This is a genomic window from Marinospirillum celere (assembly GCF_900112235.1).
Classification (GTDB): domain Bacteria; phylum Pseudomonadota; class Gammaproteobacteria; order Pseudomonadales; family Halomonadaceae; genus Marinospirillum; species Marinospirillum celere.
Map to the genome: position 1 here is coordinate 115344 of NZ_FOLH01000005.1, position 114374 is coordinate 229717.

Annotated in this window: 112 protein-coding genes and 3 tRNA genes (2 of these 115 cut by a window edge); 48 read left to right on the forward strand and 67 right to left on the reverse strand. The window is 51.4% G+C overall.

The genetic code is table 11. From position 1 onward, the window contains the following. From hfq to BM185_RS12225, 6 genes are all read right to left on the reverse strand, one after another. Positions 1-121, reverse strand: partial view of an RNA chaperone Hfq gene (hfq, locus tag BM185_RS12200; RefSeq protein ID WP_091964211.1) — the 5' portion only. 119 nt of this gene lie to the left of the window's left edge; 121 of the gene's 240 nt are visible here — the first part of the coding sequence; it begins with the start codon at positions 119-121; its stop codon lies off the left edge, out of view. A gap of 99 nt (positions 122-220) precedes the next feature. Further along, positions 221-1171 (reverse strand): tRNA (adenosine(37)-N6)-dimethylallyltransferase MiaA, encoded by a 951-nt coding sequence (gene miaA, locus BM185_RS12205; protein WP_091964214.1) that lies wholly within the window; start codon positions 1169-1171, stop codon positions 221-223. A 23-nt stretch (positions 1172-1194) separates the two neighbouring features. Further along, a complete protein-coding gene (gene mutL, locus BM185_RS12210; RefSeq protein WP_091964217.1) occupies positions 1195-3072 on the reverse strand; it encodes a DNA mismatch repair endonuclease MutL in 1878 nt (625 codons plus the stop codon). After that, positions 3069-4406, reverse strand: coding sequence for an N-acetylmuramoyl-L-alanine amidase (locus BM185_RS12215; RefSeq protein WP_091964220.1), 1338 nt, complete (start codon positions 4404-4406; stop codon positions 3069-3071). Before BM185_RS12215 ends, mutL begins: the two co-directional genes overlap by 4 nt. 33 nt (positions 4407-4439) lie before the next feature. Continuing rightward, entirely contained in the window at positions 4440-4910 is a 471-nt protein-coding gene (gene tsaE / locus BM185_RS12220; RefSeq protein WP_091964571.1) for a tRNA (adenosine(37)-N6)-threonylcarbamoyltransferase complex ATPase subunit type 1 TsaE, read from the reverse strand. A gap of 66 nt (positions 4911-4976) precedes the next feature. Beyond that, positions 4977-6518: an NAD(P)H-hydrate dehydratase gene (locus tag BM185_RS12225; RefSeq protein ID WP_091964223.1), complete on the reverse strand. Its 1542-nt coding sequence runs from the start codon at positions 6516-6518 to the stop codon at positions 4977-4979. A 74-nt stretch (positions 6519-6592) separates the two neighbouring features. Between BM185_RS12225 and BM185_RS12230 the strand changes: the two genes are divergently transcribed. Next, on the forward strand, positions 6593-7936 hold the full coding sequence (locus tag BM185_RS12230; RefSeq protein ID WP_091964226.1) for a Na+/H+ antiporter family protein: 1344 nt from the start codon (positions 6593-6595) through the stop codon (positions 7934-7936). A gap of 18 nt (positions 7937-7954) precedes the next feature. Here the strand turns inward: BM185_RS12230 and BM185_RS12235 are convergent, their stop codons facing one another. Continuing rightward, the gene (locus BM185_RS12235) at positions 7955-8959 is read right to left on the reverse strand and encodes a 2-hydroxyacid dehydrogenase (protein WP_091964229.1); all 1005 of its coding nucleotides are present in this window, start codon (positions 8957-8959) and stop codon (positions 7955-7957) included. Positions 8960-8989: 30 nt separating this feature from the next. On the opposite strand from BM185_RS12235, the gene queG reads away from it, so the two are divergent. Next, positions 8990-10108, forward strand: coding sequence for a tRNA epoxyqueuosine(34) reductase QueG (queG, locus tag BM185_RS12240; protein ID WP_091964232.1), 1119 nt, complete (start codon positions 8990-8992; stop codon positions 10106-10108). On the opposite strand, the gene BM185_RS12245 is transcribed toward queG, so the two are convergent. Further along, on the reverse strand, positions 10047-11048 hold the full coding sequence (locus tag BM185_RS12245) for a tRNA dihydrouridine synthase (RefSeq protein ID WP_245751761.1): 1002 nt from the start codon (positions 11046-11048) through the stop codon (positions 10047-10049). The two genes, queG and BM185_RS12245, sit on opposite strands and share 62 nt — an antisense overlap. 312 nt (positions 11049-11360) lie before the next feature. Here BM185_RS12245 and BM185_RS12250 point away from each other — a divergent pair, with 312 nt between their 5' ends. From BM185_RS12250 to BM185_RS12265, 4 genes are all read left to right on the forward strand, one after another. Further along, entirely contained in the window at positions 11361-11621 is a 261-nt protein-coding gene (locus BM185_RS12250) for an OadG family protein (protein ID WP_091964235.1), read from the forward strand. Positions 11622-11677: 56 nt separating this feature from the next. Continuing rightward, positions 11678-13489, forward strand: a complete 1812-nt coding sequence (gene oadA / locus BM185_RS12255; RefSeq protein ID WP_091964238.1) for a sodium-extruding oxaloacetate decarboxylase subunit alpha — start codon at positions 11678-11680, stop codon at positions 13487-13489. 30 nt (positions 13490-13519) lie between these two features. Beyond that, positions 13520-14839 carry a sodium ion-translocating decarboxylase subunit beta gene (locus tag BM185_RS12260; protein ID WP_091964241.1) on the forward strand — a complete coding sequence of 440 codons (1320 nt, stop codon included), beginning with the start codon at positions 13520-13522 and terminating at the stop codon, positions 14837-14839. Between the two features lie 463 nt (positions 14840-15302). Further along, positions 15303-16016: a CBS domain-containing protein gene (locus BM185_RS12265; protein WP_091964244.1), complete on the forward strand. Its 714-nt coding sequence runs from the start codon at positions 15303-15305 to the stop codon at positions 16014-16016. Positions 16017-16022: 6 nt separating this feature from the next. Here the strand turns inward: BM185_RS12265 and BM185_RS12270 are convergent, their stop codons facing one another. From BM185_RS12270 to BM185_RS12295, 6 genes are all read right to left on the reverse strand, one after another. Further along, positions 16023-16748 (reverse strand): ProQ/FINO family protein, encoded by a 726-nt coding sequence (locus tag BM185_RS12270; protein ID WP_177203554.1) that lies wholly within the window; start codon positions 16746-16748, stop codon positions 16023-16025. A gap of 77 nt (positions 16749-16825) precedes the next feature. Next, the gene (locus BM185_RS12275; RefSeq protein WP_091964250.1) at positions 16826-17365 is read right to left on the reverse strand and encodes a dihydrofolate reductase; all 540 of its coding nucleotides are present in this window, start codon (positions 17363-17365) and stop codon (positions 16826-16828) included. Then, a complete protein-coding gene (locus tag BM185_RS12280) occupies positions 17362-18156 on the reverse strand; it encodes a thymidylate synthase (protein WP_091964253.1) in 795 nt (264 codons plus the stop codon). The genes BM185_RS12275 and BM185_RS12280 overlap by 4 nt, the downstream gene beginning before the upstream one ends. Positions 18157-18175: 19 nt before the next feature. Next, positions 18176-18958, reverse strand: coding sequence for a prolipoprotein diacylglyceryl transferase (gene lgt, locus BM185_RS12285; RefSeq protein ID WP_091964256.1), 783 nt, complete (start codon positions 18956-18958; stop codon positions 18176-18178). 18 nt (positions 18959-18976) lie between these two features. Then, entirely contained in the window at positions 18977-19765 is a 789-nt protein-coding gene (locus BM185_RS12290; RefSeq protein ID WP_091964259.1) for a sulfite exporter TauE/SafE family protein, read from the reverse strand. Continuing rightward, positions 19766-22450, reverse strand: coding sequence for a response regulator (locus BM185_RS12295; protein WP_177203555.1), 2685 nt, complete (start codon positions 22448-22450; stop codon positions 19766-19768). Positions 22451-22523: 73 nt separating this feature from the next. On the opposite strand from BM185_RS12295, the gene BM185_RS12300 reads away from it, so the two are divergent. Both BM185_RS12300 and BM185_RS12305 read left to right on the forward strand, forming a co-directional pair. Continuing rightward, entirely contained in the window at positions 22524-23285 is a 762-nt protein-coding gene (locus tag BM185_RS12300; RefSeq protein ID WP_091964263.1) for an NRDE family protein, read from the forward strand. Beyond that, the gene (locus BM185_RS12305; protein ID WP_177203556.1) at positions 23257-24966 is read left to right on the forward strand and encodes a L,D-transpeptidase family protein; all 1710 of its coding nucleotides are present in this window, start codon (positions 23257-23259) and stop codon (positions 24964-24966) included. The genes BM185_RS12300 and BM185_RS12305 overlap by 29 nt, the downstream gene beginning before the upstream one ends. Here BM185_RS12305 and ptsP read toward each other — a convergent pair. Next, positions 24963-27245: a phosphoenolpyruvate--protein phosphotransferase gene (gene ptsP / locus BM185_RS12310; RefSeq protein ID WP_091964269.1), complete on the reverse strand. Its 2283-nt coding sequence runs from the start codon at positions 27243-27245 to the stop codon at positions 24963-24965. The two genes, BM185_RS12305 and ptsP, sit on opposite strands and share 4 nt — an antisense overlap. Before the next feature lie 41 nt (positions 27246-27286). Continuing rightward, positions 27287-27775 (reverse strand): RNA pyrophosphohydrolase, encoded by a 489-nt coding sequence (locus BM185_RS12315; RefSeq protein WP_091964272.1) that lies wholly within the window; start codon positions 27773-27775, stop codon positions 27287-27289. A gap of 119 nt (positions 27776-27894) precedes the next feature. On the opposite strand from BM185_RS12315, the gene BM185_RS12320 reads away from it, so the two are divergent. After that, entirely contained in the window at positions 27895-28548 is a 654-nt protein-coding gene (locus BM185_RS12320; protein ID WP_091964274.1) for a histidinol-phosphatase, read from the forward strand. 8 nt (positions 28549-28556) lie between these two features. Then, positions 28557-29255 carry a tRNA (N6-threonylcarbamoyladenosine(37)-N6)-methyltransferase TrmO gene (gene tsaA, locus BM185_RS12325; protein ID WP_091964276.1) on the forward strand — a complete coding sequence of 233 codons (699 nt, stop codon included), beginning with the start codon at positions 28557-28559 and terminating at the stop codon, positions 29253-29255. Between the two features lie 9 nt (positions 29256-29264). On the opposite strand, the gene BM185_RS12330 is transcribed toward tsaA, so the two are convergent. The 9 genes from BM185_RS12330 to dapA form a co-directional block, all read right to left on the reverse strand. Continuing rightward, complete coding sequence (locus tag BM185_RS12330; RefSeq protein WP_091964279.1) at positions 29265-29738, reverse strand: hypothetical protein; 474 nt, start codon at positions 29736-29738, stop codon at positions 29265-29267. Between the two features lie 97 nt (positions 29739-29835). Then, positions 29836-30120, reverse strand: a complete 285-nt coding sequence (locus BM185_RS12335; RefSeq protein ID WP_091964282.1) for a type II toxin-antitoxin system RelE family toxin — start codon at positions 30118-30120, stop codon at positions 29836-29838. After that, positions 30110-30361 (reverse strand): type II toxin-antitoxin system Phd/YefM family antitoxin, encoded by a 252-nt coding sequence (locus BM185_RS12340; RefSeq protein ID WP_091964285.1) that lies wholly within the window; start codon positions 30359-30361, stop codon positions 30110-30112. The genes BM185_RS12335 and BM185_RS12340 overlap by 11 nt, the downstream gene beginning before the upstream one ends. A gap of 130 nt (positions 30362-30491) precedes the next feature. Then, positions 30492-30902 carry a hypothetical protein gene (locus BM185_RS12345; RefSeq protein WP_091964288.1) on the reverse strand — a complete coding sequence of 137 codons (411 nt, stop codon included), beginning with the start codon at positions 30900-30902 and terminating at the stop codon, positions 30492-30494. A 245-nt stretch (positions 30903-31147) separates the two neighbouring features. After that, a complete protein-coding gene (locus tag BM185_RS12350; protein ID WP_143089517.1) occupies positions 31148-31426 on the reverse strand; it encodes a hypothetical protein in 279 nt (92 codons plus the stop codon). A 231-nt stretch (positions 31427-31657) separates the two neighbouring features. Continuing rightward, a complete protein-coding gene (purC, locus tag BM185_RS12355; protein WP_091964295.1) occupies positions 31658-32371 on the reverse strand; it encodes a phosphoribosylaminoimidazolesuccinocarboxamide synthase in 714 nt (237 codons plus the stop codon). 95 nt (positions 32372-32466) lie between these two features. Then, complete coding sequence (locus BM185_RS12360) at positions 32467-33243, reverse strand: MBL fold metallo-hydrolase (RefSeq protein WP_245751762.1); 777 nt, start codon at positions 33241-33243, stop codon at positions 32467-32469. Continuing rightward, on the reverse strand, positions 33240-34229 hold the full coding sequence (gene bamC, locus BM185_RS12365) for an outer membrane protein assembly factor BamC (protein ID WP_091964299.1): 990 nt from the start codon (positions 34227-34229) through the stop codon (positions 33240-33242). The genes BM185_RS12360 and bamC overlap by 4 nt, the downstream gene beginning before the upstream one ends. Next, a complete protein-coding gene (gene dapA, locus BM185_RS12370; protein ID WP_091964302.1) occupies positions 34226-35110 on the reverse strand; it encodes a 4-hydroxy-tetrahydrodipicolinate synthase in 885 nt (294 codons plus the stop codon). Before dapA ends, bamC begins: the two co-directional genes overlap by 4 nt. 173 nt (positions 35111-35283) lie before the next feature. On the opposite strand from dapA, the gene BM185_RS12375 reads away from it, so the two are divergent. After that, positions 35284-35751: a peroxiredoxin gene (locus BM185_RS12375; RefSeq protein ID WP_091964305.1), complete on the forward strand. Its 468-nt coding sequence runs from the start codon at positions 35284-35286 to the stop codon at positions 35749-35751. Here the strand turns inward: BM185_RS12375 and BM185_RS12380 are convergent. After that, positions 35748-37196, reverse strand: a complete 1449-nt coding sequence (locus BM185_RS12380; protein WP_177203557.1) for a M48 family metalloprotease — start codon at positions 37194-37196, stop codon at positions 35748-35750. The two genes, BM185_RS12375 and BM185_RS12380, sit on opposite strands and share 4 nt — an antisense overlap. A 55-nt stretch (positions 37197-37251) precedes the next feature. Between BM185_RS12380 and BM185_RS12385 the strand changes: the two genes are divergently transcribed. Together BM185_RS12385 and BM185_RS12390 are read left to right on the forward strand one after the other, a co-directional pair. Further along, positions 37252-37527, forward strand: coding sequence for a sulfurtransferase TusA family protein (locus BM185_RS12385; protein WP_342713703.1), 276 nt, complete (start codon positions 37252-37254; stop codon positions 37525-37527). Positions 37528-37530: 3 nt separating this feature from the next. Further along, a complete protein-coding gene (locus BM185_RS12390; RefSeq protein WP_091964314.1) occupies positions 37531-38646 on the forward strand; it encodes an AI-2E family transporter in 1116 nt (371 codons plus the stop codon). On the opposite strand, the gene nadA is transcribed toward BM185_RS12390, so the two are convergent. From nadA to BM185_RS12420, 6 genes are all read right to left on the reverse strand, one after another. Then, positions 38615-39649 carry a quinolinate synthase NadA gene (gene nadA / locus BM185_RS12395; RefSeq protein ID WP_091964317.1) on the reverse strand — a complete coding sequence of 345 codons (1035 nt, stop codon included), beginning with the start codon at positions 39647-39649 and terminating at the stop codon, positions 38615-38617. The two genes, BM185_RS12390 and nadA, sit on opposite strands and share 32 nt — an antisense overlap. Positions 39650-39744: 95 nt before the next feature. Next, a complete protein-coding gene (locus BM185_RS12400) occupies positions 39745-40347 on the reverse strand; it encodes a Yip1 family protein (protein ID WP_091964320.1) in 603 nt (200 codons plus the stop codon). A gap of 82 nt (positions 40348-40429) precedes the next feature. Next, the gene (gene cyoE, locus BM185_RS12405; RefSeq protein ID WP_091964322.1) at positions 40430-41338 is read right to left on the reverse strand and encodes a heme o synthase; all 909 of its coding nucleotides are present in this window, start codon (positions 41336-41338) and stop codon (positions 40430-40432) included. Continuing rightward, positions 41322-42371, reverse strand: a complete 1050-nt coding sequence (locus BM185_RS12410) for a COX15/CtaA family protein (protein ID WP_245751763.1) — start codon at positions 42369-42371, stop codon at positions 41322-41324. The genes cyoE and BM185_RS12410 overlap by 17 nt, the downstream gene beginning before the upstream one ends. 2 nt (positions 42372-42373) lie before the next feature. After that, positions 42374-42874, reverse strand: coding sequence for a hypothetical protein (locus BM185_RS12415; protein WP_091964324.1), 501 nt, complete (start codon positions 42872-42874; stop codon positions 42374-42376). After that, the gene (locus tag BM185_RS12420; protein ID WP_091964326.1) at positions 42871-43614 is read right to left on the reverse strand and encodes an SURF1 family protein; all 744 of its coding nucleotides are present in this window, start codon (positions 43612-43614) and stop codon (positions 42871-42873) included. The genes BM185_RS12415 and BM185_RS12420 overlap by 4 nt, the downstream gene beginning before the upstream one ends. Here BM185_RS12420 and BM185_RS12425 point away from each other — a divergent pair. Further along, positions 43613-43804, forward strand: a complete 192-nt coding sequence (locus BM185_RS12425) for a DUF2909 family protein (protein ID WP_091964328.1) — start codon at positions 43613-43615, stop codon at positions 43802-43804. The genes BM185_RS12420 and BM185_RS12425 overlap by 2 nt on opposite strands. Here the strand turns inward: BM185_RS12425 and BM185_RS12430 are convergent. From BM185_RS12430 to BM185_RS12485, 12 genes are all read right to left on the reverse strand, one after another. Then, the gene (locus tag BM185_RS12430; RefSeq protein ID WP_091964330.1) at positions 43801-44661 is read right to left on the reverse strand and encodes a cytochrome c oxidase subunit 3; all 861 of its coding nucleotides are present in this window, start codon (positions 44659-44661) and stop codon (positions 43801-43803) included. The genes BM185_RS12425 and BM185_RS12430 overlap by 4 nt on opposite strands. Next, positions 44651-45214 carry a cytochrome c oxidase assembly protein gene (locus BM185_RS12435; protein ID WP_091964332.1) on the reverse strand — a complete coding sequence of 188 codons (564 nt, stop codon included), beginning with the start codon at positions 45212-45214 and terminating at the stop codon, positions 44651-44653. Before BM185_RS12435 ends, BM185_RS12430 begins: the two co-directional genes overlap by 11 nt. A gap of 15 nt (positions 45215-45229) precedes the next feature. After that, entirely contained in the window at positions 45230-46897 is a 1668-nt protein-coding gene (gene ctaD, locus BM185_RS12440; RefSeq protein WP_091964334.1) for a cytochrome c oxidase subunit I, read from the reverse strand. A 10-nt stretch (positions 46898-46907) separates the two neighbouring features. Then, on the reverse strand, positions 46908-48056 hold the full coding sequence (gene coxB / locus BM185_RS12445; protein ID WP_091964336.1) for a cytochrome c oxidase subunit II: 1149 nt from the start codon (positions 48054-48056) through the stop codon (positions 46908-46910). Positions 48057-48174: 118 nt separating this feature from the next. Next, a complete protein-coding gene (locus tag BM185_RS12450; protein ID WP_091964338.1) occupies positions 48175-48348 on the reverse strand; it encodes a DUF2970 domain-containing protein in 174 nt (57 codons plus the stop codon). 107 nt (positions 48349-48455) lie between these two features. After that, positions 48456-48531 (reverse strand) — tRNA-Lys (locus BM185_RS12455). A 15-nt stretch (positions 48532-48546) separates the two neighbouring features. Beyond that, positions 48547-48622 (reverse strand) — tRNA-Lys (locus BM185_RS12460). A gap of 67 nt (positions 48623-48689) precedes the next feature. After that, the gene (rluB, locus tag BM185_RS12465) at positions 48690-49553 is read right to left on the reverse strand and encodes a 23S rRNA pseudouridine(2605) synthase RluB (protein ID WP_091964340.1); all 864 of its coding nucleotides are present in this window, start codon (positions 49551-49553) and stop codon (positions 48690-48692) included. 32 nt (positions 49554-49585) lie between these two features. Then, positions 49586-50356 (reverse strand): SMC-Scp complex subunit ScpB, encoded by a 771-nt coding sequence (gene scpB, locus BM185_RS12470; RefSeq protein ID WP_091964342.1) that lies wholly within the window; start codon positions 50354-50356, stop codon positions 49586-49588. After that, the gene (locus BM185_RS12475; RefSeq protein WP_091964345.1) at positions 50353-51192 is read right to left on the reverse strand and encodes a segregation and condensation protein A; all 840 of its coding nucleotides are present in this window, start codon (positions 51190-51192) and stop codon (positions 50353-50355) included. Before BM185_RS12475 ends, scpB begins: the two co-directional genes overlap by 4 nt. A gap of 6 nt (positions 51193-51198) precedes the next feature. Beyond that, the gene (locus tag BM185_RS12480; protein WP_091964348.1) at positions 51199-51825 is read right to left on the reverse strand and encodes an L-threonylcarbamoyladenylate synthase; all 627 of its coding nucleotides are present in this window, start codon (positions 51823-51825) and stop codon (positions 51199-51201) included. An 18-nt stretch (positions 51826-51843) separates the two neighbouring features. Continuing rightward, a complete protein-coding gene (locus BM185_RS12485; RefSeq protein WP_091964351.1) occupies positions 51844-52686 on the reverse strand; it encodes a PHP domain-containing protein in 843 nt (280 codons plus the stop codon). A 114-nt stretch (positions 52687-52800) separates the two neighbouring features. On the opposite strand from BM185_RS12485, the gene BM185_RS12490 reads away from it, so the two are divergent. Then, on the forward strand, positions 52801-53100 hold the full coding sequence (locus BM185_RS12490; RefSeq protein WP_091964354.1) for a YciI family protein: 300 nt from the start codon (positions 52801-52803) through the stop codon (positions 53098-53100). Continuing rightward, positions 53100-55100 carry a bifunctional tRNA (5-methylaminomethyl-2-thiouridine)(34)-methyltransferase MnmC2/FAD-dependent 5-carboxymethylaminomethyl-2-thiouridine(34) oxidoreductase MnmC1 gene (gene mnmC / locus BM185_RS12495; RefSeq protein WP_091964357.1) on the forward strand — a complete coding sequence of 667 codons (2001 nt, stop codon included), beginning with the start codon at positions 53100-53102 and terminating at the stop codon, positions 55098-55100. Before BM185_RS12490 ends, mnmC begins: the two co-directional genes overlap by 1 nt. Here mnmC and BM185_RS12500 read toward each other — a convergent pair. Further along, entirely contained in the window at positions 55097-55699 is a 603-nt protein-coding gene (locus BM185_RS12500) for a hypothetical protein (RefSeq protein WP_091964360.1), read from the reverse strand. The genes mnmC and BM185_RS12500 overlap by 4 nt on opposite strands. 103 nt (positions 55700-55802) lie before the next feature. After that, the gene (typA, locus tag BM185_RS12505; RefSeq protein WP_091964363.1) at positions 55803-57614 is read right to left on the reverse strand and encodes a translational GTPase TypA; all 1812 of its coding nucleotides are present in this window, start codon (positions 57612-57614) and stop codon (positions 55803-55805) included. 389 nt (positions 57615-58003) lie between these two features. Here typA and glnA point away from each other — a divergent pair, with 389 nt between their 5' ends. Next, positions 58004-59410 carry a glutamate--ammonia ligase gene (gene glnA, locus BM185_RS12510; protein WP_091964366.1) on the forward strand — a complete coding sequence of 469 codons (1407 nt, stop codon included), beginning with the start codon at positions 58004-58006 and terminating at the stop codon, positions 59408-59410. Between the two features lie 123 nt (positions 59411-59533). Here the strand turns inward: glnA and mltF are convergent, their stop codons facing one another. Beyond that, positions 59534-60964: a membrane-bound lytic murein transglycosylase MltF gene (gene mltF, locus BM185_RS12515; RefSeq protein ID WP_177203558.1), complete on the reverse strand. Its 1431-nt coding sequence runs from the start codon at positions 60962-60964 to the stop codon at positions 59534-59536. A 315-nt stretch (positions 60965-61279) separates the two neighbouring features. Here mltF and purL point away from each other — a divergent pair, with 315 nt between their 5' ends. Continuing rightward, positions 61280-65191, forward strand: a complete 3912-nt coding sequence (gene purL, locus BM185_RS12520; protein ID WP_091964372.1) for a phosphoribosylformylglycinamidine synthase — start codon at positions 61280-61282, stop codon at positions 65189-65191. Positions 65192-65266: 75 nt separating this feature from the next. Beyond that, entirely contained in the window at positions 65267-65500 is a 234-nt protein-coding gene (locus tag BM185_RS12525) for a YheV family putative zinc ribbon protein (protein WP_091964375.1), read from the forward strand. A 60-nt stretch (positions 65501-65560) separates the two neighbouring features. Here the strand turns inward: BM185_RS12525 and BM185_RS12530 are convergent, their stop codons facing one another. Genes BM185_RS12530 through rsmD form a run of 3 tightly spaced genes read right to left on the reverse strand, consistent with a single transcriptional unit; the run spans position 65561 to position 67013 of the window. Then, positions 65561-65815: a YfhL family 4Fe-4S dicluster ferredoxin gene (locus BM185_RS12530; RefSeq protein ID WP_091964378.1), complete on the reverse strand. Its 255-nt coding sequence runs from the start codon at positions 65813-65815 to the stop codon at positions 65561-65563. Between the two features lie 58 nt (positions 65816-65873). Further along, entirely contained in the window at positions 65874-66359 is a 486-nt protein-coding gene (coaD, locus tag BM185_RS12535) for a pantetheine-phosphate adenylyltransferase (RefSeq protein ID WP_091964381.1), read from the reverse strand. A gap of 57 nt (positions 66360-66416) precedes the next feature. Beyond that, positions 66417-67013 carry a 16S rRNA (guanine(966)-N(2))-methyltransferase RsmD gene (gene rsmD, locus BM185_RS12540; RefSeq protein ID WP_091964383.1) on the reverse strand — a complete coding sequence of 199 codons (597 nt, stop codon included), beginning with the start codon at positions 67011-67013 and terminating at the stop codon, positions 66417-66419. A gap of 91 nt (positions 67014-67104) precedes the next feature. On the opposite strand from rsmD, the gene ftsY reads away from it, so the two are divergent. From ftsY to BM185_RS12575, 7 genes are all read left to right on the forward strand, one after another. Continuing rightward, the gene (ftsY, locus tag BM185_RS12545) at positions 67105-68130 is read left to right on the forward strand and encodes a signal recognition particle-docking protein FtsY (RefSeq protein WP_091964384.1); all 1026 of its coding nucleotides are present in this window, start codon (positions 67105-67107) and stop codon (positions 68128-68130) included. A gap of 24 nt (positions 68131-68154) precedes the next feature. Further along, positions 68155-68823 carry a cell division ATP-binding protein FtsE gene (gene ftsE, locus BM185_RS12550; protein ID WP_091964387.1) on the forward strand — a complete coding sequence of 223 codons (669 nt, stop codon included), beginning with the start codon at positions 68155-68157 and terminating at the stop codon, positions 68821-68823. Next, complete coding sequence (ftsX, locus tag BM185_RS12555; protein ID WP_091964390.1) at positions 68820-69920, forward strand: permease-like cell division protein FtsX; 1101 nt, start codon at positions 68820-68822, stop codon at positions 69918-69920. The genes ftsE and ftsX overlap by 4 nt, the downstream gene beginning before the upstream one ends. A gap of 67 nt (positions 69921-69987) precedes the next feature. Beyond that, a complete protein-coding gene (rpoH, locus tag BM185_RS12560; protein ID WP_091964393.1) occupies positions 69988-70857 on the forward strand; it encodes an RNA polymerase sigma factor RpoH in 870 nt (289 codons plus the stop codon). A 298-nt stretch (positions 70858-71155) separates the two neighbouring features. Beyond that, positions 71156-71476, forward strand: a complete 321-nt coding sequence (locus BM185_RS12565; RefSeq protein ID WP_091964395.1) for a hypothetical protein — start codon at positions 71156-71158, stop codon at positions 71474-71476. A 44-nt stretch (positions 71477-71520) separates the two neighbouring features. Further along, positions 71521-72636 (forward strand): helix-turn-helix transcriptional regulator, encoded by a 1116-nt coding sequence (locus BM185_RS12570; protein WP_177203559.1) that lies wholly within the window; start codon positions 71521-71523, stop codon positions 72634-72636. A gap of 8 nt (positions 72637-72644) precedes the next feature. Beyond that, a complete protein-coding gene (locus BM185_RS12575) occupies positions 72645-73496 on the forward strand; it encodes an alpha/beta fold hydrolase (protein ID WP_091964401.1) in 852 nt (283 codons plus the stop codon). Here the strand turns inward: BM185_RS12575 and BM185_RS12580 are convergent. From BM185_RS12580 to BM185_RS12590, 3 genes are all read right to left on the reverse strand, one after another. After that, positions 73483-75354: a hypothetical protein gene (locus BM185_RS12580; RefSeq protein ID WP_091964404.1), complete on the reverse strand. Its 1872-nt coding sequence runs from the start codon at positions 75352-75354 to the stop codon at positions 73483-73485. The two genes, BM185_RS12575 and BM185_RS12580, sit on opposite strands and share 14 nt — an antisense overlap. 135 nt (positions 75355-75489) lie before the next feature. Continuing rightward, complete coding sequence (gene pyrC / locus BM185_RS12585; protein WP_425434210.1) at positions 75490-76536, reverse strand: dihydroorotase; 1047 nt, start codon at positions 76534-76536, stop codon at positions 75490-75492. Between the two features lie 193 nt (positions 76537-76729). Beyond that, positions 76730-76816: transfer RNA gene (locus tag BM185_RS12590), tRNA-Leu, on the reverse strand. A 136-nt stretch (positions 76817-76952) separates the two neighbouring features. Between BM185_RS12590 and queA the strand changes: the two genes are divergently transcribed. The 5 genes from queA to secF all read left to right on the forward strand — a co-directional run bounded on the left by queA (position 76953) and on the right by secF (position 82400). Next, positions 76953-77990: a tRNA preQ1(34) S-adenosylmethionine ribosyltransferase-isomerase QueA gene (gene queA, locus BM185_RS12595; RefSeq protein ID WP_091964407.1), complete on the forward strand. Its 1038-nt coding sequence runs from the start codon at positions 76953-76955 to the stop codon at positions 77988-77990. A 22-nt stretch (positions 77991-78012) separates the two neighbouring features. Then, the gene (tgt, locus tag BM185_RS12600) at positions 78013-79131 is read left to right on the forward strand and encodes a tRNA guanosine(34) transglycosylase Tgt (RefSeq protein WP_091964583.1); all 1119 of its coding nucleotides are present in this window, start codon (positions 78013-78015) and stop codon (positions 79129-79131) included. A 52-nt stretch (positions 79132-79183) separates the two neighbouring features. Continuing rightward, positions 79184-79513 (forward strand): preprotein translocase subunit YajC, encoded by a 330-nt coding sequence (gene yajC / locus BM185_RS12605; protein ID WP_091964409.1) that lies wholly within the window; start codon positions 79184-79186, stop codon positions 79511-79513. Positions 79514-79595: 82 nt separating this feature from the next. Beyond that, positions 79596-81443 carry a protein translocase subunit SecD gene (gene secD, locus BM185_RS12610; RefSeq protein ID WP_091964412.1) on the forward strand — a complete coding sequence of 616 codons (1848 nt, stop codon included), beginning with the start codon at positions 79596-79598 and terminating at the stop codon, positions 81441-81443. Between the two features lie 15 nt (positions 81444-81458). Further along, positions 81459-82400, forward strand: coding sequence for a protein translocase subunit SecF (secF, locus tag BM185_RS12615; RefSeq protein WP_091964415.1), 942 nt, complete (start codon positions 81459-81461; stop codon positions 82398-82400). Between the two features lie 50 nt (positions 82401-82450). Here the strand turns inward: secF and BM185_RS12620 are convergent, their stop codons facing one another. From BM185_RS12620 to BM185_RS12655, 8 genes are all read right to left on the reverse strand, one after another. Then, positions 82451-83668, reverse strand: coding sequence for a tetratricopeptide repeat protein (locus BM185_RS12620; protein WP_091964417.1), 1218 nt, complete (start codon positions 83666-83668; stop codon positions 82451-82453). Next, positions 83665-84300, reverse strand: a complete 636-nt coding sequence (locus BM185_RS12625; protein WP_091964420.1) for a TonB family protein — start codon at positions 84298-84300, stop codon at positions 83665-83667. Before BM185_RS12625 ends, BM185_RS12620 begins: the two co-directional genes overlap by 4 nt. Next, a complete protein-coding gene (locus BM185_RS12630) occupies positions 84297-84701 on the reverse strand; it encodes an ExbD/TolR family protein (protein ID WP_091964423.1) in 405 nt (134 codons plus the stop codon). The genes BM185_RS12625 and BM185_RS12630 overlap by 4 nt, the downstream gene beginning before the upstream one ends. Before the next feature lie 11 nt (positions 84702-84712). Beyond that, positions 84713-85201, reverse strand: a complete 489-nt coding sequence (locus BM185_RS12635) for a MotA/TolQ/ExbB proton channel family protein (RefSeq protein ID WP_091964426.1) — start codon at positions 85199-85201, stop codon at positions 84713-84715. Then, positions 85201-86559 carry a MotA/TolQ/ExbB proton channel family protein gene (locus BM185_RS12640; protein ID WP_091964429.1) on the reverse strand — a complete coding sequence of 453 codons (1359 nt, stop codon included), beginning with the start codon at positions 86557-86559 and terminating at the stop codon, positions 85201-85203. The genes BM185_RS12635 and BM185_RS12640 overlap by 1 nt, the downstream gene beginning before the upstream one ends. Then, positions 86556-87344 carry a DUF3450 domain-containing protein gene (locus BM185_RS12645; protein WP_091964432.1) on the reverse strand — a complete coding sequence of 263 codons (789 nt, stop codon included), beginning with the start codon at positions 87342-87344 and terminating at the stop codon, positions 86556-86558. Before BM185_RS12645 ends, BM185_RS12640 begins: the two co-directional genes overlap by 4 nt. Before the next feature lie 2 nt (positions 87345-87346). Then, a complete protein-coding gene (locus BM185_RS12650; protein ID WP_091964435.1) occupies positions 87347-88345 on the reverse strand; it encodes an iron ABC transporter substrate-binding protein in 999 nt (332 codons plus the stop codon). 189 nt (positions 88346-88534) lie between these two features. Further along, the gene (locus BM185_RS12655; protein ID WP_091964437.1) at positions 88535-89314 is read right to left on the reverse strand and encodes an inositol monophosphatase family protein; all 780 of its coding nucleotides are present in this window, start codon (positions 89312-89314) and stop codon (positions 88535-88537) included. A 97-nt stretch (positions 89315-89411) separates the two neighbouring features. Between BM185_RS12655 and BM185_RS12660 the strand changes: the two genes are divergently transcribed. The 14 genes from BM185_RS12660 to der all read left to right on the forward strand — a co-directional run bounded on the left by BM185_RS12660 (position 89412) and on the right by der (position 102381). After that, on the forward strand, positions 89412-90191 hold the full coding sequence (locus BM185_RS12660) for an RNA methyltransferase (RefSeq protein WP_091964440.1): 780 nt from the start codon (positions 89412-89414) through the stop codon (positions 90189-90191). A 7-nt stretch (positions 90192-90198) separates the two neighbouring features. Beyond that, positions 90199-91044, forward strand: a complete 846-nt coding sequence (cysE, locus tag BM185_RS12665; RefSeq protein WP_091964443.1) for a serine O-acetyltransferase — start codon at positions 90199-90201, stop codon at positions 91042-91044. 73 nt (positions 91045-91117) lie between these two features. Next, entirely contained in the window at positions 91118-91588 is a 471-nt protein-coding gene (gene iscR / locus BM185_RS12670) for a Fe-S cluster assembly transcriptional regulator IscR (RefSeq protein ID WP_091964445.1), read from the forward strand. Positions 91589-91599: 11 nt separating this feature from the next. Continuing rightward, positions 91600-92742 carry a cysteine desulfurase family protein gene (locus BM185_RS12675; protein ID WP_091964447.1) on the forward strand — a complete coding sequence of 381 codons (1143 nt, stop codon included), beginning with the start codon at positions 91600-91602 and terminating at the stop codon, positions 92740-92742. Positions 92743-92759: 17 nt separating this feature from the next. Further along, entirely contained in the window at positions 92760-93083 is a 324-nt protein-coding gene (locus tag BM185_RS12680; RefSeq protein ID WP_091964449.1) for a HesB/IscA family protein, read from the forward strand. Between the two features lie 47 nt (positions 93084-93130). Continuing rightward, positions 93131-93559, forward strand: coding sequence for a nucleoside-diphosphate kinase (ndk, locus tag BM185_RS12685; protein WP_091964452.1), 429 nt, complete (start codon positions 93131-93133; stop codon positions 93557-93559). A 134-nt stretch (positions 93560-93693) separates the two neighbouring features. Next, a complete protein-coding gene (rlmN, locus tag BM185_RS12690) occupies positions 93694-94863 on the forward strand; it encodes a dual-specificity RNA methyltransferase RlmN (protein WP_091964455.1) in 1170 nt (389 codons plus the stop codon). 9 nt (positions 94864-94872) lie between these two features. Then, positions 94873-95580: a type IV pilus biogenesis/stability protein PilW gene (gene pilW, locus BM185_RS12695; protein ID WP_091964458.1), complete on the forward strand. Its 708-nt coding sequence runs from the start codon at positions 94873-94875 to the stop codon at positions 95578-95580. Between the two features lie 30 nt (positions 95581-95610). After that, positions 95611-96600, forward strand: coding sequence for a RodZ domain-containing protein (locus BM185_RS12700; RefSeq protein WP_091964461.1), 990 nt, complete (start codon positions 95611-95613; stop codon positions 96598-96600). Positions 96601-96617: 17 nt separating this feature from the next. Beyond that, entirely contained in the window at positions 96618-97730 is a 1113-nt protein-coding gene (gene ispG, locus BM185_RS12705; protein WP_091964464.1) for a flavodoxin-dependent (E)-4-hydroxy-3-methylbut-2-enyl-diphosphate synthase, read from the forward strand. A gap of 12 nt (positions 97731-97742) precedes the next feature. Then, a complete protein-coding gene (hisS, locus tag BM185_RS12710) occupies positions 97743-99029 on the forward strand; it encodes a histidine--tRNA ligase (RefSeq protein ID WP_177203560.1) in 1287 nt (428 codons plus the stop codon). A gap of 51 nt (positions 99030-99080) precedes the next feature. Further along, the gene (locus BM185_RS12715; RefSeq protein WP_091964467.1) at positions 99081-99725 is read left to right on the forward strand and encodes a YfgM family protein; all 645 of its coding nucleotides are present in this window, start codon (positions 99081-99083) and stop codon (positions 99723-99725) included. Further along, on the forward strand, positions 99725-100903 hold the full coding sequence (gene bamB, locus BM185_RS12720; RefSeq protein ID WP_091964471.1) for an outer membrane protein assembly factor BamB: 1179 nt from the start codon (positions 99725-99727) through the stop codon (positions 100901-100903). The genes BM185_RS12715 and bamB overlap by 1 nt, the downstream gene beginning before the upstream one ends. 2 nt (positions 100904-100905) lie before the next feature. Further along, a complete protein-coding gene (gene der / locus BM185_RS12725) occupies positions 100906-102381 on the forward strand; it encodes a ribosome biogenesis GTPase Der (protein WP_091964473.1) in 1476 nt (491 codons plus the stop codon). Here the strand turns inward: der and BM185_RS12730 are convergent. Beyond that, on the reverse strand, positions 102378-102770 hold the full coding sequence (locus tag BM185_RS12730) for a Gfo/Idh/MocA family oxidoreductase (protein WP_091964476.1): 393 nt from the start codon (positions 102768-102770) through the stop codon (positions 102378-102380). The genes der and BM185_RS12730 overlap by 4 nt on opposite strands. A 191-nt stretch (positions 102771-102961) precedes the next feature. Between BM185_RS12730 and BM185_RS12735 the strand changes: the two genes are divergently transcribed. Next, entirely contained in the window at positions 102962-104644 is a 1683-nt protein-coding gene (locus tag BM185_RS12735) for a FapA family protein (RefSeq protein WP_091964479.1), read from the forward strand. A 21-nt stretch (positions 104645-104665) separates the two neighbouring features. On the opposite strand, the gene BM185_RS12740 is transcribed toward BM185_RS12735, so the two are convergent. The 5 genes from BM185_RS12740 to BM185_RS12760 form a co-directional block, all read right to left on the reverse strand. Beyond that, positions 104666-107500, reverse strand: coding sequence for an FAD-binding and (Fe-S)-binding domain-containing protein (locus tag BM185_RS12740; protein ID WP_091964482.1), 2835 nt, complete (start codon positions 107498-107500; stop codon positions 104666-104668). 213 nt (positions 107501-107713) lie between these two features. Beyond that, positions 107714-109405 (reverse strand): L-lactate permease, encoded by a 1692-nt coding sequence (locus BM185_RS12745; RefSeq protein ID WP_091964485.1) that lies wholly within the window; start codon positions 109403-109405, stop codon positions 107714-107716. Between the two features lie 328 nt (positions 109406-109733). Then, entirely contained in the window at positions 109734-110393 is a 660-nt protein-coding gene (locus tag BM185_RS12750; RefSeq protein WP_091964488.1) for a LutC/YkgG family protein, read from the reverse strand. After that, positions 110390-111844, reverse strand: a complete 1455-nt coding sequence (locus BM185_RS12755; RefSeq protein ID WP_091964490.1) for a LutB/LldF family L-lactate oxidation iron-sulfur protein — start codon at positions 111842-111844, stop codon at positions 110390-110392. Before BM185_RS12755 ends, BM185_RS12750 begins: the two co-directional genes overlap by 4 nt. Then, positions 111841-112638 carry a (Fe-S)-binding protein gene (locus BM185_RS12760; RefSeq protein WP_091964493.1) on the reverse strand — a complete coding sequence of 266 codons (798 nt, stop codon included), beginning with the start codon at positions 112636-112638 and terminating at the stop codon, positions 111841-111843. The genes BM185_RS12755 and BM185_RS12760 overlap by 4 nt, the downstream gene beginning before the upstream one ends. Before the next feature lie 409 nt (positions 112639-113047). Between BM185_RS12760 and BM185_RS12765 the strand changes: the two genes are divergently transcribed. Continuing rightward, positions 113048-113809, forward strand: a complete 762-nt coding sequence (locus tag BM185_RS12765) for an FCD domain-containing protein (RefSeq protein WP_091964496.1) — start codon at positions 113048-113050, stop codon at positions 113807-113809. Between the two features lie 10 nt (positions 113810-113819). Continuing rightward, a protein-coding gene (locus BM185_RS12770; protein WP_091964499.1) for a sensor histidine kinase crosses the window boundary here: on the forward strand, positions 113820-114374 show its start. Its footprint extends 1395 nt past the window's final position; the window shows 555 of its 1950 coding nt (coding positions 1-555); the start codon lies at positions 113820-113822; its stop codon lies beyond the right edge, outside the window.

A 114374-nucleotide genomic window follows, 5' to 3' on the forward strand; every position in this document is an offset into this window, starting at 1 on the left:
GATCAAAAGATTCGATCTGGCCCTGCAGCTTGATGCCGTTAACAAGAAAAATTGATACAGGAATCCGTTCTTTACGAAGCAGATTCAGATAAGGATCTTGTAATGTTTGCCCTTTGGACATGATTCGGTCTCCCTTTGACATTAGAATTTTGTGTTAGTTTTGCTTTTTTAATACGGACATTGGCTATTATAACCCGCTTATCCAGACTCTGTCCGTCATTTATCCGGCTGCAAGAGAAAATTCACGAACCTGCTCAAGAGCAGAAGAACGCAAATTCGGATCTTCAGCGACGAGGGGGTGCAAGTCCTGCCAGGATCGCATCCAAGTCAACTGACGCTTGGCAAGCTGCCGAGTAGCAATCACACCCTTTTCGAACATTTCTTGCCAGCTAAGTTCACCGTCCAAATGCTGCCATACTTGACGATAGCCTACTGATCGCAAAGCGGGTAGTCCCGAATGCAAATCTTTTCTGGCTTTAAGGCTGGCAACTTCTTCAATCAAGCCTTCGCTCAACATTTTCTTAAAACGTAGCTCTATACGTTGATGCAACACAGAACGCTCAGCGGGCATAAGGCCCAGCTGCATTAAGCGCCAGGGAAAGGGCTCTGCTTGCTGTTCTTGCCATAATTGGGTGCGGGTTTTGCCGGTAACCTCCCAAAGCTCCAAAGCTCTTAGGGTTCGCTGGGGGTCAGTTGGTGCAATACGACGGGCTGATTCCGGGTCTATCTGTGCCAAGCGTTGATGCAGGGCTGGACACCCCTGTTGCTGTAACTCGCCTTCCAGGCGCTTGCGAACCTCGGTGTCAGCCGCAGGCAGATTGGAGTCACCAGCCAACAACCGCTGAAAATAAAGCGAGGTACCTCCCACTAGTAAGGGAATACGGCCTGCAGCGGTAATTTCCTGCATAGCTGCCAAAGCATCCCGGCGAAAATCACCGGCAGAGTAGGTTTCCGCAGGGTCACGAATATCGATCAACCGATGTGGAGCTTGGGCCAAGGTAGCCGCATCAGGTTTGGCCGTGCCTATATCCATGCCTCGGTAAACCAACGCCGAATCAACACTAATGATTTCACAGGGCAGGTGTTCAACCAGCTCAACCGCTAAATCGGTTTTACCCGAAGCGGTAGGCCCCAAAAGAAAAATAGCCGGTGGACGAGTATCCAAAGACATCAACAAAACCTAGAAGTCATGATTTAGCGTCCTCGCAAAAACATCTTGTCGAGGTCCTGCATGGAAAGCTGAAACCAGGTTGGACGCCCGTGGTTGCATTGATCGCTACGCTCCGTTGCCTCCATGTCTCGCAACAGGGCATTCATTTCCGGCAGATTCAGCTGACGTCCTGCCCTGACCGAGCCGTGGCAGGCAATAGACGCCAAGACTTCATTAATAGAAGCCTCCAAACTGCGGCTGGTACCATAACGCTTTAATTCCTGCAGGAGTTCAAACACCAAATCAGGACCGCGAGCACCTTGTAGCAGCACAGGCAAAGAACGCAGCACCATTTCCTGTGGTCCCAGAGGCTCCAACTGAATACCCAGATCAGCCAGTAAAGCCTGGTGCTGCCCAGCAACCTCAACCAGCTCTTCGTCCAAACCCAGGGTTTCAGGAACCAGTAAAGGTTGAGCAGCCAGAGGGCGGCGCGTCCAATCCTGCTTTAGCCTTTCATAAGTAATTCGCTCATGGGCCGCATGCATATCCACGACCACCAAACCCTTGGCATTTTGGGCCAGGATATAGATGCCTTGAAGCTGGGCCAAAGCATAACCCAAAGGGGGCATTTCATTTTGCGAGCCGGATGCGGCTGCGGGTTCAGGCAGTGACTGGGCCAGCTTTTCATAAAAAGCCAGGCTTTCTGCAACCTTGGCTGAACCCGGTTGCCGAGACCCAGAGCCAGCGGTCTGCCAGCTCAGTGGAGTTTGTTCAACGGGTGATGTACTAGCCAAACCAACAGCTGTACCCTGACCAACGCCAGCCTGACTAACTCCAGAAAGGGGTGAAGCAGGGTCAGGCATTGCCTCAGTTTCAGGCGCCTGTTTTTCTGCACCCAGCAAGGCTGCTCCCAGGCGCTTGTGCAGGGAAGAAAAAATAAAATCATGCACCCAGCGCCCATCACGAAAACGCACTTCATGCTTAGTGGGATGGACATTGACATCAACAATGTTTGGATCAACATCCAGCCAGAGCACAAAAACCGGATGACGGCCTGAATAGAGCACATCCTGATAGGCCTGACGTATGGCATGGGCAACAAGGCGGTCACGCACCACGCGACCGTTCACAAAGAAATACTGACGATCAGCCTGAGCACGGGCATAAACAGGCAAGCCAACCCAGCCTTTCAAGCTAATGCCACTGGCTACCGCATCGATGGTCAGCGACTGTTCCAAAAAATCCCGCCCCAGCAGTTGGCCAATTCGGCGGGAAACCTGTTCAGGTGCTTCCTTTGACTCTACTGCTGGCAATTGATGAATTTGCTTGCCCTGGTGACGCAGGCTAAAAGCAACATCCTGACGGGATAATGCTAGACGCCGGAACACCTCTTCCAAATGCGAAAACTCGGTGCGCTCAGTGCGGAGGAATTTGCGCCTTGCGGGGGTGTTAAAAAACAGATCCCGAACCACCAGGCTGGTGCCCTGAGGATGGGGCGCTGGAGTCACCTGAGGCTGCATTTCCCGACCTTCAGCAACCACGCGCCAGCCCTTACCACTGGCATCGGTACTGGTCAGCAATTCGAGTCGGGAAACAGAACTGATGGATGCCAGGGCTTCGCCACGAAAACCCAGACTGGCAACGCCTTCCAGATCATCCAGAGTAGCGATTTTACTGGTCGCATGGCGGGCCAGGGCCAAGGGCAAATCCCCTTCCTGGATGCCACTTCCATTATCACGCACTCTCAACAGCTTGACGCCACCGGCTTCCACTTCAACATCAATCTGATCAGCTCCGGCATCCAGAGCATTTTCCAAAAGCTCTTTTAGGACCGAGGCCGGTCTTTCTACGACTTCACCAGCTGCTATTTGGTTGGCAAGGCGCGGTGACAGCACCCGGATACTTGCGGCATCCTGTGTCATGAAGAAGGAATCCTCAGAGTCTGGCCGACTCGAATGGTATCGCCATTGAGGTTGTTAATTTCCCGCAGTTCGCGGATATCCACACCATTGCGTCTAGCTATCTCCGACAGGGTATCCCCACGACGAATGGTATAGCGAGTGAGCTGCCCATTGCTTGAAGCAGCCAAAATGGAGTTATGTGGCGGGTTTTCACGAAAGTATTCTTTAACCGCTTTGGCTATCTGAGCACCCAGCTGTCGCTGATAGCTGGGATCACGCAAGCGCTGCTCTTCTTGAGGGTTAGAGATAAAGCCTGCTTCAATCAGCATTGAAGGCATATCAGGTGACTTCAATACCAAAAAGCCCGCCTGCTCAACATTGCGCCGGTGCAAACGGTTCACCTGTCCCATATTGGTTAAAACACGCGAACCGGCTTTCATGCTTTCCGATAGCGTTGCGGTCATGGAAAGGTCGACCAAAACGCCAGCCAGAATATCGTCCTTATCCCCCAGAGTCAGTACCCCCTCAACCCCACCGATCAGGTCAGCCCGGTTTTCACTATCAGCCAACCAACGCGCTGACTCAGAGCTGGCTCCACGCTGCGACAACACATAAACAGAAGAGCCTCGGGGCTGAGCAGTGCGGTAAGCATCAGCATGAACAGACAAGAACAAGTCCGCCCTGGCTTTACGCGCCAACTCAACTCGCTGACGCAAACCGACATAATAGTCTCCAGTACGAGTCAAGACAGCCTCAAAAGCCGGGTCATCATTGATCAGTTTTGCCAAGTGCTGAGAAATCCCCCAAACCACATGTTTTTCCAGAGTTCCGGCAGGGCCTATAGCTCCAGGGTCCTCCCCTCCATGCCCAGGGTCGATTGCAATAATGATCTGGCGCTGTTCACGCGGTAGGGTTTCACGGGGCGGGGCTCTTTCAACACGCGTTTGGTCCGGCATCACCAAGTCCACCACCAGGCGGTCACCATACTGCTCATTGGGCCTGAGCAAAAAACTGCGCGGCTGAATTTCGCGGTCCAAATCCAAAACGACACGCAGATCAGTGCCATTGCGTTCAGCATGACGTATTCGTCGAATTGGGGTTCTATCAAGGCTGGTACGATTTAGATCTGTAGAAAGACGAACATTACTGATATCGATCACCAAACGATCCGGGCCTTCCAGCATAAAAACACGATGCTGGGTAGGACCACTCAGGTCAAACACCAGACGGGTATGATCGGGTGCAGGCCAAATCCTGAGGCCTTCAATACGCTCGGCAAACACTTGCTGCCAAGGGAGGAGCAAAAAAAGCATTAGAAACAAAGAGGCTGGACGCAAGTTGTTGTGTTGATTCATGCCATGGAACCGCTCATTACCCTATCAAAAATTTCAGACCACTTGAGCTTTTTGTAGCTGCTGTAAAGCAGCCTTACCCGCATCACTCAGGGCTTCCACTTGTAAATCCCGCCCCTGTCTTTCGGACAGGCTGAAATGTAAACATAAATCCGGGCTTGGCAAAAATCCCTGTCCTTTTTGCGGCCACTCGACGAGACACAAAGCATCCTCATCAAAATAATCCCGAATACCGATCATTTCCAACTCTTCAGGGTCAGCCAAACGATAGAGGTCAAAATGATAGACGCAACGCCCGTCAAAAACATAGGGCTCTACCAGCGTATAAGTTGGACTCTTAACCGCTCCCTGATGGCCCAGCTCACGAATCAACCCTCGCGTAAAGGTTGTCTTGCCACTACCCAAATCACCTTCCAGAAACACCAAACCCTGTTTAAGGAACTGGCCCAAAAGACCACCTAAAGCAACCTGTTGTTTTTCATCGGCAAGATAAAAATTGGCACGCATGATGACCACCATAAAACCTGCAAGTATAAAGGTTTTACTCAAAGAAAGATAAGTCTGCAAGCCCTTTCAGTTCACACCTTCACGCAAAAAAGGCAAAAGGTCACTGGGTAGCAAACCCCGTGGCTGATCCGCTGCCACCTGGTCACCCGCCTGAGCATGCAGGCGCATCCCTAGACGTGCTGCTACCAAAGGCTCTAAGCCTTGCGCCAAAAGCGAAGCAATACAACCGCTTAGAAGGTCTCCCATACCAGCAACTCCCATTCCAGGGTTACCAAAAGGACAAACCCAAGGCAGGGCCTGTCCACCCTGCTCAGCACAGCAGGAACCCGCTCCCTTAAGCAGGGCGACGCTACCTGTTTTTAGGGCCAAAAGGTTAACTGCTTTTAAACGCTGCTGTTGAACTTCATGAACTGACCAACCCAGCAGCCTTGCCGCCTCTCCTGGATGAGGGGTAATCACCCAGGGACGCTGTTCAGCTACCGGCGGTTGCCAGCCCTGCGCCCAAAGGTTGAGTGCATCAGCATCAACCAATACCGGCCCTTCAAAAGAACCGACCGCCTGGCAAATTTGCTGTGCCTGCTGATCGGTACCCAGACCCGGCCCCACCAAGAGGGCATCAGCCCAAGCAAAAGCCTCCTTTAATTGCTCGTCCAGAGCTGCTTTATCTTCAGGCCAGGCTGCAGCCATTATTTCCGGCTGACTGACCAAGGCCGCAGTGACATTCTCAGCAGCAGTCAAGAGCTTCACCATCCCGACCCCAGTTCGCAGGGCAGCTCTGGCAGCCAAAATTACCGCACCTCCCATACCCGCCTGACCACCCAGAATCAGCAAGCGTCCATGGTCACCCTTGTGCCCTCCGGCCTTACGCGGCAAGAGTGCCCTGCTTGCATCCTGGCAACTCTGCAACCACGCCAAAGGCTGCTCTTGAAAGTCTTCACCTTGAAGCCCTAAATCAGCCAACCAAACTTCACCGGCATACTCAGGCCCTTCCGCAGTGAACAGCCCCGGCTTCAAGACAATAAAAGTCAGGGTGACGGCAGCCTGTACACTGCTTCCAGCAAGCTGACCGTTATCCACTAACAAGCCTGAAGGCGTATCCAAAGCCAGCACGGGTGTTTTACTGGCATTAATCGCTTGAATCCAGGTTTTGATTTCTCCCCGAACCTCACCCTTCAGACCTATGCCGAGCAGCGCATCTACCAGTAACTCATCTTCTTGCAAATCATGAGCATCGGGAGCACCAGTTTGAGGACTTAATCCCGACTGTTCCACCGCCTGCCAGGCAAGTGCCGCTTCCTTTTGATAGTTAAGTGGATCAGCCGCCAACCAAAGACGAACCTTCATGCCTGCCTGAAAAGCATGGAGAGCCACCAGGAGGCCATCACCACCATTATTGCCGCCCCCGCAGAGCACACTGATTTGACGAACATCAGGCCACTGCTGCTGGATTAACTGCCAGGCACTGCGTGCTGCGCGCTGCATGAGTTCAAAACCAGGTGTTCCTGCAGCAATTACCTGACGGTCCAGGCTGGCTGCTGCCTGCGCAGAATAAAGTGGCCAGGAACTTGAAGCCTGTCTGGTAAAACGATTACGGGGGTTAACCAGCATTTAAAAACTCCTTTAAGAGACAAGGCTTCGACTTTCTGCTAATCTTCCGCGCTTTTTCAAACTTGGAAAGCAAAATGAATGCCGTTGTGATTGCTATTCTGGTCATGGTGACCCTGAGTCTGGCCAGAATTTCCGTAGTCTTTTCTCTTATTGTAGCTGCTTTGGTTGGCGGTTTGCTGAGCGGCCTTCCGGTTGCTGAAATCATGGATGCCTTTAATGAAGGCCTGGGTAAGGGTGCCAGTATTGCCCTGGCCTATGCAGCGCTGGGTGCCTTTGCCGTTGCTCTCGCCCGCTCCGGAGTCACCGAGCGCCTGGCCAGTTTTATTATTGGCCGCCTGAAAGGCCAGGAAAATCTGCCAAGTAAATGGTTAGTCTGGGCTCTACTGGGTGCCATTCTGCTGATGGCGATTAGCTCGCAGAATCTCATCCCGGTCCATATTGCCTTTATACCCATCCTGATTCCGCCCTTGCTGGTCGTTATGAACCGCCTGCAACTGGATCGACGTGCCGTTGCCTGCGTGATCACCTTCGGTATCACGGCTCCCTATATGCTGCTGCCCGTGGGCTTTGGCGCTATCTTTTTGAATGACATCCTCCTCTCCAACCTGAATGCTTCAGGTGAAGAACTTGGCGTCCAGTTTGAAGCCGCTCGGGTGCCCTTTGCCATGCTATTACCTATAGCCGGCATGGCTCTGGGTCTGGTCGTTGCTGTCTTCTTTAGCTATCGCAAGAAAAGAAGCTACCAGGATCGATCCATCGGAGATCCCAGCAAGCAAAAGGCTGCCGAGCCTCTACATCTTAAGCCCTGGCAATGGCTGGTTTTGATCGGCTCTATTCTTGCTGCACTGGGCGTTCAGCTGGGCTTTAATTCCATGGTCTTGGGTGGCCTGGCCGGTTTTGCACTTCTGTCCTTTAGCGGTGTTTTCCGCTGGCGGGAGCAGGATGATCTCTTTACTGAAGGCATGCGCATGATGGCCCTGGTGGGCTTCATTATGATCACCGCTTCAGGTTTTGCCGGTGTCATGCAGGCCACGGGTGAAATCCCTCAGCTGGTGGAAAGCTCTGTCGAAGTGATCGGTGACAACAAAGGACTCGCCGCCTTGATCATGCTGCTGGTTGGGCTGTTTATCACCATGGGTATCGGCTCTTCTTTCTCCACCATCCCCATTATTGCCGCCCTCTATGTTCCCCTGGCACTGAGCTTTGGCTTCTCGCCTCTGGCAACCATAGCGCTGGTCGGTACGGCTGCAGCCCTGGGGGATGCTGGCTCACCTGCTTCCGACTCAACTTTGGGTCCAACTGCTGGCCTTAATGCCGACGGCCAGCATGATCACATCTGGGATTCGGTAGTGCCCACTTTCCTGCACTATAATATTCCGCTGATTGCTTTTGGCTGGGTTGCCGCGATGATTTTGTAGCAGCAACCCCGCAGAGGCTTAGTCTTCAAGCTGGTGTGTTAGCTCGTTCACAGGCTCTTGCCCCTGCCGAAGCTGCTCTAGGTTATCCAGAGTCACTTCGGCAATCTGGGTCAAAGCCTCTTCGGTGAAAAAACCTTGATGACCGGTCACCAAAACATTGGGGAAGGTCATCAAGCGCGACAAGAGGTCATCAGAGGGGATTTCATCCGAGCAATCGCGAAAGAAAACATCGCCTTCTTGCTCATAAACATCCAACGCCAGATAGCCCAGACGGCCTGATTTCAAGGCGGCAATGGCAGCTGAAGTATCGACCAGACCGCCGCGGCTAGTATTTACCAGCATCACCCCTTTTTTCATACGACTGAGCGCATGACCGTTAATCAGATGATGGTTTTCAGGAGTCAGTGGGCAATGCAAGCTGATCACATCACTGGCTGCATAAAGCTGATCCAGCGAAGTATAGCGCCCGCCCAGCTCAAGAAACTCTGGATTCGGATGGGGATCATAACCCAGCAATTCACAGCCGAAGCCTTTTAAAATGCGGGCCACAGCCAGACCGATTTGCCCTGTCCCGACGAGCCCAACCTTACGCCCATGCAGGTTAAAGCCCAAAAGGCCATTAAGCTGGAAATTATTTTCCCGAACCCGGTTGAAGGCTCGATGCGTATGCCGGTTTAGGGTTAAAATAAGCGCCAGCGTATGCTCAGCAACGGCTTCAGGGGAATAAGCAGGCACCCGAACCACTTGAAGACCCAGTTGTTTGGCTTCATGAAGATCCACCTGGTTAAAGCCAGCGCAACGCAGAGCAATAAATCGGATACCGAGCTGCTTCAGTTCCTGCAAACATTCAGCATCCAGCGTATCATTAACAAATGCACAGACCGCATCGGCACCTTCTGCTAACCGGGCTGTTGTCGCACTCAAGCCTGCTTCCTGATAATCCAGGCTAAAGCCAAAGTGCTGGTTGGCGGCATCAAAAAAGCGCTGATCATATTTCTGAGCACTAAAAAAGCTGACTCGCATCGTCATTTCCTTACTAATTTAAACCATCCCATGATACTCGATTCTGAACAACAAGCTGGCCTGAAAGCTTTGGCAGTGACTATTAAAGAGCTAGCCACCGATCTGGGTTTTGCGGACTGCGGCATTACCGATGTGGATTTGGGTGAGCATCCGGCCTACCTGAAAAAATGGTTGGATGCAGGCTATGAAGGTGACATGCAGTGGATGCACAATCACTTGGAGAAACGCTGTAATCCCGCCCTACTGGAACCCGGCACCCTTTCAGTCATTACCCTGCGTATGGATTACTTGCCGCCTGAAACCCAGGCGATAAAGATTCTGGCCAACCCTGAAAAAGCTTATGTAAGCCGGTATGCGTTAGGCCGGGATTATCACAAGCTGATTCGTAAGCGTCTGGGGCAGCTGGCAAAAAAGATCAATCAACACCTGGATGACAATGCAGCCCTAAGGGCGGCCTTCCCTGAGTTTCGTAGCCGCGCCTTTACCGACTCAGCCCCCGTTCTGGAAAGAGCCCTGGCACTTCAGGGTGGACTGGGCTGGATCGGTAAAAATTGCATGCTGATTACTCCCAAGGCGGGCAGCTGGTTTTTCTTGGGTGAAATTTATTTGAACCTGCCCCTTCCGAAAGATAAAGCCTTCGTTAAAGACCACTGTGGGCAGTGCTCAGCTTGTCATACCGCCTGCCCAACCCAGGCTTTTGTCGCCGACGGCGTGCTGGATGCCAAACGCTGCATCAGCTACCTGACCATCGAGTTAAAAGGCAGTATTCCTGAAGAACTGCGCCCCTTAATGGGCAATCGTATTTTTGGCTGTGATGACTGCCAGCTATTTTGCCCCTGGAACCGTTTTGCCAAGAGCACTCAGGAAAAAGACTTTCATCCCCGACACCAACTGGATACTGCCGATCTAGTTGATCTTTTCAATTGGGATGAAGCCAGCTTCCTGAAAAACACAGAAGGCTCGCCGATCCGCAGAACAGGCTATATTAGCTGGCTGCGCAATCTAGCCGTGGCTCTGGGCAACGCGCCACCTTCAGAAACCGTTCTTTCGGCTTTAAAAGCCCGCCAAACCCACCCTGACCCAGTGGTTAGAGAGCATGTGCTCTGGGCACTGCAGCGTCATCAAGCCGGGCCTGCAAAAGATCACTGATTTCTGCTTCGGTTTGCAGGCGCTTACAGGCTTCAAATAGCTGTCGAGCCGGTTCACCCCAGCGCGGCATCAACATCACCAGCCACTGCTTGATGCGCATGTTTCTAACCTTTTCAGGATAGATTTGTCCGGCCCCTGCAACCCACTCCAACATCAAAGCAGGCAAGTCTTCAAAGCAGGTTGCTTTAACTTCTTCACCTTGGCTGGCAGCCTTGATATGCGACGCCAACCAGGGGTCGGCAAGAGCAGTTCGCCCTAACATCACATCGCGAACCCCACTGGCCGCCACGCAGCGCTGGTAGTCTTCCAGCGTCCAGATTTCACCATTGGCCAAGACGGGAATAGCAAGCCTTTCAGCCAAAGCCGCTATTTTTTCCCAGTGTGCAGGCGGTTTATAGCCTTGAGTCTTCGTTCGCGCATGAACAACCAGCTGGGTCACTCCAGCCTCTTCCAGAGCCAGAGCATTATCCAAAGCCAGCTCAGCATCTTCGTAACCTAGGCGCATCTTGGCCGTCACCGGAATACCCTGAGGTTTCAGTGCTTCGACAACCGCAGCAGCTACCGCCTGAACTCGGTTTGGCTCAGTCAGTAAGCGCGCACCACCCCCATGACGGTTAACAATTTTCGCCGGGCAGCCAAAATTAAGATCCACCACCTGGGCACCAGCTTTCACCGCAACACCGGCATTCACCGCCATGGATTCAGGATCACTGCCCAGCAGCTGGAGATGAACGGGCACTCCCGAGGGTGTCACTGAGTCACTTTTCAATTCCGGACAGATGCGGTGAAAAACCTTAGGAGGCAAACGCTCATGGGAGACCCTGACAAATTCAGTCACACAAAAATCCCAGCCACCCTGGCGGGTAAGCAGGTTGCGAGCTGTCACTTCTAGAACACCCTCCATAGGGGCCAAAGCAACGCAGGGTTCTTGGACAGACACGGGTATCACCAACTTAAAAGGCACTAAGGCCGTTAAAAAAGAAACTTTTACTGCAATTACCCCATTTTACCTGAGAGCTTACCGGTTGAAATGACCAGGCAGTCTTTTTTTTCGCTATAACTCCTTAAAACCAGTAAGGATTCTGCACAAAAGTCCTGACCTGAGACATTTTGTCAAGAAGGTAGTCGTTCTTGTAGTTGCTACAAAAATGAAACTGGTGCAAGGTTAGGCGGATAACCACACAGCAGGCCACAAATTGCCCTGGTTACTTACGCAAGTATGCCTGTTCTTTACACAGAATGAGGAAGTGCAATGCAAGATCCTGATCTGATTGCTGAAGGTTTTAATCTCATGCTACTGGGCATGGGGTTTGTGTTCATGTTTTTGACGGTACTGGTAATCGCCACTACCTTGATGTCAAAAACCATCAACCGCTTTTTCCCATCTCCTGAAGAAGCTGTTCAGGCTGGTATTTCTGGAAAGCCAGCAGCACAGCTTCCTTCGGACAAAAATCCTGAAATTATCGCTGTGATTAGTGCAGCACTTCACCTGCACCGCCAGCGTAAACAATAAAAAAACACCACTTACCCAGTGGCAACCGGATTTAATTACTTAACAGGTAAACAACCATGACTGCTCCCAAGAAAAAACTCGGCATAACCGACGTCGTCCTGCGTGACGCCCACCAGTCTCTTTTTGCGACCCGCATGCGTCTTGATGACATGCTACCTATTGCAGAAAAACTCGACCAAGTTGGTTTCTGGTCGCTGGAAAGCTGGGGTGGGGCCACCTTTGACGCCTGCATCCGTTATCTGGGTGAAGATCCCTGGGATCGCATTCGTGAATTGAAAAAAGCCATGCCCAAAACACCTCAGCAGATGCTACTGCGCGGCCAAAACCTTCTGGGCTACCGCCACTATGCTGATGATGTGGTCGAAAAATTTGTTGAACGCGCCGCCACCAATGGCGTTGACGTTTTCCGTGTGTTTGATGCGATGAACGACCCGCGCAACCTGGAAACCGCTCTAAAAGCTGTTAAAAAGCAGGGCAAACACGCTCAGGGCACTATTTCCTACACCATCTCTCCGGTTCACACCATGCAGATGTGGTTGGACCTGTCCAAGAAGATTGAAGACATGGGTGCCGACTCTCTGGCCATCAAAGACATGGCCGGTCTGTTGAACCCTTATGTCGCCTATGAGCTGGTCTCCAAGCTAAAAGAAAGCCTGGATATACCTATCCACATGCAGTGCCATGCCACCACCGGCCTCTCCACTTCTGCCATCGTCAAGGCCGTGGAAGCAGGCATTGATAATGTCGATACTGCTATTTCCTCCATGTCCCAGACTTACGGTCACAGTCCCACCGAATCCGTCGTGTCCATCTTCCAGGGCACCGAATGGGATACCGGTCTGGATATCGAACTACTTGAAGATATCGCCGCCTACTTCCGTGAAGTTCGTAAAAAGTACGCTCAATTTGAAGGCTCGCTTAAGGGTGTGGATTCACGCATCCTGGTTGCCCAGGTTCCTGGCGGCATGTTGACCAACATGGAAGGCCAGTTGAAAGAACAGGGTGCGGGTGACAAGCTTGATGACGTTCTGGCTGAAATTCCCAAAGTACGTAAGGATCTGGGTTACATTCCCCTGGTTACCCCCACCTCTCAAATTGTCGGTACTCAGGCAGTTATGAATGTGCTGATGGGCGAGCGTTACAAGTCGATCAGTAAAGAAGTCCAGAAGGTACTGAAAGGCGAATATGGTGCTGCGCCTTCTGAATTGAACAAAGAGCTTCAAGATCGTGTACTGGAAGGCAAAGAACCCATTACCTGTCGCCCAGCTGACTTGATTGATGATGAAATGGACAAGTTGAAAACCGACTTGCAAGCCAAGGCCAAAGAAGAAGGCATCAAGCTGTCTTCCGGTGAAAATGAACTGGATGATGTGCTCACCTATGCCCTTTTCCCTGAGATCGGTCTGAAATTCCTGCGCAATCGCGGTGATGCGTCCAAGTTTGAGCCTGTGCCCACTTTGGAAAGCGCTCAGGCTGCAACAGCTCCTGCCAAGCAGGCAGCAGCCCCTGCAGGTGATTCCGGTGTTTATACCGTCAAGGTCAATGGTACTGCTTATGTGGTTGAAGTTGCCGAAGGTGGCGATGTATCCAGCGTTACTGAGGCACCTGCCGGCGGCAATGCCCCAGCGGCTATTCCTGCTCCTGCTGCCTCAGGAACCGGTGAAGCCATCACTGCGCCTCTGGCGGGTAATATCTTCAAAATCCTGGTCAAGCCAGGTGATGCCGTTGAAGCCAATCAGGTCGTGATCATCATGGAAGCCATGAAAATGGAAACTGAGATTCGCGCCAACAGTGCCGGCACTGTCGCCAGTGTTGACGTTCGCGAAGGGGATGCCGTACAGGTTGGCGATACCCTGCTGACCCTTTAATCCACGGATCTCTGATGCGGAGCCTGACCTATGGATAAAGTATTAATGCTGTGGGAAAACTCGGGGCTTTATAACCTGAGTCTTCTCCAGACAATCATGATTGCCATCTGCCTGGGTCTTTTGTACCTGGCGATTGCCAAAAAATTTGAGCCTCTGCTGCTGCTGCCCATTGGTTTTGCGGGCGTTCTGGCCAATGTGCCAGAAGCAGGCTTAGCTCTTTCAGCCATGGACCAGGCGCTCTATCACTTCAACCCGCAAACCATGCAGGCCCTTGCAGGTGAGTTGAATATCACCCTGGCCGGAGCCGCTGAGGCAGCGGACAAGGCCCTGATTAAAGATGCCCTGGCCGCTATTGATGATCCGGCGCAAAAAGCCCGGGTTGCTCAAATCATCTCCGCTGCAGGCTACACTGATGGCTTCCTTTACATCTTCTATAGTGTGTTGGTTGCTACCGGTATTGCACCCCTGATCATCTTCCTGGGTGTCGGGGCTATGACGGACTTTGGTCCTCTGCTGGCCAACCCCAGAACCCTGTTCCTGGGTGCCGCTGCTCAGTTTGGCATCTTTGCCACAGTACTGGGTGCTGTTGGTCTTTCCGCCCTGGGCATCGTTGACTTCAGTTTGGAGCAGGCCGCAGCCATAGGTATCATTGGTGGTGCTGATGGTCCTACCGCAATCTATGTCTCCAGCGTGCTGGCACCTGAGCTGCTGGGTGCGATTGCTGTTGCTGCCTACGCCTATATGGCGCTGGTACCCATTGTTCAGCCGCCAATCATGCGCGCACTGACCAGCAAGGAAGAAAGAGCCATCGTCATGACTCAACTAAGGCCGGTTAGCAAACGGGAGAAGATTATTTTCCCTCTGGCTGTCCTGGCACTGGTTGCGCTTTTCCTCCCTGCTGCTGCACCACTACTTGGAATGTTCTGTCTGGGTAACCTGATGCGTGAATGTGGTGTGGTCGAGCGCCTTTCCGACACAGCACAGAATGCCCTGATCAATATCGTCACCATCTTCCTTGGCCTGGCTGTAGGTTCTCGCCTGATTGGAGATCTCTTCCTGACGGTAGAAACTCTGGGCATTATGGTGCTGGGTATCGTGGCCTTTGCGATAGGTACAGCAACCGGCATTTTGATGGCCAAGCTGATGAACAAAGTCAGCAAAATGCCCATCAACCCACTGATAGGTTCTGCAGGGGTTTCAGCTGTCCCCATGGCGGCCCGTGTCGCCAATAAGGTCGGCCTGGAAGCCAACCCTCAAAACTTCCTGCTGATGCATGCCATGGGCCCCAATGTAGCCGGTGTTATCGGCTCAGCGGTTGCTGCCGGCGTGATGATCATGTACCTCGGCTAAACAGCGGCCTTAGCTGGCAAATAAAAACCGGAGCCTAGGCTCCGGTTTTTTGTTGGCTTCTCTTAGTGGAAGCTTGAAGAAATTTGCAGGTGGGTAGGTCAGGCCGCCATCTTAAGTGGCGTTTGCTCACCTTCAGCTACTAGAGCCTCTTCCCATTCCTGTCTAACTTTTAGCTCTTCAGCTAGAGCCATTAGCATTTCTTCACTCATAGTACCCCTCTGCCTGTAAGGCAATAACTAACACTTGGGCAAATGCCCACATTAAAAGTAGACTCTTTATGAGCAAATAGCTAGTGCCAAGCTGGCAATTTTTTTTATCGGATTTTCAATAACTTAATATAAAATTTATCTCGCAGCGCAGCATTTTTATGGCTTAAATGTAGTCAGCTGCTACTAAAATTCAAGTTATTCCTTGAGTTGCCGTTCTATACTGGAACTAACAGTTATTTTATAAGGCAGCCACTATGGTCTTTCCAATTCACGAGCAGGGCTTGCGCATCCATACTCCGAAGAACCAGGTCCTCCAGCGTCCTGCAATTCGACAAACCCAGGCAACAACAGCTGGGCGTCGTTTAGTGGACCATGATGGCGATGCTGAACACGACCAGAATATTTCCGATCAAACCTGGTTGGGGCGTCAACTGACAGCCAAGGAAAAACAGGAAGAAGAGGAACAAGCCACTGGCACTCGCCCTGGCAGCCGGGCCATTCATGCCTATGAAGCAGTTGAACAGAGCCGCAAACCTGCAGCACCGCACCTGCCAGCCAGCCATATTATGCGCTCACCAGTGATTACCCTGGAAGCAGCTGCCACGCTTAATGAAGCTTGGCAGCTTTGTCAGCGTGAAGGCATTCACTATCTGGTGCTGACTGATACTCAGGGTGAGCTGGAAGGCATCGTCAGTGAGCGGGATCTCTTGGCCGAAGCCGCGGGTGTAGGTGAATTGAGTAAACAAGAAGAGATTGATCTCAGTAAGGCTGAGATTAGAGTATTGATCAGAAAGCCTTTGATCACTGCTCAAGAAACCACAGATGTCAGAGATATTGCCCGTCTCATGCTCAAGCATAAAGTCAGGGCAGTACCAGTGATTAATGATAAAAATGAATTGCTTGGCTTGGTTACGCGCTCAGATTTGATGCTGGGCTTGGCTAATCAAAGCATCGAGATTGACACCTGAGCAAGATTAGCGGGTATTCAGTTGCATCAGCTGCTGGAGCTTTGAGCTTAGGCGATCTTCTTCAGCACGCTTTTTCTGTTCTTCTTCCTGCTTACGGCGCTGGTGCTCTTTTTGCTTTTTCTGAGTTTCCCAAAGTTCCAGCTGCTCACGGGCAAACTCAGCCTCCTGCTCGGTGACAAAGCCCGCATTGCTACCCTGCAAATCCAGGCGCACAGCGCCAGCTTTCAAACAACGCAGATACCTGGGCAGCTTCACATAGCCAGCCAGAGCCCGGCGAATTTTCTTTTGATCACCACCTTCGGCAGCCAGAAGATCTTCATGGATGCCAATTTTAAGTGGCTGCGGCTGGCCCGGCATAAACGCACGTGGATACTTGCTAACCCAATGCTCTAGGCGCTGCTGTGGATTCATGGCTTCCAGATTCGCAAAGCCTTCTTCTGGAACCTTTTGGGCCTCTGGCGCCTTCAGGCCCAGGGTCTCACGAATCAGCATCATCAAGGCATCTGGACGGCTCAGCAGGCTTTCTGCTTCCGGCCCTTGTAACTGGGTATTAATTTTTTCTTTCAGCTGGTTGAGCTTGCCTTCCAGCTCCTCCACCCGGCTTTCCAGTTCAAGGTTGCGCTCTTTGAGGGCATGAATTTCCTGCTGTGCCCTGCCCAGAGCTCCCAAACCCTGATCAGCATAGCTGGTCAATTGATCAAAAAGATCATCCACTTTTTGTTCCAAGGCCATAGTCTGACTTCCAAGCTGCAAACTTGATTTTTGTAACATCATTTACCTGCTGTTACCAGCAGAAGATGCCACTTTTTTCATCCCTTTCTTTTCAGCAAGCGAATCAGATAAGCATAGCGATTACCTTCCTGCGCTGGATAGGTATCCCGGCTCACTTCAAGCCATTCATTTTCCTTCACTTCAGGGAACCAGGCATCCCCTTCAGGTTCGGCTTCTACCGTGGTCAGGTACAGATGACTGGCTAGTGGAAAAGCCTGCTGATAAATTTGCCCACCGCCCATCACCATGATTTCAGGCGCACCATCAACTATGGCCTGACTATCGGCTAGTTTCAGGGCTTCCTGCAAACTGGAAGCAACCTTGATGCCAGGGTGGGAGAACTCAGGATTCCGGGTTACCACGATATTGGTACGCCCCGGCAGAGGCCGCCCAATGGATTCAAAGGTCGCCCGCCCCATGACCAGGGGTTTACCCAGAGTAGTGCGTTTGAAGTGCTTCAGCTCTTCGGGGAGATACCAGGGCATCCGGTTCTGATGACCGATCACCCAGTTACGGGCTGCGGCAACGATAATGGCAACCGGGGTTTCCAGATCCAGGTTTTCAAGCTCAGACGTCATACAGCCACCGGTGCCTTGATGTGTGGATGGTGCTCATAGCCTTCAATACTGATGTCATCAAAAGTGAAGGCAAAGAGATCCTTGATCTCAGGATTCAACTGCAACCTGGGGAGGGCTAAGGGCTCACGGCTTAGCTGCAAATCCGTTTGTTCCAGGTGGTTGCTGTAGAGGTGAGCGTCACCCAGGGTATGCACAAAATCACCCACTTCCAGATCACAAACCTGAGCGATCATATGGGTCAGGAGCGCATAGCTAGCGATATTAAAGGGCACGCCCAGGAAAATATCGGCAGAGCGCTGATAGAGCTGGCAGGAGAGCTTGCCTTCGGCCACATAAAATTGAAACAGACAGTGACAGGGCGGCAGGGCCATTTCATCCACCAGTGCCGGGTTCCAGGCTGAAACAATCAAACGGCGCGAATCCGGGTTGGTTTTGATCTGGTTGATCAGCTTGCTGATTTGATCAATGGACTCGCCCTGAGGCCCAGGCCAAGAGCGCCACTGGTAACCATAAACCGGCCCCAGGTCGCCTTTTTCATCGGCCCACTCATCCCAGATGGAAACGCCGTTTTCCTTTAAATAGGCAATATTGGTATCACCTTTGAGAAACCACAAAAGCTCGTGAATAATCGAGCGTAGGTGTAACTTCTTGGTGGTCACCAGCGGAAAACCCTCTTGCAGGTCAAAGCGCATCTGGTAACCAAAAACACTATAGGTGCCCGTGCCGGTACGATCCGACTTGTAAACACCCTTTTCGCGTACGTGACGCATTAAATCCAGATAGGCTTGCATGACTCGACTCGCTGGTTAATCAATTGGTTTGCGGCTGACGACGATAAGCCCAGACCATCAGGGCAATACCGGCAGCAATCATGGGTAAAGACAGCCATTGTCCCATACTCAGGCCAATCGCAAGTAGGCCCAAGTGCGCATCAGGTTCGCGGGTAAATTCTGCCAGAAAACGCAGGCTTCCGTAACCAACCAGGAAAAGACCGGAAATACTGCCCATGGGGCGGGGTTTACGTGAAAAAAGCCAGAGCACAATAAACAGGGCCAAGCCTTCCAGCGCAAACTGGTAAAGCTGGGAAGGATGACGGGGGTCAGGCCCGGCACCGGGAAAAACCATGCCCCAGGGCACCTCGGTCACCCGCCCCCAGAGTTCGCCATTGATAAAATTACCCAGGCGACCCAGCCCTAACCCGATAGGCGTTAAGGGCGCAACAAAATCACCCAGCTTCAGCCAAGGCAAACGATGCTTGCGGGCAAAAAGAATCAGCGCAACCACAACCCCCAGAAAACCACCGTGAAAGGCCATGCCGCCTTCCCAGAGTCTTAATAACCAAAGAGGGTCTGCCAGTACACGATCAAAGTGATAAAAGAGGGCATAACCAAAACGCCCGCCTAGAATAACCCCGACAGCCGCATAAAAGGTTAGGTCACCGATCTGGTCTTTGCTTAGGCCCAGACGGTCAGCACGCTGACGGGCCAGCCACCAGGCCAAGCCGATGCCGACCATATAAGTCAAACCATACCAATGAACCTGAATAGGGCCTAGGCCGAAAGCAACCGGATTGATATCAGGATAAGTCAGCAAGCGTGTTCTCCATGTTCGTTATGCCAGTAAAAAGCGCACCCCTACCACCAGCAGCAGCAGTGCGAAAAGCTTTTTCAATAGCTTTTCAGGCAATTGGTGGGCCAAGCGTGCGCCCAGGCGTGCAAAGGGTACGCTCATCAGCACAATGCCGATAAAAGCAGGCCAGAAAATAAAGCCACTGGCTCCTGAGGGTAACTGGGGGTGTCCCCAGCCCGTCCAAAGATTGCCCAAGGCTCCAAAAATGGCAATGGGAAGCCCCAGTGCGGCAGATGTACCTACAGCCTTATGCATGGCCGCCTTACACCAGGTCAAAAAAGGAACGCTTAGGGTGCCGCCACCGATACCAAAAATCGCCGAAGCCCAACCGATCACCCCACCAGCTACTGACATTCCAGGTGCGGAAAGGTTAGCCGTGCCTGCCGGAGGATTAAGATTAAAAGCCATCTTAACGGCAACCAGGAGCACAAAAACACCGATGATTTTCTGCAGCGCCAAACCCGATAACAGGCTAGCCGTCCAGGCACCCAGGAGCGCACCTAATAGAATTCCCGGCGCCATCAACTTAAACCAGTGCCAGCTGACCCCGCCTCTTTGATGGTGGGACCAGGTTGAACTGATGGAGGTTGGAATAATGGTTGCCAAAGAAGTTCCCACCGCCAAGTGGACAAGAATTTCCGCAGGAAAACCCAGAGCCGTAAAGGTCAGCACCAGCACAGGAACAATAATCAAACCACCACCGATGCCAAAGAGTCCGGCCAGCAGCCCCGCTCCAGCCCCTAACAGTAAATAAATCACTAAGGTCAACATCTATCCCCTTGTTTTTTTCATCCAATAATCAACCAGGCTTCTCAGTTCAGTGGGACGATAAGGTTTAGCCAAGTAATCATCCAACCCCTGCTCAATAAAATAGCTGCGATCACTTTCCAGGGCATTGGCGGTCAAAGCAATTACCGGAATCCCGGCATTAGGGCCAGGCAGTTGCCGCCAATGACGGGTTGTTTCCAGACCGTCCATATCCGGCATAAAAATATCCATCAATACCAGCGCATAATCCTGTTCAAGGCCCAGCTCCAAGGCTTTACGGCCACTACTGGCTGCATCCACCTGATAGCCGGATTTTTCCAGCACACTGGTCGCCAACATGGAATTGACCGGGCCATCATCCACAACCAGAATGCGCTGAGCCACCTGCGCTTGTTCATCCACACTGACCGGCAACTCCAAATGGATATGCAAGCCCCCTTCCGGGCGTGAAGTCACCTCCAAACTGCCCTTCAGTTCCTGAACCAGCTGCCGGGTCAGCAAGGGGCCCATACCCAATCCACCTGTAGCAGGCTGGTAGTTGCTGCCCAAAGGAGTCGAGGCCTGAAAACGCTGAATGCGCTCTTCATCCAGCAAGTAACCGCCTTCATCCAGCAAATCCAGCTGCAAGCTGGAGGCAGCCGGGTTCCAGTCCACGCCGAGTACCAAATCACCTTCTGAAGCCAATTGCAGTGTTTGACGCAACAGGTGCTTGAGCAAACGCGTCATTTTGCGGCGATCGGTAATCACTTCAACAGGAAGGTTTCTGGCTTTATTGACCTTTAAATGACGTGCCTGCTGTTCCAACTGAGCGGCTATGCTTTCTCGGGCTTCGTCAATCCAGGCCTCCAGGTTTAGAACCTCCTGTTCACTTTCTTTTTCATCCAGCAGGTCTCCTTCATCGGACATATCCAAAAGATCGTCCAAGAGGCGTTGCACCGCCAGTATCTTGTCTCGGCAAGCCTGATAATGCTCTGTCGTTGTCTGCTGCTGCGCCAACTGATGCAATTCAACCAGCAGGCTATTCGCTTCACGAATAACCACCTGAGAAAATTCCGCTTTCATCTTCGCAGCCTGACGTGAACGTTGGCGCTCACTCTGCAATTGCTGACGGGTTAGGCTGTAAGAGGTCAGGTCCAGCATAAACACCACGCCACCCGTGGTCCCTTGAGGTGCCACATAGACCCACCAGATGGTGTTTTCATGTTCACTGGAGGAGAAATCCAACTCATCCACCCAGTTCTCCTGAGGCAGCTCAGTCAACCCCAAAAGTGGGGCTAAAGGCTTGCCTTTCAAAGCCGTCCGACTGCTTTTGGCAAAGTGCTCAAAGGCTTTATTGCACGCCAGAACTTGACCCTGAGCATCAAAACGGCAAATCAACAGCGGCCCCGAAAGCTGATAGAGCAGATCATCAACCGGTGCAGGCACAACCTTGGTCACTTCTGTTTTCGCACCTGCCAAGGGGCTGGATGCACGGGTTGCCAGGCGCTGCAAGAGCTTGTAATCACGTCGGCTGACCAGTAATACAAAAAAGAGACAAACCGCCAAGAGGCTCAAAGCACCCTGCCATAAAAGCGAACTATAGTCGTCAAGCAGCTGCTGGCGGGTTGAAAACACTGCATCACGGGATACCACCAAAAGCAGCTTCCAGCCCGTCAAATCCAAGGTAGACCAGCTGACCAATACCTTCTCATCCCTAAACTCCAGAGGGATCAGGCCAGCTGCATCCTGGCGCAGGGGATCAAGTTGAGAGCGCAAATCAGGACGCAGGAGAAGATTCAACTGAGGCCGCCCTTCAGCCGTATTGGCAGGATACATGCGCACCCCCCAATGAAAAATCCCCTGGGGCGGAAAAGCCAAGAGGGTGCCATCAGCAGCCATCAAGAGGTTATAACCCTTCCACGGGGGCGACATAGCCATCATGCGCCTGACTAGCGCATTCAAGGTAATATCCAGACCCACAACGGCTTTTAACTCCCCCTCGACCGCCACTGGAAACAACAGGCTCAGCATCCAGCCTCTACCCGCAGGGTCCAGGTAGGTATCCATCCATACCGCACTTTGGTCAGGGTTATGGGTTTGATCGGCCAAATAAAAGAAGGGATATTCGCGCACATCCAAATCGGGCGAAAACTGACTGCTGACATCCAGCCAAGGGTAAATCATGGATTCACTGGTGGGGGTATTGATATACACCTGAGAAATGAGGTCATGACCGGTATAAATACTTTGTAATAAGGGTTCCAGCCGATGAAATCTTAGCAGTTGCTCACGATCTTTTTCGATACTGCGCTCTTCCAGAGCGGAAAAGAAAATTGCGGCCTCGGCTGACTGATCAGCATAAAGAAAACCCCGGTCACTTTTTGTATAGGCTGAAGGCAATTCCTCGCTGAGATCGACAGAATGACGAAAAGCGGCCTCTGTCTGACGAGCCAGCAAAGCCCCCAGGCCTTCTACTGCTTCCAAGTCCAATTCCAACTGTTCGGCCAAAAGATTGGCCATTTCCAGAACCTGAACTTCTGCTTCCCGCTCAAACGTATTTTGACTGCTTTTATTGCTCAGATTCACCAGCACGACCAGAATCAGAAAAAGCACCGAAACCAGAAGGATTACCGGTAGCACCAAACCCAGCCAGCGACTGGTTCGCAGCCAGCTTTTCAGATTCGGAGCTGAGTTTTTCTGAGTCGACACAAAATTTACCCTTGAAAGCAAGCAACAAAAAAGCCGAGTATACCAGCAGATTAATTGAATTTGCGGAATCACCATGTGTCTACTTGCTTTAGCTTGGCAGCAACACCCCGACCTGCCTTTACTCCTGGCAGCGAATCGTGACGAATTTCATAAGCGTCCCACTCGACCCGCCGCCATTTGGCCGGAAGAGCCGGATTTAATTGGCGGTAAAGACCTGGAAGCCGGTGGCAGTTGGCTCTTGGCTAATTATCAGGGGCGCTGGGCCACCCTGACCAATGTTCGGGAAGTGGGGCATCCCCAGCCGACCAACCCGCGCAGCCGGGGTGAACTAGTTCGCCTGGCGATAGAAGCGCCCCTGGCAGAAGTGAAAGACCACCTTCTAGCTCGTCAGCAGGGATATGCTGGCTTCAACCTGATTTGGGGTCAGGATCAGGAAGCCTGGCACTTCAGCAACCGCAATCACAAGACTATTCAAAAGCTGGAACCCGGCCTTCACCTGTTGAGCAACGCTGACCTCAATACCCCCTGGCCAAAAACAGAAAAACTACGTCTTGCCATTCAGAGCTGGTTTGAGCAGGAAAGCCCCAAACTTGAGGAACTTTTTGCTAAACTTGCCGACTCTAATCCTGCTAAGGATGAAGACTTGCCCGCAACTGGCGTTGGCCTGGAATGGGAGCGGTTTTTATCGCCTATCTTCATTCGCGGCAACAACTATGGAACCCGCGCCTCAACTCTTTTGTGGCTGGAAAAGAGTCGGCGCATGCATCTTTGGGAACGCAGTTTTAATGCCAAGGCTGAAACCTGTAATGAACAAAAGCTTGACTGGCAGCTTTAATGGCCCGCTTCTATTTTGGCTCTTTATGCTGTTATTGCCAGCCACTATCGCCTGGGGCAAGCAGCTGCCCAGCAGCAATCCAACCCTGGAAGCCTGGGTTCAATCCACAGCTGCCCATCAGCACGCGGACATTCAACTGGTTTATCCGCAATACCTGGGAATCCTTTACCGGCAGGCCCGTTTTCAAAACTTCTGGCTGGATGCCCAAGGCAAGCCCAATACCGCAGCCCGCCAGCTTAAAGAAGATTTAAAACCCTGGTTGACTCTGGACGACCACCCTCGGCTAGCAAGCTATCGTAAGCTCTACCAACTCCTTGAACATCAACCTGAAAGCAATGCACCGCGCCAGCGGCAATCCCATGATCTGATCATCACCGATTATTTTCTGCGCTTTCAGCAGGATCTTCTCAGCCTCTTTTGGAACCAACAGGATCACAATGAAGACCATGGCGTCATCAATGCCTATGAGCGCTGGGATGATTGGCCTGATGAAGTAACCCCTTCCAGCATCGAAAAAGAACTCATCAACTGGCTGGCCGCTCTTAAAAAGCAGCCTCCTTCGGAATGGGCCTACACCAGAGTTATCGAAAGCCGCCCTGTAGCCCACTATTATGACCCCTGGCGCCAGGCCTTTTCTGAACTGCAAACAGCCACAGATGCAGGCCCCTGGCCTCAACTGAGCCAAGACCTCAAACCCGGCAGCCTGGAGCCCGAAGTCACGGATTTGGCTAAAATGCTGAGCTTATTGGGAGATCTCGAAACCACTGAACCCTGGAACGCCGACGAGCCCTTTGATGATCGCCTGGGTGCTGCGGTAAAAAGCTTTCAAAAGCGCCACCAGCTCCCGGCAACCGGGCAGGTTGATGCAGCAACTCGAAAACACCTGAATGTCTCTCCACAAGAAAGGCAGCGGCGACTCGCCCATAACCTGCGCCGTCTTTACCATCTGCCGCCTCAACTCAATGATCGCCACCTGATGGTCAACCTGGCTAGCCAGCGTATGGAATTTGTTGAAGACGGAGAAATTCAACTGAGCATGAAAACGATTGTTGGCAGGGAACACCAACGCACCCCCATCATGAGCCAATGGCTGACTTCCCTGGTTCTGAATCCTATCTGGAATGTGCCGCCCAGCATTGCCAAAGAAAGAATTTTTCCACGCGCACAGCAAAACCCTGATTATCTGGCATCACGGGATTATGCGCTGGTTGAAGGCTGGCATACCCCGGCTCGCAAGGTTAACTTTGAAGACCTGCCGGATGACGCCTTTACAGGAGGTAATTCTCCTTATCGGATTATCCAGAAATCAGGCAATTACAACCAATTGGGCCGCGCCAAGTTTCGTTTATCCAACCAGGAAGCAATTTACCTGCATGACACCCCCTACCGCCAAGCCTTCAGCAAAGAGCAGCGCGCCATTAGTGCAGGTTGTGTGCGGGTTGAAGACTCAGCGGCCCTGGTTGACGCCCTCTTGGCGAAAAGCCCTCAGTTCACACCGGAAACCGTGGCAGCCATTTACAGTGAAGGGGAAGAGCGTTACTTACAGGTCAGGCCCAGAGTTGCCGTTTACCTGATGTACTGGACAGCCTGGACCGATGCCCAAGGCCGCCTGCACTGGCATGAGGACATCTACCACAAGGACCAGATGAAGCAGGAAAGGCGCTTGGCGCAAAAAGACTAGTGGGTAGAAGGAGTCTGGGCTTTAGGCCCAGCCAGCCAACCCAGCCCCAAATCATTCATAAACACACCCAAATGCCCGATCACCTGATCAGTGCTGGCACAGGACAGGGCTTTTTTGAGCAGCTCACGGGCATCCTCAACGCTCACGCGGCGGATCGCCGCCTTAACCCGAGGCAAACTGGCAAGGTTCATCGACAAGCTTTGATAACCCATCGCCAACAACAAAATGGCTCCGGCAGGGTCACCCGCCAATTCACCACAAATACTCACCGGCAAGCGGGCAGCATGAGAGTCTCTGGCAATTTTGTTAAGGGCATTGAGTACCGCTGGATGATAACCACTATAGAGCCCGGCCACCTTGGGATTATCACGATCCACCGCCAAGAGGTACTGGGTTAAGTCATTACTACCTACAGACAGGTAATCCACCCGCTCCGAAAGCGCCCTGATTTGGAAAAGCGCAGCAGGCACTTCAATCATCGCCCCAACCAAGGGTTTATTCACCGCCAGGCCTTCACCCTGCTTCAGTTCCACCCAGGCACGGCGGATCAAAGCTCTGGCTTCTTCCACTTCCCGCACGGATGAAATCATCGGCAGCAGAATACGTAAATTATTCAAGCCAACACTGGCTCTTAACATCGCCCTGACCTGGCTCAGGAAAACCTCTGGGTGATCCAAACTAAAGCGTATCCCCCGCCAACCCAGGCAGGGGTTATCTTCTTTAATCGGGAAATAGGGCAGTGGCTTGTCACCGCCAATATCCAGGGTACGCATGGTGACTTCGCGGGGCGAAAAGGCCGAAAGCTGCTGCCGGTAGAGAGCAACCTGCTCCTGCTCACTGGGGAAGCGCTCAGCCATCATAAACTGAACTTCAGTGCGGTACAGCCCAACACCTTCGGCACCATAGGCCAAAGCCCGAGCATGGTCGGCAGCCAGGCCCGTATTCAGCATCAGCGGCAACAAGTGTCCGTCACGGGTGATACAAGGCAAGCCAGCCTCTGCCTCCAGGGCTTCGGTCAGGGCCTTTTCTTCTTCAATGAACAGCTCATACTGGCGAAGCAGCTTGTCATCCGCATTGGTAATGACCTGCCCCCGATAACCATCAAGGATCAGCTGTTGACCATCCAGTTGGGCAAAGGGTAAATCGGTCAAGCCCATGACGGTAGGAATACCCATCGCCCTTGCCAGTATCGCCAGGTGAGAGTTACTCGAACCCTTGACCGAAATAAGGCCAGCCAGCTTTTCCTTGGGCACTTCACCCAAGAGCGCAGGGGAAAGTTCTTCACCCACCAAGAGGGTTTTATCTGGGTAAACGCGGCTTACATCACCACCCGCCTGAAGATAGGACAGGACTCTACGCCCCATATCACGAATATCCGCTGCCCTTTCACGCAGGTAGGAGTCTTCCACTTTTTCCAGATACTTAACATGGCGCTTAACCACATAGGCCAAAGCACCCTGCGCCCAGTGGCCTTCTTCAATATGCTTAAAAACCTCAGCACCCAGGGATTCTTCATCCAGCATTTGCAGGTAGGCATCAAAAAGAGCCTGTTCCTGGGTACTCACCCGGTTAGCCAGCTTCAGACCCACCGAGCGGATATCATCACGCACCGCCTTAAGCGCTGCCCTGAAAAATTCTTTTTCTTCCTCAACCGATTCACAAGGGCGTTCCGGCACCGCATCCAAATCAGCCGGTGGCATAATCACCACAGCCTGACCGATAGCCACACCGGGCGAAGCCGGAAGACCTTCAAAAACCGCCATTTCCCGGTGGCCGGTTGAAGTAATGTTTAAGCTGCCACTGGCCTGGGCATGGGCAAGAACAGCCGCCAACTGGGCTGCAATAGTAACTAAAAAGGCTTCTTCACCTTCATCAAACTTACGCTTAACCTTTTGCTGTACCACCAAGACGCCCAAAGCATGGCGCTGATGAATAATGGGTACACCCAGGAAACTGTGATACCGCTCCTCACCAGTTTCTGGCAGGTAACGATAGCGGGAGTGAGTGGGAGCATCATCCAGGTTGACCGGTTCTTCACGCTGGCCGACATAACCGACCAAACCTTCAGAAGGTGCCAGACTGACCTGACCGATCGCAGCGGCGTTCAAACCCAGCGTATTCATCAGGACATAACGACCTTGCTTGGGATCCAGCAGATAAACCGAGCAGACATCGGTATTCATCGCTTTGCGAACGCGACGCACAATAATAGAGAGAGCCGTGTCGAGATTACGCGCACTGCTCACTTCTTGTACTATTTTTCGCAAAACATCCAGCATAGATCCCCCTGACCTACGTCTTCACGACGAAGGTGATTCTTTTATGACTCGCGCAGCATCCGATGCAGGCGAGGTGCCAGTTCCAGCAAGGCCCGGCGATAAACATCCCGCTTGAAAGCCACCACCTGACCCAAGGGATACCAATAGCTGACCCAACTCCAGTTATCAAACTCAGGTTTCGGCGAACAATCAAAACAAATTTGTGAGTCATCACAACGAATACGCAGCAAAAACCACTTTTGCTTCTGCCCAATACACAAGGGCTTGCTATGACGCCGGATCATTCGCTTAGGCAAACGGTAACGCAGCCACCCGCGGGTCGAGCCCAAAAGCTCAACCTGTTCTGGGGCCAAACCTATCTCTTCTTTTAACTCCCGGTACAAAGCCTGCTCAGGGGTTTCCCGTGGCTTGATTCCACCCTGGGGAAACTGCCAAGCCTCTTGACCAAAACGTCTGGCCCAAAGAAGCTGGCCCTGCTGGTTTGCAATAATAATACCGACATTAGGGCGATACCCATCCTCATCTATCACGCTGCGCCCTCGACAAAGTTTTTCAACCTATTGTTCCACAAAGATTGAAAAGTATTCAATTTATCCCTGAGGTAAAATGCAAAAAAACCGTAAAAACCTCAGTTATTTTGGAGCCCTGAATGAATTTAGCCCTGTTTGACTTGGATAATACCCTGATTGCTGGTGATAGTGACCATGCTTGGGGAGAATTTCTTGTTGCCAAAAAGCTGGTGGACGCCCAAGAATACAAAGAAGCCAACGATCGCTACCTGGCCGCCTACCAGGAAGGTACCCTAGATATTCATGAATACCTTAGCTTCTCACTTCGCCCCCTGACCCGCTATCCCGCGGCTGACCTCTATGCCTGGCGACAAGAATTTGTTGAGCAATGGATTCAACCCCTGGTGCTCGACAAGGGTTTGAAGCTACTGGAGCAACATCGCAACCAGGGTGACCAGCTGGTCATTATCACTGCCACCAACCGCTTCATTACCGCACCCATTGCTGAACTTTTAGGCGTTAAAGAGTTGATTGCCGTAGAACCGGAAATGCTGGATGGGCGCTACACCGGAAAAATCGTCGGCACCCCCAGCTTTAGAGAAGGCAAAATTACCTGCTTGGAAGAATGGCTGGATCAACACCAACTCAGCCTGGAAGGCAGCCACTTCTACAGCGACTCCCACAACGACCTGCCGCTGCTGAAGAAAGTAGCCAACCCCGTGGCCGTCGACCCAGACAACGAACTCCAGGCCTATGCCCAGCAACAAGGCTGGCCCGTCATCTCTCTGCGTTGATCGAACCCATGACTTTTCAACTAGACAACCTGGGCCTTATCCACTCCTGTTACCAGGAAAAGTTTGCCGTGCCCCGTCAACCGGGGCTGGCTCCTTCGGCCTGGGCGACTTTGGAGCTGCTACCGCCCTACAACCAACCGGAAACCGTGGAAGGCCTGGAAGCCTTTAGTCACCTATGGCTAACTTTTGTTTTTCATGAAAATCTGGAGAAGGGCTGGAAACCCCGAGTCAGGCCCCCTCGCCTAGGGGGCAATCTAAAACAAGGCGTCTTCGCCACCCGCTCCACCTTTCGACCCAATGGCCTGGGCCTGTCGGTCGTCAAGCTGGAAGGAATTGATTTAAGTGAAGGGGTGAAACTAAAACTCTCCGGCATCGACCTGGTAGACGGTACCCCGGTAGTGGATATCAAGCCCTACCTACCCTGGGCCGACAGCCTGCCACTAGCAGAGGCCGCCTGGGCTCCTGAACCACCGCAACTACTTCCAGTCACCTTCAGCCTTGAAGCCGATCAACAACTCAACGACCACCCTGAAGGCACCCAGCTTAAACAACTCATCAGTGAAGTCTTGGCCCAAGACCCAAGACCCGCCTATCAGCGCGCCACAGCAGATCGAATCTATGGCGTACAACTAGCAGGGTTTAATGTGAAATTTATTTATCGCCAGGAAAAGGAACAGGAGGTTATAGAAGTCGTGAGCTTGATCTAAGAAGCCAACTCAAATACAAAGGTTTCCCTCGGTTTTGCCACGCCGACAATAATGACGTGTCTCCACCTTCGTAGGCTGCCAACAGCCGTTGGTTTTCTCCAAGGTAAGTTGGTAATCCGTGCCAGCAACGGAGTCGTCTTTAAACCCCCAGCGCTGGACAAGACCAGTAGCCGTGTCCTGCTGGTGCCTTGTGCGAAGATCAACAGTTAGATTGTCCGGTTTTTCCGGGCCAATCAGACCATGAAAAGCCGCCCAGGCTTCGGTGGTCTGCTGAGGGCTGGCACATTCGTCGTGGCTGGTTTCCAAAGATGGGGCTCGCTCCCAGTCAGTTACCGCAGGCTCAAACCCCAGATTAGCAGGCACCCGCTCCAAATAACCCGCCCACTCAGGCTGCACAAAGAAATCATCACTCGTCCCCTTGGCACAACCGACAAGCAACAACCCAGCAAACACCACCATCAATAAGCGTTGCAGCAGATCCATCAACCCACCCCTCGACTCAAAATATCACCCTTAGGATTACCGGCTAAAACCTTCAAGCCTACTGACTTAAAAGAGGGCAGAAGGTTCTTAGGTAAGGTCACTTTCGCCGTCCGAGGGGTGTATAAATCTTGCCTTTTTCTCGTTTGCCAACAGCAAGCACATAGACAAGCAGTTGATCATCAACCACTTCATATACCAGCCGGTAACCAGCCGAACGAAGTTTAATTTTATAGACCGAATCATACCCACTCAGTTTATCTGCAGGAACTCGGGGATTTTCTAAACGCTCGGCCAGCTTCTTTTTAAACTGGCTCTTGATGGGAGACCCAAGCTTTTCCCACTCTTTCAGGGCAGCAGGAAGAAACTTCAGCTTATAGGTCATCCAGCGACACCGTTACAGCCTTATCCTTGTCGCCACGGCGCTCTTCTACAAGCTTGGCCAGCTCATAGTCATCCAGCATATCCATCAAGGCTTCATAGGTCTCTGCTGGGATCAGATAAGCCGCTGGCTTGTTGTGATTCAAAACCGCTATAGGTGACCCACTTGCCTGGGAAAGCAAAGCAGAAGGATTTTTCTTTAACTCTGAAATACTTACGGAAAAATCTGCGAGTACCTGGCGCATAAGAAACCTCTACTAAGAGCCAAATTATGGTCTTATATTAGCTCTTTTATAAGCTGACCGCTACTAGGGGAAGGCATACAGGGTTGAAAATAACCGGATGTCCGGGGTTATTGAGCCACTACAGGCTTGGTTAGTTACTTCGAAGTTTGTCAACGAACTGTTCTCTCATGCGGTACATGGGGCAATTACCAGGCGTGACATCAACGATGTACCCGATCTCTTCGAGGTGTGCGATAGCTGCACTCAGATCCGAGTGCACATCTGTATGATACTCGAACGCAGGCTCTGAACGGCTGACCGTTGTGCGGCTGCTTTTGACGAAAAAATACCGAACACTAACAAAATCGGTATGCTTGGCATTTTCTTTCATTTCGGCGATGACCTTCGGGAAGCGCTTTTCCAAGTCTGCCCATTCTTCATCCACTGCTGAGGCCAATTCCTTCGACCTTCTCTTATCGGTGTATTTTTCGCCCAAGTAGTGTCCAGCGGCACCAGTTATAGCGCCGACAACGAAGCCTACTGTCAATGAGAAAATATCCATACTAAATTTGCCTAACGCCAATATTAAACGGTGCCTTTGGTGTGCAACGGAAAGGGCGTCCGGTGGTGACCCACAGGGCCTTAACGAACTTGAATGCTTGCTTAAATGGCTTGGAGCCCTAGCTGCAGAGCCAAAAACAAAAACGCAGCGACGAACGAGTAAGCCTGAAGCCGATAAAAAACTTGCTCAATTTTTGTAGGTCTACGCCAGATCTTTATCGGAGCGCCCGACCCAGATTCTTGCGCCTATCGCACTTGCTCGGCAGCGTCCTCAAGATGATACATGGGATTCATCATGATCCGGTGTTGGACAAGGACGCCAAACAAAACCGACAAAAATAACAGTATTGAAGCTGCAATGTAGAGCCAGCCACCATCAGATTTGACGGAAGCGAGGATCGTTATGCAGGCGATAGAGATCGTAAGAAGCAATCGCGTGAATGCTTTATATTCGTCTCCATGCTGGTTCAGCAGTTTGTGTTCCAGATCATCAAATGTCTGCATCACATCATCCATTTTACTCATAAGCATACTAGGCTCCATGCTCTAAACATCCATCTTCATCTAATTCCAACTTACCGATTTTCCAGGCGAATGTCCATTCGTCTACTAAGGTCTTATGTTTGAGATTGAGCTTGCTTGTTTTGTATCTGGGCAGTTTTTAATTTTGGGCAGGAGATTAGCTTTATAAACTTTAGGAGCTGCTAACGGGGAGGGAGTTTTTTTGGGAAGTCCTTTTCCCAGTGTGGTGCAGTGTTAATCGAATTGAATGCCGAGTCTGCGTCCGACTTCTTCGTAGGCTTCAACGACGCCGCCGAGGCCTTGGCGGAAGCGGTCTTTGTCGAGTTTTTCGCGGGTTTTGGCGTCCCAGAGTCGGCAGCCATCGGGTGAGAATTCGTCGCCCAGGGTGATTTGGCCGTGGAAGTCTCCAAACTCTAGCTTGTAGTCCACCAGTAGCAGGCCTGCATCCGCAAAGAGGCGCTGTAAAACGCCGTTGACTTCATAGGTCAGGCGTTTCATTTCTTTAAGTTGGTCTTCTGTTGCCCAGCCAAAGGTAATGGCCAGGGCTTCATTGATCATGGGGTCGCCCTGAGCGTCATTTTTCAAAAATAGCTCATAGGTGGGTGGGTTGAGGGTTTGGCCTTCTTCTACACCCAGGCGCTTGCACAGGCTGCCCGCGCTGATGTTGCGAACCACGCATTCAACAGGCAGCATTTTCATGCATTTAACCAGGGCTTCCCGGTCATTCAAACGCTTTTCAAAGTGCGTGGGAATACCGGCTTCTTTGAGCTTTTCCATAATAAAGGCGTTGAAGATGTTGTTGACCTTGCCTTTACGGTCCAGCTGTTCTTTCTTCTTGCCATCAAAGGCACTGGTATCGTCACGAAATTCAAGGATTAAAAGATCAGCATCATCGGTTTTGAAAACTGATTTGGCCTTGCCTGAATAGAGTTCTTCACGCTTTTCCACTAGTGTCTCCGGGCGGGTATTTCGAGGTAAAAAATCTGGAAATGAAAAATTGCAGACAAGGATAGCAGGCTGGTATTAAAAGTCACGGGGCTTTTTCAAGCCAGTTCGCGCCAGTCAAATCCCTTGTCCTGGTCAGCCAGGGTGACCCAGTCCGGCGTGGTGCTTAAAGCGGCGGCCAGTGTTTGGCGGGCCAGGTCGGGGCAGTTGTTTTGTTCACTCAAATGCGAGGCAACCAGATGGCTAAGCTGGCTTGCATCCAGTTGTTGCAAGAGGTGGGCGGCCTGTTGGTTGCTCAAGTGTCCATAGTCGCCCCCGACCCGTCTTTTTAGTGAAGGCGGGTAAGGCCCCTGGGCCAACAGTTGAGGGTCATGGTTGGCTTCCAAAACCAGGCCCTGGCAGCGGCGATAATGGCGGACCACATGCGGCGTGATTGAGCCCAGATCCGTCAGTACCCCTAAGCGCTTGGCACCATTGCCGAGAATAAACTGAACGGGTTCACGCGCATCATGGGGCACAGTGACCGGCCAGACTTCCAGGTCATCGATTGCAAAAGGGTGTTCGGGGTTGATTTTGCGCCAATCAGCTACCTTGCCCAGTTTGCCGGATAAGCGGGTACCCGGCGTTGTGTACAGGGGCAGTTGATAGCGACGGCAGAGGGCACCCACACCGGCAATATGATCACCATGTTCATGGGTCACCAACACGGCTGTTAGCTCAGCTGGGTCAACATCCTGTTGTTGCAGCCGTCGACTGATTTCTTTCAGGGTAAAACCACAGTCAATCAAGACCTGGGTTTTACCCGCTTTCACCAGGGTTGCATTGCCTTTGCTGCCACTCCCCAGCGAACAGAAACGGATACGACTTGAAATCAACGCAACTGGCGCTCCAGCCAACGTAGGAGTTCTTCTTCAACGGCTACTGGAGCTGCTTCACCGGGTTCGACTTCGACCAGTAAGTCCAACTCATTGTTGTACTCGGCCAGATAGAGCTGGTAGTGGTGTTCATCGGCACCTGGACCGCGTCTGAACAGGCGGGCAAAGAAGCCGCGACGCCGTTCATCTTGGGGCACATAACGCAGGTAGAAGCGGCCTTCACTTCTGTTGAAGTCATCCAAACGCTGAATGTCTTCATCAAATTCATCTTCCAGCAGGCGTACCAGTTCACTCCAGACCCGGTCGTATTCCAAGCGGAATACCAGTACCTGGCGTCCATCACGGTCGACTAAACGTACATTGCGGGTTGAATGCAGGGTTTGTGCTTGCTGGGAAACGCGCTGATCACCCTCTTGCAGGCTGGCTTGCAGGTAGTTTTCCAGGCCCATCAAGCGGGTACGGTCATACTCACTAAAAGCAAGAGTGCGGTTATCTTCAACAGAGCGCAGGCGTACTTCTGAGGTTCCACGACGTACCCCTTGACGCAGTTCAATACGCTGGGCGGCAAGATCACTGGCCTGGTCGGCTTCCAGGAGAATTTCACCACGACCCGGGTTGCTGCCGGTTACGGCAACATCCAGTTCGTCTGAATAGGCTTGCAGCGCTGGCCAAACTTCAGCCGGGCTGCGTTGAACCAGCAGCCAGGCCGCGTCTTCGTCGGTGCGCTGATCAACGATGGGGGTATCTGAGCCAGTGATTCGCATTGATTCGGGACGTGGCACATCGCCGGAGCGGGCTTGTGCAGACCGTTCTGCTTGCGGAATCGGCATGGCATCCCGGTGACGGATATCATCCGGTAAAGCATGCTCGGCTTTTTCAGCGTCCCGATAATCATCAGCACGATCTCGGTATTCGCTGCTGCTGCATCCACTCACCACCAAGGCAGAAAGCAAAGCTACAGCCGTGTAGGTTTGCACGGGTTTCATTTGTTGAGTACTCCAGCCATTTCCAGTGCTTCGTGAATGGTTGTCCGGTACTTTTCTGACAGAGGCGTCAGGGGCAAGCGAATGCCGCGTTCAATCAAGCCCATTTCATAAAGCGCCCACTTGGCCGGAATGGGGTTGGATTCCACGAACAGGCCGGTGTGTAAGGGCAACAGGCGGGTATTAATTTGGTGGGCCAGGCTTTCATCACCCGCCAGAGCAGCAGCACACATATCATGCATTTGACGGGGCGCGACATTGGCTGTGACCGAAATATCACCCTGGCCGCCCATCAGAATAAAATCGCAGGCCGTGGCATCATCCCCGGAGAAGAGTTTGAAGTCCGTACCCCGGAAGCTATCAACCAGGAACTTGGCTCGTTCCAGATCACCGGTGGCATCTTTAAGAGCAACGATCTTGTCCACTTCGGCCAAACGCAGCACGGTTTCATTGTGCATATCGACAGCGGTACGGCCAGGCACATTGTAAAGAATGATGGGCAGGTCACTGGCTTCAGCAATCGCCTTGTAATGCAGATACAGGCCTTCCTGGGTCGGCTTGTTGTAGTAGGGCGTCGCGGACAGGCAGTAGTCAGCGCCTACTTTGCTGGCGTAGCGGGTGAGTTCTATTGCTTCGGTAGTGGCATTGGCACCGGTTCCTGCAATCACAGGAATACGCCCTTTTACGCGCTCGACTACGCGTCTGATGACATCAAAGTGTTCGGCAAAACTCAGCGTCGAAGGCTCACCAGTCGTGCCCGCAGCAACGATACCGTCTGTTGCATTGTCCAGATGAAAATCGATCAAGCGATCCAGCGCCTCCCAATCAACTTCACCGGTCAGGGTCATGGGGGTTACCAGGGCAACCATGCTGCCTTTAATCATGCTGCGTCTCCAAAAAAACGGGTTAGTGCTTAGCCAATTGCGTATTGTTGCCTTTAAGCGCTTCAGGCTCAAGCATTGAGATGCAAGTTAGCCTAATTTTTAGTGCCTTGGCTGGCTTTTTTGTTGTGTTATAGTTTTCTTATCCATTATCCAGCTCAAGGGAGACTTGTTTTATGAGCTTCAATCTCGGCGATACCCTTCCCGACTTTACAGCCCAAGCCACCAGCGATCAGGAAATTCAGCTCTCTCAATTCAAGGGCAAAAACCTGGTGATTTATTTTTATCCCAAGGACAGCACCCCCGGATGCACAACTCAAGGCGGTGATTTTCGTGATCTCTATGCCGATTTTCAGGCTGCCAATACTGAAATCCTCGGGGTTTCCCGTGATGGCCTGCGCAGCCATGAGAATTTTAAAGCCAAGCAGAATTTTCCCTTTGAATTAATCAGTGACAAGGATGAAAGCCTCTGCAAGCTGTTTGATGTGATCAAGCTGAAAAAAATGTACGGCAAAGAGCACTATGGCATTGAGCGCAGCACCTTCTTGATTGATCGTGAAGGCAAGCTGGCTCAGGAGTGGCGCAAGGTTAAGGTTCCCGGTCATGTTCAAGAAGTGCTGGAAGCAGCCCAGGCGCTCGACTAGAGATCCATCAGTTGCTGTAACTCTTCGAGTTCACGGCGTCTTTCCCGAATGACTTCTCTTACTTGCCAGGGTTGATCCAGCTCCCTGGCTCTTTCCAGGGCCAATTCCAGCTGAGCAAAGGCTTGGCGGAAGCGGCCCGTCAATTGGAAGTACTCTGCTCTGGCCTGGTGAACTTCAACCGGGCGATCAGATTTACCGGCCGCTTCGGCAAATTGAAACCAGATTTGTGGGTCCTTGGCTCTATCCCGGCTAAGGCGCCGAAACTCCTGCCGGGCCCTGGACCAGTCGCCCTGTTCAGCATAGCCATCAGCCAGCAGGTAGCGCGCTGGGTAGTAGCCAGGGGTAATCGCTAAGATGTTGCTCAGTAGTTCTTGAGATCGTGACCAGTATTCAGCTTCCATCAGCAATTCAGCAAGCAGGTACTGTAAAGCCAGTCTTTCCGGATGGGCTTGCTGCAAGGCCTCCATGCGTTCAATGGCAGCATCCAATTCGCCGTCATATTGCATCTTCAAGATGTCCGCATAGACCTTGCCCGCTTCGGAGGGTGATTGCTGTAAGAAAATACGCCGGGCATCTTCACTGCTGGATTCTTGGCGAAAGATGAGGCGCGCGCGGATGAGTTCATAATCCTGGCCCTTGACTCTTTTCTGGGTGGAAGCCAGTTGGTCTGCACGCGACCAGGCATCCGCAATTCGGCTTTCGGTGAGCGGGTGCGTCATCAGAAATTCCGGGGGTCGGCCACTTAAGCTGGCAAGGCGCTGCATCTGTTGAAACATGGCGGGCATGGCTTCTGGCGAATAGCCTGCGGCAGCCAGGGTTTCCATACCAATACGGTCGGCTTCCTGCTCATAGGTACGACTCCAGGCCAGTTGGCTTTGAATGGCCGCAGCCTGAGTGCCAGCTATGGCCGCTATCCCTGCATCGGCATGGCCCTGGCTGGCAACCAGAATACCTGCCAGCAAGCCGGCCATGGTCGACCACTGGGCTCCACGCGCCGCTTCAACCCGACGGGCAAAGTGGCGTTGGCTGATGTGCGCCAGCTCGTGAGCCATAACCGAAGCAAATTCATCTTCATGGGTCGCAAAGACAAAAAGGCCCGTGTTAACGCCTATAATGCCGCCAGGAACAGCAAAGGCATTGAGCTGACGCTGATCAACCACCAGCACTTCCAGTTCTCTTTGCTCCAGGCTGGAATTGTAGGCAGCCAGACGTTGAACAAGATCTTCAGTATAATTTTGCGTCAGGGGGTCATAGTAGATGCGAGTCTGGGCGCGAAACTGACGCATCCAGCCTTGCCCAAGATGGCGTTCTTGATGAAGACTGATATCATAAGTACTGGCATGCCCCAGGGTTGGCAAGTCCTGACTCCAGGCAGGTAGCTTTAAGCTGCCAACCAGAAGCAGCAGAGTAACAACTTTAATGGCAGCTAAGCAGCGGGCTTGCATAAAATGTCCTGTTGCAGCTTGGATAACGATAAAATTCACCACTAAGACAAGGCAAATGATGATGGATTCCCTAAACCCTTCAGGTGATGATAACGCAACAGCCAACTTTGACCAGCACCTGGATGCGAGAGGTTTGCATTGCCCCTTGCCCTTACTCAAAGCAAAACAACGTTTAAATAGCATGCAACCCGGCCAATCACTCCTGGTTTGGGCAACGGACTCAGGTTCCTGGGAAGATTTTGCCAGCTATGCAGAACTGAGCAACCATCAACTCGTTTCCAGGGAACAGAAAGGCGACGAATATCATTTCGTATTAACGAGAGGTGAATAAGGGATGTCATTTAAAGAGGTTTTTCTGGGCTGGATTCATCGCTATTTTTCAGATGAAGAAGCCGTTATCTTTGCACTTTTACTGACCGCTTTTTTTGTAGCCCTGTTGTTTTTCGGGGCCATGCTGGCTCCTTTCCTAACTGCTGTTGTTTTTGCCTACCTGCTGCAAGGCCTGGTCACTCAGATGGAGAGGCATAAGGTTCCGCGGTTGCTTTCAGTAGCCTTGGCTTTTTCCTTTTTTATAGGCTTGCTGCTGGCCTTAATTTTCTGGCTCTTTCCCTTGATTTGGAATCAGTTAGTCAGCCTAACCCGCGAATTTCCTTCCATGCTGCGCATGGCTCAGGTCTGGCTGAATGAACTCCATGAAACCCATCCCCAGCTGATTTCTCAACAGCAGGCCGATAATCTGATTAATGATGCGATCAGTGAAATCCGCCAAGTGGGCCATTTTCTGGTTACGGTTTCTCTTTCCAGCATTCCCAGTTTGATTGCCTGGTTGGTTTACCTGATTCTGGTACCGATTCTTGTCCTTTTTATGCTCAAGGATAAAGAAAAGCTGACCGGCTTTATCACTTCCATGATGCCCAGAAAGCGCGCTTTAATGACGCGCATCTGGCATGAAATGGATGTGCAGATTGCCAACTATATTCGCGGCAAGGCGTTGGAAATCATGATCGTTGCCGCAGTCACCTGGGCAACCTTTGCTTGGCTGGGGCTGAATTATGCCGAGCTGCTGGCAATTCTGGTGGGCTTTTCGGTACTGGTGCCCTATATCGGCGCTGCAGTCGTGACTATCCCTGTGGCTTTGATTGCTCTTTTCCAGTTTGGGATTAGCAGCGAGCTGGCCTGGGTATTAGGTGCCTATGCGGTTATTCAGGCTTTGGATGGCAATGTGCTGGTGCCTCTGCTGTTCTCAGAAGCGGTTAACCTACACCCGGTATCCATTATTCTGGCAGTGCTCTTCTTTGGAGGTCTTTGGGGCTTTTGGGGCATCTTCTTCGCCATTCCGCTGGCGACCCTGCTCAAAGCCATCCTCAATGCCTGGCCTAGAGCCCTGCATCCCGACGATGAGTTTGAGCAGCTAAAAGCTAATCCTTCGGAAACTCAAGCATCCGAGTAAGGGGAACCAGGGCTTTCTTGATAAGCTCTGGTGGTACTTGAATTTCATCAGAGCCTGTTTCCAAAGAAGCGATCATCCGTTCCAGACTATTCATCGCCATCCAAGGACAGTGGGCACAACTGCGGCAGGTTGCGCCGTCGCCCGCTGTGGGTGCTTCCAAAAAGCGTTTGTCCGGGTTTTCCTGCTGCATCTTGTAGAAGATGCCCCGGTCAGTGGCAACGATGAAAGTCTCATTGGGCAGTTCACCAGCCGCTTTAAGTAGCTGACTGGTCGAGCCCACCACATCCGCCACTTCAACAACACTGGCTGGCGATTCAGGGTGTACCAGCACGGCAGCTGTTGGGTGAATCTTTTGCAGATCAAGAATACCCTTGGCCTTGAATTCTTCATGGACGATACAGGCACCATCCCAAAGAACCATGTCTGCACCGGTGCTACGGTTAATATAGTCGCCTAGGTGTTTGTCCGGTGCCCAAAGAATTTTTTGGCCCTGATCATGCAGATGCTGCACTACCTTCAAGGCAATACTGGAAGTCACTACCCAGTCTGCTCTAGCTTTGACGGCCGCCGAGGTATTGGCATAAACAACTACGGTATGCTCAGGGTGCTGATCACAAAAAGCACCGAACTCATCAGCCAGACAGCCTAAATCCAGGGAACAGGTTGCTTCCAGGGTAGGCATCAGAACCCGCTTTTCTGGCGAGAGTATCTTGGCCGTTTCGCCCATAAAGCGAACCCCAGCCACAACCAAGGTTTTGGCTGGATGTCTGGCACCAAAGCGGGCCATTTCCAAGGAGTCGCCGACAAAGCCACCCGTCTCCTCTGCCAGGGCCTGGATCACCGGGCTGGTGTAGTAGTGGGCAACGATAACCGCATTCTGCTCGTCTAATAGCTCTTTGACACGCTCTTTAAAACGCGTCTCATCAGCTTCGGAAAGGGTGCCTGCAGGGGTTGCCTTGGCGAGGTGCTCACGCACCAGCAATTGTTCATAAACACTGGTCATGGTAACGGGTATGACTGCCTTTAGAAGTTTATTGGGTGGATGATAGCATAAAAAAAGCAGGCTCTAAGGCCTGCTTACAAGAAGGGGTAAAAGTCTTAGCGTATATAGGCAGGACTCAGACCTATCCCCCAAAGAATAACACTGGTAGCAATCATGCCGACCAAGACCACCAAGCCCACAGTCAAAATGGAAGTGGAAAACATGAAGCCCTGCTCTTCAGGGATATCCATGATTTTGGGTACGCCTGTGTAAAGCAAGTAAACAGTGTAGCTCAGGGCCAGTAGGCCGATAGAAACCACGAACCAAACGTGGGGCCATAAGCCAGCCAAACCGGCCAGCAGTAAAGGTGTTGCTGTGTAGGTGGTTAATGCCATGCAGCGCTCCATACTGGCATCAGCACCATAGGTTTTTTCCATCCAATGAATGATTCTGGCCATCACATAGGTACCGGCCAAAAGGGCGAAATAAAAGGCAATTGCAATCGGTAGTGCGCTGGCGACTGTCAATTTGACATACTCACCCAGCCCGATACTCCAACCCACTTGGGTGGTTCCAAAGAAAAGAGCGATGGGTGCCAGAGCACACATCCAGATCAGATCCTTCGTGTAGTAATCCATTACCGAGTACTTCTCCTGCTTCACTTTCAGCCATTCTTTGCCAGGGTTATAAAAGACACCCCACATATGTTGAATGAACATGGTACACCTCCAGTCGACTTCAGCATCCCTGCTTTCTAGGTTTGAAGTCCAACAGGTTGGCAGCTACTTCTGCCATCGCCCGTTAGATCACTAAACTGGCGTAATGATCCACCAGTAAAAGCAAAAACAGCAGCAATATGTAACGGATTGAGAACCAGAAAGAAGCCAAGGGGGTTGCCAGATCCTTACCTCTCCAAACCTTCCAGTTCCAAAAAAGAAACCTTACATTTAATGCTAGAACACCAGCCAGATAAATCCAGCCGCTCATCCCCGTCACAAAAGGCAGCAGGGTGACGGCAACGGTCAGCCAGGTATACAACCAAACCTGCAAGCGAGCAAAGGCTTCGCCATGAGTCACTGGCAACATGGGCACACCAGCATTGGCATACTCTTCTTGTTTATAAATAGCCAGGGCCCAAAAGTGGGGTGGGGTCCAGGCAAAAATAATCAGCACCAATAAAAGTGCATTGGGATGCAGCTCACCTGTAATGGCCGTCCATCCCAACAGAGGGGGTGCGGCACCGGCGAGACCACCAATGGTGATATTCTGAGGAGTAACCCGCTTCAAAAAACCGGTGTAAACCAGCGCATAGCCAATCAGTGAGCCTAGAGTCAGCCAGGCGGTCAGCGGATTGACCGTGTACCAAAGCAGACTCACCCCAGCAACGGACAACAAGGCTGCATAGATTCCGGCCTGCCAGCTACCCAAGCGGCCTTCTGCTAGAGGACGGCTGGATGTACGCAGCATCATCTTGTCCAGGCGTCGATCTAACAGGTGGTTAAACGCCGCTGCCCCCATAGAGGCCAACCCTATACCCACCAGGCCTAAGACGACCTTATCCAGGGCCGGTAGCGTTGGTGTTGCCAAGGCCATACCCACCAGAGCACAAACCAGCATGACCAACACAACCCTGGGTTTACCCAATTCCCAAAAGTCCTTCCAGGCTGGTAGCTCCCAGGATCTCAACTGGGCTTCATTGGAATTGCGCATTTTCTACCTCCATCAGGGTTACCCGGGGAACTTGCAACTGGCCATAGCCCAATTGCCAACCGGTCATTAACAATATCAACAACAACAAGGCAGCTCCTGCAGTGTGCAGTAGCGCCAAAGATAGGGGCAGCAACCAAATCACGGTGGCTATGCCCAAACCTACTTGAGCAGCGTAAGTCAATATCAAACCTTGCAGCCAGGGACGGGCCTTTCTTTGTTTGGCATAGATTAAAAACAAACCTAGGACACCCAACCCCAGCACCAGAGCACCCAGGCGGTGCGTATAGTGAATGGCGGTTCTGGCCGGCGCATGCAGCTGCCCATGTAGATAATTGGGGCCGACTTCTTGAGTGACATGAAAGCCTTCACTGAAATCCATTTGTTCAGGCCACCACTGTTGGTTACAGGTTGGAAAGCCAGTACAGGCCAAGCCTGCATAGTTACTGGAAGTCCAGCCCCCTAAAGCGACCTGACCTGTTAACAGCACCAGTAGCAACCACCAGAAAGCAGGCGGCTTCCTGGGTTTGAGATCACCACGGGAAAAGGCTTTTAAACGCTGGTATAACCAAAAGAAGAGGCCCAGCACGGTAAAACCGCCAAGCAGGTGCAAGGTCACCACCTGCGGCCAGAGCTTCAGGGTCACTGTCCAGGCCCCAAAAGCACCTTGAATACAAATAGCAATCAGGAGGAAAAAGCTCAGCGCAACCGGGTAGCCCGTCTTTTTTCGCAGCGACCAGGCCAGGCCTGCCAGTACCAGAGCCACCATACCCAGGGCAGTTGCCAGGTAGCGATGAAACATTTCAACCCAGGCTTTAAAGACATCCAAAGGAGCATCAGGAGCAAAAGCCTGGGCCCTTTCGGAATCGGGAACCACCAGGGCTCCATAACAGCCCGGCCAATCCGGGCAGCCCAAGCCAGCATCTACCAAGCGCGTCCAGGCACCCACCAGAACAACGACCAAAGTGAACAGCAAACCAAAACCAGCCAGCCTAAGGGCCCAACGAACTCTTTGTTCGATCATCTGCACTGTCATACTTACCTGCCTTGGTCCTGGTTAATTCTTAGCAAGCGCATCAAATCCCGGTGGATATCGCCAGGTTCAACATCGGCCTGATAAGCCAAAACCACTTGCCCCTGGGGATCAACGATCCATGCTTTACCTGGTTCTACACCCTCAGGAGGCAAGCCCGTCCAAGCTTCGGCTACTTCACCTGGAAGCGCATCATCACCCCCTGCCCGTAAACGAAAGACTCTTTCCGCTTCACGACCCAGAGCACGATGAATGCGCCAGAGCTTGTCAGCCTGCTGATCGCACACAGCCGCACACTCTTGATCGGCAGCCATCACTAGCCACCAGCGGCCATCGGCCTGCCAATCCAAAGGCCATTCTGCTAAAGGGGGAAGCTCAGGTAAGAGGTCACCCTTGGCGGTCTGCTGTTCGGGAATTCCGACTTTGAATAAATGCATGCTCCAGGAAGCCATAACGGGTGCTGCCATTAAGATCATCAGCAGTAACAGCTTGATCCGATTGCTCATACTTTCTTTTCTCCAAACCAGCGTCTATGCCCTATAACTGCCATGACCAAAGCCAAACTTGCCAACAACAACCACTGCACCGCATAACCCTGATGACGCTCAACGGGCATTTGGTTAGGCTTCCACCAGCTACGCAACTTGCCTTCACCTTCAAGCTGGTGGACCACCCCAGCAAAGCTGCTGCCTGGCAGGTCTGCCCAGGGCTCAAGGCTGATTGACTGGAGACGATCACCTTCCCGGTTATCGCCAAAAACCAGCGCCTGGCCTTGCAGTTGTTGCCAACGTCCTTCAATTTCAACCTGACCTGCAGGTGTTTCTATCGAAGGCAGGTAGCTGCGATCCACCGGAGTGGGCTCAAATCCTCTTTGCACCAGCCACCAGCGTCCGGTTTCAGTAACCAGAGGCGTCAGTGCAGCCACCCCGAGCTGTCCATCCAGTATCCGGTTATCCAGCCAGAGAGTGCGTTCAGCCAAAAACTCACCTTCAAGAACGAGTAAAGAGTGTGGCTCAGGCTCAACTTGTGGATTGGTGGTTTGACTCACTTCAGCCAAACGTTCTTCCAAATCCTGCTTTTCGGCTGCTCTTTGCCACTGCCAATTCGACAGCAGCAACCCCAAGGCCATCAGCGCCAGCCAGAAAACCCACCAAATAAACAGGGACTTCCCAGACTTGACTCTTGCTGCGTCTTGCTTTGAACTGCCACCAGGCTTTCCTTGCACAAGATGACCGGAGTCAACCATGTTTAAAGTCCTTATTGCTGTTGTATTTATTGGTATCCTGATCAGCCTGGCCGCAGGTGCCGGCTTTTTAATTAAAGATCAAAGCCGGTCCACCCGCCTCCTTACTTCCCTGAAAGCACGTGTCTTCCTGACCACCCTACTGGTTTTACTACTTGTCTATGGTTTCACTCAGGGCCAGCTAGGCACTTAAAACACGTAAACAAACAGGAAAAGGCCTATCCAGACCACATCCACAAAGTGCCAGTACCAAGCGGAGGCTTCAAAAGCAAAATGCTGATCTGGAGTGAAATGGCCTTTGAGTACACGGACCAACATAACCGCCAAGATAATTAGGCCAATAGTGACGTGGACTCCATGGAAGCCGGTCAGCAAAAAGAAGGTTGCTCCGTAGATACCGGCCTGCAAGGTCAAACCTAACTCTGTCCAAGCATGGACATACTCGATGCCCTGAATAACCAAAAACACCCCACCCAAAACCAGAGTAGCCACCAACCAGTTAATCAGCTTTTTCCGATCCTGATGTTTGAGTGCATGGTGAGCAAAAGTCAGAGTAATACTGGAGGCAACCAGCAACAGGGTGTTGATCAGCGGCAGTGTCCAGGGGTTGACTATCGCATCTGGTCCACCAATGGAAGGGTCTGGCGTGGTCATTAATGGCCAGGTGGCTACAAAGTCAGGCCAGAGAAGTGCCGTGACGCCCTTGGCACCCTCCCCATCCAGCCAGGGCAGTGCAAAGACACGGATATAGAACAGCGTGCCGAAAAAGGCCGCAAAGAACATCACTTCAGAGAAGATAAACCAAGCCATCCCCTGCCGAAATGAACGATCCATTTGGGCATCATAAAGGCCAGCCTGGGATTCTTTGAAAACATCCATAAACCAGCCATACATCACCCAAAGAGTGCCCACAAAGCCGATTAGGAAAGGAATCAGGCCAGAACCTGAAGTCATCAGCATCCCTGCACCTACCGCCAGGAAACCGAGGAAAATCACTGAAATAATTGGCCACTTGCTGGTGGCGGGTACGTAATAACTACTAGTGCTCATAAGTACCTCCGAGAACCGGACCCTGCGGATAGAGGGTGTAGGCCAGGGTTAGCTTATTCACACCCTGGGGGAGTTGAGGGTCTATCTGAAAAACAAGAGGCATTTCCATACGCTCGCCCGCTTCCAACCATTGTTCCTGGAAGCAGAAGCACTCCATCTTGCGGAAATGCCGCGCCCCTTCAGAAGGACTGACACTAGGCACAGCCCGACCCGAGGTTTTTTCCAACCCTGTATTCATAAAGGTAAAGCGGGCCAAGGCCACCTCACCCGGATGCACCCAGATCGTGTGAGTTTCCGAAGCCAGACGCCAGGGAAGTCCTGCGCTGGTTCGGGTGACAAACTGGACTTCTATCTTCCGAGAAGTATCCACATCACCACCGGCAACTACTTGAGCGGTATCCGAGGTTTTGCCATTCAGTCCAGTTACTTCACAAAACACATCGTAAAGAGGCACCAGAGCAATGGTGAAGCCAACCATTAGCACCAAAGCCAGCAGCGTACGCCGAATTGTACGCGCGACCCCCTGCTGCCTTTCTCTTTGTTGTGCATTCATACTTGCCTCCTACCTTCAGTGACGCGAAGGAGAATCCCGTTCAGGGATAAATTCGGGTGGAGTATCAAAAGTATGCAAGGGAGCAGGACTGGGCAGTTGCCATTCCAAACCTTCTGCACCTTCCCAGGCTTGTGCAGGTGCTTTCTCGCCTTTTTTGCGAATACAAAGCACGATCACTGCAACAAACAGCAACTGCGAAATACCGAACAGGAAGCCACCAATGGATGACAACATATTGAAGTCGGCAAATTGCAGCGCATAGTCAGGAATACGCCGAGGCATACCGGCCAGACCCGAGAAGTGCATCGGGAAGAAGGTCAGGTTGACACCGATAACCGACAGCCAGAAGTGTGCTAGGCCCAGTTTCACATTGGGATAGACCCCCGACCACTTGGGCAACCAGTAGTAGGCCGCAGCCAAAATGGCAAAAACAGCACCCGGCACCAGTACATAGTGGAAGTGAGCCACCACAAAGTAGGTGTCATGGTACTGGAAGTCCACCGGAGCTATCGCCAGCATAACCCCAGACAAACCACCAATCGTGAACTGCACGATAAAGGCCAGAGAAAAGAGCATCGGCAGCTCAAAACTGATCGAACCGCGAAACAAAGTAGCAATCCAGTTAAAGACTTTCACCCCTGTTGGCACAGCAATCAGCATGGTCGAGTACATGAAGAACAGCTGAGCCGTCAGCGGCAAGCCAACTGTAAACATATGGTGCGCCCAAACCACAAAGGACAGCAGCGCTATGGATGCCGTGGCATAAACCATAGACGCATAACCAAAGAGTCGCTTGCGTGCGAAGGTAGGCACTATCGCTGAAACGATACCAAATGCAGGCAAAATCATGATGTAGACTTCAGGGTGCCCAAAGAACCAGAACAAATGTTGGAAGAGCACCGGGTCGCCCCCACCAGCCGCATCAAAGAAGCTAGTTCCAAAATTGATATCCAGCAGCATCATGGTGATCACCCCGGCCAATACCGGCATCACAGCAATCAGCAGGAAGGCAGTAATCAACCAGGTCCATACAAACAGCGGCATATCCATCAGGCGCATGTTGGGAGTACGCAGATTCAGGATGGTGGCAATGATATTGATTGCACCCAGAATCGAGCTAATACCCGCCAGATGCATGGCCAGAATAAAGAAGCTGGTTGAAGGAGGGCCATAGGTGGTGGAAAGCGGGGCATAGAAGGTCCAGCCAAAATTGGGGCCGCCCCCTTCCATAAAGAGAGTCGACAGCAAAATGGTGAAGGACACCGGCAGCAACCAAAAACTGAAATTGTTCAGTCGTGGCAAAGCCATATCAGGCGCACCGATTTGCACCGGAATCAACCAGTTCGCCAAGCCAACAAAGGCTGGCATGATGGCCCCAAAAACCATAATCAGGCCGTGCATGGTGGTCATCTGGTTAAAGAATTCCGGCACAACAAAAGTCATGCCGGGCTGAAAAAGCTCGGCCCTGACGATCAGCGCCATGGTGCCGCCGATGAAAAACATCAGCAGCGCAAACAGCATATAAAGAGTGCCGATTTCTTTATGATTAGTGGTTAGCAACCAACGGAGTAGCCCTGTGGGTTGTTCGTGGTGATGACCCCCTTGATCAACTGCTGAGCCACCTGCTGCGGTATCCGATATCGCCTGATGCTTGTCAGGACGGGGAGGTAATTCAGGAACCATGATCTTTCTCCTAGTCGTCGCTCAGCATTTCACTGATTTCTGAAGGTTGCACCCGATCTCCGGCATCATTCCCCCAAGCATTACGCTCGTAGGTGATAACCGCTGCAATGTCTGCGACCGAAAGGGTGCCGCTGTAAGCCGGCATAGAGGTACCGGAGCGACCATAGAGAACGGCATCAATGTGTGCATCCCGTCCTTCTTCCGTGATCATCATTGGATTGTTTTTCAGTGCCGGGAAAGCAGGCGGCATACCTGAACCATCCGCCTGGTGACAAGCCGCACAGTAGGTGTTGTAAACGCCTTTTCCTCGATCCATCAGTTCATCCATCGTCCATTCACGCTGACTACCGGCTGCATCTTCAGCAAGCATTTGACGCTGCTCTTCCAGCCATTCGTCATAGGTTTCCTGGGAAACAGCGCGTACTTCGATGGGCATGTAAGCATGGTCACGCCCACAAAGCTCAGCACACTGACCGCGATAAGTGCCTGGCTCATCGATAATGGTCCACGACTCATTGATAAAACCAGGAATGGTATCCTTTTTGATGGCTAAGTCAGGCACCCACCAAGCGTGGATGACATCATTAGAGGTAAACAGGAAGCGAATTTTTTTGCCTACCGGAACAACCAGAGGGTTGTCCACTTCCAGCAGATAAAAATCACCCTTGTCTTCCTCGCCAAGAATCTGGCTTCGAGGGGTTCCCAGATTACTGAAGAAGCTTAGGTCTTCTTCCACATACTGGTAGTGCCAGCGCCATTGGTAGCCAGTCACCAGAATGTCGATATCGGCATCACTGGTGTCATAGATTTTCTTGAGGGTTGCTGTTGCCGGTATAGCCATGGCAATCAGAATCAATAGAGGAACAGCCGTCCAGATCACTTCCACAGTAGTATTTTCATGGAAGTTAGCAGGCTTAGCGCCCTTGGACTTGCGATAGGCGAAAAGTGACCAAAACATCACACCAAAAACCACGACTGCAATAGCCACACAGATCCAGAAAATGATCATGTGCAGACTAAAGATTTCTTGGCTTATTGAAGTGACGCCTGGGGGAAGGTTCCAACCCGATGAGGTATTGATAGCAGCAGCCTGAACCTGGCTTGCAAAAATTACGCACAAAACCAGCAGCCACCGCCCAAAAGGCAGGAGTGAGTGCATCGCTTTCTCCATTTTATTGTCGTTGTTTTTTAATGGAGTATAGGCAGAGTTCCCTAAATGGTAAGAACTTTTTGTAACAGTCCGTAAATTACAATGATCAATGTCAAGCAAATTTTCTTTAGCTGGCAGCCCAACGAGCAACGCTGGCAACCACTAGAACAAACACCAAGGTCATCACCACCCCGGTTACAATAAAGGGCCAGGGTGATCGGCTCTGAAAGTCTTGTTGGCGATTTTTTTCTGACTGCACACCCAGGAAAGCAGCGAGCACTGACTTAATTACTTGTAGCATGAAAAGACCTCTGCCAGATTAGTTACCTGCAGTGTGGCAACAACTGCTGCAAACGGCCACCAGAAACAAAAAAGGCTGCCCCGAAGGACAGCCTTTTTTTTAAAATCTGGTGGGTTGTGCAGGATTCGAACCTGCGACCAATTGATTAAAAGTCAACTGCTCTACCAACTGAGCTAACAACCCTAATAGAGGTGCGTGTGGTGGGTCGTGCAGGATTCGAACCTGCGACCAATTGATTAAAAGTCAACTGCTCTACCAACTGAGCTAACGACCCCTTAACGCGGCGCATATAATAGCTTTTTTTCGGCTGCTTGCAACCCCCGAAGGCCAAAAAAACCGGATTATTTGTGCCTTCGGCCAATCGCATGAACTGGTTTACGGCCTTTCGAGCCCTTGCGACTCACTGCCGGTGGCGCTATTGACTTAGGCTGCAAGCCCGCGAGAGATGAAAGCTGGTCTGTTTCTACTTGAGTTAGTTCGATCCATTCACCCATTTTGGTGCGCTTATCCAAGCAAATATTACCGTAGCGAACCCGCTTCAAGCGACTGACGGTCACCCCTTGCGACTCCCAAAGCCTTCTAACTTCGCGGTTGCGGCCTTCAGTAATCACAACGTGATACCAGGTATTGATTCCTTCACCACCAACCAGCTGAATTGCAGTAAAGCGGGCCAAGCCATCTTCCAGCATGACGCCCTCCTGCATGGCTTTAAGCATTTCTTCGGTCACCTCACCCATCACCCGGACTGCATATTCACGCTCCAGTTGATGGGAAGGATGCATTAACCTGTTAGCCAGCTCACCGTCATTGGTAAACAACAGCAAACCACTGGTATTGATATCCAAACGGCCTATGGCAACCCAGCGCTCACCCTTGAGGCGTGGCAAGTGGTCAAAGACTGTGCGTCTGCCTTCAGGGTCTTTACGGGTTACCAGCTCACCTTCTGGCTTGTTGTACATGATGATGCGACGCGGCAGCTCGTCTTCAGCCTGTATTTTAACGGGCCGTCCACGCACGTTGATTTGGTCCTGAACTGCAACTCGGTCACCCAGGGTGGCGATCTTGCCATTCACCTTGACCAGACCAGCTTCTATAACAGCTTCCATTTCTCTTCTGGATCCCAAGCCGGCACGGGCCAGGACCTTTTGTAGCTTTTCAGTTTTATCGGCATCTTGTATTACTGGGGTGGACTGCTGTTTTTTCATCGGTGTTCACACACGGTTAGGGGAAATTGATGTTATGAAGTACTTTCGGAGCCATCTGGCTTTTCAGGTTCTTCTTTGGAGTCTGAAAAACGCTCTGCCAGATCCGCGAAAGTCAGTTTACTGACTTCAGGTAATTCAGCACTGAGAAGATCAGCGGTCGTCAGCTCTTGATCAGCATCTTGCTCATTATCGTCTTCAGATAGATCCAGCAAGGGCGAAACCGGTGCTTTGTCCAGTTCATCCTGCCATTCCTGTTCATTACTTGCTGCCAGTTCACGAATCTCATCCAGCGGTGGCAGATCATTCAAGCTCTTGAGATTAAAGTAGTCCAAAAACTGCCGTGTTGTCGCATAAAGTGCGGGGCGTCCCGGTACTTCCCGGTGACCCACAACACGTATCCATTCACGGTCTTCAAGAGTGCGTATAATTTGTGAGCTAACGCTTACCCCGCGTACCTCTTCAATTTCGCCTCGGGTCACTGGTTGCCGATAAGCAACCAAAGCCAGGGTTTCCAAGAGGGCACGTGAATAACGGGGTGGCTTTTCTTCCCATAAGCGGCTGACCCAGGGCGCATAATCTGCCCGAATCTGGTAGCGCCAGCCACTGGCCAATTCAACCAGTTCCTGGCTGCTTGCCGCCGCTTCTTCTTGCAACTGCTGTAAAGCCGTGCGCAGATCTTCACGGCTTGGCCTTTCTGCCTCCGCAAACAAGGCCAGCAGACGATCCTGGCTCAAAGGTTCTCGAGCAGCCAGTAACAGGGCTTGAAGAATTCTGGGTAGCTGTTCTTCACTAAGGGGGCTCATACTTCTTCCAGGGCTCCATCAGCAAAGGCGTCCTGCCCTTGCTTGAGGCGGACATAAATCGGTGAAAAAAGACGGGTCTGAACCAACTCTATCAACTGTTCTTTGACCAATTCAAGCAACGCCATAAAGGTCACGACCACCCCTGGTCGACCTTCACTCAAATCAAAGAGGGTATCAAAGATTTGGTAGGCTTCCCCTTCTTGCAGGCTGTCCATTACCGCCGACATCCGCTCACGGGTCGACAGGGGTTCTCTTTCAATATGGTGGTGGGCAACCAGGTCGGCTTGTTTCAGCAAGCGGCCAAAGGCTTTGAGCAGCTCATCCAGCTCCACTTCCGGGTAGGCTTGATGAATTTCCAGCTGTGGCCTTTCCGGACTGGAGGGGAAAAGATCTCTATCCTGACGTGGCAGGGCTTCCAAGCGTTCGGCAGCTGTCTTGAACTGTTCATATTCAAGTAGGCGTCTTATCAGTTGCGCACGCGGATCTTCATCGTCTTCATCATCTTCAATACCGGGTGGGCGTGGCAGTAGGCTACGTGACTTAATTTCGGCAAGCATAGCTGCCATAACCAAATATTCACCAGCCAACTCGATTTGCAGTTCCTGCATCACATCCAGATAACCCATGTACTGCTGGGTGATCTCGGCAACATTGATGGTCAGGATATCCAGGTTATGCTTGCGAATCAGGTAAAGCAGTAAATCCAAAGGCCCTTCAAAGGTTTCCAAAAAAACCTTGAGGGCTTCGGGCGGAATAAATAAATCCTGCGGCAACTCGGTATAGGGCTTGCCCTCTACCGTAGCCAGGAGTTCAGTATTCGCCAGGGGTTGATTCATGCCTTCCTAGCCAACCCGAAAGGGTGAGGTATCACCGCGGCCTTCGCGGGTGATTTCCGGCAGACCCGTGCGCAGATCAACCACCGTTGTGGGATCTATCGAGCAGGCACCTCCGTCGATAACCAGGTCAACCAGCTTGCCGATGCGCTCACGAATATCATCCGCTTCATGCATGGGCAGCTCCTCATTGGGCAGGATCAGGGTCACGCTCATTAAAGGTGCACCCAGTTCTTCCAGCAGCGCTCGCGTCAGCACATGATCAGGCACCCTCAGACCAATTGCCCGTCGCTTGGGGTGTAGCAGAAGCCGGGGCACTTCACTGGTCGCATTCAAAATAAAGGTGTAGGGGCCAGGCGTGGTATTTTTGAGCATTCGAAAAACCGTATTATCAACCTTGGCATAGGTGGATAACTCAGATAAGTCTGCGCAAACCAGGGTAAAGTTGTGCTTGTCATCCAACTGACGTATTGCCTTGATGCGCTCCACGGCTTTTTTTTCTGCCAGGCAGCACCCCAGGGCATAAGCTGAGTCGGTTGGATAAGCAATAACACCGCCAGAGCGCAAAATATCTACAGCCTGTTTAATCAGACGGTTTTGGGGGTTTTCCGGGTGTATTTCAAAATACTGGCTCATAACTATCCTCTAGTCGTTTCAGGCCAACAGCTGGCTCAAAGGCCGGCAGGCTGCTGGCAGAGCTGCAAAATTTCCTGGTGCAGGGCAAGCCGGGCCAGGGGCATGAAAATCACTCCCCCAACTGAGTTTTAAACCTAACTCTTCGGCCAGTTTCAATAAACTGGCCGTTTGGGCAACATCCTGGCGGCCGCTGACTAATTCCATCGCCTGGCCACCAGCGGCAGCAAAGGCCTTGATGAGCCGCACCCGCTTGCTGCGCGTTAATTTGTAGCGTAGTGGATGAGCAAGAATACAAAAAGCTTCAGTTGCCAACAAATCCTCTAGGGCTGCATCCATTTCCAACCAATGACTTTTGACGTCACCAATTTTACCTGCACCGAGGAACTTGCGAAAAGCTTGACCATGATTTTTAACATGACCCTGTTCAACCAGCACCTGGGCAAAGTGGGGCCGGCCAGGTACCCGGCCACCGGCTTTTTCAACAATCTCGTCCAGGGTCAGCGGAATTCCGGCCCTAGCCAGCTTTTCAAGGATTCGCTTAGCTCTTTGCCAGCGGTTTTGTTCCTGAACAGCAGCCAATTCCTGGGCTGAAGCCGTCACACCTTGCGGCCAAAGGGCAACCAGATGGATCGTCATGCCCTGCCAATTACAGGAAAATTCCATGCCTTCAATTAGGGTGAGATTCAATTCTTGTGCGGCAAGTCTGGCTTCCGACAAACCAGCAAAGGTATCATGATCGGTCAGGGCCAGCTCCCTGATCCCCTGTTCAGCCGCCAAGTGCATCACGGCCGCAGGCGGTAAGGCACCGTCTGATGCTGTTGAATGCAGGTGATAATCACACTGATGACTGAGTGGAAACATTAACGAGGTAACCGCTGTAAGCTAAGAATCTTTTCAGCGGTCAGACTAACATTTTTGCTGCTGTTCGGCTCCTTATTTCTGCAACCCCCTGGTAAACACAACTGGAGATTTTGAATGCTATTCGCCCTTATTTGTGAAGACAAACCCGGAACCCTGGAAGCACGTATGCAAGCCCGCCCCGAACATCTGGCGCGCCTGGAAGTCTTGCGTGATGAAGGCAGACTGCTACTGGCTGGCCCTCACCCTGCCATTGAGAGCGAAAACCCTGGTGATGCCGGTTTCACTGGCAGTCTGGTGGTTGCAGAATTTGAAAGTCAGGCTGCAGCTCAGCAGTGGGCAGATGCTGACCCCTATATCGCAGCCGGTGTCTATGCCAAGGTAACGATTAAGCCGTTCAAGAAAGTGCTTCCCTAATGTCTGCAAGACCTGCATTCAACCAACCACAAACCCTGGAAACAGCTCAACTGGTCTGGCAGGAAGCTACACCTGTTGCCGGTGCTTTTGATGATGTTTATTTTTCCAGGGATCAGGGCCCCGAAGAAACCCGCTATGTTTTTCTGGAACAGAATGACTTGCCCCAACGCTGGGCCAACTGGCAACAACCACGCGCCTTTGTGGTTGGGGAAACAGGATTTGGAACTGGGCTCAACCTATTGGTTGCCATGCAGGTTTTTCTGGAAACAGCCCCTCAAGAAGCTCGGCTGCACTGGATCAGCACTGAGCTTTTCCCACTCAACAATGACGATCTGGCCCAGGCGCATCAACACTGGCCTGCCCTGGCCGAGTTTGCAACCAGCCTGCAAGCTCAGTATCCCCTGCCTATTTCCGGCTTCCATCGCTTGCATTTGCATCCCCGCATCACCCTGGACTTGCTTTTGGGGGATGCTGCCAGCAATTTGGCTGGGCTTAAAGGCAAGGTTGATGCCTGGTGCCTGGATGGCTTTGCACCCAGTAAAAACCCCGACATGTGGACACCTGAACTCTTTGCAGCTCTAGCCAGAGCCAGCCATCCACAAACCACTTTTGCCACCTTTACTTCAGCCGGGCTTGTTAAACGCGGTATGGAAACAGCAGGCTTTAAAATTGAAAAGGTTGCCGGCTTTGGACGTAAACGGGAGATGCTCCGCGGCCACTACCCAGGCCCTAGCCATACCCAAGCTTCTGCACCCTGGTATGAACTGACAAGCTCACAGGTGCCAGTCAAAAGAGTTGCGGTCGTTGGCGGTGGGCTTTCTGGTCTCGCCACGGCTGAAGCTTTAATCAGACGCGGGCTAAAGGTTGATCTTTATGAAGCAGAGCAACCCGGCAACGGCGGTTCCGGGAATCGGCAGGGTGTGCTCTACATTAAGCTGGCCATAGACACCACGCTAGCAAGCCGCTTTTATTTGGCCGGGCTGGAATACAGCCGTCGCTGGCTGCAACGCCTGGACCCCTACCAGAAATTCTGGAAGTTTTGCGGTGTGCTGCAATTGGCTTTGGATGCCAAAGAAGCCTCTCGGCAAAGCCGTTTTCTGACCAAGCAGCAACTCCCCTATGATCTTGTCAAACCCGTGGATCAGGCGGAAGCCAGTCTTCTCGCTGGCACCCCCACTGCGGCGGGCGGACTTTTCTACCCCAGAGCAGGCTGGGTTAAACCCGGTGATCTCTGCCGATATCTTGCCGAGACTCTGGAAGGCTTAGAAGTGCACACTCAAAGTCCGGTTGAGTCCTTAAAACAGCAGGCGCAGGGCTGGGAAGTCATCACTTCGCAAGGCAGCCAGGCGTATGACACTGTCATTTTGGCGGCAGCTCAGGCAACGCAACAACTAACGCCAACCCAGTGGTTGCCCACCAAAGCTATTCGCGGCCAGGTTTCTCATCTTCCACTTGAACCCCAGTCAGCCCAGCTGCCTACCACTGTGGTCTGTGCAGGCGGCTATGTCAGCCCTCCACTGGAAGGCAAGCTCTGTTTTGGTGCAAGTTTTAATCTGCGTTGCGATGATCCCACTCTCCGCCTTCAGGATCATCAAAGTAACTGGGAAGAATTAACGGCCAGCCTGCCCGATTTAAATCAGCAGTTGGCTAGTAAGCAGCCAAATTTGGCTGAACTTGAAGGTCGCGTTGCTTTTCGGTGCACAAGCCCGGATTACCTGCCGCTGGTCGGTCCGGCACCTGATCCGAATAGCTGGGAAGAAGACTATGCCCAATTAAAGAGCAATGCACTTTGGACCGCTACTGTGCAGGCACACAATCTTCCAGGGCTTTGGCTTAACCTGGGGCAAGGTTCACGGGGATTGGCCAGCATTCCTCTGGCGTCAGAGTTACTGGCCAGTCAAATTTGTGGTGAACCAGCCCCGCTTGAAGTGGAGCTGGTCGAAGCCCTGCATCCGGGCCGCTTTATTATCAGGAATTTAAAGCGTTCCTCAGCCAATTAGTGGCTGTAGTGGGACAGAAGCACCCAAATCAGGTCCCCACCAGGAGTAACTTCAAACTCATAGAGCGCCTGGCCTTGTGTTTGTCCATCGGAAAAGCTGGCCAGAACCCAGCGATGACTAAGTAGCTCAGTTTCTTCCTGTATAAACTGCATATTGCCACCAGTCATAGAGTCCTGAGGGAGCAGCTCAGTCTGACCCATCAAGTCATTAATCACCTGCTGCTCCGGGTTATCCAAACCTCGCTCCCGCAGGTAGCGGCGATCTTCACTGCTCAAACCAGCAGCAGCACTCGCGGGCATACCACCCTGTTCATCTGTATCCAGATCCTGACTCAGAGGTGCATCCGCCAAATCATCCAGCGCTGCATCTTGATCTTCCCGAGTCATTTCTTCGTCGGTTATTTCTTCTCCGTCAACAGTCAGAGCTTCTTCATCATCACGGCTGCGTCTTGTTTCTGGAGTGGTCTGCATTTCCATCTCTTCAGCTTCTTCATGCAGATCCTGAGTAGAAGGTGTCAAGTCATCCTGCCCTTTAGGCCACAAGAGAACAGCAATAAGTACCAGGAAAACAATCAAGAGTAGCTTGCGTTGGAAAGGCATCGTATCTCCTTAAAGAACGGTCATTTGATGTCTGGGACTCTAAAAACCAGCAACTTGTTCAACAAAAAACGGCCCGAAGGCCGTTTTTATCTTGCTTGATTTCTTACTTTTTCGAACGCTTACGCTCATTTTCTTTAAGCAGCTTCTTACGCATACGCGTGTGCAGCGGCGTCACTTCAACCAGCTCGTCATCATCAATGAATTCCAGAGCCTGTTCCAAGCTGAAGCGAACCGGTGGAACCAGCTGAATGGTTTCATCGTTGCCAGAAGCACGCATATTGTCCAGTTTCTTGGCTTTTGTTGGGTTAACAACCAAGTCATTATCGCGGGCATGAATACCCACGATCATACCTTCATAAACCTCAACACCTGGCTCAACAAACAAACGACCACGATCCTGTAGAGTGGTCAGAGCATAGGCCAAAACCTTACCAGCAGCCATGGACACCAGCACACCATTGATACGGCTGGACATAGCACCTTCGGCCAGAGGACCATAGTGGTCAAAAATACTGGTCAGGATGCCGGAACCTGAAGTCAGGGTCATAAACTGGTTACGGAAACCGATCAGACCGCGTGAAGGGATCACAAAGTCCAGACGGACACGACCTTTACCATCAGGGTTCATGTTGCTCATGATGGCCTTACGCTTGCCCAGTTCTTCCATGATCGCGCCTTGATGCTGCTCTTCAACATCAACGATCAACTCTTCATAAGGCTCTTGCTTGACGCCATCAATTTCACGAATGATAACTTCAGGACGGGAAACACCCAGCTCAAAGCCTTCACGGCGCATGGTTTCAATCAATACCGAAAGATGCAGCTCACCACGACCGGAAACACGGAATTTGTCCGGGCTTTCGGTTTCTTCAACGCGCAGGGCAACGTTGTGGATCAGCTCTTTTTCCAGACGCTCTTTAATGTTGCGGCTGGTCACATACTTGCCTTCTTTACCGGCAAAAGGTGAGTCATTGACCTGGAAAGTCATGGTCACGGTTGGTTCATCGACGGTCAGGGCTGGCAGGGCTTCGGGCGCTTCAGGGTCACAGATGGTGTCTGAGATACTCAGAGGATCAAAGCCGGTCACACAGATGATGTCACCCGCTTCGGCACCTTCAGGGCTCTCGTTGCGCTGCAGACCGTGGTAAGTCATCACCTGACCAACCTTGCCTTTGCGGCTCTTGCCGTCACGATCCACTATCACAACCTGCTGGTTGGGCTTAACGCGACCGCGGGTTACCCGGCCTACACCGATAACACCCACATAGGAATTATAGTCCAGGGCAGAAATCTGCAGTTGCAGAGGGCCTTCGGGATCAACATTCGGTGCAGGCACCAAATCAGTGATCGCTTTAAACAAGGGCGCCATATCTTCAGCCATGTTTTCAGGGTCATCACCGGCAATACCGTTCAGGGCTGAAGCATAGATGATGGGGAAATCCAGTTGCTCATCCGTTGCACCCAGGTTATCAAAGAGGTCAAAAACCTGATCAACAACCCAGTCAGGGCGTGAACCAGGTCGGTCAACCTTGTTGATCACCACGATAGGCTTAAGGCCACGGGCAAAGGCTTTTTGGGTCACGAAACGCGTTTGAGGCATAGGGCCATCCATCGCATCCACCAGTAGGAGGACGGAATCGACCATGGACATGACCCGCTCGACCTCACCACCAAAGTCGGCGTGGCCCGGCGTGTCAATGATGTTAATACGGTAGCCTTCCCAATCAATGGCAGTATTCTTGGCAAGAATGGTAATACCGCGCTCTTTCTCCTGATCATTGGAATCCATGACCCGCTCGGATTCGGCATCACGGCGATCCAGGGTTCCAGATTGCTTCAGAAGCTTGTCTACCAGGGTGGTCTTACCATGGTCAACGTGGGCGATAATGGCGATGTTACGTAGTTTTTCAATCACTAGCTGCTCCCCGGTCAAGCCGGAAGTTGGTCAGATACCAGGCAGCCAGAATAAACTCGAACTTCATTTGGCCTACCTGAAAAAAGGGCGCGACAGTATAACCCCTGAAAGGTGACAGGAATAGCTTTTTGATGATTGGATGCATTTCAGTGCAACGCATCATTATGGAGCATCATATTGGTGCACACTCTCAGCCCTTGCATCATTCGGGTGCATTAAAGGTTTCATTTTTACATTTTTTGCTTCATTGTGAAGCCTGCCAGGATCGAGTGCATCAGAGATAATGCGCTTTGCAGCTTTTTTGCTTAGTTTTGGCACAGGGCTTGCTTACTATCTTACTAGAACACCAACATCCTTTTTTGAACCAACGCCAATCAACGGAGGCGAAGATGTCAGAGAAAAGCCTGAACCTTATTAAAGAACACGATGTGAAGTGGGTAGACCTGCGCTTCACTGATGCACGCGGCAAGGAACAGCACGTCACCATCCCAGCCAGCTCAATCGATGAGGACTTCTTTGATGGCGGCCAGATGTTTGACGGTTCTTCCGTTGGCGGCTGGAAAGGTATCAATGAGTCAGACATGATTATGCGCCCTGACGATACTTCTGCCGTTCTGGACCCCTTCACTGATGAACCCACGCTAATCCTTCAGTGTGACATCATTGAGCCCAGCACCATGCAGGGTTACGACCGCGATCCCCGCTCTGTAGCCAAGCGTGCCGAAGAATACCTCAAGTCTACGGGTATTGCTGACACCGCTTTTTTCGGTCCTGAGCCCGAATTCTTCATCTTTGATGATGTTAAGTGGAAGCAGGACATGTCCGGTGCTTCTTACGAAATCAACTCTGAAGAAGCAGCCTGGTCTTCTGATGCAACCATCGAAGGCGGCAACATGGGTCACCGTCCTCGCGTTAAAGGCGGCTACTTCCCTGTACCTCCTGTTGACTCTTCGCACGAAATTCGTGGCGCCATGTGTAATGCTATGACTGCCATGGGTCTGAAAGTTGAAGTTCACCACCACGAAGTAGCGACTGCTAACCAGTGTGAAATCGGTGTTGCCTTCAATACTCTGGTCAAAAAAGCGGACGAAGTACAGCGCCTGAAGTACTGCGTACACAATGTTGCCCACGGCTTTGGCAAAACGGCAACCTTCATGCCCAAGCCCCTGGTTGGCGACAACGGCTCAGGTATGCACGTTCACCAGTCTCTGTCCAAAGACGGCAACAACCTCTTTGCTGGCGACAGCTACGGTGGCCTGTCTGAAATGGCACTCTACTACATTGGCGGCATCATCAAGCACGCCAAGGCTCTGAATGCCCTGACCAACAGCTCAACCAACTCTTACAAGCGTCTGGTTCCCGGTTTTGAAGCTCCTGTTATGCTGGCCTACTCAGCGCGCAACCGTTCTGCTTCCATCCGTATTCCTTACGTCAACAGCCCCAAGGCACGTCGCATTGAGACGCGCTTCCCTGATCCTTCAGCCAACCCTTACCTGTGCTTCGCGGCACTGCTGATGGCTGGCCTGGACGGTATTCAGAACAAGATCCACCCTGGCGATGCCATGGACAAGAACTTGTATGACCTGCCTGCCGAAGAAGCAGCCAACGTTCCTCAGGTTGCTAGTAGCTTGACTGAGGCTCTGGAAGCTCTGGACAAAGATCGTGAGTTCCTGACCAAAGGTGGTGTCTTCACTGACGACATGATCGATGGTTACCTGCAGCTCAAGCAGGAAGAAGTGGATCGTCTGAACATGACGACTCACCCTGTTGAGTTTGACATGTATTACTCTGTGTAATAGCCATTACCAGAAACAAAAACCCCGCCACGGCGGGGTTTTTTATGCCAAAAAAAAAAGACCGGACCTATTAAAAGGACCCGGCCTTAAGAGTTGCTACGTCTCCCTAATCTAAAAAAACGATCAGATCATTGGTGGCACCTTACGAAAAGCGGTTTCAAAACGCACCTTGGCAGCTCTTTCTTCAAGCTTCTCAAGGAAATTCTCCTGGGTACGTTCGTGCCATTCAAGTATCTCCAAATAGCGACGAATATTTTTGACATAAACAACAGGCTCATTACCCCGCGCATAACCAAAACGGGTACGGCTATACCAACGACGTTGAGTCAACAGCGGTAAATGTTCAGCAACATCATCCCAGCTGTTGGGATCATAGCCCTGGCCCTGGGTAATCCGCCGTGCATCTTCAAGATGACCATAACCAACATTGTAGGCAGCCAGCGCCATATAGGTGCGATCCGGTCCCTGTATTTGATCCGGCAGACGATTGTAAAGGTGACGCAAATAGCGAGCGCCGCCTTCAATACTTTCATAGGGATCCAGGCGATTGACACCCAATTCACCCGCAGTACGCTGGGTCAACATCATCAGCCCGCGCACACCGGTTGGTGATACCGCATTACGACGCCAGTGGGATTCTTGAAAGCCAACGGCTGCTAAAAGCAACCAATCCAAACCCTGGTCTTCTGCTGCCGCTTTAAAATGATCTTCATAAAGCGGCAAGCGGTTGCGCACATGGCGTAAAAACAGGGGCGCACCCACATACTCCAGGTACTCTTCATGCCGGTAGTAACGCTCGCGCACTTCATCAATGACACCCTGGCGCGAGGCATAAGCAACAAAGCCATCAGCAATGGCATTGAATTGGCTGCCACGTGCTTTGCGCGGCAGCATCCAAACCAAAGAAGAGGTTGCTTCAGCATCAAAAGCAACGCCTACCCGCGGAAAGAAAAAGCGATTGAGATTAAAGTCCTGGGCACTAACCAATGCATAGTCCAGCTCACCATCCTGAACTAGCTTCAAAAGATCAGTAACGGCCAGGTCTTCTGTTTCTTTCCAGCCTAACTCAGGATACTTGGCTTGCTGATTGCGCAGCACTTCAGCCTGTCTTGAGTCAGCCAGAACCGCCAGATCCTTGTCTTCGGCAATATCTTCCCAGGCTCGGGGTCTAAAAGTACCGCGCCGATACACAACCATCAGCGCTGAATCCAACAGAGGCTTAGTTAGGGTGTAGCGTTCTTGCAGTTCTTGAGTGCGCCCTAAGCCACCAGCCACTAAATCCACCTGGCCGGAGTCTAACAAGGATTCCATTTCCTGCTGGTTTTCAACGATAACTGTTTTTAACTCGACACCCAGATGCTCTGCAAAAGAGCGCACTAACTCGTATTCAAAACCAGCATGCCCTTCCCGGTGCTCATAAAAGACTGCCGGACTGCTGCGTAGCGCAACTTTCAAACTGCCTTTTTCAAGCACTTTTTCTAAAGGGTCTACCCGATCACAAGCCGATAGGCCGATCAGGATTACTAAAAAAAGCGGGAGAAACTTGAATTTCATGATTCCTAACTCATCGAAAGCGTTCGATATTTGCTTCTGATTTACCCGGATTGAATTGCCGGACACCTGAGCCCACGAGCTAAAACTCATAGATATCAATCAATTGCCTGTTTGGCTTATTTTTATAGTTAGGTTTCTTATCGTTGACTTATGTAATTCTACCAAACACTGATCAAATAATCGCCAAAAACTGACTAGTTTCTGTGACTAGAGGTTCATTTTCTGTCTTGTGATGGTTCTAGAACGCGCTTTGCGCTATCATTTGCACCTATTTTTCCTGTCCCGTGACTTCTGCTCTTTCAAGAGGCTTCTGTAATGCTCGAACTGCGAGGCGCTCCCGCACTTTCTGCCTTTCGTTCCACCAAGCTCCTGATCCAACTTCAGGCCATTTCCTCCAAGGTTACAGGTGTCTACGCCGAATACCTGCACCTGGTTGATACCGCTGAAAAGCTTAGCGATGGCGAGTTGCAAACCCTGAAAGCCTTGCTCGAATATGGCCCTTCAGAAGCCCGGCAAAAAGACCCTCAGGGCGAATACTTTCTAGTAGTTCCCCGCATGGGCACCCAGTCACCCTGGTCATCCAAGGCAACGGATATCGCTCACAACTGTGGCCTTACCAGCATTCGCCGCCTGGAAAGGGGTGTGGTCTATATTCTTGAACCCAATGAACCGCTGAGCAGTGATGAGCAACTACTCCTGGGCAAGCAACTTTATGACCGCATGACTGAAACCCTTCTACGTGACCCGCTGACAGCGCAGCAACTCTTCAGCCAGGAGCAGCCTCGCTCTCTGGCTTCAGTGGATATCCTTAATGGGGGTCAGGCAGCCCTCGTTCAAGCAAATCAACAACTGGGTCTGGCCCTGGCTGAAGATGAAATTGATTATTTGGTGAAAAGCTTTACTGATCTGGGCCGCAACCCCAATGATGTTGAGCTGATGATGTTTGCTCAGGCCAATTCTGAGCATTGCCGCCACAAGATTTTCAATGCCGACTGGGTGATCGATGGTCAAGCTGCCGAACATTCACTGTTTGGCATGATTCGCAATACCCATAAGGCTTCACCGGAAGGCGTGCTTTCAGCATATAAGGATAACGCTGCGGTCATTGCCGGCTTTGAAGCGCCGCGTTTTTTTCCCGAGCCACAGAGCAAAAGCTGGCAGCCAGTTACTGAACCCACGCACATACTGATGAAGGTGGAAACCCACAACCACCCCACCGCCATAGCGCCCCATCCAGGTGCAGCCACGGGTGCCGGGGGTGAAATTCGTGATGAAGGTGCCACAGGTGTTGGCTCCAAACCCAAAGCAGGTTTAACCGCCTTTAGTGTTTCCAACCTGCGTATTCCTGATTTTATTCAGCCCTGGGAAAGTCAGGACTATGGCAAGCCCAATCGCATCGTTTCTGCCCTGGACATTATGATTGATGGCCCTCTGGGTGGTGCCGCTTTTAATAATGAGTTTGGCCGTCCCAATTTGAATGGCTACTTCCGTACCTTTGAAGAAAATGCCGAGGGGGTTAACGGTCGTGAGCGTCGTGGTTACCATAAGCCGATTATGCTGGCTGGGGGGTTTGGCAATATTCGCCCCGACCACGTTGAAAAGGGAGAAATTCCTGTCGGTGCCAAACTGATCGTTTTAGGTGGTCCGGCGATGAATATTGGCCTGGGCGGCGGTGCTGCCTCTTCCATGGCTACCGGCGCTTCCAGGGAAGACCTGGATTTTGCTTCGGTTCAGCGCGATAACCCGGAAATCGAGCGTCGGGCTCAGGAAGTGATTGATCGCTGCTGGGAACTGGGCGACCAGAACCCCATTTGTTTCATCCACGATGTCGGCGCTGGCGGCCTGTCTAATGCCCTGCCTGAGCTGGTCAAAGATGGCGAGCGCGGCGGGCTGTTTGATCTGCGTGCCGTGCCCAATGCCGAACCTGGCATGAGCCCACTGGAAATCTGGTGTAATGAAGCCCAGGAGCGCTATGTATTGGCTGTAGCACAGGAAAATCTGGATGCCTTTGATGCACTCTGCCAACGTGAGCGAGCGCCCTATTCAGTGGTCGGTGAAGCTTTAGCTGACCATCACCTCACGGTTACAGATGGTCATTTCAACACTCAGCCGGTCGATTTACCGATGAGCGTGCTCTTTGGCAAGCCGCCCAAAATGACCCGCGAATTCCAGCGCCAGCAGGTGCAATTACCTGAGTTGGATTTTTCTGATATCAATCTTAAAGATGCAGCTGAACGCATCCTCCGCCTGCCAACAGTCGCCAGCAAACAGTTTTTGATTACTATCGGTGACCGCAGTGTCACCGGTATGGTAGCTCGCGATCAGATGGTTGGCCCTTGGCAGGTACCTGTAGCCGACTGTGCTGTGACCACCACCACACCCTTCACCGAAACTGGCGAAGCCATGGCGATGGGTGAACGCACACCCCTGGCTTTAATCAACCCGGCGGCCTCTGGTCGTATGGCCGTGGCCGAGTCGATTACCAATATCGCAGCAGCCAGCATTCATAAGCTGGGTGATATCAAGCTTTCTGCCAACTGGATGTCCGCAGCCAATCATCCTGGTGAGAACCAGGCCCTTTATGACACCGTCAAAGCGGTAGGCATGGAGCTCTGCCCTCAGTTAGGTATTGCCATTCCTGTGGGCAAGGATTCCATGTCCATGCGCACCGTCTGGCAGGATGAACAGGGTGAAGAAAAAGCCGTCACTGCCCCCCTGTCTCTGGTGGTTACTGCTTTTGCACCAGTTACTGATGCACGCCACACCCTCACCCCACAAATCCGTAAGGATCTGGGTGCCAGTGACCTGCTACTGGTCGATCTGGGCCTGGGTCAAAACCGTCTGGGTGGCTCAGCCTTGGCACAGGTTTATAATCAGGTCGGCTGTGAAGCACCGGATCTGGATGATCCTGAAGATCTCAAGGCTTTCTTTGCTGTCATTCAGGGCTTGGCTAGTGAAGGCAAGCTGCTGGCCTACCATGATCGCTCCGACGGCGGCCTCTTTGCCACTTTGACTGAAATGGCTTTTGCCGGTCACTCAGGTTTGGATATCAAGCTGGATTTGTTGGCAACTAATAAAGAAGAAGCCCTGGCTGCACTCTTTGCTGAAGAGTTGGGTGCTGTCCTGCAAATACGTCAGGAAGACACTGAGTATGTACTCATGCAACTGGCTGCGGCAGGTTTGGGTGAACACACTCAAGTGATCGGCCAACCCAGTGATGATGACCAGATCAACTTCTCTCTGGAAGGCGATAACCTCTTACAATCCAGTCGTGTTCACTTCCAACGCACCTGGTCCGAGACCAGCTTCCGTATTCAGGCACTGCGCGATAATGCCGATTGTGCCCAGGAAGAATTTGATGGCCTCTTGGATGCTGAAGACCCAGGTATCAACCCCAAGCTGACTTTTGATCTTAATGAAGATCCTGCTGCCCCTTATCTGCATCTGAATACACGTCCGCAAGTGGCTATTCTGCGTGAGCAGGGGGTTAACAGCCACCTGGAAATGGCTGCTGGCTTCTATCGTGCAGGCTTTGATCCAGTAGATGTGCATATGAGTGATCTGCTGGAAGGTCGTATCAGTCTGGAAAGCTTCAAGGGCCTGGCGGCCTGCGGTGGCTTCTCCTATGGCGATGTTTTGGGTGCCGGCGGTGGCTGGGCCAAATCCGTACTCTTCCACCCTCAGGTCAGGGATACCTTTGCCGCCTTCTTTGAGCGGGAAGACAGCTTTTCATTGGGGATTTGTAATGGCTGCCAGATGCTGTCGCAGTTGAAGTCACTGATTCCCGGCGCTGATCACTGGCCGCGTTTTGTCCGCAACCTGTCTGAGCAGTTTGAAGCCAGGGTGGCAAGCGTTGAGGTCCAAAAATCGGCATCCATTCTGTTGCAGGGCATGGAAGGCTCACGCCTGCCGATTGCTGTTTCTCATGGTGAAGGACGCGCTGAGTTTGCCGATGCCACTCAGCTTCAGGCAACCGAAGCCAGTGGTAGTATTGCCCTGCGTTTTGTTGATAACCGCGGCCAGGTCACTCAACGCTATCCGCTGAACCCCAATGGATCACCTGCGGGTATTACCGGCCTGACCAGTGCGGATGGGCGTGCTACCATTATGATGCCTCACCCTGAACGGGTTGCTCGTACAGTGACTAACTCCTGGCACCCGGATGAATGGGGCGAACAGGGACCTTGGCAACGGATTTTTGCCAATGCACGTAAGTGGGTGGATTAAGGTATCGCTTTCGGAGAAAGCTCCCACAGCAAGCTTTAACAATGGACTCTCATCCTTGAATGGCAGGAGAAACCAATGCCAATTAAACGTTTTATCGCCGGCGCCGTCTGCCCTAAGTGTGCAGCTATGGATCGGTTAAAGGCCTGGCAGGAAGATGGGATGCAGCATCGGGAGTGTGTGGCTTGTGGTTTTACCGACTCTATGTCTTTAGAGGCACCGGAGGAGTTGCCCACACGCGTGAATCAAACCCAGCCGGATCCCAAGGATGAGATTCAGGTAGTGAAGATTTTTGACACCAAGACGCACTGAATTAAAAACCGAACTAAAAAAGGGTGCCTAGGCACCCTTTTTTAGTGGTTGCTTGCTGGTTTAGCCCAAAGCAGCAGTAATGGTTTCGTATTTTTCCATTAACTCTTCTTTGCTTTCGACATGGTTGGGGTCTTTGGGAATACACTCAACCGGGCAGACATCCACGCACTGGGGTTCATCATAGTGACCCACGCACTCGGTACAGAGGTTGGGGTCAATTTCATAGATTTCATCGCCCTGCGAAATAGCACCATTGGGGCACTCAGGCTCGCAAACGTCACAGTTGATGCATTCGTCAGTAATGTACAAAGCCATACACTTTGTCCTCTTTTTAAGTAGCGAGTGGGCTATTAGCCGTTATAGATTCTATTTGTTAAGAAGGGTTCAGGTTAAATTTTTTCTGCAGGGCCTCAGCGATCTGGGGATGCACCAGATGCTCTATGGGGCCTCCCAAACTGGCCACTTCACGCACCAGGGAAGAGGCAATAAAGGAGAGCTCAGGTGATGGCGGTAGAAATACACTATCAACACCTGTAAGACTGCGATTCAACTGAGCCAGAGGCAGTTCATAGTCAAAATCAGCGCCTGACCTCAAGCCTCTGAGCACCACTTGGGCTTGCTGCTGTTGCATAAAATCAACCAGCAGACCATCGAAGCCTTTCACCTCAACCTGGGGAAGGTCGACCAGCGCCTGCTGTGCCAATTCAATTCTTTCTTGCAAGCTAAACAGGGGCTTCTTCCCAGGACTGGCTGCGATAGCCAGGACAACCCGATCAAACATCTGACAGGCACGCTGCAGTATGTCCTGATGGCCAAGGGTTAAAGGATCAAAGGTTCCAGGATAAACAGCCAGTGTCATGTTTGTCTCCCAGGGAAAAGAGCGAGCATCTTACCCAAAAGCCAGCCAGGGCTCAAATCACTTATCGGCATAACCTTGGTAGAGAGAGAAGCGGACTTCACCGGCTTCTTTTTGTTTGAGTTGTTGCCAGCCGTTGGGTACTTGCAATGCCGGTGCCTGTTTTTCAATTTCCAAGTAAATTTTTGCCCCTGGCGCCAGCCAGCCATTTTCTTGAAGTAGCTGACAGGCGGGTTCCAGCAGACCTTGAGTAAAGGGCGGATCAAGAAAAACCAGGTCAAACTGTTCGGAGGCTGGCTGGTTTAAATAGGCCAGGCTATCGGCATTTAAAACCTCTGCTCTGGATTCAGCTAAAACCATCAAGCTTTCGCGCAAGTGTTTGGCGACACGAGGTTCTTTTTCTAGCAGCAGCACCCGGGCCGCTCCCCGGCTTAAACTTTCCATTGCCAGAGCACCACTACCTGCAAAAACATCCAGGCAACGACTGGCTGGCAAATCAAATTGCAGCCAGTTGAATAGGGTTTCTTTGACCCGGTCAGATGTCGGTCGCAAGCCTTCTGCTTCAGGTACTGGCAGCTTGCGACCGCTCCAGTCTCCCCCGATAATTCGCACTTGTCCTTGCAGACCCTGCTTTAAACTTTTCTGACGTTTTGGCATCTTGTCTCCAGTTGGCAACTTGCCTTCTACCTTCTATTGCGAGCAGGTGATAGGATAACGTATTCACTTAACGATTAAGATACCAACACCCATGTTAGGACGATTCAAACGCGATAAAAAACAGTCGGATGCGACTGAAAGCCCGGCAGACACCTCCACTCAGCCCGAAAAAACCGGCTTACTAGCCCGCCTTAAGCAAGGTTTGGCTAAAACACGCAGCGGTTTAACTGAAGGATTGGCGGGGCTTTTTGGTAGTGATCGCAAACTCGATGATGAACTACTTGAAGAACTGGAAACCCGCTTATTGATGGCGGATGTTGGCATGAAGGCCACTCAGGAAATTATTGCTAGCCTGACCGACAAGGTGGATCGTAAGCAATTAAAGGATGCACCGGCTCTGTTCAATGCGCTGAAGGAAGAATTGAAAAGCCTGCTGCTCCCAGTCTGTAAACCCATGGAAATTCCCACAGACACTCAAAAACCTTTTGTTATTTTAATGGTGGGTGTCAACGGGGTTGGCAAAACCACAACCATTGGCAAGCTCACCAAGCGCTATCAAGGCGAGGGCAAAAAAATTCTCTTGGCCGCCGGGGATACCTTTCGTGCTGCCGCAGTAGAACAGCTCAAGGTTTGGGGTGAACGTAATCAAGTTCCAGTGATCGCCCAGCATACCGGTGCCGACAGCGCCAGTGTGGTCTTTGATGCTCTGCAAGCGGCTCAAGCCCGTAATGTGGATATTCTGATCGCAGATACAGCCGGGCGCCTACATAATAAAAGCAACCTGATGGATGAGCTGTCCAAGGTTCGCCGCGTTATGCAAAAATTAGATACCGAGGCCCCTCAGGAAATCCTGTTGGTGCTGGATGCAGCAACCGGTCAAAATGCCGTTGCGCAAGCGCGTGAGTTCAACCAGGCCGTCCCCCTAACCGGCCTCGTACTGACCAAGCTGGATGGCACCGCCAAGGGCGGGATTGTTTTTGCACTGGCCCGCGAGCTGGGCATCCCCGTACGTTTTATTGGTGTTGGCGAACAGGCTGAAGACCTGCGTGAGTTTGATGCTGACAGCTTTGTCGAAGCCTTGCTGGATATTCCTCTTGAAGAACAACCGGCGTCCTAAACCAGCAGGCCACCCGGAGGGCCTATGATTCAGTTCACGAACGTTTTTAAACGCTATGAAAATGGCCATGAAGCCCTGCAAAACGTCAATTTCACCCTGCAGGAAGGGGAAATGGCCTTTTTGACCGGCCATTCAGGGGCAGGAAAAAGTACCCTTCTAAAGCTGATCATGCGCATGGAAGTGGCAACCCGTGGACAGGTCATGATTGATGGCCTTCACCTTAGTCAGTTAGGCAAGCGGCATATTCCTTTTCTGCGCCGTAAAATCGGTGTTGTTTTTCAGGACCACCAGCTGCTTTTTGATCGCAGCGTTTATGACAATGTTGCCCTACCCCTAATTATTGAAGGCATGGATCCCAAGGATATCGCTAAAAGAGTTCGTGCAGCTCTGGATAAGGTTGGCCTGCTTTCCAAAGAGCAGTTCACACCCATCATGCTTTCTGGTGGTGAGCAGCAACGTGTCGGGATTGCGCGCGCGGTGGTTAACAAGCCCCCCATTTTGTTGGCCGATGAGCCGACCGGTAACCTTGATCCCAAGCTTTCTGCAGAAATCATGCAGCTTTTCCGCCAATTCAATGCTGTGGGTGTCACCGTGCTGATTGCCTCTCACGATCTAAACCTGATTGGCCGCATGGGGCAACGCATGCTCGCACTAACTGAAGGCAGCATTACTCACGATGGAGCGCCAAGATGATCGGTAAACGTCCAGGCAGCCCCTCCAAACCCAGTGGAGCCACCTTTCAGGACTCCCGGCGCACCAGTTCAAAAAAACCAGCACCTCCGGTTAAGCGCAAACCACCTCCCAATCGCTTGCGCTCCGAACCCGCACCCAGAAAAAGTGCTGCCAGTGCAGAGATCAGCCGGGTAAAAGCCAGTACCCGCTTTCGGGCCTGGCGTCGTCACCATGCTGCTATGGCAGCTGACAGCCTCCAGCGCTTACTGACAGCCCCTTTTGCCAGCTTGATGACTTGGGCGGTTATTGCCATTGCCCTATCACTGCCCGTTGCCCTTTATATCTTCCTGAATAATGCTCAGTTAGTATCCAGCAACTGGGATGGCAGTGCTCAGATTTCACTCTATCTGGAAGCTCAGGTTGATGACCAAGGCGGTCGGGATTTAATGCAGGAACTGCAGCTGCGTGATGATATTGCTGAAACCCGTTACCTGTCCAAAGAACAAACCCTGGCAGAATTCAAAGAGTTTTCAGGTTTTGGCGAGGCTCTCAACTATCTGGATGATAACCCCTTACCTGCAGTAATTATTGTCAGACCCAGTATTTCCGGTATTGAAGCCCAACAGGCGCTGGTTGATCAGCTCGATCGCCTCCCTCAGGTTGAAGAAGCTCAGTTGGATCTGGCTTGGGTCAAACGACTTTTCCATATTATGGAACTGGGCCAACGCATGATTACCGCTTTGGGCCTTTTGCTGGGTATCGCTGTACTTTTGGTGGTTGGCAATACGATTCGGCTGGCAATTGAAAACCGTCGCCAGGAAATTGTCGTTATCAAACTCATTGGCGCCACCAACGCTTTTGTACGCCGGCCTTTCCTCTACACGGGCATCTGGTACGGCCTGGGCGGCGGCATCCTAGCTTGGATACTCATCAATTTATCGCTGTTCTGGCTGGATGGTCCTGTACGTTCGCTTGCTAGCGCCTATGCCAGCGATTTCAGCCTTATTGGCCTTAATTTCAGGGATTCCCTTTTGCTCTTATTTTCTGCTACCCTTTTAGGTTGGCTGGGTGCCTGGCTTGCTGTCAGCAGGCATCTTGGAGCCATCGAACCCAGATAAGAACTTTTGCACATTTAACAGGTCTTAGGATTCAGAATTTTTTGCCTAAGGTTTACGGAGATCCATAATGAGCAAGCAACTTCAGGTTGTTGATCTTTATTCACCAGGCCGTGATTTAAACGCTTACATCCAGACTGTTAACAGCATTCCTTTGTTAACGGCTGATGAAGAAAAAGACCTGGGATATCGCCTGCAGGAGCAGGGGGATCTAGAGGCCGCACGCCTGCTGGTACTCTCACATCTTCGTTTTGTTGTTCACATTGCCAAAAGCTACAGCGGTTACGGTTTGGCACAGGCCGATCTCATTCAGGAAGGTAATGTTGGCCTGATGAAAGCCGTAAAACGCTTCGACCCAAGCATGGGTGTTCGCCTGGTTTCTTTTGCCGTTCACTGGATCAAAGCCGAGATTCACGAATTTGTTCTGAAGAACTGGCGTATCGTTAAGGTGGCAACCACCAAAGCCCAGCGCAAACTCTTTTTCAACCTGCGCGGTGCCAAGAAAAGCTTAACCTGGCTCAATGGCCAGGAGGTTGAAGCCATAGCTGAAGATCTAAACGTCAAACCAGAAACCGTTCGGGAAATGGAAGGACGCCTTAGCTCCTATGATGCCGCCTTTGACGGTTACATGGATGACGAAGATGACAATAACAGTGGTTATGCACCTGTTAACTACCTGGAAGACCAGCGCTATAACCCAGCTGCAATGATAGAGGCTGACAACTCCGAAGCCGATGCAAGCGGTCGGCTTCAGTCAGCACTCAATTCCCTGGATGACAGAAGTAAGGATATTTTGCAGAAGCGTTGGCTGAATGAGAACAAGGCCACTCTACATGAATTGGCTGATATCTACGGTGTTTCGGCTGAACGTATTCGTCAGCTAGAAAAGAATGCTATGAATAAAGTAAAAGCCGCTATGCAAGGTGAGCTAGTCGCTTAAATCCAACTTACTTAATTAAGTCTTACTTAATAATAAAAAACCGGATTGCTTTACAAAGCAATCCGGTTTTTTATTCGCTCAAAATAAGTAACAGGTCACAAAAATCAAAAAATTTTCAAGACCAGCTTGCAACCTTATCCATTTGGACTAGTATGCAAAGATCAAATTTGATTTGAATCACAATATTAACTAAAAAATAACAAGACTCCTTGGTCAACCTAAGAAACACGAGGGCGCAGGGTTACAACCAGGGAAGAGTAAGCCAACCAGCTGACAACGAAGTCAGGGATAGCCGACAATGCACAGTAAAAATTTACGCAGCAGTTGTGTAAGTAGTTTAACTTGGCAAGCAGGAAAAATTGAAAAGAACCTGCATAGTCTTTTCAACAAACCCAAGCAAACACGCTCGGATGTTGAGGCAACCCTTCTTCAGGCAACGCTCAACAAAGTAAAACGGACCGCCCAACAGGCTGGTCACGAGGACTTAATAGAAGCTGCTTGCCGTTTTCAAAAACAACTGGATCACAAGCTGGATAGCCAGTTTGACGACTCCGAACCCCTGCACCAAGCCCACAAACAGCTCCAAGAACTGATCAGACGGCATTCTCGAATCAGCTAAAGTTAGCTCTTGCCCACAAAGTTCAGATGGGCTATATAGAAGCTATGATCACATCAGCCCAAAACCCTGATCAATTGCTTCCATTTTTATATGCTGCTCCAGCACATCCGGACGGCTGGTCGCCTTTTTTAATCCGCCTGGCAGAGTTTTTCAACACGGGTACCGCTTGCTTACGCCTTCTTGATCGCCAAGCAGCTGTTGTTCATCAGTCTTTTTCCTTTGGCTTCAGCCCTGAGGCCACCCGCAATTACCTTGAGAACTTCAGAGACCTGGACCCTTTCATAGATACTCTGGAACAGCTTCCAGCAGGCAAGGTTGCTGCCAGCCACTCAGTTATCAGTGATCAGGACTATCTGCGCAGCGAGCACTACAATCAGGTTTTTCGACTTAATGGCAACTTTTACGCCATGGGTTCCCACGTTGAAAGAAGCCAGACCCGTAGCCTACAAGTTGGCGTTCATCGGCCCAGGTCCCAAGGCCCCTTTAGTGCACAAGAATGCCGGCTACTGGAATACTTCTCACCCCATCTTCGTGAAGCCGCCAAACTCCTGACCCTGCTGGATGAGTACCGCCAGGCACTCACTCGCAGCCGCCTGGCTTTGGATCAATTGCCTTATGGTGTTTGGGAGCTGGATGAGCAGTTACGTTGTGTTTGGATGAATACTGAAGCCGAGCAGGCACTAGAAAATCAGGTTTACGGTCTGAAAACCCGAGCTGAAAAACTAACCTTTGCTAAAGATCAGGATGCAGTCAGGCTCAATAAAGCCTACAGAGCGCTGCAAAATCAGCCCAAGACAAGCACCCTGACCCTCAAGATTGCTCAGGGGCAGGCTGCTCTGGTTTTTGTCACAGTACAGAATAGCTCCCAACAGTTGAGTGCTGACAGAGGTTGCAGCTATCTTGCCTTTCTCCTGGATAGCCAGCGCCAGCTTCAACTCGACCCCCTTGCTCTGGGCCAGTTTTATCAACTGACCCCAGCAGAGGTGCGTCTACTCAACCATTTTCTACAGGGCAAGGATTTACATGAAATCAGCAACTGCTTACAGGTCTCTCTCAATACCCTGCGTTCACAGCTTAAATCCATCCTGCGCAAAACAGAAACAACTCGCCAGGCAGAGCTCATGCGTAAACTCTTGATGAACTGGAGCTGCTTAAAATAGGATATAAGATGCCACTTGCCTATACTTGTCATGGCAACCCAGGTGGTTGGCCTGTTTTTTATTGTCATGGTACGCCTGGTTCATCCTGCGAAGTCCTACTTCCCACCCGCTTGGCTGATCAAGTCTATCTTATAGCGGTTGACCGGCCCGGCTATGGAAAAAGCCCTTTTATTGATTCTTACCCCGTGAGCCAATTTGCAAGCGACCTGGAGCAGCTTGCTGATCATTTGAAAATCAACGCGTTTTCTGCTTTGGGGTTTTCGGGGGGTGGCTTTTTTGCATTGACTGCAGCGGCTCTGCTACCTGAACGCCTGAAGTCTCTTGGGCTGCTAAGTACCCCTGCCCCTCATGAAATGCAGAGCCCCCTGGATGGAACCGGGCCCATGAATGGCCCTATCTGGGCTACCGCAAAAGATCAGCCAGAAAAATTGATTGAACAGCTCCAAACCCTACTGAAAGACGCCCCAGCAATTTACCAAGTGATGACTGGCTCTCTCTGCGAAAATGATCAAAAGCTCTTTACCCAGAAACAGGTTGCCGATACCTACCTAAAGGCCATGAGTGATGCCCTTGCGCAAGGTAGCCTCACCCTGGCGACCAGAATTACTCAGGAGCTTCAACAGTTGCTGCAACCCTGGCCTTTTGAGCTTCGTAATATCCAACAGCCGGTTTTTATATACCAGGGCACAACTGACCAGCTTATTCGGCCCGTCCATGCCGAGGCTCTAAGCCGAGCGCTTCCCAGAGCTGAGCTAACAATTGATCCAGCTGGAGGGCATTACCAGGGCATAGGTAATCCCTCCAGATTTGCAGAACTGCTTCTAAAACTGGTGTCTGCCAGCCAAGCTAGCGGCCAATAAAGCTGATGAAGACATTGCGGCCAAAGACATCCTGAACCTCCAGTCGTAGCTCTATTTCTCCTGGGGAATCAAGCGCATCCCCGCCCTCATCCGCAGCCTGGAAATTAAAAGTGCCTGAGGTTTGTTCATCCAAAAGCGGAATACCATCGGGTAGAGTGTCCTGATTTCGACCATTTTCAAGGCAGCGCACCTGACAATCACCAGAAGGTGCTGCATAGCGGAAGGCTTGCATTTCCAAAGCCCGGTAGCCCTTCGGTAGCGTCCATTCCACTTCAACTTCACCACCATCAATCACCAGGTTGCGCAACTCCTGCAACGAAGGGCGTATAAATTCGGGTAGCTCTAGACCTGCTTCCTCAGCATGGGGTGGAACGGTCAGTAAACGCACCAACTGAGAGTCCACCTTATCCTCATCGGCAGCATTGAGCACTCTAAAGCGAAAGTACTGTCCTGCGTACATGCGATCCAATTGACTGCTAGTCAGCTCAAAAGATTCATCAGGGTCACTCTCCCTGACAATCCAGCGCATATCCTCATCCCCGATCCAGCTATACCCCCCTTCAGCGTCATCATCCTCCTGCATTGCCAGCAGAACAGCTTTATCACCTGTAGAGAAGGATTGAGTGGGATGAGGGTCGAGATAGGCTTCCATTTCCAGCTCAGTTCGAGAGCCTTCATAGTCACCGACAAAGCGTACAAAATTAGTCGAGAAGAAAGCACCCCATTCCTGACCACTACCCAGTAAGCGCCATTCAGGGTCACCCTCCTCCTTTTGCCACTGCCACCGAGGCACGACATCCCCAAAATCCACAGACACCCGTGTTGTTTCGGCATCGATTTCTTCCACATCAACGAGTAGAAAATTTTGCCAAAGATTGACTTCACGGATTAAGGCTTCACGAAACCCAGAGTCGTCACTCATTGCCAGTGCCTTGGCCTGATCAAAATCATGAACGTTTTCGTAGGTTAGCTTCAGATCCGGGTGCAAAAAACGTTCAGCTTCTTCTTCCGTTAAAGGACGCTGATCAACGATTTCTTTGAAGTTTTTAAGGGATGCTGCCACTGAAGCAGAAATTTGCTGCCAGTTAGCTGTTTTTTGAGGGTCAGGGTCTGAAAAAGCCGCCTGATCTGCAGCAGTCGACAGGTTTTCTGTTATCTCCGTACCTTCGGCCCGGTTTCTCAGCCTGGCGGTTTCTCCATCAAGGGTCACCTCCAGTAGATCCAACACTGCATCAAAGCCAGAACGGTCTGCACTAAAGGGGCTACGCCTTAAATCAAAAGCAGCCGCCTGCTCATCAAGATAGGCCGTCATCACGGGTTGGATACGACCACGCAAACGCTCTTCCTGAGACTCCAAGGCTTCTGCAGTGAGCTGAGTAAAATCAGGGTCATTAAAAAAGGCTTGCGGGTTTTTCCCAGTCACCGCCCCAACAACCAGATCAGTCAGTGGCGTCACATTCAGGGTTGCTGACCCATCACCAGCATCGTCATCAGTCGCAGCAGAGAGCAGGGTGTAGGCGCGACCCCCTGCCAAACCACTTGCATAGATGAGATAGGGGCCTTGCAGTGAATCTAGATTCAACTCAAAACTGCCATCTGCATTCAAGCGGCTCCAGACCAGCTCTTCTTCACCACTCCCCCGAGCTGCAACAAAACCGACCAAAGGAGCACCTGCTGCAGCCGTTCCGGAAAGGGTAGTTAGTTTATCCGGATCATCATTTCCACCATCATTGGCACCATTTTCTGTTCCACTGGAAGGACTACTGGATGAACTGCTGCTATCCAAACACCCGGACAACTGTACCAAGAGCGCGCCTGCAAACAGGAAAGCAAGCCTGGTTTTGAATCGACTTTTCATTTTGGGTCTCCGCTTCAGCCAAACAAATCAACAAAGGTGTTGTGAGTTGTAAGTTTTGGCGAACGCAGACAGGCCAGCATCACCCATTTGGGTGAAAAAACTTATTTTGGAAAAGAAAGATAACTAATTATCACTTTAACTAGGCTGCTTTAACTTCCATTGCACCTCTCTTCCCGCATAAAAGGGCACCATGCTCTCCCCTTGGGGTAGCTGAATGCGCTCTGGCACTGTCCAGCTTTCACGCACCAGGGTTAGGCGGCTTTCGTTCAGGGGCAGGCCGTAAAAATTTGCGCCATGCTCACTGGCAAAGGCTTCCAGCTTGTCTAGCACACCCAGGTTGTCAAAGATTTGCGCATAAAGCTCTAGTGCGGACCAGGCACTGTAACAGCCAGCACAACCGCAGCTGCTTTCTTTACTACTTTGGCTATGGGGAGCTGAGTCAGTCCCCAGGAAGAACTTGCTTGAGCCGCTAGCCACAGCATCAAGCAGTGCCTGTTGGTGAGTAGCGCGTTTAAGAATAGGCAAGCAATAGTTGTGTGGCCGAATACCGCCGACCAGTAAATCGTTGCGGTTCATTAACAAATGCTGTGGCGTTAAGGTTGCGGCCAAGCGCTCTGGGCCTTGCTGAACAAACTCAACTGCATCTGCTGTGGTGATGTGTTCAAAAACAACTTTAAGTTGAGGGTGTTCAGCCACAATACGGCTTAAATGACGGTCGATGAAGACTTTTTCGCGGTCAAAAATATCAATCTCGGCATCGGTGACCTCACCATGAACCAGCAAGGGCATACCCGCTTCCGCCAGGGCTGCAAAAACTGGATCGAGCCGCTCAAGCGAGTTGACTGCTGCACTGGAATTGGTGGTCGCCCCCGCTGGGTAGAGTTTGGCTGCAACCACGCCAGCCACCTTGGCATCAGCAATATCTTGCGCACTGGTTTGATCGGTCAAATAAAGCGTCATTAAAGGTTCAAAACGCTGACCGGCAGGAATGGCCGCAAGAATGCGTTGCCGGTAGGCTTCAGCCTTGGCGGCAGTGGTAACGGGCGGTGTTAAATTGGGCATAATAATGGCCCGTTCAAAGCAGCGACTGGTCGCAGGCACGGTTTCCTGCAATAACGCGTCATCCCTAAGATGCAGGTGCCAATCGTCGGGGGTTCTGATGGTTAATTCCTGAATCGCCATAGCTCGCTACTCGTTAATATAGGTATCTCTATACTAATCGTTTCAGCAAGCTAGAACAAAAAAACACCACTGCAAAGAGAAGTGATGAGAATGAAGGGAAAAGACCGGAGTTGGACCGGACACAAGAATAGATTGGCTGGCTCTAGATAAGATAAGCGTTTGAATCTAATGATAAAACTGAGCATTTAAAGCGTGGTACCGAAGGCCGGACTCGAACCGGCACACCCTTTCGGGCGGCGGATTTTGAATCCGCTGCGTCTACCAATTCCGCCACTTCGGCATATCTGGGCAAGTAAGCAGACTTACTTAGGTAGGTGGCGAGTATTATAAGGATGTTTCTCTATCCGTCAATGACCTTTGCAAAGATCTCAGGTAAAATCGCTCTTTTTCCAATGGCCTGAAGAAATTGACCCCGCATGCAGCGCAGTGACTTCCACTTTGAACTCCCAGATGAATTGATTGCTCGCTACCCGGCTGCAGAGCGCCGTGGTTCGCGTTTATTGGTCCTTGAAGGCCAGCAGGTCAGTCATCGCCAGTTTCCCGATCTCCTGGATTACCTCAAACCGGGCGACCTGATGGTCTTTAACAATACCCGGGTGATTCCTGCACGCCTTTTTGGTCAGAAGGAAACGGGCGGCAAAATCGAGGTTTTGATTGAAAGACCCTTGGATGAACATCGGGCGCTGGCCCACATTCGCTCCAGCAAATCACCTAAAGCCGGTACTCGCCTACTGCTTGAAGGCGGTATAGAAGCTGAGTGTACCGGACGCGAGGGCGCTCTTTTTTGCCTCACTTTTCTCAACCAAGAGCCTCTGTTGGAGCTGCTTGAAAACCACGGCCATTTACCTCTGCCGCCTTATATTGACCGTGAAGATCAGCAAGAAGACAAAGAGCGCTACCAAACAGTTTACGCCCAGCATCCTGGTGCTGTAGCCGCACCGACTGCAGGCCTGCATTTTGATGACCAACTCTTAGAACAAATTCGTAAGAAGGGCATAGAAACAGCCTTTGTTACTCTGCATGTGGGTGCAGGCACCTTTCAGCCGGTTAAAGTCGATAAGCTGGAAGAGCACCAAATGCATAGTGAATGGCTGGAAGTCACACCCCAGGTAGCTGAGCAGGTTCGTACCACTCAGCAGCGTGGTGGACGGGTTATTGCCGTAGGCACCACCAGTGTGCGTTGCCTGGAAACAGCCAGCCGCTCAGGTGAAATTCAAGCCTACACAGGTGATACCCAAATTTTTATTTATCCAGGCTATCAGTGGCAGTGTGTTGACTTACTGATCACCAACTTCCACCTGCCTGAATCGACGCTTTTGATGTTGGTCAGTAGCTTTGCGGGCCATCAACCCATTATGCAGGCCTATCAGGAAGCTGTTCGTAACAAGTATCGTTTCTTTAGCTATGGCGATGCCATGCTATTAAGCCGCAACTCCGCACAAGAGAGCCAGTGAATCCATGCGCCCAGAAGCTTCCATGCAATTTGATCTCCTCGCTACCGATGGCAAAGCCCGACGTGGTCGTATTACCTTTCCGCGCGGCAGTATAGAAACACCTGCTTTTATGCCCGTAGGCACCTATGGAACAGTCAAAGGCGTCTTACCCAGAGATATAGAAGATTTAGGTGCTGAAATTGTTTTGGGTAATACCTTCCATCTGATGCTCAAACCCGGTACTGAAATCATTAAGGCCCACGGCGACCTGCATGACTTTATGCAATGGCAGCGCCCGATTCTGACCGACTCAGGTGGCTTTCAGGTTTTTTCTCTCGGCAAGCTGCGCAAAATCACCGAACAAGGCGTGCATTTCCGCTCACCCCACAATGGTGCCAAGGTTTTTATGGGGCCCGAAGAGTCCATCCAGGTCCAAAAGGATCTGGGCTCGGACATCGTGATGATTTTTGATGAATGCACTCCCTATCCAGCCACTTTTTCCGAAGCAGAAAAATCCATGGAGCTATCACTACGTTGGGCCAAGCGTTCTCGTCTTGCTCATGGTGACAGCCCCGCTGCTTTATTTGGTATTATTCAGGGCGGCATGTATCCGGACCTGCGCAAGCGATCGCTGGAAGGCCTTAATGAAATCGGTTTTGATGGCATGGCTATCGGTGGCTTGTCGGTTGGCGAACCCAAGGAAGAAATGCTCAAAACACTGAACTATCTTCCTGCTTTAATGCCCGAAAACAAACCAAGATACTTGATGGGTGTTGGCAAGCCTGAAGACCTGGTTGAAGGTGTTCGCAGGGGTGTGGATATGTTTGATTGCGTGATGCCTACCCGTAACGCCCGTAATGGCCATTATTTTACCGCCGAAGGCGTCGTCAAAATCCGCAATGCAAAACATAAAACAGCGATTGGCCCTATCGAAGAAGGCTGTGATTGCTATGCTTGCCAGCATTTCAGTAGAGCTTATTTACACCATTTGGACCGCAGCGGTGAAATGCTGGGTGCCATGCTGGGAACGCTACACAATCTGCGCCATTACCAAAGACTGATGGCCAGTTTGCGTCAAGCGATAGAAGCAGGTAAATTGTCGAGCTTTGTTGATGATTTCTATGCGCGCAGGGGGCAGACAACACCACCCTTGGGCGAATAAAATAACCACCGTTTTTTAACCCTAACGCTACTAGCTATTCAAGGAGCCCTTAATGGACTTTTTCATCTCTGCTGCCCACGCTGACGGCGGCGCTGCCAGCCCTATTTCCAGCATTATCATGCTGGTTGGTTTTGTTGCTATTTTTTACTTCATGCTGATTCGTCCTCAGCAAAAACGTGCCAAACAGCATAAAAACCTGCTGGCTGAGCTTGCTAAGGGTGATGAAGTATCCCTGGCTGGCGGCGTTCTTGGCCGTATCAGCAAGGTAACTGATGAGTTCCTGGTACTGGAAATTGCCGAGAACACTTCTATCAAGGTTCAAAAGCAGGCTGTAACTGCGGTACTGCCTAAAGGCACCATCAAAGCCGTTGAATCTGAGTAAACAACGCTAGCCCTGGTTAACAGGGCTTTTTAAGGCCGGTCTTTCTGACTGACCCCCGAATCTGCAAAGTTGCAAGGCTGCCATGCTTAATCGCTATCCCCTTTGGAAAAACCTGCTCATTCTGCTGGTTATTGCTATCGGTATCATCTACGCCCTGCCGAACCTCTACCCTGAAGACCCTGCTGTCCAGGTCACTGGTTCTCGTGGCGCCATAGAAGTTGGCGAAACCCAGCGCCGACAGGCTGAACGCGCACTGGAAGAAGCAGGTATTCCCTTTGAAGAAATCAGTCTCAGTAACTCCACCCTACTGATGCGCTTCACTGATGGAGATCGCCAATTGCGTGGCCGTGATGCCTTGCAGGAAGCCCTGGGGGATGACTATGTCGTGGCCCTGAACCAGGCCGCAACAACACCAGACTGGCTAAGGTCTCTGGGTGCCAACCGTATCAACCTGGGACTTGATTTGCGTGGCGGGGTCCACTTCCAAATGGAAGTTGATATGGAAGCTGCTGTTGAGCAGCAACTTGAAGCTGCTGCCAGTGAAATTCGCAGCACCCTACGCCGCGAGCGCCTTCGTTTCCGCCAGGTTGCCATTGAAGACGGACAAATCCGCATTCGCATGGCTTCAGCAGATGACCTGAACACCGTTCAGCGTTTGCTGCAACGCAGCCTGGATGAGTATCAATACAACCAGGATGCTGATGAAGGTTTGCTGACCTTGAGTCTGTCGGATGACGCTATTCGCGAAATTGAAGACTATGCAGTCGATCAAAACTTAACCACCTTGCGTAACCGGGTTAATGAGCTGGGTGTCGCTGAACCCCTGGTTCAGCGTTCTGGGCGTAATCGTATTGTTGTTGAGCTACCGGGTGTTCAGGATACTGCTGCTGCCAAGCGGGTTCTCGGTGCAACGGCAAACCTAGAGTTTCGTCTGGAAGCACGGCGTAACGCGGACCCCATGGATATTGAAGAATATGAGTTCCGTGATCAGCCTGGACGCACCGCTCAATTGGAAAGAGATATCATCACTACCGGCAACAATGTTGCCAATGCCAGTGTCGGTTTTGATGAAAACAATCGACCCCAGGTTAATATCCGCCTGAATGGTCAGGGTGGACGCCTGATGAGCCAAGCGACCCGCCCCAACGTTGGGCGTGCCATGGGCGTGCTTTTCATAGAGCACAAAACGCGCACCCGCTATGAAAGAGAAAATGGTGAACGCGTTGAAGTGCGTGAGCCTTACACGGAAAGAGGCATTATTTCCCTCGCCACCATCCAAAGTGAGTTGGGACAAAGCTTTCGTATTACCGGTATAGGTGATACCCAGGAAGCCTCAGAGCTGGCCCTGTTACTACGTGCTGGTGCCCTGGCAGCGCCTATTTACTTTGTTGAAGAAAGAACCATAGGCCCCAGCCTAGGTCAGCGCAATATTGAAATGGGTGTAACTTCCATTCAGATAGGCTTGGCCCTGGTTGTCCTCTTTATGCTGGCCTGGTACCGCATGTTTGGTATTTTTGCCTGTGTTGCCCTCACCGCCAACCTGGTCTTATTGGTTGCTCTGCTGTCGGCGCTAGGAGCTACTCTGACCCTACCCGGCATCGCCGGTATTGTCTTGACCCTGGGTATGGCCGTTGATGCCAACGTACTGATCAATGCACGAATAAAAGAAGAGATCTACCACCGTGGGCTATCGCCACAAAATGCGATTCATGCTGGTTACGAGAAGGCTTTCTCAACGATCCTGGATGCCAACATCACCACGCTGCTGGTTGCTGTTATCCTCTTCTCGATAGGCACGGGTCCTGTCAAAGGTTTTGCTGTCACCCTATCCTTGGGTCTGCTGACCTCCATGTTCACCGCCATCATGGTCACCCGTATGCAGGTGAACTGGGTATACGGTAAACGCCGAATTGAACGCCTTCCGCTTTAAGGTCAGGAGCCAAAGATGTCAGACAAAATAAGCGTCAAGCTGCTCAATATCGATATCAACTTTATGAAGGCACGTAGAATTGCCTTCGCTATCTCTGCAGCTCTGCTGCTGATCTCCATAGTCTCCCTGGCGACCCAGGGACTCAGATTTGGCCTGGACTTTACCGGGGGCACCCTAGTTGAAGTTAGCTACGCCCAGGCTCCTGAACTGGAAGATGTTCGAGCCCAGTTGGAAGCGGCAGGTTACGAACACTTTGTGGTACAAAACTTTGGTAGCTCACGCGAAGTCCTGGTCCGCTTAAGCCAGGCTTTCTCGCCAGAAGTAGGTGACCAGGTTCGTAGTCTGCTTGCTGAGGGTGATATTGAGGTTGAACTGCGGCGTGCAGAGTTCGTTGGGGCTCAGGTGGGTGAAGAGCTGAGGGATCAAGGTGGCCTGGGTATGCTGGTCGCCCTGATTTGTGTAATGATCTATGTTGCTTTTCGTTTTCAGTATAAGTTTGCAGTAGGCTCCGTTTTGGCCTTGGGCCACGATGTCATCTTGCTGTTGGGCTTCTTCTCACTGTTCCGGATCGATTTCGACCTAACCGTACTTGCGGCCCTGCTGGCGGTCATCGGCTATTCTCTCAACGATACCATCGTTGTCTATGACCGTATTCGTGAAAACTTCCGAACCGTGCGTGAAGGTGGACCCAAGGATCTAATCAACCTGTCTATTAATCAGACCCTGATCCGTACCACCATAACCAGTTTAACAACCTTACTGGTGCTCTTCTCGCTATTAATCTTTGGTGGTGAGATGATTCACAACTTTGCTTTAGCTCTCATTGTGGGTGTTTTTGTGGGTACCTATTCATCCATTTATGTTGCCGGCACCCTGCTTCTGGCATTGAAAATTAACCGCGAAGATTTGGCTTTACCGATCAAAGAAGGTGAAGTGGAAGAAGAAGGGCGTCCTTAATTAAGGAGCCCCAACAAAACACCCCTCAAGTGAAAACTTGAGGGGTGTTTTCAATTTAGAGCATCCAGGTAATTAAGCCACTGACGTGCCGCTCTTTCTTCACTGGATTCAAGTAGCTCTTCGAGCAAATAACGTGCTTCAGAATAGTTGGCTAATTCTATATGCGCATTGGCCATCAGGAGTTCAACCTGGGCACGCTCTCTCTCTTCCAGTGCTGGTCTGAGTTGAGTCCAGGCATCTAAAGCTTGTTCCCAATGCCCTTGACTGTAATGCCAGTCGGCCAGCCTACGCCAATCCGCAGTTTCCTGAGTGGCCTTCACTAAGCGCTCTAAAGCCTTGGCAATGTCTTCAGGCTGACTGGTCTGCAGCCAGGCCTGAGTGGCCAGCCGCAACAAACTGGGTTCAGGTTCATCCTGATCAGCCAATAGCACTTCAAAAACCTTTGCGGCTCTCAGTGGCTGCCCTGATTGTAGGAGTTCACGGCCCAGGCGCTCCATTTCACGGTTATTCAGATAACCTCGACGCATTGCCAGCTCTTGGGTTACCAGGGCTTCGGCATCTTCACCAGCTAACTTTTGCAATTGGGACAATTGCACCCACAAGCGCGGTCGCTCAGGGTTGATTTCCAAACGCTTGGCTTGATATTCAGCAGCCCCTGACCAGTCTTCTTGTTGCTGATAGATGGCCACAGCCAGAGCCAACCAGGAATCCGGATGCTCTTCCTGCAGGTCAAGCGCTATCAGTAACCAGGGCTCAGCCTCCTGCCAAAGTTCCAGCTGTCCTAACAGGGCTGCACGTAGATAGTGCGCATCAGCAACGGGCTCTTCTTCATCACCCCACCAGCTTTCCAGCCGGGCAAGTGCTTGCTGATAGTCACCCTGCCCGATATAAACCTGGACCAGCAACCAGCGAAGAGCCTGCAGAGTCTGGCGATCCAGATATTCAGCATCCTTGAGGCTTTTTTGCAAAATTTCAGTCGCAGCAACCAGGTCTTCCTGTTGTTGATAAGCCTGAGCCAAGACCCGGGCGACAAAGGCTCGAACAAAAGCTCTTTGTTCCTGATTGCCTCTTGGCCGCTCAAAAAGTGGATAGCCCCTCTCATAAACCTCTTCATAGCGTTCTTCCTGAAGCGCTTCACCCAGGTTGCTTAATTGTTCATACTGGCGGGGAGTCAATTCTGGGGGTGCGGCCATTAACGGATGACTGATCAAGAAACCCAGTGTCAGCCCCAGCCACTTGCCTTTTTTTAGCCAGCTTTGGCTTTTCATCCACTGCCCTCCAGTCGAAATTCAAGGCGCTGTCTTAATTGAGTGCGTCCACTGGCCAGCTCATCGGTTGCAAAACGCCAGCGGGCAATCGCCCGGCGAGCCGCGCGGTCAAAAACGCCTTCAGGGTCAGCTGCCAGCACCCGGATAGTTTCAGGCTGCACGCGTCCCTCGGCATCCACTTCAAAGACTAGCTCAACCCAGCCTTCAATGCGTCTGGCAAGAGCCTGACGGGGATACTGAGGCTGCTCCCTATGCACTGGCGTTGCCTGGATACTAGCCAAATTAGGGTTCAAATCTGGAAAGTCAGCTAAACCCAGATCCATATCAAGATCCGGCTGGGGTGTATCCAGTACAAAATCTGAATCCAATGCGGATACCTCAGCGCTGGATGTGTCCATTTCGTTGGCTGCTTCCGGCTCATTTAATTCAGGAGGAGGCGGGGGTGGCGGCTCTAGCCGTTCAACTTCAGGTTCAGGCGGAACCTCTGCCCAATTGAGCGCAATGCGTTCCGGTCTGGATCCGCGGTCACCATCAGGAGCCTGAATAGTCCAGCCTAACCCCAGAAAAAACACCAGCACACCGCCAAAAGCCAAAGGGGCCGCCAGAAAATTTCTTAACCATTGTAAGGTCATGGTTGTGCTGCCAAAGACATCTGCTCAACACCTGCTTGACGCAGGCGATCCATTACTTCGACAAGGCGTCCTGATCGGGCATCCTTATCGGCCTGAATGACCACGCTTGAGCTGGGCCTCTCCGCCTGAAGACGCGCCACTGTTGGCCCCAGGGCAGCCAAAGCCAGGGGCTCCCGATCAACCCAGATTTCACCTTCCGGGCTAATAGCAACCAAAATACTGGCTTGAGATTGGGTTTGGGCTGTTGCAGCCTGGGGTGGATCCACCTCAATGCCACTTTCACGCACAAAAGAGGTGGTCACTATGAAAAAAATCAGCAGGATGAACACCACATCGATCATGGGTGTTAGGTTAACTTCGGTATCATCCTGCTCCTGACTGAGCAGGCGGGAACGACGCATGGGAACTCCTGCTACTGATTTTGCTGTAGGGTGCGGCGCACTTGGCGCTGCCATAAACTAAGAAAAAACATGCCCAGCAGAACCACAGCCATACTGGCAAAGGTGGGCAGAATAGCTCTGGCAATTCCTGAAGCCAACTGACGCGGATCAGCGGAAGACCCCAGACTAAGACCATCAAAGACCAGCATCATGCCAGTTACCGTACCTGTCAGACCCAACAAGGGGGTAATCATGACCAGAGCTTTTAGCAGTGGCAAGCCTCTTTCCATGCGGTTTAGAGAACGCAGGTATTCAGCTTTAATAACCAGGGCTTCTCTCTCACCTGGAGCCGGGGCTCTCCGACTGGGTAGATAGCGCCAGGTCAGCCAGCGTTGCAATGCAAGAAACAGCGTGGCCATGGCAACCAGAAAAATCACCCACATAATCATCCCGCCCTGGGACATCAAGGTATCCAGAGCGCGGTAAGCGGGCCAGGGAAGCCAGGCAACGAGCCATTCCATCAGGAACTCCTGTCAGCAACCTGACTGGCCAGACGGCTAGCCAACCATGCCGAGGTTTCTGCTTCCAGGGTTCTTGCCAGGTGTCTGGAGCGTCCTTGTAGCAGCAAGTGAGCCAACAGCAGGGGAACAGCGGTCACCAAGCCCAAGACAGTGGTCATCAAGGCTTGTGAAATCCCCGAAGCCATCATCGAAGGGTCACCGGTACCAAACAGGGTGATTGCCTGGAAAGTTGCAATCATGCCCGTCACCGTACCGAGCAGCCCCAGCAAGGGTGCCATGGCAGCCAGCAGTTTAACCCAGGAAAGGCCCTTTTCCAGACTTCCGGCTTCACGCAACAGGAGCTCATCCATTCTGGCTTCCAGTGCTTCTGGATGCGTGGAAGCGGTCACGGTTTCGCGTCTTAAACCTGTTAATACCCGGCCAAGTGAGTTGGTTTCCTGGGGTTCTTCCAATTGCTGAAGCTGGCGTTTGACCCGCCTGTTTTCTGCAATCAAGCGCAGAGATTGAACCAGAGCAACCATTAGGCCCAGTCCACCCAGGAAAAGGATTAAATAGCCGACATAGCCCCCCTGTTGGATACGTTCAAGCAGAGTTGGCTGATGACTAAAGAGCCTCAAGGTAAGTCCGCGCGCAGGATCTAAAACCGCTACTTCGCTGGTTTGGGAAGCAAAGCTTTCTGCTTGGCTGACGGCCTGGCGTGGCTGCCGTGACCAGAGTGCAGGCGGGCTGTCAGTTTCAAAACGCAGCAGTCCCTGTTCATTCAACAACTGGATATCACCCAGACGGAGAAGCTGAGACGTTTGACGCCTTCCTTCGCTATCCACCCAGTCCTCTTCGAAACTGACTGCCTGACCTGAAGCCAACCAGGCCTGCTGTAAACCTTTCCAAAGGTTTTCCAGGTCATGAATGTCTGGAACTGAGCTTTCGCCACTGGCTCTAAAACGGGTTCTCAGAGTCGGCTCTTGCAGTGTAAAGAGGGCATCAGTGAGCCAGCCGTGAAAGTTGCTTTTTTCTTCCGAATAAACAGTGAAAACTTCACCCAGCGCTGCTGAGCGTCTTTGCAGTCTTTCCTGCATTTCCTGCAAATCTTCTTCAAGTTGCAGCTGTTCAGCTTCCAGTTGCTCCCGACGGTTTTCCGCCGCAGCCAGGTTTTCCCTTGCTTCTGCAAGAGCCTGTGCCTGGGTGTCACGTGCTTCCTGACCCAGCTGTAAACGAGCTTCTTCTGCCAGTTGACGTTCTACTGCAGCGTCGCGGGTTTGCAGTAGTAACTCTTGCCAATAGTCTTCTGGCAGGAGGGTATCTGCAAACAAAGCTTGGCTGATCAAAAGCAGGCTTAGTAAAAGTCCTCGTGACTTCATTCGGCATCCTCCTGATCAGTCCGTAAAGGAACGGATAAGGGTAAACTCAGCAACTCTGGCAGTCCTCTTTCATCGGCAAGCTCCAAGCCTCTGGCAACCTGGGCTCTTTGACGTGCGCTCAAGGGTTGCCACTGGTTTTCAGCCGCTGACCAGACTCCAGCCCTTTGCTGGTTATCGGAAAGATAATAAAGACCGATGCGCCCCAAACGCAGTAAGCTGACTCTTTCCGGTTCACTATCGGGGGCCAGCTCCACAAACTCGCGACTAACACTCAATTGACGGCCTTGATCCACTTCACTTCGGTAGGTTGCCAGCAATTGGCGCAGCTTTTCAGCCAGACTGACATCAACGCGTTTCAGCAAGTCTTGAAGCTCAGTAACTCGTGCCAGGCGTTCCTGTTTTCGGAAAGGCAGGTCATGCTCGATAAAGGCTTGCAGGCGCTTTACCATCTGCTCCATCAGTGGTTCCAGCGCTTCGCGGGTCTGATCCAGGCTAGCCAGTTGACGCTCAAGACTGGCTAACTGGCGGGCCAGGTTACCATTCCATTCTTCCAAACGGCGGTTATGCGCTTCCAAAACCAGGGTTTCACGCCTAACTTGCCGCCAGGTTTGAAAGTCTTCGCGGCGTTGGCTATCCAGCTGCTCCATCTTTTCTTGAATAGCCTGCGCCGTTGCTTGGGTACTCTGTTCTACTTCCCGGACCTGGTCTACATTTGCAGACCAAATCGGGGTAGAAAATCCAAGTAATAACAGCAGACCAGCCAAGGGTAAGCGGGTCAATTTCATTATTAAATCAGTCCGGCACGGCGTAGGAGGCGGAGAGTACCTTCCAAGCCATTAAGTTCATCAAGGTCAATTTCTGGACTGGCTTGCAGAGCTTCGTTGTAAGGCTCTACATGACGGTTTTGAATAATACCGCTGATCACAGGATATTCGTTCACTTCCAGCGCAAAGTACTGCTGAGCCTGTGGAGAAACCAGGAAACGAACCAGCTCTTGTGCAGCTTCCTGTTGACGGCTTGCTTTTACCACTGCAACTCCAGCAACATTCATCAGGTTGCCTATATCTCCCTCAGCGAAGAATTGCTGGGCCACAGGGAAGTTAGCATCATTGCGCGTAAAACGGGGCAGGTAGTAGTTGTTGACGATGCCATAATCAATTTCACCATCAGCAACCCCTTCCAATTGAGTGGTATTGTTACGGAAGGTTTTGGCATCATTGGCCTTCATACCTTGCAGCCATTCCAGGGTCTTTTCATCACCATACTCAACCCGCATGGCCGTTACAAAAGACTGAAAGGAACCATTGGTTGGTGCCCAGCCTACACGCCCACGATACTTCTCATCGGTAAGATCAAAAATACTTTGTGGGTGGTCTTCAGCCTGAGTGCGATTGGGCGAGTAAATAAACAAACGGGCACGTCCACTGGTCGCAACCCAGTTACCCGTCACACTTTTATAGATACCGGGCAAATCCTTATAAATATCTTCAGGTAATTCAGCTAAAAGCCCAGCTTTACTGACTGCACCCATAGCACCGGCATCCTGGCCCCAGTAGACATCAGCAGGACTACGATGCCCTTCCTCTTGCAGAAGTACAGCGAGTTGGGCGGTACCACCGTAGCGAACGTTTACTTCAATGCCCGTTTCCTGCTGAAATTGATCCAGAATCGGCTGAACCATGGATTCACCACGCCCAGAATAAAGCGTCAGAGTGGTTGCCGATACTACAGGAGCTGCCAGCAGCGCCCCAACCAGCGCAAGAGGAGCAAAAAGTTTCTTCGACATAGCCTAATTCCCTTAAAAGTTGAATGGATATAGATTTACTTCAGAAACTTTATCAAAGTAACCCAGGCATGTAAATGATAATTATAATCGTTTGTAGGCGTATCTGCATTTCACTGGCAATAAAAAAACCCAGTCTACTTTGAGCAGACTGGGTCTCGATTTATTCTGGCTTGGTTGCTGCTTAGCTAATCAGGAAAGATGCGGCTTAAGTTGACTGACCAGTTGGCGGAAAGCTTTGGGGTTGCTGACCAATAAACGCCCTTGCTCATTCAAGCGGGGGGCGCCGGTAAGATCACCTGAGAGACCGCCCGCTTCTTTAAGAATCAACAAGGCTGGGGCCAGCTCCTGCTCATCAACACCCAAAAACAGACCTGCATCCAGCTGACCAGCAGCTACTGCACAAATATCCAGAGCATCACAGCCGGACGCATAGACTTGATGCACCGCCAGTTGCTGTACCAGCTGTAAATAATCGGGCAGCAGTTTTTCACGCTGGCTTTTGGGAGGTAAGGGTAGAGCCACTGCAGCCTGATCTTCTTTCCAGCCCTGCAAAACGCGTATGCGGCGACCGTTCAAGGTAGCGCCACGGCCACGGCTGGCCAGGTATTCTTGCTCGGTTGCCGGATTAACAAAGACAACCTGTTCCAGGCGTTCGCGATAGTAGATGGCAACGCTCAGCGCAAACGAAGGATAACCGCGGCGAAGGTTGGCTTCGCCCACCAAAGGATTGACTTCCCAGCAAAGGTCGCCACTACCTTCAAGCTTGATACGCTGCCCTTTAAAAGAGGCATCAGGGTGAGCACGAACCAGTTGGCGCTCAATGGCTTGTTCAACACGCTTGCCGCAAGTCTGCAGCAATTCATCCAGTGTGTTGTCTGTGCGCGCTAAGTCGAGGCGCTCAAGAACATATTCATAGTGTTCGCTGACACTGCGAGCAGCACGCAGCGCCAATTGAAGTGTCGGGTGCATACTTCACCGGCTGTGATTGTTAAGGAACAAAGAGGAAGCGTATGATAGACGGTTTTCAGCTAATAACAAGCCGCGGGGCCTGTTTCAGGAAAATTTCATGTCTGATCCATCATCTTTATTGGGGGCGCTACGTGTAGTCCTGGTTGGCACCTCTCATCCAGGCAATATCGGCGGGGTTGCTCGCGCCATGAAAAACATGGGGCTCAAGGATTTACGTCTGGTTGCTCCCCGTGCCCAGTTCCCCCACCCGGAAGCGGAATTTCGTGCTTCGGGGGCTACCGACATCCTTAATGATGTCGTGGTTAATGACACTCTTGAAGAGGCCTTGGCTGACCGAACTCTGGTGGCGGGAACCAGTGCTCGCTCCAGACACCTGCCCTGGCCTCTCCTTAATCCACGCGAACTGGCAGGACGCTTGCAAGATGAACTCCGTCAGCCAGAGCATCGGATTGCTTTAGTGTTTGGCCGGGAAGACCGTGGCCTGAGTAATGAAGAGCTGCAACTCTGTCACTTACATGTGCACATCCCCACCAATCCAGAGTTCAGCTCTTTGAATTTGGCTGCAGCAGTCCAGGTGCTCAGTTATGAGGTACGTATGGCGCTTGTCGAACAAGCGGAGACCGCCAGTCGCAAAGAAGACCAACCCTTCGGCACCGAATGGGATGCGCCTTTGGCAACCAGCGAATCTCTCGAACGCTTTTTTGAACACCTGGAAAAAACCCTGGTTGATATTGAGTTTCATGATCCCAATAATCCCAGGAAATCCCTCAGCCGTTTGCGACGCCTTTATCTGCGTGCCCGGCCTGACAGCAATGAAATCAATATGCTGAGAGGCATTCTGACCAGCACCCAAAAGGCTGCTGGCACTAAAAAGTGAGCATTCCATGTTTCAACAAATTCGTGATGATATTAACAGTGTTTTTGACCGTGACCCGGCAGCACGCAACTGGTTCGAGGTTTTAACCACCTACCCGGGGCTGCATGCTCTACTTTTTCACCGCTGCAATCACTGGCTATGGAACAAAAAGCTCAAATGGTTGGCCCGCTGGATGTCAACTTGGTCACGCTGGCTAACCGGTATCGAAATCCATCCTGGAGCACAAATTGGCCAACGTTTCTTTATTGACCACGGCATGGGCGTAGTCATCGGTGAAACGGCAAAAATAGGCGACGATGTCACTCTTTATCACGGCGTGACTTTGGGTGGTACCAGTTGGAACAAGGGTAAGCGCCACCCAACTTTGGAGGATGATGTCATTGTTGGTGCCGGCGCCAAAATCCTAGGCCCCTTTACTGTTGGCAAGGGCGCCAAAATTGGTTCCAATGCGGTTGTTACTAAAGAGGTTCCCGCAGGAGCCACCGTCGTTGGTATTCCGGGTCGTATTGTGATGCGTGCCCAACCTGATATGGACGACCAGGAAGATTTCCAGGTAGATCCTGCCCTCCGCGAAGCTGCCCACAAACGCTTTGGTTTTGATGCCTATGGTATTAGCCAGGAGATGCCCGACCCCGTTGCCAAGTCAATTCGCGGGCTTCTAGATCATATGCATGCTGTTGATGAGCGCATGGGCGATATCTGTAAGGCTTTACACCGGCTGGATAGCAATTTTCGTGAAGAAGACCTGCCCGAAATTGACGGTGATGATTTCCCTGAAGATGGAGATATCTGCACCCTCTGCGGCCTTGATGAAATTGGTCGCAAAGCAGCATCCAAGAAAAAGCAGGACTGATCGACCAATTACTTGACTAAAATACGTGGTCTTTGCATAATCCTTGTACTTACCACTAACCGGGGCAAGCACAATGAGACTGACCACCAAAGGCCGTTATGCGGTCACAGCTATGCTGGATCTGGCATTAAATGCGCGCACGGGACCTGTTTCACTGGCCGACATCTCCACACGTCAGGAAATATCACTTTCCTATTTGGAGCAACTGTTCGCGCGTCTTAGACGCAACGAACTGGTTACCAGTGTTCGGGGGCCGGGTGGCGGCTACCAGCTTGCCAGAGCCAGTGAAAATATTTTTGTTGCCCAGGTGATAGATGCGGTGAATGAGTCAGTAGATGCCACCCGCTGTAAAGGCAAAGGCGATTGCCGACAAGGCCACACCTGTCTGACTCACCACCTCTGGTGCCAGCTGTCTGATCAAATTCACCAGTTTCTGAGTGGTATTAGCCTTGCCGAACTGGTTGCTAAAGAAGAAAACCTGCGTATCGAAGCTGGCGGCCAGCAAACAATACGAGAAGACAAAATTCAACTTTCTGTGGTGTAAACAACCTGACAATGACGCCTATTTATCTGGACTATGCCGCCACTACTCCGGCTGCTGCTGAAGTTGCCGAAACAATGGCGGCCTTCCTGACTAAGGATGGCTGCTTTGCCAATCCAGCTTCTCGATCACACCTTGCAGGCTGGCAAGCCGAACAGGCGGTTGAAAAAGCGCGGCGACAGGTTGCCGAACTCATCGGTGCTGATCTTCGGGAAATCGTCTGGACTTCGGGTGCCACCGAAGCCAACAACCTGGCATTGATCGGCGCTGCACGCGCCAATCCTGACCGTGGACGCCACCTCATTACTTCGGCAATTGAACACAAGGCCGTACTCGATACCTGCACCTGGCTGGAAAAAGAAGGCTGGGAAATTACCCGTCTTCGGCCTGACGCTCAGGGACGTGTTACGGCCCAACAGGTTGCAGAAGCACTCAGAGACGACACTCTAATGGTGTCCTTGATGCTGGTTAACAACGAGCTGGGTACTGTTAACCCCATTGCTCAGGTCAGTGAACTTCTCAGCAAACATCCTTGTCTACTGCATGTTGATGCAGCCCAGGCTGCAGGCAAGCTACCCCTGGATGTTAAGGCACTGGACATTGACCTCTTGTCACTCAGTGCCCACAAGTTTTATGGCCCCAAGGGCGTTGGCGCGCTCTATGTACGCAGAGAGCCACCGGTTCGCCTTGAAGCACTGATTCATGGTGGTGGCCATGAACGCGGCATGCGCTCAGGCACCCTGCCCACTCACCAATTGGTTGGCATGGGTGAAGCCGCCAGACTGGCACAAGCAAATCTGCAAGCCGATGCCGAGCATGTCAGTCACTGCCGAAGGTTATTTTTGCAAGAGCTGAATCCTGGCTACTACCAGCAAACAGCTGACAATCCGGACAACTGGCCCGGCATCCTTAATTTGGCTTTTCCGGGCATAGAAGCAGAAACTTTAATCCTGGCGCTACCTGAACTGGCTGTTTCCACAGGCTCAGCTTGCAACTCAGCGACGGTAGACCCATCTTATGTATTAACAGCTCTGGGTTTGCCCAGGGCGCTGGCACTCAGTTCAGTGCGTTTCAGTTTTGGACGTTATCTGAGTTCTGAGCAGGCCAGTCAAGCAGGCCAACTAGTCAACCAGGCTATAGAACGCCTGAAACCCTGATTCTGGAGGTAAATACCATGGCTGTTACCATCACAACTTCGGCAGCAGAACATATCAGCAAATGCTTGCAAGAAAGAGGGGAAGGCGAAGGTTTGAGAGTCAAGGTCAAACCCAGCGGCTGTTCCGGCTATTCTTATGTTTTGGATTTTGCTGACCGCATTGAAGCCAATGATGAAGTTTTTGAAGAACAAGGCGTCAAAATTCTCGTCGATAAGGACAGCCTGCCCCTGCTGGACGGCACTCAGGTTGATTATGTTCAGGAAGGCTTGAATCGTTTTTTCCGCTTTAACAATCCTCGAGTCAAAGACGAGTGTGGTTGTGGCGAAAGCTTCAGCGTATAATTGCGCCGAAAGTTTAATCCCTATCTACCTCACTACTGGAGATCTACATGGCTGTTGAGCGTACACTGTCAATTATCAAGCCCGATGCTGTTGCCAAAAATGTTATTGGCGAAATCCTATCCCGCTTTGAAAAAGCCGGCTTACAAATTGTTGCTGCCAAAATGCAGCAATTGAGCCGTGAACAAGCGGAAGGCTTCTACGCTGAACACAAAGAGCGTCCCTTCTTTAATGATCTGGTCGGTTTCATGACCTCAGGTCCGGTTGTTATTCAAGTTCTGGAAGGCGAAAACGCCATTGCCCAGAACCGCGACCTAATGGGCGCAACCAACCCTAAAGAAGCGGCAGCTGGCACTATCCGCGCTGACTTCGCCAACTCAATTGATGCCAATGCTGTACATGGCTCAGACTCACCTGAGTCAGCAGCCCGTGAAATTGCTTACTTCTTTGATAGCAATGAAATCTGTGCACGTGGCTAATTAGCCGCGCTAACAGATAGGCACTGGTGACAAAACGAAGGGGTGGCCTGCAAGGCTGCCCCTTTGCCGCTTGTATATCCGTGCATTTTTCGCCACACTTTCGCACCGAACACCCGCTGCCGCAGGCAAAGATCATGCAAACAGAAACCACTACCAACGAAACCCCAACCCAGGAAAAAGCCAATTTGCTGGGTATGACCCTGACTGAACTGGAAACCTTTTTCTTAGAGCTGGGTGAAAAAAAGTTTCGTGCGGCTCAGGTTATGAAGTGGATGCATCATCGTTGCGCTGCCAGCTTTGAAGAAATGACAGACCTAAGCAAACAGCTTAGAGAGAAACTATTAAAATGTGCTGAAATACGCCCACCCAAAGTCGTTCTTGAGGACATCTCCAACGACGGCACCCGCAAATGGGTTTTGGAAGTCGGCGATGGCAGTCATGTTGAAGCTGTACTCATTCCCGCTGGCGGCAATCGTCGAACCCTTTGCGTCTCTTCACAGGTAGGCTGCTCACTTGATTGCTCTTTCTGCTCCACCGGCAAACAAGGCTTTCAGCGCAACCTAACCCCAGCAGAAATTATCGGCCAGGTCTGGGTTGCCCAGAAATCTTTCGGTCCAAGGAAAGACAGCAGCAACCGCCCAGTAACCAACGTCGTTATGATGGGAATGGGCGAACCCCTGATGAACTACCAGCCGGTTTTGGCCGCCATGAAAATCATGCTGGAAGATAATGGTTATGGTCTTTCCAAACGCCGCGTTACCCTGTCCACCTCAGGTCTAGTGCCCCAACTGGATAAACTAGGTGATGAAATTGATGTCTCCCTGGCCATTTCCCTGCATGCGCCCAATGACGCGCTCAGAAATCAATTGGTTCCGGTAAACCGTAAATACCCAATTGCCGAGCTGATGGCAGCCTGTCAGCGCTATCTGAAAAAATGCGGTGACTCACGAGAAGTCACCATTGAGTACACCCTGATGGCTGGTGTTAATGATCAAAAAGAGCATGCCTTCCAATTGGGCAGGTTACTGAAACAGCTACCCTGCAAGATCAACCTGATCCCTTTCAACCCCTTTCCCCACTCAGGCTATGAAAGGCCTTCACGCAACCAGGTCATGCGTTTTCAAAGCTGGCTGCATGAGCAGGGTTATTCAGCGCCCATACGCACAACGCGGGGTGATGATATAGACGCAGCCTGCGGTCAGCTGGTCGGCCGTGTTAAGGATAAAACAAAACGCAGTGCCCGCTATGCAGAGCAGCGGATACCTGCCACTCAGGTTGAAGATTCCAGCTTTACTGCCCTCTAAGGATAGCCCATGCCGCGCTTGCTGATTGCTTTGCTACTTCTCATGCTTTCAGGTTGTGCCACTCAACCCCCCTGGGAAAGGACAGACCCTGACAAGCAGGCCGATGCCTATGCTAACCTGGGTCATGGTTATCTGGAACAGGGTGACTATAATCGTTCGCTACGCGAGTTTGACCGTGCCCTTGCACTAAGACCCAGGCATGCCAGAGCCCTGCATGGCATGGCACTGACTCTGCAAGCCCAGGAAGAAAACCAGCTTGCAGAAAACTTCTTTAAACAAGTTTTACAAGTTGACCGCAATAAAACCTTTGCCAGAAACAATTATGCCGCTTTCTTATTTGAACAAAGGCGTTATGATGAAGCACGCAGAGAATTGGAAATAGCCAGCCGGGATATTTTTTACCCGGAGAGAGCCATTGTTTTTGAGAATCTTGGCTATGTAGCCCTTGCTCAGGATGACCACCAGGCCGCTCGTGAGTATTTTCGACGCAGCCTGGGCCTAAATCGCAACCTGGTTAATGCTCACAGAGAACTACTGGAACTTTATCTGCCTGATGAGCCCGAAAGGGCCATCCAGCATTGGAGCTATCTGGAGCAAGAAGGTGTCAGTGACCGCGAAACACTTTATCTGGGCTTGGAGCTGGCCAAAATCACTGGAAATCAGCAGAAGCAAGAACAGATCAGACAACGCCTAAATGAGCTGAATGACAACAATTAAGCTTCTGCTTAACTGAGGATTCCCGACACCATGACAGCAACACAGCAAGACGAAAAACCTAATACTGAAAATACCCAGGATAAACCTCAGCCCAGTTGCAGCCGTCCTGGCGAGTTATTGCGTAAAGCACGTGAAGCCAAAGGACTTACCCAAGGCGAAGTTGCCAAGCAGTTAAACTTTTTACCGGTTTATGTTCCCGCCCTGGAAGATGAGAACTTTGATGCCCTGCATAGCAAAACCTTTATTAAAGGTTATATGCGAGCCTATGCACGCTTCCTGAAAATTGATGCGGATGAAGTATTGCGTTGCTTTGCGGAACATCATCCCAGTCTGGAAAGCCAAGAACGTGTTCAACCGATTGAAGGGGTTAAGCCTCCCAAATCTGGTCGCAACCTGGTTTTCAAGCTCTTTACCCTCCTGGTGGTTGCTGCATTAATTGCGGTTATTATTCTCTGGTGGCAAAGCCGCAACCTTGAGCCCCTGCAATCCTTAACCAATCAAGATGTCCAAGTGGATACACTGGATGGCGAAACGATTACTGCTCCCATGGGTCAGGCTGAAGAAGAACGTCTTCCCGAAACCACCACTGAAACCACTAGTGATGAACTCCCCCAGCCTGTCTCAGAGTTAGTTTCAGAAGAAGAACCACGCCAACTGGCCGCTCAGCCTGAAAGCCTTCCCGACAATCTGGAGACTCTAGCTGCCGAAACCATCCAGCCACCCCCACCTCCCGCCATTCAAGAGTTTAGTGGTGATCCTCTGGATGTGACCGCAGACAACAGCAACCTGGTTGCCATGACTTTCTCGGATGACTGCTGGACAGAAGTCAGGGATGCACAGGATCGGGTTCTGCATGCCAATTTGAACCGGGCGGGTGATCGGATTTTACTTGAGGGCGAAGCACCCTTTAGAATAGTCTTTGGCCAAGGGCGAGCAGTGGAAGTTTTCCACCAGGGCGAGGCAGTTGATTTCTCTAGCCGCATTCGCGCCAACGGCTATACCTCCATGACCATTGAATAACCCCTGACGGCTCCCAGATGCAACACACCTCTTTTATTAAACGTCGCAAATCTCGCCAAATACGCGTGGGCTCACTGTTGGTTGGTGGTGATGCACCTATTAGCGTACAGAGTATGACCAATACTGAAACCTGCGATGTTGAGGCAACCGTCCGACAAATCCAGGATTTGGAAAAAGCGGGGGCTGATTTGGTTCGCGTTTCAGTGCCCAGCATGGAGGCCGCTGAAGCCTTTGGTAAAATCCGCCAGCAAATACAACTGCCACTGGTTGCCGATATCCACTTTGATTACAAGATTGCCTTGAAAGTTGCGGAGCTGGGTGTCGACTGCCTGCGCATCAATCCCGGAAATATTGGTCGTGAAGACCGAGTAAGAGAAGTCGTCGCTGCAGCCCGGGACAAGGGCATTTCCATTCGGATAGGTGTCAATGCAGGCTCTCTGGAAAAGGATTTACAAAAGAAATACGGCGAGCCCACTCCAGCAGCCCTGGTAGAGTCAGCTCTACGTCATGTTGACCACCTGGATCGCCTGGATTTCCAAGAATTCAAAGTCAGCGTCAAAGCCTCAGATGTCTTTATGGCTGTTGAAGCCTATCGACAGCTGGCACGTGAAATTGAGCAGCCGCTGCATCTAGGGATTACGGAAGCCGGTGGCCTCCGCTCAGGCACCGTCAAGTCTGCGGTTGGTCTGGGTGCCCTGCTAATGGATGGCATAGGCGACACGCTTAGAATCTCTCTGGCGGCTGACCCAGTTGAAGAAATCAAAGTCGGTTTTGATCTGCTGAAAAGCCTGCGGCTACGCAGCAAGGGAGTTAATTTCATTGCCTGCCCCAGTTGTTCACGGCAAAACTTTGATGTGGTCGCCACCATGAACGAGCTGGAAAATCGTGTTGAAGACCTCCTTACCCCTCTGGATGTTGCTGTTATCGGCTGCGTTGTCAATGGACCTGGAGAAGCTCGTGAAGCTGAACTGGGCCTAACCGGCGGCACACCTCAGCATTTGATATATATTGACGGCAAGCCTGCCAGCAAGGTCACCAGTGAACATCTTATTGACCAGCTGGAAGAGCTCATCCGCACCAAGGCCGCCGCAAAGCAAGCCAGTCTCGATCAACTCCTCGCAAAAGATTAAGGTGAAGTTTCAGTGGCAAAGAAGATTCAAGCCATCCGGGGTATGAATGACCTCCTCCCCGATAGCAGCCCTCGCTGGCAATATTTGGAAGAAAAAGTACGCACCCTGCTCAATCGTTATGGCTACAGTGAAATTCGTATGCCGATTGTCGAGCAGACTGCTCTCTTCAAGCGTTCCATCGGTGAAGTTACTGACATCGTTGAAAAAGAAATGTACACCTTTGAAGATCGCAATGGTGACAGCCTGACGCTACGCCCTGAAGGAACGGCTGGCTGTGTACGCGCAGGTGAAGAGCACGGCCTACTGTTTAACCAGCAACAGCGGCTCTGGTATCAAGGCCCCATGTTTCGGCATGAACGTCCTCAAAAGGGCCGTTACCGCCAATTCCACCAAATTGGTGTCGAAACCTTTGGTATCACCGGCCCTGATATAGACGCTGAACTCATCCTTTTATCTGCTCGTCTCTGGCGGGAGTTGGGCATCCTTGACCACCTGACCCTTGAACTCAACACTCTGGGCAGCTCAGAAGCCAGGGCAGCCTATCGCAGTGCGCTAACTGACTACCTCAAGGCATACCAGGCAGAGCTGGATGAAGACAGCCAACGCCGCCTGAGTACTAATCCGCTGCGCATACTCGACTCCAAAGATGCCCGAACCCAGGAAATTTTGCAGAACGCTCCTGCGTTTGAGGAACACTTAGACGAAGAAAGTCGGCAACACTTTGCCGGTCTTTGCCAGTTGCTTGATGCTGCTGGCATTCATTACACCCTTAACCCGCGTCTGGTTAGAGGCCTAGATTACTACGGTAAAACGGTTTTTGAGTGGACAACCCAAGCACTTGGTTCACAAGGCACGGTTTGTGCAGGTGGTCGTTATGATGCCTTGGTTGAGCAGCTAGGCGGCAAATCCACTCCGGCAGTTGGCTTCGCCATGGGTGTAGAGCGTTTGGTACTACTCCTGGAAACCTTGAACGCCTTCCCAGCCAAGTTGGAGCAACGCCTAGATGCGTATTTGACTGCGTTTGGAGAAGGTGCAGCCAGTCATGCCCTGCTCTTGGCAGAGCGCTTGAGAAGTGAGCAACCCGAGCTGCGCATTCAAACGCACTGTGGTGGCGGCAACTTCAAAAAGCAAATCAAAAAGGCCGATCAGTCGGGTGCGCAAGTAGCCATTCTGCTCGGTGAAGATGAAATGAGCCGCGGTGTGGCTTCGATAAAGTTCCTCCGGGAAGAAAAAGAACAGGTTGAAGTGGCTATCAGTGAGTTAGCACTCACCCTTAAAGAACATTTGCAAAGGCTTTAAGGTCAGTTAAGATAGCTCTCATTTTGCACGTTTAATTATTTGGGACAGACTATGCGCAGCGAAGAAGAACAGATTGAATCCTTCAAAGAATGGTGGAACAAGAATGGTAAATCGCTGATTGCCGGTGTCGTCATTGCTGTAGCAGGTGTCGGTGGCTGGAAAGGCTGGGAAAGCTATCAAACAAGTCAAGCAGAATCAGCGTCAGCGCTCTATAGCCAACTGGCTCAAATCGTTTCCAGTGGCACGGGAGATGAAAGAGAAGCCCAGGCAGCAGCCATAATAGAGCAGTTAACTAGTGATTTTGACCGTACTGTTTATTCTGATTATGCCCGTCTTTTTGCTGCCCGTCTGGCCGTAGAAAGGGATGAGCTGGAACAAGCCCAAAGCCATCTGCGCTCAACGCTGGAATCAACCCGAATTGATGCTATTGAATTAGTTGCCCGTCTGCGCTTGGCTCGCATCCTGAGCTCTCAAGAACAAATCAGCGAAGCACTTAGCCTGCTGGATGTCCCTAATGCCGGCGGCTTCACTGCTGACTTCGAATCCCTGCGTGGTGATTTGCTGATGTCGAAGGGTGATGCACTCCAGGCGCGCCAGGCCTACCAAAAAGCCCTTGAAGCCAGTCGCGCTGCAGGTGAAACTGCCCCACTGGTTGAAATCAAGCTCGATAACCTGGCTACCCATGGGGATGCTTAATGCTCGCCAGTCTGTCCGCTTCCCTGCTTAAAACAGCAGCAGTTTCACTGGCACTCTTTCTGGTAGGCTGTAGTAGCCTACCCGAGCCCCAGTATCCTCCTGAGCCCTTACCAGAGCACTCTGGTGAAAACAGCTTACAAAGAGAATGGCGCGACCACTCAGGATTTGGTGAGCGCTGGCGGGGCTATGATTTATCCCCAGCCCTTTCCGGTTCGCTACTGATTACAGGTGATGCCAAGGGCTATCTTCAAGCCTTTGACCTTGAGGGTGGTTTTTTAAGCTCCAGTCGCACTCTTTGGACCAAGGAGTTAGGTGTCGGCATCAGTGCTGGCCTTACCCTGGTTAATGATCAGCTGTTCCTGGTGACTCAAAATGGCCAATTAGTTAAAAAAGATGCCCGCACAGGCCAGGAGATCTGGCAGGTACGTTTGCCTAGTGAAGCCCTCAGTCCAGCCCAGGTTGGCGAAGGCCTGGTGGCTGTAAAAACAGCTGATGGCAAGCTAACCGGTTTCAATCGGGAAACAGGTCGGCAACTGTGGAGCTTTGACAGCCGCCTCCCCTCCTTAACCCTGAGAGGCACAGCATCACCCACCATTACCAGCACACAAACCTTTGTTGGCTTTGCCAATGGCCGACTCTATGCCGTCGACAATGCCACAGGTCAGGCCCGCTGGGATACGCGTATTGCTCAACCACAAGGGCGAACCGATATTGAGCGCCTGGTCGATATTGACGGTCAGGCCCGCTTAGCCGATGGTCTGCTCATTATCAACAGCTACCAGGGTGAAACTCAGGCACTGGACCCTTTTTCGGGGCGCAGCCGCTGGAGTCAGGATATCTCCAGTTTTCACTCCCCCGTGATTCACGACGGCCAGGTTTTCATCGTTGATGAAGCCAGTCGTATTCATGCCCTGGATCTGGCATCCGGCAGTAATCTTTGGAAGCAGGAAGCTCTTTTTGGTCGCCAGCTCACTGAACCTGTCATTCTCTCTGGTCTGTTGGTGGTTGCTGACTATCAAGGCTATATTCACTTAATCGACCCAGAAACAGGCCGAGTAACCGGACGCCAAGGCTTTGATCTTGACGGCATCCGCTCGACCCCCATTGTCAATGAAGATCGCCTGCTGGTGCACTCCATCCGCGGCCGTCTTGGGCTATTCACCCTCAAGAAAGACTAATTATGCTTCCTGTTATTGCCTTGGTCGGCCGACCTAATGTCGGTAAATCCACCCTCTTCAATCGACTGACCCGTAGCAGAGATGCACTGGTCGCCGATTTTCCAGGCCTGACCCGTGACCGCCAGTATGGTCAAGGTAAGGTTGGTGGCCGCCCCTATATTGTTATAGATACTGGCGGTATCAGTGGTGATGAAGAGGGCATCGATGCAGAAATGGCTCGCCAGTCTCTGCAAGCCATTGAAGAAGCCGACCTGGTACTCTTCATTGTGGATGCCCGTGCTGGCTTGACGGCAGCCGATGAAATGATTGCCAAATACCTGCGCGAAAATGACAAAAAGGCTTACCTGGTCGTCAATAAAACCGATGGCCTGGATGCCGATGCCTGGAGTGCCGAATTCTATGCACTTGGCATGAGTAACGAACCCTACAAGATAGCTGCTGTTCACAATCGTGGCGTTACCGCCATGATTACTGAATTGCTGGAAAAGCTGCCCAACAGTGAACCGGAAACACCTGAGCAGGAAGCTGCCGAGCAGCCGTTAGAAGAAGAAAATGATAGTGGCCTGGCAGAAGAAGCTCTCAAGCATTCCGAAAGAGAGTTGCGGTTTGGCATTATTGGGCGTCCCAATGTTGGCAAATCCACCCTGGTCAACCGTATTCTCGGCGAAGAAAGGGTCATCGTTTTTGATCATCCAGGCACCACACGTGATGCCATCACTATTCCTTTCGAGCGCAACGGCAAGAAGTATACTCTGGTTGATACAGCCGGTATTCGCCGTCGCCGCAATGTCACGGAAACAGCAGAAAAATTCTCTATCGTAAAAACCCTGCAGGCCATCAAAGAATGTAATGTTGCAGTGATGGTTATGGATGCTCGTACCGGCTTGGTGGATCAGGATTTGCATCTGCTGAGCTTTGTTCTCGAGTCCGGGCGCTCTGTAGTCCTGGCAGTCAATAAATGGGACAAGCTCGATCAAGAGATCAAAGACAAAATCAAACAGGACGTCACCCGCCGTCTGGGTTTCGTTGATTATGCCGACATCCACTATATTTCTGCACTGCATGGCACCGGTGTTGGCGAGCTGTTTCGCTCAGTAGAAAAAGCCTACAAGTCGGCAACCAGCCACTGGTCTACCAACCGCCTCACCAATCTTTTGCAGGACGTAGTCAGTGAGCACCAACCACCGATGATTAATGGTCGGCGAATCAAGTTACGCTATGCTCACCAGGGTGGGCTCAACCCACCCATTATCGTGGTTCATGGCAATCAGACCGATGCCCTGCCCAACAGCTATAAGCGTTATTTGATGAACACCTTTCGCAAGGTGCTCAAGGTCACAGGTACACCCCTGAAGTTTGAGTTCCGCAGTGGTGAGAATCCCTATGCCCCTGAAGCCAAAACCAGTCGTGAAGCGGCCAAAGCACGCCAACTGAAACTCACCAAAGAGTCTCGCCAGAAGCGTAAACAACGCCGCTAGCCAATACCTTCATCATCAGGGTGAAAACTAGGTACCAAGCAGGGGCTGCGATCGCTGAGGCTGATCATCAGGCGCGCCAGCAAGTCATGAACGATCAGCGTTTTACGATTACCTGTCTGCTCATAGTGCGCCTTGATGTGACTCTTTAAGTCACGATCACCGGACACCTCAATCAAAATGTCCACCTCACCCACTGCCTCGACTAGTTCTAGAGGGTCGGTATAACAAGGTATGGCCTTGTCTCTGGCCAAACGCATACCGGGTGATTCTCTATCCTGATCGGCCACACCCAGCACCTGAATATACGAATAGTGCAATAGATCCTTAAGCAAGGGTGTGCCAGTCCGTCCTGCGCCTATCAAGGCAATACTTAGCGTTTCATGGGGCATCTTCCTGTCTCCTTATTTCCTTCTCCTGTTGAGCTACTATAAACCTGACCTAACAGGCGTTAAAATCAAAAACAGGTAAATAGTTCCAAGTCTTGATCAGGGTCATCTAAAAGCTGCTAGCTAACCTTGTATGGACGTTTTATGCTAGCCTCAAACATCTAATCGGAATACTTGTTAAGGAGACGGGCTCGATGGTTGAAAAATCTAACGAACAGCAGTCCAGCCCGGAGCAACTTCCCAGCGCCCTGGATCTGGGTTTTGTTTTTCAACTGCACGAAGACACCAACGAGCTTTGGATCTCTTTCGACCCTATAGATACCAGCCGGGAACTGACCAAGGAACAGTTTCAACGGCTCGTTGAGGAGGCTGGCTATACTACTGACAACTTCCCTCTGCTTGCCCCCAATGTCAGCATTCTTCTTGGCTCAGTACGTCGGCGTGAAAGCAAGGACATCTGCATCAGTATTCCTGTTGATGGCCGGGCAGAAGTCTTTTTCAGCCCTAACAAACTCTTGGCAGGGATGGTTATTTACGGCGCTGAAGGACGAGGCAAGCTGGTCGACCGCCCAATGATTGATCAAGCCATCAAAAAGGCCCGTATCACCCATGGCCTTTTGGAAGACGCTCTGGAAACCCTGGCCAGTGAAGACTTAAACCGCTCTCTGCGTAATTCAGGTCAGGTTTACTGCTCGGTCATTGCCTATGGCGAAGCCCTGGAAAATGGCGTTGATGGACATCTGGAACTTTTAATTGAAGATGCGTCCGACCGTCGCTTCCAGGAAGACCAGCATGGCACCATCGATTTTCTGGATCGGGGTGAATTTCCCTTTATTGAAGAAAACACTCCGCTCATGCGCCGGCATCCACCAACCAAGGGGAAACCCGGCTGCAGTGTGCTGGGCAAAACGCTCAGAGCCAAGGATGGTAAGGACATTAACTTCAAGCTCAAGGACGCCAGCGTTAAAACAGCGGATGATGATGAAAACCTACTCATTGCAGCAGGCAGCGGCCTTCCAGTCATCAGTGACAAGGGTGTCCACCTCGAACAGGTTTTGAAAATTGATAAGGTAGATATTGAAACCGGACATATTCGCTACCGGGGTAGTGTTGAAATCAAGGGAGATGTGCGCGATGGCATGCAGGTGATCGCAACAGGTGACATCAAGATAGGCGGAGTTGTTGACGCTGCTTTTATCAAAGCCGGTGGCCATATTGAATGTCTGGGGGGTGTTATTGGGCATACCGGCAGTGAGTATATGACGGACAAAGCGGCTCTGGTTGCTGAATGCAGTATCCAAGCCCGCTTTGCTCACGAAGCCCTGTTACAAGCCAAGCAGGAGATTATCATTGGCAATCAGGTCATGCACTCCAAGCTGGTCGCTGGCACCTTTATTCAAGTTCAGGGTAAAGGGCAGGTCGTTGGTGGAAGCATGCAGGCGGTGGATCTTCTGGAAATGAATTCTTCAGGCGCCGTCTCCTACACCGAAACCCATCTAGAAGTAGGTGAATGTGCACAACTGCAGGAAACCTATACTCAACTGCTGAGTCAGTTGAATCGCTTGGAAGAGCAAAAATACCAACTAATTGAATTGGCCCGCAAGGTACGCAAAGCAGGTGCTGAAGAGCTAGCCAAAAAAAAGCCCCAATTAATCAAAGCCAAGGAAGCTCTTCAACTGCGTAGTGCTCACTTAAACAAAGAGCTAACCGAAACCGAACAACAGCTAAAACGCTACTATGCTTCAAAAATCCAAATCAACCGAAGGGCTTACCCTGGAAGCCAAATTACGGTTGCCGGTCATCAATATGAAGTCAATAAAGAGCTGGATAAAGCAACCTTTGTTCTCAAAGAAGATAAGGTACAAATTCAGCAGTAATCTTCTGGAAAGCCAGCTCCTTTATGCCGGCTGAGTCACTTCATCAACCAAGTAGAGTATTGACTGGTAATTGATCCCTGAGTGCTCTTCCAAACCTATTTCACAGGTTCGACTATTGGAATAGCCCGCTTCACAGCCAACCACCTCTTTTTTCAAATCCTGCAATGAAGAGGCGTTAAGTTCCGGCTGCTGAAACCCCCGGTCCCCTGCAAAACCACAACAGGTTACAGATTCAGGCAGTATCACCTCTTCAGCACAGGCACGGGCAAGCTTAACCAGTAAATCGCCTTTACCGCGTTTGGTTGTCGAACAAGTAACATGAACAGCAATGCGCGTTTTTTTGGGCTGTATATTTAACTTGGGCAGCAGCACCTCAGCAACAAATTCTCCTGTTTCATAAAGCTGTAATTCCGGCAAGGCATCACTTTCATTCAAGCGCAAATTACAGGGACTGGTATCCGTGATAATAGGCCATTGGCCTGCTTTTGAAGCCTGGTGAAGTTGAGCCAGTAGTTCACTCTGCTTTTGGTTTGCCACCTCAAAAAGGCCCTTGGATTGAAAAGCCATACCACAGCAGAGGCTGTCTATGCCCTCAGGAATAATCACCCGGTAGCCAGCCTTGTGAAGGAGGTTCATGGTGACTGCTTTAAGGTCCTGTTGTTTCTCAACTTCATTGGAAACCCCAAAAACACGGGATGCACAAGAAGGCCAGTAGACCACTGTCGGCGCATCAGGATTGCTGGGGGCTGGGGTGGCAACCTCTAGTTGTTTGACAGGCTGGGCCGCTTGCGGCATACCTGGACGCCAATGGCCCACAGCCGATACGCCCAGTTTTCGTAACCCAGTGAAGCTGGCTTGCATACCGGAATCGCCTAGCAGCTTACGTCCCAAGCCAGCGAGCTTTAAGCCACCTCTGGCCATCCGGGTGACACCATCAAAATGACTGGCAATCCACTGGGCTTTGCCTTGTTGACCAAGATTCTGCTCGCGGCGAAGGCTGCGCACCAAATCACCTGTATTAATTCCCACAGGGCACTGGGTTGAGCAAAGACCATCAGCAGCACAGGTATCCAAGCCCTGATACTGATACGCCTCCGCCAGCTTTTGAATTGAAACCTCTGTTTCACCTGCCTGACGACGCCGCTGCAACTCCCGCCAGATAACAATACGCTGGCGGGGTGTCAAAGTCAGACGCCGGGAAGGGCAAACAGCCTCACAAAACCCACATTCAATACATTTATCGACCAGGGGGTCAGCCTCGGGCAAAGGCTTGAGATTTTCCAAGTGAATATTGGCGTTATCTGAAAGAATCACATCAGGATTCAACAGATTGGTAGGATCAAAAAGCTGCTTTATGGATTTCATCAGGGCATAGGCTTCACTGCCCCATTCCAACTCTACATAAGGCGCCATATTACGGCCAGTACCGTGCTCAGCTTTTAAAGAACCACCATATTTCACCGCAACCAACTGAGCCACCTCATCCATCAAGGCTTGATAGCGCTTTACTTCAGCCGGGTCATCAAAGCCTTGGGTAAAGACAAAATGCAAATTGCCTTCCAAGGCATGTCCAAACAGAATGGCTTCATCATAGTGATACTTTTTAAACAGCTCTTGCAGCTCACTAACCCCTTCTGCCAAACGCTCCAGCGGAAAGGCTACATCCTCAATAATGACCGTAGTCCCTATGACCCGCTCAGCACCGACTGCTGGGAAGGTGCCCTTACGGATTTTCCAATAGAGTTCATAGGTTTTAATGTCGGTTGTAAACAGCACCGGTTGCAGAGTACTCATTGCCTGCAAGGCTTGAGTGACTTCAGCAATATTGCTTTGCAAATGCTCTGCATCACTGCCACGAACATCAACCAACAGGGCCGCTGCCTCAGCGGGTAGACTTTTCAGATCTTCCGGCATGCCGGGCATACCCTCGACGGCCCGCAAGGCAGCTCTATCCAAAAGTTCTACCGCAGCAACCGGTGTCGGCTTCATGGCTGTCGTGGCCCAGCAGGCAGTGGCCATATCGGGAAAATAAATCAGTGCCGCTGCCTTGTGGGGGTAATCAGGCACTGTGTGGTAGGTAATTTCGCTGATAAAGCCCAGGGTGCCTTCCGAGCCGATCAACAGGTGTTTAAGAATTTCCAGTGGATCTTCAAAATCCACCAAGGCATTAAGGCTATAGCCAGTGGTATTTTTAAGTCGGTATTTATGACGAATTTTCTCGGCCAGTTCCGTTTGGGCGCGCGTGCTTTCACCTAACTTTTGTAACCTGTCTAGCCAGCCTGCATGACTTTTTTTGAAGGCGGCGACTGAATCAACATCAGCGGTATCCAAAAGGCTACCGTCTGCAAAAACCACTCTTACATCCTTAAGAGTGTTGTAAGAATTCTGCGCAGTACCGCAGCACATGCCCGATGCATTATTGGCGGCAATGCCCCCAATCATACAGGCATTAATAGAAGCCGGATCTGGACCGATTTTACGCTGCAAGGGTGCCAGATACTTATTGGCCTGAGCACCGATAATTCCGGGCTTCAGGCGTATCGCCTGACCGCCATCCAGAATTTCATAGTCCTTCCAACCATTCCCCAACTGAATCAAAACCGAATCCGTGACCGCTTGACCAGACAAGGAAGTGCCAGCTGCGCGAAAGGTCACAGACAACCCCCGTTGAGCACACTCACTCAAAACCCACTGCACCTCTTCTTCAGACTCTACCCTGACCACCAATTTAGGTACCAGACGATAAAAACTGGCATCCGTTCCATAGGCTAGCGTCCGTAACTCATCACTGATCAGGCGCTCTTCAGGAAGCACTTGTGACAGGGCAGCTTGCAGGTCGGTATAGGGTGAAGACATGGGGAAGTTACCTTGAAGAAGAATCGTTAATCTTGCATGGGCCACACGGCAAAGCTGTTTGCCGGTTTCAAAATCGGCCGCTTGCACTAGTCAAAAAGGTCAGCCGGGGTACTTTGTCAGGCTGTCTGCAACAGGAGGTTGCAGTCAGAACATACAGGGATGTATTCACGCGTCCTGACAAAGTAGCCCCGGCTTGACCTGGTTAACGCTCTACTACATCAGCCCGTCCGTAACACCCAGGCCATATACAGCAATCATGGCAAGGATACCGGCAAAAGTCAGGTAATAGAGGGTGGGTATAATCGTCATTCTCAACGTCCGACCTTCACGACCCAACAAGCCGACAGTGGCCGAGGCCGCAACCACGTTGTGAATGGCAATCATGTTACCGGCAGCCGCACCCACTGCCTGCATAGCAACCAGCAGGGCACTGGAAATTCCCAGCAACTCACCAACGCTAAACTGGAACTGAGCCAGCATCAGGTTGGATACCGTATTGGAGCCAGCAATAAAGGCACCCAAGCCACCAACAGCCGGTGCAAACAGCGGATAGATGCCACCCACAGAATCCGCAACCAGCTGTGCCATAGCAACAGGCATTGAAGGCAGATCAGAAGCATTGACACCTGAATTGATCAGAATCCGCACCATCGGAATAGTAAAGATCAGCACGAAGCCGGCACCCAAGAGCGTTTTCGAAGATTCGCTCAAAGCGGCCTTCATTTCACTGAATTTCATCTGGTGCAGGAAGTAGGTCAGGAAGACCACCATCACCATGATGCCACCTGGTAAGTACAGGGGCTGAATGCTACCTGATACTCCGGCTTCACCGAGAATATTGGCCCAGCCAAAGCTAACACCAGTAAAGGCGTCTTTGATCGGATCGATAACGCGCGAAGCAACCAGGAAAACAGCCAGCAGTATATAGGGGGTCCATGCCTTGAAGCCGGACATGGGCATTTTGCCGGCAATCTGATCCATTTTAATTTCCAGATTACCCATCCACTCAGTAGGCCAGTCTTTGGGATCGGCAAATTCCCAGGGAGTCTTAGGCATCAAGAAGCCAGCTTTTGCAGCAGGAACAACGATCGCCAAGCCTACCAGAGCACCAATCATGGAGGGGAACTCAGGGCCAAGAAAAACACCGGCTGCGGCATAGGGAAGAACAAAAGCCAGACCGGCAAAAATAGCGAAGGGTGCAATCGCTAAGCCTTCAGCCCAGGATTTATTTTTACCAAAGAAACGGGTCAGCATCATCACCATCAGCAGGGGCATCAAGAGGCCAACGATGGCATGGGTAATGGCAACCTGAGAAGTGATCAGCTGGTAAAAAACTTCCCAGCTGGAACCATTGGCCAACAGATCATCACTAATACCAGCCCGATCCAGACCACCAGTGACACCAACCACAATGGGCGTACCCACAGCACCAAAAGAGACGGGGGTAGACTGGATCATCATGCCAATCATGACTGCACCCAAGGCTGGGAAGCCCAGAGCAACCAGCAGCGGCGCAGCAACAGCAGCGGGGGTACCAAAACCTGAAGCACCTTCAATAAAGCAACCAAACAACCAGGCTACGATGACTGCTTGAACACGCCGGTCCGGGCTAATATCAGAAAAACCCGTGCGGATAGCAGTAATAGCACCCGAGTGCTTCAGGGTATTTAACAGCAGAATGGCACCAAAGATAATCCAGAGAATGGCACCGGTTAGGATCAACCCTTGAAAGGTTGAAGCAACCACCCGGTTAACGCTCATATCCCAGGCAAAAAGACCAATCAATGCCGTGACGATAAAGACGATTGGCATGGCAATTCGTGCAGGCAGATTCAAACCCAGCAACAAAATACCAGCCAGTACCAAAGGCGCAAAGGCCAACAGGGACAGCAGGGTTTCAGACATGTTATCTTTCCTATCGCTTAAATGCTCTTATTGTCGTTATTGACATCTCCCCCGAGGCTTCCCCCTCTCACAAAGGAACCTCGGGGCTTTTTTTGGGGCTTAAGCCCACTTTCACTTCTGGCTGCGATGACAGCCAAAAAGAAATCAGTTACCAGCATTCACTCTTCACTGAAAGTTACGAGCAAGTAACCTGCTTGCCAGGACGTGTGAATACTTCCCTGTAAACTCTGTCTGCAACTTCCTGTTGCAGACAGCCTGTCAAGCAGTCACTTGCTCCTTCACGGAGCTTCAACTGCCCCGCAACAGGCTCTTTCTATAAAAGACCGGCTTACTCCAGTACCAATATGATCAGCTCTGCTGGCCCATGTACCCCATAAGCCAGGGTCTGTTCGATGTCGGCTGTTTTCGAAGGGCCAGATATCAGCAAGGCATTGGTTGGCATGCCCTGACTGGCCCACCCCTGTTCACTCATCGCCTGGTAGAAGGTGCTGTAAATTTGATCCGCTTCCAGCAGCACAAAATGCACAGGGGGAACCAGGCTCATCAAACGAGGCTCATCTTCATCAGGCCAAAGAATCAGGGTTCCAGTCTCGGCAATTGCACCTCGACTGGTGGTCAGGGAAGCATCCACCTGATTAAATAATTCGGATTTCCAGTCTTCAATAGGACGCTGGTAACTCAGTAGCTGGGGTAGCTCTTCATGCCACTGCTCTCTTAACTCCAAGGCCGGTTTTTTGCGGTCACTCACCAAGAGGTTGCTGATTTTTTTCTCGGCCAGTAAACGAATCAGTTCTGCTACCCAGCGGTCTGCCGCTACTCGGTGTACTTCACCCTGTACCGATTCGATTTTCTGCTGGAAGAGGTCCAGCTTTTCGGCAGCATTCCAGTTTCTGTCTCTGACCAGAGAAAAATCACTGACCGGAACACCAAAGCTTTCTTTACGGCCTTCACGCAGACGCTTAAGAATATTGCTACGAGCCTGGTTCATGCCTGGCCTCCTTTATTAGCTGCTACTGCCAGTTTTTGACGCTCACGCAGCTGCTGCTGAAGGGTTTTGGCTGCTGGTTTGGGGGCACTACGATAGCGTGTCCAGCCTCCTAGTTTGCTGGGCAGTAAAGAACGCACGCGGGACAAAACACTTGTCGCCAAACGATACAAGCCAGGACGCGCATGAATAAGACTCCAGCCTTTCCAGGCCAGGACTTCTAGTTTACGCCGTTTAATACCATGGCCTTGCACAACCGAAGGCCGCAAAGAATCGCCATCAACCGCTTCTTTACGCAGACGCTGCAACAGCTTGGGTATGGGAATTTTTACCGGGCAAACCTCGCCACAGGCACCGCAGAGAGTTGACGCAGAAGGCAGATCTTGGGTTTTTTCCAGGCCCAGCAAATGAGGCATTAGAATCTTGCCAATCGGGCCAGGATAGGTCGTGCCATAGGCATGGCCACCCACACGGGTATACACTGGGCAGTGATTCATACAGGCACCACAGCGGATACAACGTAGAGTATCCAGCAACTCCTCATCCTGATAAATGCTAGAGCGTCCTGAGTCCACGAGCACCAGATGCACTTCTTCCGGGCCATCCTTCTCACCTGCTTTACGCGGTGAAGAAATCATATTGAAGTAGGTCGTAATATGCTGACCGGTTGCTGAGCGGGTCAGCAAAGACAACAGAGGTGTTACGTCCTCAAGTTTTTCAACAACCTTTTCGATACCTGTCACGGCAATGTGGCAGGCAGGGGCGGTTGTTGTGAGGCGGCCATTGCCTTCATTTTCAACCAGGCAAAGCGTACCTGTTTCAGCCACCGCAAAGTTAACCCCTGAAACACCGACATCAGCCTGCATGAATTTTTCACGCAGCTGCTGACGCGCACTGGCCGTCAGGTAGTCAACATCCTTGGAGCGCTGAGTACCGGTTTTCTCATGCATCAACTCAGAGATTTCATCGGTATTCTTGTGAATCGCTGGCATGATGATATGTGAAGGCGTTTCCTTGGCCAGCTGTACGATATATTCACCCAGGTCTGATTCCAGGGCTTCTATCCCGGCTTCTTCCAGATGATGATTGAGCTCCATCTCCTCAGATACCATGGATTTGCCCTTAATAATCTTTTTGGCATCTCGGGCTTTGCAGATTTTGGTGATAATTTCACAAGCCTGGTCACCGGTTTCAGCCCAGTGCACTTGAATACCCTGTTTTTGCAGATTGCTTTCCAGCTGTTCCAAAAGCTCTGGCAAACGCGAAAGCGCACGCAGGCGTACCGCAGCGCCCAAATCACGCAAGCCTTCCAAATCCATACCATCAAACGCAGCCAGGCGCTTGCCCATTAAACCATCCATTGCACGACGGAAATTAGTGCGAATCTGGGTGTTTTCCAGCGCGGCATGAACACGCGGATGGAATTCTTGAACCGCTTCCTGAGCAGATGTCATGAGCGACCTCCTGCATTTTCAGGTGTCTTACCTTCGGTTTGGAGGCGTTCCCACAGAAAGCTCAAAATATGCTGGCCTTTCATGGGCATTTTCTGCTTATCAGCATAGCCAGCAATATTCATCAGGCAGCCACAATCAGTGGTTACAAAGTGTTCGGCACCAGCAGCCTGCAAGGCTTCAGCCTTGTCCTGAACCATCGCTCCGGAAATTTCTTCATGGCGAACCGCAAAGGTGCCACCAAAACCACAGCACTCGGCCGAGCGCGCCTGCTCAACCAACTCAACCTGGCCGAGTTGGCTAAGCAGCTTGGGACCTACTTCGGCAATTCCCATTTCCCGGCGTGCAGAACAGGAGGTGTGCATGGCCACCTTAATGGGTTCACCCTGATCCTGAAGTTGAATTTTGCAAACCTGAAGCAGGAAATCGGTAAGCTCCCAGGTTCTTTTCGCTAAAGCCTGTGCCTGGCTCTGCTGTGGAGTGCCTGCAAAAAGTTCTGGGTAGTGCTTGCGCATCATTCCTGCACAAGAACCTGAAGGCACAACGACCGGGTAGTCTTCAGGAAAAAGACTCAACTGCGGCAGGATCACTTCACGCGCTTGATCATTAAAGCCGGAAGAATAGGCCGGCTGACCACAGCAGGTTTGATTTTTGGGGAACACCACTTCTATGCCTTCACGCTCCAATAACTGGATACCCGCCATCCCTGCATCTGGGTAAAAAATATCCACTAGGCAAGTGGCATAGAAATAAACCTTTTTTGGTTTATCTGGATAGACTTTGATTGCATCACTCATCAGCGGGTACCTGGCTTGCTCTTATCAATTTTGTTTAGTTGGTCATACCAATTTACAAGCTTCAATGCGCTCATCCTAGGCAGCCTTGTTGCGCCTGTCAAACGGCATAACCAGCATTTCATACTTTTGTCTAATTCCCGTCACTGCTGGGCTGCACTGCAGCAACCCACCTTTAGAGAGGCTAAGTTATTGCCAGAAAACAACTAATCACCTTAGTAGACTTTTAAAGGTCTGACCCTTGACCAGCTGACTCTTAAGCCCTTTAGGCGCAGATTTTTGCGGGTCAAAAAGCCATCCAAAATCTCCTAGCTTGCTTCCTGCTTCAGGATAGGCCAATCTTTTCATAGGCGTGAAAAATTGTTATATTATTGGTCTTACCAATTACTGAAGCTGTCAGCAGGAAGCCAGAATGAGTTATACCCGCGTTGAAACCCGCCGCATTTCTGACGTCATCATGCAACAACTGGAAAGCATGATTGTTGAAGGCAGCTTCAAGCCCGGCCAGAAGCTTCCTCCAGAAAGAGAACTTTCCAGTCAGTTTGGCGTGTCTCGCCCCTCATTGCGTGAGGCGATCCAAAAGCTAGCAGCTCGCGGCCTGCTAACCAGCAGACAGGGCGGCGGCACCTTTGTCAGTGAACAGGTGGGTACGGCTTTCAGCGACCCTTTGATGCAACTCTTGGGCAGCCATTCAGAATTTCACTATGACCTGCTGGAATTTCGCCATGCCCTGGAAGGCCTCTCTGCCTACTATGCTGCGTTAAGATCAACACCTGCAGACAAGGAGTTACTGCAAAAACGTTTTGAGGAACTCACCGCAACCTATGCTGCAATGGACCCCGTTCTGGAAGCCGAGGCAGATGCTGCTTTTCATCTGGCTATTGCTGAAGCAGCGCATAATGTCGTGCTTTTACATTCGATGCGCGGCCTCTTCAATCTTCTTGAAAAGAGCATCGTCGATAACCTCTCTAGCCTCTTTGAACGCAAGGATTCCCGTCACCTGCTTTACCAGCAGCACAAAGAGCTACTGGATGCCATTTTGGAGGGAGATCCAGAGCGCGCCCAAACCAAATCCCATGAACACCTAGTTTATGTCGAAGATGGCCTGCTAGAGCTCTCCAAACAAGAAACCCGTATCCAGCGTGCGCTTCGCCGCGTTCAGGTTGCGGTCTAGTCCTGCCAGGATGACTGGCGATGACTCCAAAAAAAAGTTACTGCAGTGGAAATGGCTGCATCTGACGCTAATCCTGTTTTTGGCACTACTATTGCTCTGGCAAACGGCTCAATTAACCTGGCGAACCGAAGTTCAACGCCTGGAAGAACAGGCCCACAATGAGCTCTTGCTTCACGTTACAGCCCTTCAAGGAAAACTTGAAAAATACGAGTATCTACCCGAGCTTCTGACCACCAAAGAAGATCTGAGTGTTTTTCTAAGACCAGACGTCACAGCTGACGAGCTTCAGCAACTCAACCTGACTTTGGATAGCTACCGGGTCATTGCTGATGTTTCAGATATCTATCTGATGGACCAGGACGGCTATACGGTTGCTGCTAGCAACTGGTGGCGTCCCGATAGCTTTGTCGGTCAAAACTTTTCTTTCCGCCCCTATTTTCAAATGGCAATGCAGGGCAAGCAGGGCCGCTTTTATGGCCTGGGCACTACCTCAGGAGCCCGCGGCTACTACTTTTCCTTTCCTGTCTATTTTGATGATGAAGTGCAAGGTGCTCTGGTCGTTAAA

What these genes read in the sequence shown, in the direction of transcription:
- BM185_RS12425 (WP_091964328.1), top strand. Translation starts at nt 43,613, where the DNA reads ATGTTTAAAGTCCTTATTGCTGTTGTATTTATTGGTATCCTGATCAGC.
- BM185_RS12215 (WP_091964220.1), bottom strand. Translation starts at nt 4,406, where the DNA reads ATGAATCAACACAACAACTTGCGTCCAGCCTCTTTGTTTCTAATGCTT.
- cysE (WP_091964443.1), top strand. Translation starts at nt 90,199, where the DNA reads ATGTTTCAACAAATTCGTGATGATATTAACAGTGTTTTTGACCGTGAC.
- BM185_RS12435 (WP_091964332.1), bottom strand. Translation starts at nt 45,214, where the DNA reads ATGAATGCACAACAAAGAGAAAGGCAGCAGGGGGTCGCGCGTACAATT.
- BM185_RS12260 (WP_091964241.1), top strand. Translation starts at nt 13,520, where the DNA reads ATGGATAAAGTATTAATGCTGTGGGAAAACTCGGGGCTTTATAACCTG.
- mltF (WP_177203558.1), bottom strand. Translation starts at nt 60,964, where the DNA reads ATGAAATTCAAGTTTCTCCCGCTTTTTTTAGTAATCCTGATCGGCCTA.
- glnA (WP_091964366.1), top strand. Translation starts at nt 58,004, where the DNA reads ATGTCAGAGAAAAGCCTGAACCTTATTAAAGAACACGATGTGAAGTGG.
- coaD (WP_091964381.1), bottom strand. Translation starts at nt 66,359, where the DNA reads ATGACACTGGCTGTTTATCCTGGAACCTTTGATCCTTTAACCCTTGGC.
- BM185_RS12385 (WP_342713703.1), top strand. Translation starts at nt 37,252, where the DNA reads ATGATGATGGATTCCCTAAACCCTTCAGGTGATGATAACGCAACAGCC.
- secD (WP_091964412.1), top strand. Translation starts at nt 79,596, where the DNA reads ATGCTTAATCGCTATCCCCTTTGGAAAAACCTGCTCATTCTGCTGGTT.
- BM185_RS12250 (WP_091964235.1), top strand. Translation starts at nt 11,361, where the DNA reads ATGCAAGATCCTGATCTGATTGCTGAAGGTTTTAATCTCATGCTACTG.
- mutL (WP_091964217.1), bottom strand. Translation starts at nt 3,072, where the DNA reads ATGACACAGGATGCCGCAAGTATCCGGGTGCTGTCACCGCGCCTTGCC.
- BM185_RS12375 (WP_091964305.1), top strand. Translation starts at nt 35,284, where the DNA reads ATGAGCTTCAATCTCGGCGATACCCTTCCCGACTTTACAGCCCAAGCC.
- BM185_RS12500 (WP_091964360.1), bottom strand. Translation starts at nt 55,699, where the DNA reads ATGCCTTTCCAACGCAAGCTACTCTTGATTGTTTTCCTGGTACTTATT.
- BM185_RS12430 (WP_091964330.1), bottom strand. Translation starts at nt 44,661, where the DNA reads ATGAGCACTAGTAGTTATTACGTACCCGCCACCAGCAAGTGGCCAATT.
- BM185_RS12740 (WP_091964482.1), bottom strand. Translation starts at nt 107,500, where the DNA reads ATGTCTTCACCCTATACCGACCTGCAAGCTGCCCTGTCACAAGTGCTT.
- purL (WP_091964372.1), top strand. Translation starts at nt 61,280, where the DNA reads ATGCTCGAACTGCGAGGCGCTCCCGCACTTTCTGCCTTTCGTTCCACC.
- mnmC (WP_091964357.1), top strand. Translation starts at nt 53,100, where the DNA reads ATGTCTGCAAGACCTGCATTCAACCAACCACAAACCCTGGAAACAGCT.
- bamB (WP_091964471.1), top strand. Translation starts at nt 99,725, where the DNA reads ATGCTCGCCAGTCTGTCCGCTTCCCTGCTTAAAACAGCAGCAGTTTCA.
- BM185_RS12755 (WP_091964490.1), bottom strand. Translation starts at nt 111,844, where the DNA reads ATGACATCTGCTCAGGAAGCGGTTCAAGAATTCCATCCGCGTGTTCAT.
- BM185_RS12730 (WP_091964476.1), bottom strand. Translation starts at nt 102,770, where the DNA reads ATGCCCCATGAAACGCTAAGTATTGCCTTGATAGGCGCAGGACGGACT.
- BM185_RS12490 (WP_091964354.1), top strand. Translation starts at nt 52,801, where the DNA reads ATGCTATTCGCCCTTATTTGTGAAGACAAACCCGGAACCCTGGAAGCA.
- BM185_RS12640 (WP_091964429.1), bottom strand. Translation starts at nt 86,559, where the DNA reads ATGAAGTCACGAGGACTTTTACTAAGCCTGCTTTTGATCAGCCAAGCT.
- BM185_RS12270 (WP_177203554.1), bottom strand. Translation starts at nt 16,748, where the DNA reads ATGGCCTTGGAACAAAAAGTGGATGATCTTTTTGATCAATTGACCAGC.
- BM185_RS12330 (WP_091964279.1), bottom strand. Translation starts at nt 29,738, where the DNA reads ATGGATCTGCTGCAACGCTTATTGATGGTGGTGTTTGCTGGGTTGTTG.
- BM185_RS12750 (WP_091964488.1), bottom strand. Translation starts at nt 110,393, where the DNA reads ATGAACCAGGCTCGTAGCAATATTCTTAAGCGTCTGCGTGAAGGCCGT.
- BM185_RS12420 (WP_091964326.1), bottom strand. Translation starts at nt 43,614, where the DNA reads ATGGTTGACTCCGGTCATCTTGTGCAAGGAAAGCCTGGTGGCAGTTCA.
- queG (WP_091964232.1), top strand. Translation starts at nt 8,990, where the DNA reads ATGATACTCGATTCTGAACAACAAGCTGGCCTGAAAGCTTTGGCAGTG.
- rsmD (WP_091964383.1), bottom strand. Translation starts at nt 67,013, where the DNA reads ATGCCAAAACGTCAGAAAAGTTTAAAGCAGGGTCTGCAAGGACAAGTG.
- ctaD (WP_091964334.1), bottom strand. Translation starts at nt 46,897, where the DNA reads ATGGTTCCTGAATTACCTCCCCGTCCTGACAAGCATCAGGCGATATCG.
- pilW (WP_091964458.1), top strand. Translation starts at nt 94,873, where the DNA reads ATGCCGCGCTTGCTGATTGCTTTGCTACTTCTCATGCTTTCAGGTTGT.
- BM185_RS12630 (WP_091964423.1), bottom strand. Translation starts at nt 84,701, where the DNA reads ATGCGTCGTTCCCGCCTGCTCAGTCAGGAGCAGGATGATACCGAAGTT.
- BM185_RS12345 (WP_091964288.1), bottom strand. Translation starts at nt 30,902, where the DNA reads ATGGATATTTTCTCATTGACAGTAGGCTTCGTTGTCGGCGCTATAACT.
- BM185_RS12625 (WP_091964420.1), bottom strand. Translation starts at nt 84,300, where the DNA reads ATGACCTTACAATGGTTAAGAAATTTTCTGGCGGCCCCTTTGGCTTTT.
- BM185_RS12320 (WP_091964274.1), top strand. Translation starts at nt 27,895, where the DNA reads ATGAATTTAGCCCTGTTTGACTTGGATAATACCCTGATTGCTGGTGAT.
- tgt (WP_091964583.1), top strand. Translation starts at nt 78,013, where the DNA reads ATGCAATTTGATCTCCTCGCTACCGATGGCAAAGCCCGACGTGGTCGT.
- secF (WP_091964415.1), top strand. Translation starts at nt 81,459, where the DNA reads ATGTCAGACAAAATAAGCGTCAAGCTGCTCAATATCGATATCAACTTT.
- BM185_RS12265 (WP_091964244.1), top strand. Translation starts at nt 15,303, where the DNA reads ATGGTCTTTCCAATTCACGAGCAGGGCTTGCGCATCCATACTCCGAAG.
- BM185_RS12380 (WP_177203557.1), bottom strand. Translation starts at nt 37,196, where the DNA reads ATGCAAGCCCGCTGCTTAGCTGCCATTAAAGTTGTTACTCTGCTGCTT.
- BM185_RS12300 (WP_091964263.1), top strand. Translation starts at nt 22,524, where the DNA reads ATGTGTCTACTTGCTTTAGCTTGGCAGCAACACCCCGACCTGCCTTTA.
- iscR (WP_091964445.1), top strand. Translation starts at nt 91,118, where the DNA reads ATGAGACTGACCACCAAAGGCCGTTATGCGGTCACAGCTATGCTGGAT.
- BM185_RS12680 (WP_091964449.1), top strand. Translation starts at nt 92,760, where the DNA reads ATGGCTGTTACCATCACAACTTCGGCAGCAGAACATATCAGCAAATGC.
- rluB (WP_091964340.1), bottom strand. Translation starts at nt 49,553, where the DNA reads ATGAAAAAACAGCAGTCCACCCCAGTAATACAAGATGCCGATAAAACT.
- BM185_RS12575 (WP_091964401.1), top strand. Translation starts at nt 72,645, where the DNA reads ATGCCACTTGCCTATACTTGTCATGGCAACCCAGGTGGTTGGCCTGTT.
- BM185_RS12565 (WP_091964395.1), top strand. Translation starts at nt 71,156, where the DNA reads ATGCACAGTAAAAATTTACGCAGCAGTTGTGTAAGTAGTTTAACTTGG.
- dapA (WP_091964302.1), bottom strand. Translation starts at nt 35,110, where the DNA reads ATGATTAAAGGCAGCATGGTTGCCCTGGTAACCCCCATGACCCTGACC.
- BM185_RS12305 (WP_177203556.1), top strand. Translation starts at nt 23,257, where the DNA reads ATGAACAAAAGCTTGACTGGCAGCTTTAATGGCCCGCTTCTATTTTGG.
- BM185_RS12280 (WP_091964253.1), bottom strand. Translation starts at nt 18,156, where the DNA reads ATGCAAGCCTATCTGGATTTAATGCGTCACGTACGCGAAAAGGGTGTT.
- BM185_RS12450 (WP_091964338.1), bottom strand. Translation starts at nt 48,348, where the DNA reads ATGCTACAAGTAATTAAGTCAGTGCTCGCTGCTTTCCTGGGTGTGCAG.
- BM185_RS12350 (WP_143089517.1), bottom strand. Translation starts at nt 31,426, where the DNA reads ATGAGTAAAATGGATGATGTGATGCAGACATTTGATGATCTGGAACAC.
- BM185_RS12580 (WP_091964404.1), bottom strand. Translation starts at nt 75,354, where the DNA reads ATGAAAAGTCGATTCAAAACCAGGCTTGCTTTCCTGTTTGCAGGCGCG.
- BM185_RS12650 (WP_091964435.1), bottom strand. Translation starts at nt 88,345, where the DNA reads ATGTCGAAGAAACTTTTTGCTCCTCTTGCGCTGGTTGGGGCGCTGCTG.
- ftsY (WP_091964384.1), top strand. Translation starts at nt 67,105, where the DNA reads ATGTTAGGACGATTCAAACGCGATAAAAAACAGTCGGATGCGACTGAA.
- coxB (WP_091964336.1), bottom strand. Translation starts at nt 48,056, where the DNA reads ATGCACTCACTCCTGCCTTTTGGGCGGTGGCTGCTGGTTTTGTGCGTA.
- BM185_RS12570 (WP_177203559.1), top strand. Translation starts at nt 71,521, where the DNA reads ATGATCACATCAGCCCAAAACCCTGATCAATTGCTTCCATTTTTATAT.
- BM185_RS12480 (WP_091964348.1), bottom strand. Translation starts at nt 51,825, where the DNA reads ATGAGCCAGTATTTTGAAATACACCCGGAAAACCCCCAAAACCGTCTG.
- BM185_RS12765 (WP_091964496.1), top strand. Translation starts at nt 113,048, where the DNA reads ATGAGTTATACCCGCGTTGAAACCCGCCGCATTTCTGACGTCATCATG.
- BM185_RS12275 (WP_091964250.1), bottom strand. Translation starts at nt 17,365, where the DNA reads ATGACGTCTGAGCTTGAAAACCTGGATCTGGAAACCCCGGTTGCCATT.
- scpB (WP_091964342.1), bottom strand. Translation starts at nt 50,356, where the DNA reads ATGAGCCCCCTTAGTGAAGAACAGCTACCCAGAATTCTTCAAGCCCTG.
- rlmN (WP_091964455.1), top strand. Translation starts at nt 93,694, where the DNA reads ATGCAAACAGAAACCACTACCAACGAAACCCCAACCCAGGAAAAAGCC.
- nadA (WP_091964317.1), bottom strand. Translation starts at nt 39,649, where the DNA reads ATGACCAGTGTTTATGAACAATTGCTGGTGCGTGAGCACCTCGCCAAG.
- BM185_RS12230 (WP_091964226.1), top strand. Translation starts at nt 6,593, where the DNA reads ATGAATGCCGTTGTGATTGCTATTCTGGTCATGGTGACCCTGAGTCTG.
- BM185_RS12340 (WP_091964285.1), bottom strand. Translation starts at nt 30,361, where the DNA reads ATGCGCCAGGTACTCGCAGATTTTTCCGTAAGTATTTCAGAGTTAAAG.
- cyoE (WP_091964322.1), bottom strand. Translation starts at nt 41,338, where the DNA reads ATGCGCAATTCCAATGAAGCCCAGTTGAGATCCTGGGAGCTACCAGCC.
- BM185_RS12635 (WP_091964426.1), bottom strand. Translation starts at nt 85,201, where the DNA reads ATGGAATGGCTCGTTGCCTGGCTTCCCTGGCCCGCTTACCGCGCTCTG.
- BM185_RS12645 (WP_091964432.1), bottom strand. Translation starts at nt 87,344, where the DNA reads ATGAAATTGACCCGCTTACCCTTGGCTGGTCTGCTGTTATTACTTGGA.
- BM185_RS12735 (WP_091964479.1), top strand. Translation starts at nt 102,962, where the DNA reads ATGGTTGAAAAATCTAACGAACAGCAGTCCAGCCCGGAGCAACTTCCC.
- BM185_RS12225 (WP_091964223.1), bottom strand. Translation starts at nt 6,518, where the DNA reads ATGCTGGTTAACCCCCGTAATCGTTTTACCAGACAGGCTTCAAGTTCC.
- BM185_RS12675 (WP_091964447.1), top strand. Translation starts at nt 91,600, where the DNA reads ATGACGCCTATTTATCTGGACTATGCCGCCACTACTCCGGCTGCTGCT.
- BM185_RS12290 (WP_091964259.1), bottom strand. Translation starts at nt 19,765, where the DNA reads ATGTTGACCTTAGTGATTTATTTACTGTTAGGGGCTGGAGCGGGGCTG.
- pyrC (WP_425434210.1), bottom strand. Translation starts at nt 76,536, where the DNA reads ATGGCGATTCAGGAATTAACCATCAGAACCCCCGACGATTGGCACCTG.
- ispG (WP_091964464.1), top strand. Translation starts at nt 96,618, where the DNA reads ATGCAACACACCTCTTTTATTAAACGTCGCAAATCTCGCCAAATACGC.
- BM185_RS12530 (WP_091964378.1), bottom strand. Translation starts at nt 65,815, where the DNA reads ATGGCTTTGTACATTACTGACGAATGCATCAACTGTGACGTTTGCGAG.
- BM185_RS12390 (WP_091964314.1), top strand. Translation starts at nt 37,531, where the DNA reads ATGTCATTTAAAGAGGTTTTTCTGGGCTGGATTCATCGCTATTTTTCA.
- BM185_RS12655 (WP_091964437.1), bottom strand. Translation starts at nt 89,314, where the DNA reads ATGCACCCGACACTTCAATTGGCGCTGCGTGCTGCTCGCAGTGTCAGC.
- BM185_RS12745 (WP_091964485.1), bottom strand. Translation starts at nt 109,405, where the DNA reads ATGTCTGAAACCCTGCTGTCCCTGTTGGCCTTTGCGCCTTTGGTACTG.
- miaA (WP_091964214.1), bottom strand. Translation starts at nt 1,171, where the DNA reads ATGTCTTTGGATACTCGTCCACCGGCTATTTTTCTTTTGGGGCCTACC.
- yajC (WP_091964409.1), top strand. Translation starts at nt 79,184, where the DNA reads ATGGACTTTTTCATCTCTGCTGCCCACGCTGACGGCGGCGCTGCCAGC.
- bamC (WP_091964299.1), bottom strand. Translation starts at nt 34,229, where the DNA reads ATGAAACCCGTGCAAACCTACACGGCTGTAGCTTTGCTTTCTGCCTTG.
- BM185_RS12525 (WP_091964375.1), top strand. Translation starts at nt 65,267, where the DNA reads ATGCCAATTAAACGTTTTATCGCCGGCGCCGTCTGCCCTAAGTGTGCA.
- BM185_RS12715 (WP_091964467.1), top strand. Translation starts at nt 99,081, where the DNA reads ATGCGCAGCGAAGAAGAACAGATTGAATCCTTCAAAGAATGGTGGAAC.
- der (WP_091964473.1), top strand. Translation starts at nt 100,906, where the DNA reads ATGCTTCCTGTTATTGCCTTGGTCGGCCGACCTAATGTCGGTAAATCC.
- BM185_RS12415 (WP_091964324.1), bottom strand. Translation starts at nt 42,874, where the DNA reads ATGAGCAATCGGATCAAGCTGTTACTGCTGATGATCTTAATGGCAGCA.
- BM185_RS12660 (WP_091964440.1), top strand. Translation starts at nt 89,412, where the DNA reads ATGTCTGATCCATCATCTTTATTGGGGGCGCTACGTGTAGTCCTGGTT.
- rpoH (WP_091964393.1), top strand. Translation starts at nt 69,988, where the DNA reads ATGAGCAAGCAACTTCAGGTTGTTGATCTTTATTCACCAGGCCGTGAT.
- tsaE (WP_091964571.1), bottom strand. Translation starts at nt 4,910, where the DNA reads ATGCGTGCCAATTTTTATCTTGCCGATGAAAAACAACAGGTTGCTTTA.
- BM185_RS12400 (WP_091964320.1), bottom strand. Translation starts at nt 40,347, where the DNA reads ATGTTCATTCAACATATGTGGGGTGTCTTTTATAACCCTGGCAAAGAA.
- BM185_RS12475 (WP_091964345.1), bottom strand. Translation starts at nt 51,192, where the DNA reads ATGAATCAACCCCTGGCGAATACTGAACTCCTGGCTACGGTAGAGGGC.
- queA (WP_091964407.1), top strand. Translation starts at nt 76,953, where the DNA reads ATGCAGCGCAGTGACTTCCACTTTGAACTCCCAGATGAATTGATTGCT.
- ftsE (WP_091964387.1), top strand. Translation starts at nt 68,155, where the DNA reads ATGATTCAGTTCACGAACGTTTTTAAACGCTATGAAAATGGCCATGAA.
- BM185_RS12410 (WP_245751763.1), bottom strand. Translation starts at nt 42,371, where the DNA reads ATGACAGTGCAGATGATCGAACAAAGAGTTCGTTGGGCCCTTAGGCTG.
- ftsX (WP_091964390.1), top strand. Translation starts at nt 68,820, where the DNA reads ATGATCGGTAAACGTCCAGGCAGCCCCTCCAAACCCAGTGGAGCCACC.
- BM185_RS12620 (WP_091964417.1), bottom strand. Translation starts at nt 83,668, where the DNA reads ATGAAAAGCCAAAGCTGGCTAAAAAAAGGCAAGTGGCTGGGGCTGACA.
- BM185_RS12485 (WP_091964351.1), bottom strand. Translation starts at nt 52,686, where the DNA reads ATGTTTCCACTCAGTCATCAGTGTGATTATCACCTGCATTCAACAGCA.
- BM185_RS12335 (WP_091964282.1), bottom strand. Translation starts at nt 30,120, where the DNA reads ATGACCTATAAGCTGAAGTTTCTTCCTGCTGCCCTGAAAGAGTGGGAA.
- ptsP (WP_091964269.1), bottom strand. Translation starts at nt 27,245, where the DNA reads ATGCTGGATGTTTTGCGAAAAATAGTACAAGAAGTGAGCAGTGCGCGT.
- oadA (WP_091964238.1), top strand. Translation starts at nt 11,678, where the DNA reads ATGACTGCTCCCAAGAAAAAACTCGGCATAACCGACGTCGTCCTGCGT.
- BM185_RS12760 (WP_091964493.1), bottom strand. Translation starts at nt 112,638, where the DNA reads ATGAGTGATGCAATCAAAGTCTATCCAGATAAACCAAAAAAGGTTTAT.
- ndk (WP_091964452.1), top strand. Translation starts at nt 93,131, where the DNA reads ATGGCTGTTGAGCGTACACTGTCAATTATCAAGCCCGATGCTGTTGCC.
- tsaA (WP_091964276.1), top strand. Translation starts at nt 28,557, where the DNA reads ATGACTTTTCAACTAGACAACCTGGGCCTTATCCACTCCTGTTACCAG.
- BM185_RS12235 (WP_091964229.1), bottom strand. Translation starts at nt 8,959, where the DNA reads ATGCGAGTCAGCTTTTTTAGTGCTCAGAAATATGATCAGCGCTTTTTT.
- BM185_RS12700 (WP_091964461.1), top strand. Translation starts at nt 95,611, where the DNA reads ATGACAGCAACACAGCAAGACGAAAAACCTAATACTGAAAATACCCAG.